Raw genomic sequence first — 112,698 nt, 5'->3', positions numbered from 1 at the left:
CTTTGTACAGATACGGGCTGGCCGCATCGAACTCTTTTTCGATCGACATGGGCGCGTGTATGCGCGTGCCGGTAATCCTGCCGGCGTTGCCATCGACCGGAAGCGTCAGGCCGTGTCCAAAGCCGATGATCTCGATGCTGCCCTCGCGCCCTTGCACGGAGACACTGCCCTTGATCGGCGAACCGCCATCGTCCTTCAGCCACATGTATGCGGGAATCGGCATGGTTGTTTCGCTTAATTCGTTGGGAAGCCGAAACAATGGAGCAAGACACATCAACAGCGCAATACGCTTTTTCTTAACAAGGTCGATTGAGCGGCGAAGTAGACAGCGCATGATTTTGTCGCCGTCGCGGACGAAAACGAGCCGCCCCGATATCATCCCCAATCCATCAGCCCAACCCTGCCGACATCCATGGAAAAAGCTTTCAGCGACGCCGATCGCGAAGCCGTCTACCGCGCGATCCGCGAGCGTCGCGACATGCGTCACTTCGTCGGCGATCCGGTGTCGCCGCACGTCATGCAGCGCCTCATCGACGCCGCGCTGCACGCGCCGAGCGTCGGCTTCATGCAGCCGTGGCGCATCCTGCGCATTACCTGCGCGAACCTACGCGCGCGGTTGCGCGATGCGGTCGAACGTGAACGCGTGCTGACCGCCGATGCGCTCGGCGAACGCCGCGATTCGTTCATGCGGCTCAAGGTGGAAGGATTGCGCGAGTGCGCCGAAGTGCTGGTGATGGCGCTGATGGACGGCCGCGAGCATCATGTCTTCGGACGGCGCACGCTGCCCGAGATGGACCTCGCTTCCGTCGCGTGCGCGATCCAGAACATGTGGCTCGCGGCGCGTGCCGAAGGGCTGGGAATGGGCTGGGTCTCGCTGTTCGATCCCGTGGAAGTCGCCGCGCTGCTCGACATGCCCGCCGGCGCGCGGCCCGTGGCCATTCTTTGCGTCGGGCATGTCGAACGCTTCTACGATGCGCCGATGCTCGAAAGCGAGCGTTGGGCGGCGCGCCGTTCGACAGAGGAATGCGTCTTCGAGAATACGTGGCCGTCTCGGAAGGACGGATGAATTTTTTCGCGATATCTGTCCATCGGCGCACGGCCCGCGCGTCATCGTGATGGCGCCCGGATGATCCGGCCGCATCGACCTTGTGACGGAGGCTCACATGCACTATCTGCTGATGATCTATTCGGACGAAAACCGCTGGAACCAGATGACCGACAGCGAGCGGCAGCAGGGCGTCGCCGCGTATCAGGCGTACACGGAATCGTTGAAGAAGGCGGATGCGCTCGTCGGCGCGAACCGGCTGCAGCACACGAGCACGGCCACGACGGTGCGGCTCGTCGACGGGAAACCGCAAGTGCTCGACGGGCCGTTTTCCGATACGAAGGAGCAGCTCGCCGGCTATTACCTGATCGACGTGCCCAATCTCGACGCGGCGATCGCGTGGGCGTCGCGCTGTCCCGGCGCGGCGCACGGCCTCATGGAAGTGCGTCCGGTGTGGACCGCGCCTTACGATGCGCCATCCGCCGGATGAGCGAGCCCGCTGACGGCGCAAGCGCGGTAGCGGAATTGGTCGCGCGACGCAGTTACGGCAAGCTCGTCGCGCTGCTGGCGATGCGTACGCGCGACGTCGCCGCAGCCGAGGACGCGCTCGCCGACGCGTTCGCGGCCGCGCTCGCGGACTGGCCGAAGCGCGGCTGCCCGGCGAATCCCGAAGCGTGGCTGATGACGGTGGCGCGCCGCCGGGCGATCGACGGCGCGCGCCATCGCCGGGTCGGTGAAGACGTCGCGCATCAACTGACGATTCTCTCCGGCGAAATCGACGAGCACGAAGCCGGCGCATTGCCCGACCGGCGGCTCGGGCTGCTGTTCGCGTGCACGCATCCCGCGCTCGAGGCCGCGATCCGCACGCCGCTGATGCTGCAAGTGGTGCTCGGGCTCGAAGCGAAGACGATCGCTTCCGCGTTTCTCATGTCGCCCGCCGCGATGAGCAAACGCCTCGTGCGCGCGAAGAACAAGATCCGCGAAGCCGGCATTCCGTTCAGCGTGCCGGAGCGCGAAGACTTGCCGGGCCGTCTCGACGCGGTGCTCGAAGCCGTGTACGCGGTGTATGCCGAAGGATGGACGGATCCGCTCGGCGGCGATGCCGCGCGGCGCGATCTGACCGGCGAGGCGCTGTTTCTCGCGCATCTGCTCGTCGACTTGCTGCCCGATGAACCGGAGACGCTCGGCCTTCTTGCGCTGATGCTCTACGCCCAGGCGCGATGCGACGCTCGACGCGATGCGGCCGGCGACTACGTGCCGCTGTCGGCTCAGGATCCGTCGACATGGAACGCGCCGATGATCGACGCAGCCGACAGGCTGCTGCGGCGCGCGAACGCTTTCAACGCGATCGGACGGTTTCAGCTGGAGGCCGCGTTGCAGTCGGCGCATGTGCATCGCTGCCGCACGCATCGGCCGAACTGGGACGAGATCGTGCAGCTCTACGATGCGCTGTTCGGGATCGCGGCGTCGCCGGTGGTGGCGGTGAACCGCGCGCTCGCGCTGGCGGAACGCGACGGCGCGCGGGCGGCGCTCGATGCGCTCGCGCCCTACGCGGACGATCCGCGCCTCGCCGACTATCAGCCGTATTGGGCGGCGCGCGCCGATCTGCTCGCTCGCGTCGGCGCGACGGACGAGGCGCTCGCCGCCTACGATCTCGCGATCGGACTGGAGCGCGATCCGGCGGTGCGCCGGTTCTTGCAGCGCAGGCGCGCCGCGGTGTCAGCGGGCGGGCGATGAACGCTCGGTTCCAGGCGTCGCGGGCTGCGCCGCGTTTCGCACATGCGTCAGATCGACCACGTTGGTTCCGTCGCCGTGATCGTATCCATCGATGTGGGGCAGCGCCGGCACGGTGTCGTCCTTCTCCAGCCAGTTGTCGCTCTTGTACGTGGCCGAGCGCGCCTGCATGTAGCCGTAGCGATCCGCGGCGATCGCCTGAAGCTGCGACGCGTCGCGAACGATCACCGGCCTCAGGAAGATCAGAAGGTTCGTCTTCTGCCGGCTTTTCGTCTCGTGCCTGAATAGCGATCCGAGCACCGGAATCTTCGAAAGCCACGGGATTCGGGAATTGCCGTTCGTGTAGTTGTCGCTGATCAGTCCGCCGAGCACGACGATCTGGCCGTCGTCCGCGAGAATGGTCGTCTGCAGCGAGCGCTTGTCGATGCTGTAGCCGCCCGCCTGATCCGCCGTGCCGTTCTGCACGCTCGAATCTTCCTGATAGACCTGCAGCGTCAGCGTTCCGCCCTGATTGATCTGCGGCTTGACGTTCAGCATCACGCCGACATCCTTGCGGTCGTACGTGTTGAACGCCGATACCGATGACGAGCTCGTCGTGTTCGTCGAATAAGACCCGGACTCGATGGGAACATTGGTGCCGACGAGAATGCGCGCCTCGTGATTGTCGAGCGTGACGAGGCTCGGCGTCGACAGCACGTTGACATCCGAGTTCGACTGCAATGCGCGGAACAGGCCCTTGGTGCCGAGGATATTGCCGAATCCCGCGACCAGGCCGACGTTCGTCGTGGTCGCGGCGACGGACTGCAGCCCCGCAGCCGTCAGCCATTCGATGCCGAATTCGCCTTCCTTGTCGGAAGCCACTTCGATGATGAGCGATTCGATATACACCTGAACCTTGCGCTGATCGAGCCGCGCTATCACGGTGGCGAGGTTTCTGAACACCGGTTCGGGCGCGGTGATGATGAGCGAATTCGTGGACACGTCCGCGACGACTTCGCCGCTTCCTTGCTCGTCCTTGTCATCGCCCGAGCGCGATTGCATCCCGCCGAAAGGGCTTTTCGAGGAAGACGCCGACGATGACGTCGCGCTCACCGACGATGCCGAATCCGTGCCGCCCGGCAGCGGCGGCAGCGTGCCGTTGCTGCTCGGAAGCCCCGACGAGCTTTGATTGCCGCCGCCGTTGCCCGAGCCCGATTGCGAATCGCCGCCGCCTGTCTGGCCGAGAATCCGTCGCAGCGTCTTGGCAATATCGGTGGCGTCGGCGTTGCGCAGGCTGACGATATGAATGTTGCCCGGCGCGCGCGTCGGCGTGTCCAGCTTGACGATCAGCGATTCGGCGTCGGACAGCCGCGCGGCGCCGCTCGACCGAAGCACGACCGCGTTGCTTCTCGCGTCCGGCGTGACGACGACCTTCTGCGTCGGATCGCTGTTGCCGATGCCGTTCAGATCCAGCAACTTCTGCGCTTGTTGTGAGACGGCCGTCGCATCCGCGAAATTGAGCTGCACGACCGCGATATGCGGGCTCGACGCCCCTTCGATGCCCGCGATGATCGACGCGATCCTGCGCACGTTATCCGCATAATCGGTCACGATCAGCGTGTTGTTGCTCGGGTTGGCGGCAATCGTGTTGTTCGGGGAAATCAGCGGCCGCAGCGTCGGCAGGATACTGTTCGCGGACTCCCTGCGAAGCTGAAATACCTGCGTGACGATCTGATCGCCCTTCGCGACAGGCTGACTGCCGACATAGGTCGGCACGCCCTGAACCTTCGCTTCCGATTCCGGCACGACCTTGAGTACGCCGTGATCCTGCAATAGCGCGAAGCCCTGCATACGCAATGCGGATTGCAGCGTCTTGAGCGCTTCGTCTTCGGGAACCGGATTCTCGGAGACGAGATCCAGTTGTCCCTTCACGCGCGGATCGACGATGATCGTCTTGCCCGTGGCGAGTCCGATCGCGCGCACGACCTCGTTTATATCGGCATGCGAAAAATTCATCACGACGGCGGCGAACGGCACACGCGGATACGCAACGAGGAAAGTCATCCCCGCGACGAATGCGGTTCTTGCAAGAGATCGCGACAGGGCGCGGCGAAAACGGTCTTGGATCGGGAGAGTTGTCAAATCGGCGGGCGATGTAGTTGGCTTCAGCGCAGACAGGAAATACACGCAAAAAAGCGCGCTGCGGGGACTATACGTGCCGTTCGATGACTAAAGGACTACAGGTAAGGTTTCGATAGGATTGCAGATCCGTTCAAGGCGCGCGATGACGTTCCACTATCACAAGATGTTTCGCAATCCTTCTTTAGAGCGAAGGCACTCGCACCGATCGACGACACAACCTGTTTCCCGGAGAAATAGTTGGTAAGAAGATCGTCGCGTGCGAGTGCCGGGCGCGCTTACTTGGCCGCGCCGACGAGCTTGAACGAGTCGAAAGCGGGATCGATGGGCGTGTGGCCGATATGCGTCAGCGCTTCCGCGACGAGCGGCTCGCACGCGCTGTAGTCGGAGTTCATGCTGTCGACGTGCGCCTGGGGAAAGTTCACGGACAGCACCTTGCCGCCCCAGCGTTCGGTGGTCGCGGTCATGCTGCACTTGCCGGCGCCGCCGATCTTCAGATCGAGCAGGATCACGTTCATTTCGAACGCCGCATCCGAATTCGAGAAGTTCCACTGCATCACCATGCGGTCGCCCGGCGTATTCGTATCCACGAGTTTCATCGTCTTGTCGGGAATGCCGACCGCCGCGACGAGATCGAGAACATTCGATCCGATGAGCGCGCCGGAATCGCTGCGCGCCTCATGTGTCCGGTAAGCCGCGCATCCGGAAAACAGCGTCACGAACAGCAGAAAAATCAGGGTAAAAGGCCGCACGACAACTCCTCCGTCGAAGTAGATGGAATCCCGCAATTGGAAGAAATGCAGAGTGGGCGCCGTGAAAACGGGCGCGCAGACGGGAACCAGCAAGAAGGCGACCCAGGCGGCCGCGCGGCGCGTTTGTCTCTCGCCGATTGCCTTTCGGAATATTTCGCGGCGGTCCGCGTGAGGTATTAACTACCGCTTCATCAACGTCCATCGGGCAAAGTCGCCGCGACGGGCATCAAGAATCCGCTTGCGCCGCCGACATATCGTGCATGGCCTCCGGTGCCACACACGAATAGCCCACGCGAATTGCGAGGCTCATCACCGCCGGACGCCGCAACGTCAAAGATGCGCGCGCAGCCAGTCCCATGCGAGCGGCCCGCAGATCACGCCCCACGTAAGCAAGCCGATGACGATGGCCACCGTGACCGCCGCGCTGCCGCAGTCCTTGGCGCGTCCGGAGAGTTCGTGACGTTCGAGCGAAATGCGGTCGATCGCCGCCTCGATGCTCGAATTGATCAGCTCGACGAGCAGCACGAGCAGCACCGAGGCCGCGAGCAGAACGCGCTCGGCGGCGCCCACGGGCACGGCGAACGCGATCGGCAGCAGCACGGCCGCGACGCACACCTCCTGGCGAAACGCGCTCTCCTCGCGCCAGGTCGCGGCGATGCCGTCGCGCGAATGGCGCAACGCGAAAAGGCCGCGCAGCAGGCCGCTGCGCTTGACTGCGGGCTTCGCGATCCGCTCGGCGTGGCCGGATTTTTCGGATGCGGAAGACGTAGCGGATGAAGAACGGGATCGAACCATGTCGCGATGTGGCGCTTTTTTTGATGAAGGACGGCTGAGGTGATACAAATTGTCACAAATTATGCTACTGTTGCGTCCGCTTTTCAGCGGCAAAGGCGCGTCATCGCACAGACCGGCGCGATGAACGCAGCAGCCGCGCGACCGCACCCGCGTCGCGGATCACGCACGCCCCGACGCCTCGCTTCGTGCATCGCACGCTTACCCCGATTCTTTCCCGCTCTTGCTGCATTCGTCCCGGTTGCCGCGCGCGCCGCTCGCCTGGCGACCCGATTGTCGTTGCGCCTCCGTCACGATGCCATAGCCGGCAGCGCGGCGCGCGGCCGTGAATTCCGTAGCTGACTCGCCGATGAAACCAGTCGTCTCGTTCTGCCTCTCGCTGGCGATGGCCGCCAGTGCGCTTTTCGCCGGCGTCTGCGCCGAAGCGGCGCCGCCGGCCGTCAATCCGGACGCCGCTGCCAGCGCCGACGCCGGCTCGATCCACGTCCCGTTCTCCGCGCTCGGCGCGTATCAGCCGATGCATCTGCGCGGCCTCGAAGATACGCGCTCGATCGTGCTCGGCGTGCGGCTCGACCGCGTCGTGACCGGCGCGCGCCTGCGTCTGCGCTACACCTACTCGCCCGCGCTCCTGTTCGCGCTGTCGCACGTCAAGGTGTCGATCAACGGCGAAGCGATCGCCACCGTTCCGTTCGACAAGGAGCACGCCGGCGCGATGCTCACGCAGGACATCCCGCTCGATCCGCGCCTGCTCACGGACTACAACCAGTTCGGGCTGCGCTTCATCGGCCATTACACGCTCGATCATTGCGAGGATCCGGCGAACACGGCGCTGTGGGCCGACATCAGCCCGACGAGCGAATTCATCCTCGACACCGCGCCGATCAGGCTGCCGAACGATCTCGCGCTGCTGCCCGCGCCGTTCTTCGATGCGCGCGATGTGAGCCGTCTCACGCTGCCGTTCGTGCTGCCCGCATCGCCGGACAGCGCGACGCTCAAGAGCGCGGGCGTGCTCGCGTCGTGGTTCGGCGCGCTCGCGGATTACCGTCAGGCGCGCTTCCCGGCGATGAACACGCTGCCCCCGAACGACCACGCGGTCGTCGTCGGCACGCGCGCGCAATTGCCGGCGGGTCTCGCGCTGCCCGATATCGACGGGCCGACGATTCTCGTCGCCGACAATCCGGCGTCCAAGGATCGCAAGCTGCTCGTCGTGACCGGCCGCAACGGCGCCGAAGTCGACGATGCCGCGTATGCGCTCGTGCTCGGCCGCACGGCGATGTCCGGCGATGCGGCGAAGGTCGCGCATGTCGACATCGGCCAGCCGCGCGAACCGTACGACGCGCCGCGCTGGATGCCGACGAATCGCCCGGTGCAGTTCAAGGAACTCGTCGACGACGTGTCGCAGCTTCAGGTCGCGGGCAGCGAGCCGGAGCCGATCCGCCTGAACCTGCGTGTGCCCGCCGATCTGTTCTCGTGGAACAGCGTCGGCGTGCCGCTCAACCTCAAGTACCGGTACACCGCGCCGACGGTGCAGAACAACTCCGCGCTCGCCATCGACATCAACGAGCAACTCGTGAAGTCGTTCCGGCTGCCGCCCGCCAAAACCGATGACACGCAAGGCCGCCTGCAATTGCCGCTGCTTTCGGGCGCGCCGGGCGGCACGGCCAACGCGCTGGACATTCCGGCGTTTCGCGTCGGCAGTTCGAACCAGCTGCAATTGCGCTTCAACCTCGATTCGCAGAAGCAGGGCCTGTGCGCGGGCGTGCCGACCAACCCGGCGCGGGCGGCGGTCGACCCGGATTCGACCATCGACTTCTCCGGCTTCGTGCATTACGCGCAACTGCCGAATCTCGCGTACTTCGCGAACAGCGGTTTTCCGTTCACGCGCTACGCCGATCTGTCGCAGACGGCCATCGTGATTCCCGCGCGTCCCGCCAATGCCGAGATCGAAGCGATGCTGACGATGCTCGGCCACATGGGCCAGTGGATCGGCTTTCCGAGCCTGCGCGTGACCATCGCGCGTCCGGACGATGTGCCCGCGCTCGCGCAGAAGGATCTGCTCGTGATCGGCGGCGCGCCGTCGTCGCCGGTGTTTTCGCGCTGGCACGATGCGCTGCCGCTGTCGATAGCGGGTTCGGCTGCGGGAACGCCGTCGAAGGAGGGCATCGCGCGGGCGTCGTTCTCGGTCGGCGAGCATTGGCGCGATGGCGCGCGTGTCACGCACGGCGGCGCATCGCTGGATCAGAACGGGCCGCTCGCGGCGCTGATGGGCTTCCAGTCGCCCGGAACGAAGGGGCGCAGCATCGTCGCGCTCGCGGCGACCGGCGACGGCCATCTCACCGATCTGCTCGACGTGCTCGAACGCGCGGATCGCCTGTCGCAGATTCAGGGCGATGTCGCGCTCGTGCGGCACGGCGGCGTGGACAGCGCGCGCGTCGGCGAGACGTATGTCGTCGGCTACGTGCCGTGGTACGCGAAGCTGTGGGGCCACGCGATCCGTCATCCGGCGCTGCTCGGCCTCGCCGGCGCGCTGGCGGGCCTGCTGCTCGCGATCGCGGCGTTCGCGGCGCTGCAGGAACTGGCCGCGCGGCGCCGGGGTATCTGAGCGATGAAGGCTTCGGGGGTAAAGCGCGCGATCGTGTCCGGCGCGCTCGTCGTGTTCGGCGCGAATGCAGCAGCGACGGATTCGGCGTCGCCATCGGCGTGCATGGATTCGTGGCCGCGCTGGGACGCCTTCAAACGCGACTTCATTTCGAAGGAAGGCCGCGTGATCGACGTCGGTTCCGCCGACGAGCGCACGGTCTCCGAAGGCCAGTCCTACGCGCTTTTCTTCGCGCTCGTCGCGAACGACCGCGCGAGCTTCGACACGATTCTCCACTGGACCGAAGACCGGCTCGCGCGGGGCGATCTCACGTCGCGCCTGCCCGCGTGGCTCTGGGGCCGCGACGACGCCGGCACGTTGCGCGTGCTCGACGGCAACGCGGCGTCCGATGCGGACTTGTGGATCGCCTACGCGCTCCTCGAAGCGGGCCGCGCGTGGGGCGAGCGCAGCTACACGGCGCGCGGCGCATCGCTTGCGAAGCGCGTGCTCGACGAGGAAACGGCCACGCTGCCCGGCCTCGGCCTCACGCTCTTGCCCGGACCTCTGGGTTTTCATCCGTCAGCCGATACGTGGCGCGTCAATCCGAGCTACGCGCCGCTGCAGGTGATTCGCGGCATCGGCGCGAGCCTGCCCGATGACGCGCGCTGGACGCGGCTCGCGGCATCGAGCGCACGCATGCTGATCGAAACCGCGCCGCAGGGCTTCGCGCCGGACTGGGCGCTGTATCGCGCGAACCGGGGTTTCGAGCCCGACGAAGAGACGCACGCCGAAAGCGCCTATAACGCGATCCGCGTGTATCTGTGGGCGGGCATGCTCGCATCCGACGATGAAGCGCGCGCGCGCCTCCTCGCGCATTTCGCGCCGTTCGCCGCGTATATCGACGCGCACGGCGCGCCGCCCGAGCGCATCGACACGCGCGACGGCAAGCCCGGCCCGAACGACGGCAACGCGGGTTTCTCCGCCGCCGCCGTGCCGTTTCTCGACGCCATCGGACGCCCCGAACTCGCGGATGCGCAAGCGGCGCGCGCGGCGGGGGCATCGGCGCCGGGGTACTACACGAGCGTGCTGACGCTCTTCGGCCTCGGCTGGCGCGAGGGCCGCTATCGATTCGCGGGCGACGGAACGTTGCGCACGGCGGCATCGGCATGCGGAGCGGCGAAATGAAGCGCGCGCCCCGGACGAAGGCGACGTTGCTGCGCGCGGCGCTGATGTCGGCGAGCGTCGTGTGCGCGACGCAGACGCATGCCAGCGAGGCATCGACGGACGCGCTCGCCGAGCGTCTTTACGGCACCGCGCGCGCGTGGGCCAACAAGCATCGCGACGATCTCGCGTTGCAGGCGATCGACAAGGCGCTGCTCATCGCGCCGGACGATCCGCGTCTGAACGCCGAGCTCGTGCGTATCCAGTTGCGGCTCGGCCAGGCGCAGAAGGCGCAGGCCACGCTCGCGCGCATGAAAACGCGCGCGCCCAATGCGGCGCTCACGCAGCAAGTCGACGACGAATATCGCGTCGCGGTCAGCGGCCGTCAGGAAATGGCGGCGATCCGCCTGCTCGCACGCAGCGGCCAGTCGGACGAGGCCGCGCGCCGCGTGAGCGCGCTCTTTGCGCACGGCGCGCCGTCGGGCCCGCTCGGCGCGGAGTACTACCAGATCATCGCCGCGACGCCCGCGCGACGTGCCGAAGCGCTCGCGGCCTTGCACCGGCGCATCGCGGACGATCCCGCCGACGTCGATTCCGCGCTCGTCCTCGCGCGTCTGCTCAACAGCAGCGACGCGACCCGCGCCGAAGCGAACCGCATCGCATGGAATCTCGCCACGCGCACCGACACCGACCGCAACACCGCGCTCGACGTCTGGCGTCACGTACTGCAATCGGCGGGCGCGGACACGGCATATCGGCAGGCGCTGCGCGCGTACCTCGAACTCGTGCCCGACGACACCGAGTTCAAGGATCGCGCCGATCTGCTCGACGCGCGCATCGAAGCGCAGCGCAAGCTCGAACGCGATCCCGATTACATCGCCCGGCAGCGCGGTCTGGCGGCGCTCGCTCGCGGCGACCTGAACGCAGCCGCGCCGTTGCTCGCGCGCGCGGCGGCGGCCCGTCCGGACGACGCGGAAGCCGTCGGCGGATTCGGTTTGCTGCGCATGCGCGAAGGCAATCGCGACGAAGCGCGCGCGCTGTTCGAACGCGCGGCGTCGCTCGCGCCGGACAACCGTGCGAAGTGGCTGGGCCTCGCGCGCACGGCGCGCTTCTGGGGCACGCTCGCGCACGGCCGCGACGCCGCGAACGCAGGCAAGCCGAAGGACGCCGAACGCTACGCGCGCGAGGCGCTCGCCATCGAGCCGGATAGCGCCGATGCCAAGCTGCTTCTCGCCGATGCGCTGCTCGCACAAGGCGACTGGCGCGCCGCCGAACCGATGCTGCGCGCGCAGCTTGCGGGCCGCGAGCCGAGCCTGTCGGCGCTGAAGAGCACGCGTGCGCTGCTCGAATCGACCGGACGCGCCGATGAAGTCGAGCCGCTCATCGCCGCGCTGCAAAGCCGTTTCACCGCCGCCGACGATCGCCAAAGCCTGAGCGCGATGCGCGCCGATATGGTCGCGAACGAGGCGCAGCAACTCGCCGCGCGCGGCCAGAACGGGCCGGCGGCGCAGAAATACGAGGCGTCGTTGCGCATCGAGCCGGATCAGCCGTGGACGCGCTTCGCGCTTGCGCGGCTGTATCGGGATATCGGTTTGCCGCAGCTCGGCCGCGCCGTGATGGACGACGGCCTCGCGCGCTCGCCGAACGCCGCGCCGATGGCTTACGCCGCCGCGCTGTATCGCAATTCGATGGACGATCTGGCGGGCGCGCGCGCCGCGCTCGATGCCGTGCCGCAAGCCGATCGCACCGACGCCATGCGCGCGCTCGCCCGCAATCTCGACGCGCAACAGTCGCTCGCCGATGCCCGCGCCGCCTTCGCGCGCAACGACGCCGACGCCGCCGCCGCCGCGCTCGATCGCGCGCAAGCGCTGGCCGCGGACGATCCCAACCTGCTCGCGTCGATCGGTGCGCTGTATATCGATCGAGGCGACGCGGAGCGCGGCCTCGCGCTGCTGCGCGACTGGATGGCCACGCATCCCGAAGAAACCGATGCTGACGTGCGCCTGCGCTACGGCGATCTGCTCGGCGGCGCGCGTCGCGAAGATGCGCTGTCGCAGACGCTCGCGCAAGTGCGCGCCGAGCCGAAGCTCACGCCGCGTCAGCAAGAGCGTCTGGAGGATCAGGCGTTGCGCAGCGTGCTGCGTCAGACCGACGATGCCATCGACGCCGCCGATTACGCGCGTGCGCGCCGTCTGCTCGATACCGTGAGCGACGCAGGCAAGCGCGACAAGCGCTACGCGTTCGAGCTCGCCGATCTCGCGCGCGCGCAGGGCGATTACGACAGCGCACGCGCCGCGCTCGCGCCGATGCTCGCGGCATCGCCCGACGATCCCGAAACGCAGCTCATGCTCGCGCGCGTGCTCGACGACAGCGGCGGCATCGGCGCGCGCAAGGAAGCGCTCGCGATCGTCCGCCGCGTCGCGGATGCCGCGCCGCCCGACGACATCGACACGCGCCTCTCTGCCGCGCGCCGTTTCGCCGCGCTGCGCCGTCCGCTCGATGCGCAGGCGCTGACGCAGCCGCTACGCGTCGCCTATCCCGAACGCGCGGACGTCACCGTGCAGGCGGGACGCGTCGCGGAAGACCTCGGCGAGTACGAGCAGGCGGCGTCGCTGTATCGGCTGTCGATGGAGCAGGAACGCGCGTCGGGCATCGCGCCGGCGTTCAGCGTGCCGGCGGGCTCGGCACGCGCGACCCCCGCAACGTCCGCCACGCCCGCGCGATCCGCACTCGACGATCTCGATCAGCGCCGCAATCCCGAAGTCGAAACGGCGTGGATACCGGCGTACAAGTCCGGCGATGCGGGCGTGTCGCAGTATCACGCGCAGCAGGTGCCGCTGTACGTGCAGATTCCGTATCGCTACGACGGGCATTTCTTCGTGCACGCGGACGCCGTGCATCTCGACGCGGGCACGCTCGACGTGAGCGGACTCACCGATCAGGCCGGCGCTTCGGCGCCGAGCCTGCCGTACACCATTCAGACCTTCGGCACGAACGCGGGCTTCTACGACGGCACGGCGGCGTCGGCGAACGCGCTGCGCCAATATCTGACGAACTCGCCCGTCACGACCGGCGATCTGCATCAGCACGCGAACGGTCTCGGCGGCGGCTTCGGCTATCTGTCCGATGCGTGGCGCGTCGATCTCGGCTCGACGCCGATCGGCTTTCCGGTGCATTACCTCGTCGGCGGCGCGCGCTACAAGTTCGATGCAGGTCCGGCGAGCCTGTCGATAGCGGCGTCGCGGCGTGCGGTCACGAGCAGCGAGCTGTCCTACGCCGGTCTCACCGATCCGCTCACGCACGTCGTCTGGGGCGGCGTGCGGCGCGACGGCATCGACCTGCATGTGAGCGTCGATGTCGGCAGGACGAACGTATTCGCCGATATCGGCGTGGCCGAGCTGAGCGGGCGCAACGTCGCGAGCAATCAGGAATTCACGCTGCGCACGGGCTTCACCGTGCCGGTGTATCGGCGCGCGACGATGCGCGTGCAGACCGGCCTCGTCGGCAATGCCTGGCATTACACCGACAACCTGCGCTACTACACGTTCGGGCAGGGCGGCTATTACAGCCCGCAGCGCTATCTGTCGCTCGGCGTGCCGATCGAATGGATGGGCAAGCGCAACGGCTTTACCTGGGACATCGCGGCGACCGCGGGCGTCTCGAATTCGTACGAGAAGAGCTCGCCGTATTTCCCGAACGGCCTGCCGGCGGTAGCGGGACTCTCGCCGGTCGATACGGGCAGCCTGATTTATCCCGGCGGCTCGACGCGTGGCGTGAGCTTTTCGTACGGACTCGGGGCGACGGTCGAATATCGGCTGAATCCGCAACTGGCGCTGGGCGCGCGCGTGTCCATCGACCATTCGCACGACTATGCGCCGAGCGCCGGGATGATCTACGCGCGCTTCGCGTTCTCGCCGCGCAAGGACGATTACCGCATCAGCCCGCAGCCGGTGCGGCTCTATTCGAGTTATTGAGGAACGGATTGCCGTGAACGACGAATCGAACCGATCCAGTGGCGCGACGAGCCTCATCGCCGCGTTTGCGCGCTTCGTGCGCGCGCGCGTCGCGGGCCGCGATGCCGCGCCGGGCCGCATCGGCGTCGATGCGCTTCCCGACGATCTCGCCGTGCTCGCGCCGGGCGCGCTCTACGCGGTGCACGTCGCGCCGCGTTCGCCCGAATGCGATGCGCTCATCTGGGCCACGGCGCGGGCCGCGAACACGCGCCATGTGAGCGTCGTGCTCGCGCGCGAGCGTGCGGAAGCGGCGGCGCGTGCGCGCGAACTGGGCTTTTCGGGCGCGGCGGCGCAAGGCTGGCCGCGCCGACTGAACGTGCTCGCGATGCCGAACGAAGCCGCATCCGCCGATGCCGATTCTGAACCGCCCGCTCTCGCGCTCGCGCGCCTTTACGGCGGCCTGCGCGCGCTCAAGCGCTTCGGCTTTCGCGCGAACGCGCTGTATATCGTCGAAGGCGCGGAGCGCTGGTTCTCGTGGCGCGATCCGGCGGCGCTCGCGCGCGAAGGACGGCTGTTGTCGAGCTGGTGCGAGACGCGCGGCATCACGATGATCCTGCTGCTCGGCGACGCCGCCAGCGATGACGATTTGGACATCGACGAAACTCAGGCTTCGGCAAGCCGCAGCGAACTGAACGGCGCGTGCGCGGGCGTTGCGCGCGTGCGGCGCTCGCACGGCGAACTGCTGTGGCAAGTCGATTTCTGGCGCGCGGGCCGCGCGCTCGCCACCGGCGACGTGCACGCGTTGCGCTTCAACGAAGCCGGCCGCCTGAGCATCGCCGCGCCCGAGCGCGCGGGCGATGCGCGCCGCGATGCGCGTCTCGCGCCGGACGAAGCGCGCGTCGTCGTGAGCCGCGCGGTCGTCGGCGACGAGGCTTGGGTGCCGCGCGACTGGGAAGTGCTCGCGGACCGCGATGCGGTCGTCGCCGCCTGCGATGGCGCGCGCGGCGCGACCGTCGTGCTCGCGCATCGCAACGGCGCGCAGCTCGAAGCGCTGTGCGCCGCCGTGCACACGTTGCGCCGCCGCTGCGGACGCGCGCTCAAAATCGCCGTGGTCGAACGCGGCGAAGTGCTGCGTCATCAATATGAATTGCTGATGCTGAGCCTTGGCGCGAATCTCGTCGTCGGGCGCGACGTGCCGTTCTCGCGGCTCGAATCGCTGTTGCAGTCGCTGCAAGGCCAGCTCTACACGCGTCCGCTTTTGTCGGATTACCGCACGGCGCTCGCCGCGTCGCTCGCCGATGCCGCGCTCGGCTATCAGAACGTGGCGGCGTTCTGCGCGCAGACGCAAGGCGCGCTCGCACGCGGCGCGGTGCTGCGTCTGCCGCATGTGCTCGTGAAGCTGACGCTGCCGCCTGCGCTCGCTCACGTCGATGCGCTCGCGTGGTGCCGTCCGCGCCGCGCGGGCGATGTCTTCACGGCGGACGCGTCGCATCTGTACGTGTTCCTGTTCGGCTGCCGTCTCGCCGATGCCGACGCCGCGCTCGCGCGCATCTTCACCGTGCCGGTGGAGCGCGTGGCGAAGGACGTCACGTATCTGTCGGACGACGGCATCGGCGCGCAATTGCAGGCGCTCGAAGCGGAGAACCGGCGCGCGCCGTCGGCGGATTACAGCGATCTGTTCGCCGCGACCGCGCCCGTCATCGCGATGGAAGACAAGGCGGATGCGGCTACGGAAAGCGAATCCGTGCGCCGCTCGCGCGCCGAACTCGACGCGCTCGACGCCGTGCTGAACCAAGAAGCGCGCAGGAACGCGACCGACGAAGGTCCGTTGCATCCGCCCGCGCGCCGCGCCGTCCGTGCGCATATGCCGCTCGCCGAACCGGGAAACTGAAACGATGGACACCTTGCTCATTTCGATGCTGATCGGCGTGCTGGCCGGCGTGCCCGCGCGGATCGTCTGGCAGCGCGCGGGCGCGCGGCGCGGTCTCGTAGCCGCGCGTGGTTTCGATCCGCGCGACGCGGTGCCGTGCCGCATCGAGCCGGTCGTGCTCAACGCGCGTCTCGTCCCCGATGTCGATGCCGCGCCGAAGGACGCCTCCCGCCCATGAAAACCATCGCGCTCATTTCGACGGCGGGCGGCGCGGGCCGCACGACGCTCGCCGCATCGCTCGCGACGCTGCTCGCCCGGCGCGGCCGCGCCGTGGTCGCGCTCGACTTCGATCCGCAGAACATGCTCGGCGCGTATCTCGGGCTGGACGCGTTCGCGGCGGAAGGCATCGGCGGCGCGCTCGCCGATCCGTCGCGCAAGTGGCACGAATCGACCTGGCGCAACGAGGACGGCGTGCTGTTCGTGCCGCACGGCGGTCTCACGCCCGCGCGATCCGCCGCGTGCGAAGCGCGTCTTTGCGAGCATCCGCGATGGCTCGAACGCACGATCGGCGAGATCGGCTTGCCGGAGACCGGCGTCGTGCTGATCGATACGCCGCGCTATCCGTGCTCGCATGCGGATCACGCCGCGCGCGCCGCCGATCTCGTGCTCGCCGTGTGCCCGCCTGAGCCGGCTGCGTGCGCGACGCTCGTCGCGCGTTTGCCCGCGCTGCGGGAATCGTGCGCGGATGTGCGTCTCGTCGTGAATCGCCTGAATCCCGCCCGCGCGATGCAGCGCGACGCGCTCGCGATGCTGCGCGCCGCGACCGGGAACATGCCGCTCGCGCAACGCATTCATCTGGAAGCGTCGATGCCCGAGGGGTTTTCGCGCGGCGCGTGGATTTTCGACGAAGCGCCGCATCTGCAGGCGTCGCACGATCTGCACGGTCTCGCGCAGCACGTCGATGCGTGGCTGCCCGCGCTCACCGCGAGCGAGACGGCATGAAGCGCGAACCAGGCTCCCGCTCGAACCGCGCGATCGGCTGGATCGCGCGCGGGCTCGGCGTGCCCGACACGCGCTCGGCGTTCGACTGGTGCGTGCGTCTCTTCTTCAAGCCGCCGCGCGCGGGCAAGCGCGACATCGCGCGGGACATGCTGCGCGCGTTCGTGCTCGCGTGGGCGCGCGAGTGGGGCGTCATCGACGTGCGCAATCCTTGGGCGTGGCTGCTGCGCGCGTTCGTGCGCCCGCCGCGCGAAAACGCGAAGCCGCTCGCCGCGTATGCGCGGGCCGCGCTCGGCCTGATCGAACGCGCGCTCACGCCGCTCGCTCTCGCGCTGATGTGGATGAAGCGCCGCATCGATGCCGCCATCGACGGACTGCCGTGGGCGCGCTTCGGCGCGCGGCTCGAGGGCGGCGCGAATGTCATCGGCAAGAAGCGCTGGATGCTGCCCGCGCTCGTCGTGATCGGCGGATTGCTGTGGGCGGTCGTCGGCACGTCGCCGCTTGCGTCGGGAAGCCAGTTCGTGTTCTTCGCCGTGCTGATGATCGCGGCGCTCGTCATCCGCCGCATTCCGGGGCGCATGCCGGTGCTGATTCTCGCGTCGCTCGCGCTGCTCGTCACCGCGCGCTACGTCTGGTGGCGCACGACCGAGACGCTCGACTTCCGCACGCCCGGCGAGGCGATCGTCGGCTACGCGCTCTTCGGCGCGGAAGCCTATACGTGGATGATCCTGCTGTTCGGCTTCGTGCAGACCGCGTGGCCGCTCGAACGCGCCGTGTCGAAGCTGCCCGACGATCCCGCCGACTGGCCGAGCGTCGATGTCTTCATTCCGACCTACAACGAGCCGCTGTCGGTCGTGAAGCCGACGCTTTTCGCCGCGCAAGGCATCGACTGGCCGCGCGACAAGCTCAATATCTGGCTGCTCGACGACGGCCATCGTCCGGAGTTCGAGGCGCTCGCGCGGGCGGCGGGCATCGGCTACATCACGCGCGACGACAATCAGCACGCGAAGGCGGGCAACATCAATCGCGCGCTCGCGAAGACGCACGGCGAATACATCGCCATTTTCGATTGCGATCACGTCCCCACGCGCTCCTTCCTGCAAGCGACGATGGGCACCTTCTTCGCCGATCCGAAATGCGCGCTCGTGCAGACGCCGCATCACTTCTTCTCGCCCGATCCGTTCGAGCGCAATCTCGACACGTTCCGCCGCGTGCCGAACGAAGGCAATCTGTTTTACGGGCTCGTGCAGGCGGGCAACGATCTCTGGAACGCGACGTTCTTCTGCGGCTCGTGCGCGGTCATCAAGCGCGCGCCGCTGGAAGAGGTCGGCGGCATCGCGGTCGAAACCGTGACCGAAGACGCGCACACGGCGCTCAAGCTGCATCGGCGCGGCTATACGACGGCGTATCTGCCGACGGTGCAGGCCGCCGGTCTCGCCACCGAAAGCCTCGCGAGCCACATCAAGCAGCGCACGCGCTGGGCGCGCGGCATGGCGCAGATTTTCCGCATCGACAATCCGTTTTTCGGGCGCGGGCTGAACTTCTTTCAGCGCCTGTGCTACGGCAACGCGATGCTGCACTTCTTCTACGGCATTCCGCGCCTCGTGTTCCTCACCATGCCGATGTGGTACCTCTTCTTCCAGATGTACTTCATCAACGCGGCGGCGACGACCATCGCGGGTTTCGTGCTGCCGTACATCGTCATCGCGAACATCGCGAACTCGCGGATGCAGGGCAAGTTCCGGCATTCGTTCTGGGCCGAAGTCTATGAGTCGGTGCTCGCGTGGTATATCGCGCTGCCGACGACCATCGCGTTCTTCAGCCCGAAGCATGGCAAGTTCAACGTGACGGACAAGGGCGGGCGCATCGACGAGACGTATATCGACTGGGCGATGAGCAAGCCGTATCTCGTGCTGCTCGGCCTGAACGCGCTCGCGATGTCCGTCGGCATCGTGAAGCTGATCGCCGGCGCGGGCGACGAAGACGCGACCATCCTGATGAACGTGTTCTGGACGCTCTACAACCTCGTGATGCTCGGCGCGGCGGTGAGCGTCGCGCGCGAGGCGAAGCAGGTGCGCGTCACGCATCGCATCGCGATGAACATGCCCGCGACGCTCGTGCTCAACGACGGCAGCAGCATCGCGTGCAGCACGAGCGATTACTCGACGGGCGGGCTCGGGCTCGTCGTCGGCGAAGGATTGCTCTCGCTCGAAACCGGCGACACGCTCGGCGTCGTCGTGAGCCGCGGCGAGCGGCAGTTTCACTTTCCGGTGCGCGTGACGCGCCTTTCCGGCACGCATCTGGGCGTGCGCTTCGATTCGCTCACGCTCGAAGACGAGCGCCGTCTCGTGCAATGCACGTTCGGCCGCGCGGATGCGTGGATCGAATGGGACGAGCGCACCGAAGACGACGCGCCGCTCAAGGGCCTGAAGGAAGTGCTGCTGATGGGCTTCGAAGGCTATGCGCGGCTGTTCGGCGGAGCGCGCCGCGCGCTGCTCGACAAGCTCGCGCTCGATGGCCGCCGCTACTGACAAGAAGAACGAAGATGACCTTCTGGAACCTGTATTTCATCATCAAGATCGCGCTCTTTTCGACGGGGCATCTGACGCCGATATGGCTCGCGAACATCGCGTTCGCGGTGGCGCTCGCCGCGAGCTCGCCGCTGCGCTCGCGCATCTGGCGCGCGGTGCGGTTCGTCGCCGGGCTCGGCATCGGTTTGCCGCTGATGTATCGCGAGGCGAACGTGCCGCCGTTCGGCCGCATCGTCGAGGAGTTCGGCAATCTCACGACCTTCAGCTTCGGCTACTGGCTCGAGTTGCTGCCGCGCTTTCTTCCGCCGATGCTGCTCGCCGTCGCGCTCGGTCTGCTCGTCGCGTATCTCGTCGTCAATCGCTGGCTGCGCGTCGCGACCTTCGTGATGATCGCGCTCGTCGCGCTGCCGGTGTGGCAGGGCGCGAATGCTGTGCTCGCGCGCATCGAGGCGAAGCCGCAGGGCAATGCCGTTGCCGCAACTAACCGTCAATCCGCGGACCCCCTGGATTACAACGCGACGCTCGCGGCATTCAGGGCGAAGGAGTCGCAGCGACAGGTGAGCTTCGGTCATCTGTCGAGCGATCCGAAAGAGCAGTTCGACGTGATCGTGCTGCACATCTGCTCGCTGTCGTGGGACGACCTCGATGTATCGAAGCAGCGCAATCATCCGTTCCTGTCGCACTTCGACTATCTGTTCACGAACTTCAGCACGGCGGCGAGCTACAGCGGCCCGGCGGCGATTCGCGTGCTGCGCGCGTCGTGCGGACAGGAAGCGCACGCCGATCTGTACAAGGATGCGCCCGCGCAGTGTCATCTGATGGCCGATCTTGCGCAGGCCGGCTACACGCCGCAGGTCACGTTCAATCACGACGGCCACTTCGACAACTTCACGCAGCTCGTGAAGGAGAACATCGGCGTGCCGAACGTGCCTTTCGTGCCGAACACGGCCGCGCCCGTCGCGATGCACGCGTTCGACGGCTCGCCGATCATGGACGATTACGGCACGCTCGCGAACTGGTACGCAGAGCGCGCGCGGGAGCCGGGACCGGTCGCGCTGTACTACAACACGATCAGCCTGCACGACGGCAACCGCCTGCCGAACAACAAGATGACGAGCCTCGAGTCGTATCCGCTGCGCGTGGCGAAGCTGATGAGCGATTTCGACAAGTTCGCCGATCTGATCCAGCAATCGGGGCGGCGCGCGGTGATCGTGTTCGTGCCCGAGCACGGCGCGGCGCTGCGCGGCGACGCCAATCAGGTCGCGGGCCTGCGCGAGATTCCGACGCCGAGCGTGATCCACGGGCCGGTGGGCGTGCGGCTCGTCGGCTTCACGGGCAATCACGGCGCGACGACCGTCATCGATCAGCCGACCGGGCATCTCGCCATCGCGCAATTGCTGTCGAACCTCGTGTCGAACAGTCCGTTCAAGGCGGGCGTCACGCTGTCGCAATACGCGGCCAATCTGCCGCAGACGCCGATGATCGGCGAGAACGAAGGCACCGTCACGATGAAGACCGCGACGGGCTATGTCGTGAAGACGCCGGACGGCGTATGGGTGGATCAGAAATGAACACGCTGAACAAGGAAGCGCGCGACCGGCATGATGTCGTCGCGCTTGCGGAGCGCGTCGCCGGTCTCGACGCCGCGCGCTATTTCGATGCCGAAGCCGACGAGGAATTGCGCGCGGCGGTGACGCGCTGGCCGGTGCTCGCGCGGCTGATGGCGCTCGCGCCCGTCAGCGCCGACGACGATCAGCGCGCGATGAGCGGTTGCGCGACGGCGCCGTCATCGGCGTGATCGCGCGGGCGTCGATGGGCCGGAATCGCTCGTGTCGTACAGACGTTCCGGAATGAACAACGTGCCGATGCCGCTCGGAATGAACACCGCGCCGACGAGCAGAAAGCTCACGCCGAACGAGAACTGCGTCGCGATATAGCCGAGCGCGACAGGCGACGGCCCTCGCAGCACGAATGAAGCGCGTTCGGACTATTTCGCCGCCGTCTCCTGCACTTGCGCATCCTTGCGCCAGCCGCCGCCCAGCGCCGTGTAGAGCGTCACCATGTTGGTCTGTTGCGCGGCGCGGTCGGTCACGAGCTGGGTCTGCGCGCTGAACAGCGTGCGCTGCGCCGTGAGCAAAGTGAGGAAGCTGTCCAGGCCGCCGCGATAGCGCGCATTGGCGATGTCGTAGTACTGCTGCGCGGCATCGACATACTGAAGGTCCGCGGCGGTCTGATCGACATACGTGGCGCGCGCCGCGAGCGCGTTCGACACCTCCTTGAAGGCGGTCTGGATCGTGCCTTCGTACGCCGCGACGTAGATGTTCTTCGAGATCGTCGCGGAGTCGAGCGAGGCGCGCAGACTGCCGAACTGGAAGATCGGCACGCTGATCGACGGCTCGAACGCCCACGCGCCCGAACCCGCCTTGAAGAGCGACGACAGCCCGTTGCTCGCGACGCCGCCCGTCGCGGTCAGCGAGACGGTCGGGAAGAACGCCGCGCGCGCCGCACCGATATACGCGTTCGCGGACTTCAACGCATGTTCCGCCTCGATGATGTCGGGCCGCTCCGTCAAGAGCGTCGAAGGCAGGCCCTCGGGCACGGCGGCGAAGAGCGGTTCGTCGGGCAAGGCGCGATCGTCGGGGAAGCCGTCGGGCAACGGGCAGCCGATCACCGCGATCAGGTTGTTGCGATCCTGCTCCACCGCGCGTCGATACGCGGCGAGATTCGCCATTGCGCTCGTCAGCGATGTGCGCGCGGACTGCACGTCTTCCATCGAGCCGCTGCCGAGATTGGCCGCGCGCAGCGTCGTCTCGTAGGTGTCGCGATACGAAGCCACCGTGCGTTCCGTCACGTCGAGCAGGGCGCGATCCGCGAGCCATGTCAGATAGTCGCCCGCCGTGGTGGAGATGAGGCTGATCTGCGTGCTGCGGCGCGCCGCGTCCGTCGACAGATACTGCTCCAGCGCCTGATCCTTCAGGCTGCGGATGCGGCCGAAGAAGTCGATTTCCCACGCGCTCGTGCCGAGTTCGAGGCTGGTGGATTTCGTCGTCACGCCCGACTGGTGCGACGCACTATGCGTGCCCGTCGCCGTGATCGACGGCCCCAGTTCGGCGCGCACGATCCGATACTCCGCCTCGTATTGCGCGACCTTCAGCGCGGCTTGCCGCAAGTCGCGGTTGTTCGTCAGCGCAAGCTCGATCAACTGACGCAGATACGGATCCCGCACGAACGAGCGCCAGTCGGACAGCAGGTCGGCAGCCGATGCCTGTTGTTGCGCGCTCGTCGATTCGTACTGCGGATAGGACGCGGGCATCGGTGCGGCGGGCCGCTCGTAGTGAGGCTCGAGCGTGCACGCGCCGAGCGCGAAAACCGTCAGCGTCGCCGCGACGATGCGGCAGACAGCGAAGCGCCTATTCATGAGCGGCTCCTTCCTTCTTCCTGTTTCCGAAGCCCCGAATCAGCACGAAAAATACTGGCACGAAGACGATGGCGAGCAGCGTCGCGGCAATCACGCCGCCAAGCACGCCGTTGCCGAGACTCTCGCGGCTCGATGCGCCCGCGCCGCTCGCGAACGCCATCGGCAGCACGCCGAAGCCGAAGGCGAGCGAGGTCATCACGATGGGCCGCAAGCGCAGATGCGCCGCTTCGATCGCCGCCTGACGCACGCTGTGACCGCGCTCGTGCAGGGACTTCGCGTACTCGACGATCAGGATCGCGTTCTTGGTCGCGAGTCCGATGGTCGTCAGCAAGCCGACCTTGAAATAGATGTCGTCGGTGAAGCCGCGCAGATGCGCCGCGACCAGTGCCCCGACGATGCCGAGCGGCACGACGAGGATCACCGAGAACGGCACGGACCAGCTTTCGTACAGACCCGCGAGACAGAGGAACACGACGATCAGCGAAAGCGCATAGAGATACGTCGCCTGCGAGCCCGCGAGCTTCTCCTGATACGACTGGCCGGTCCACTCCATCGCAATGCCTTGCGGCAACTGCGCGACGAGCGCTTCGATCGCGTTCATCGTGTCGCCGCTGCTGACGCCTTGCGGGCTTTGCGCGGTCATCTCCATCGAAAGGCTGCGGTTGTAGCGTTCGACTTGCGGAGAACCGGTCGTCCAGTGGCCCGAGGCGAACGACGAGAACGGCACCATCTTGCCGTCGTAGCTGGTCGTGCTCGTCGTCGTATTGCTCGATGTCACGAACCATTTGCCGATATCGGCGGGCATCATGCGGTATTGCGGCAGCGCCTGAACATAGACCTTCTGGATGCGCCCCGTGTCCACGTAATTGTTCACGTAGGTCGAGCCAAACGCGGTCTGCAGCGTGTCGTTGATATTGGATGCGCTGACGCCGAGCGCCGACGCCTTCAGGTAATCGATATCCACGGCGTACTGCGGCACGTCGGCCATGCCGGCGGGACGCATACCGGTGATCTTCGGATCCTTCGCGGCAAGAGCCAAGAGCTTGTTTCTCGCGGCGACAAGCTGATCGTGACCCAGACCGGCCATGTCCTTCAGTTCGAAATCGACACCGCTGTAACTGCCGAGACCTTGCACGGCGGGCGGATTCATCACGAAGACCTGTCCGGCGCGCAAGCTGCGAAAGTGCGCGTTCGCGGCGCCGACGATCTCCGCCGCGGACTGGCCTTTGCCCTTGCGATCCTTCCAGTCCTTGAGCTTGACCATCGCCATCGCCATGTTCTGTCCGCTGCCCGACACGCTGAAGCCATCGAGCATGACGACGTTCTCCACTTCGGGAAGCGCCGTGAAATACGACTCGACCTGCTTCTCCACGACGTTCGCCTGCACGCTCGAGCTGCCCGCGGGCAGATTGACGATGGTCATCAGCGTGCCCTGATCCTCATCCGGCAGGAACGACGATGGAAGCTGCCAGTACAGCAGCGCGGCCACGCCGCAGATCGCGGCATACGCGGCCATCCAGCGCAGCGGGCGCGCAACGAGGCGCGTCACTACACGCTCGTAACGGCGCGTGCCGCCTTCGAATGTGCGCTCGAACCACGCGAAGAAGCCGCGCCGCTGATGTTGCGGATCGACCGGGCGCAGCAGCGTCGCGCACAGCGCGGGCGTGAGCGTCAGCGCGAGCAGCACGGAGAGCACCATCGCCGACGTGATCGTGAGCGAGAACTGACGATAGATCTCGCCCGTCGAGCCCGACATGAACGCCATCGGAATGAACACGGCCGTCAGCACGGCGGTGACGCCGATCAATGCGCCGCCGATCTCGCCCATCGCCTTGATGGTGGCATCGAGCGGCGACAGGCCTTCGCTCAGCAACCGCTCGACGTTCTCGACCACGACGATCGCGTCATCGACCAGAAGACCGATGGCCAGCACCAGCGCGAACAGCGACAGCACGTTGATGGTGAAGCCGACCGCGGCGATCAGCGCGAACGTGCCGAGCAGCGCGACCGGCACGACGATGGTCGGAATGAGCGTCGCGCGCAGGTTGCCGAGGAACAGGTACATCACGAGGAACACGAGCACGACGGCTTCGAAGAGTGTCGTGATGACCTCGGAGATGGACGCGGATACGAAAGGCGTCGTGTCGTGCGGAACGCTCAGTTGCACGCCGCCCGGCATCTGCTTCTGCAACACCGCGAGTTGCGCGCGCACGGCCTTCGCGACCGACAGCGCGTTCGCGCCGCTTGCGAGCATGATGCCCATCGCGGCGGCGGGCTTGCCGTTCAGACGCGACGTCATGTCGTAGGAGTCGCCGCCGACTTCGACCGTGCCGACATCCTTCAGATACACGCGCGAGCCGTCCTGATTGACGCGCAGGAGAATGTTGGCGAACTCGTCCGAAGTCTTGAGAAAGCCGCGCGTCACGATGGTCGCGTTGATGGCTTGCGTCTTCGTCTGCGGTGCGCCGCCGATCTGCCCGACGGAAAGCTGCGCGTTCTGACTGTCGATGGCGGTCGTGACATCGCTCGGCATCAGGCCGACGCTGCGCAGCTTGACGGGATCGAGCCACACGCGCATCGAGTGCTGCGCGCTGAAGAGCGTCACTTGCCCGACGCCGCTGATTTGCGTGAGCGGATCCTGCACCCGCGTCGCGAGCAGATTGCCGAGATCGACGGTGTTCATGCGGCCGTCCGTGGACGTGACCGATACGACCATCAGGATGTTGCCCGCGGTCTTGCTGACCTGAATGCCCTGTTGCTGAACGGCGCTCGGCAGCGATGCGTTCGCTTCCTGCACCTTGTTCTGCACCTGCATCGCGGCGACGTCCGCATTGGTGCCCGACTTGAACGTCAGCGTGATGGTCGCGGTGCCCGCCGAGCTGCTCGTCGACGACATGTACATCAGATTGTCGATGCCCGTCATGTCCTGCTCGATCACCTGCGTGACCGTGGTGGCGAGCGTATCGGCGGATGCGCCCGGATAGGTCGCGGTGATGCGGATCGACGGCGGCGCGACGTTCGGATATTGCTCGACGGACAGCGTGCGGATCGAGAGCGCGCCGATCAGCATCACGACGATGGCGATGACCCATGCGAGCACGGGCCGGTGAATGAAGAAACGGGAGAGCATCGTGCGTCAGTCTCCCTTGGCGAGCTGCGCTTGCGCATCGCGTTCGACGGGCGAGACCTTCATGCCCGCGCTCACCACCTGCAGATTGTCGGTGGCGATGCGCTCGCCCGCGCGCAGGCCGCGCGTCACGATCCAGTCGTTGCCGTGCGCCGTATCGGCGGTGACGGTGCGGCTTTCGACGACGTTCTGCGCGTTCACGACGAGCACGGTCGAGGTGCCGCCCGCGCCGCGATTCACGAGCGTTTGCGGCACGAGAATCGCGTCCTGCTCGCCTTCGTCGAGTTGCGCCTGCACGAACATGCCCGGCAGAAGCTGATGCTCCGGGTTCGGAATCGATGCCCGCAGCGTGATCGAGCCGGTGGTCTGATCGACGGTGACATCGGAGAAGAGCAGCGTGCCGGTATGCGCGTAGGTCGCGCCGTCTTCGGTCTGCACCGTGACCTTGCTCGTGCCGGGCTTCAGCGCGCCGGACGCGATGGCCTTCGAGAGCCGCAGCGCTTCGGTGCTGGAACGCGTGACGTCGAGGTAGAGCGTGTCCATCGACTGGATGGTCGTGAGCGCCGTCGATTGTCCCGACGTGACGAGCGCGCCGACCGTCACCGCCGACTTGCCGATCTTGCCGCTGATCGGCGCGACGATGCGCGTGCGCGCCAGATTCACGCGCGCGGTTTCGAGCGAGCCGCGATCCGTGACGATATCGGCGTGTGCCTCGTCGGCGGCGGCGGCGTAGTTCTCCATGTCCTGCGCGCTCACGCTCTTGATCTTGAAGAGTTCCTGATAGCGCTTCGCCGTGACGTCGGCGGCCTTCGACGTGGCGATCGCCTTTTGCAGCGTGCCGAGCGCGGTGTCGTACGCGGCCTGGTAGCTCGCGGCATCGAGTTGATAAAGCGGCTGGCCGGCCCTGACCGTCGAGCCTTCGACGAAAAGCCGCTTGGTCACGATGCCATCGACTTGCGGGCGCACGTCGGCGACTTCGACCGACGAGAGGCGTCCGGACAGATCGTCCACGATGTCGATGCGCTGCGCCTTCAGCGTCATCACGCTGACTTCGGGCGCATTCGCCGCGGGTGGCGCGCCGGCGGCAGCGGATTTCTCGCCGCACGCGCACAGCGCGAAGGCGGCGGCCGCGACGAGCGCGAGCATTCGCGCGAGCGGGGCATGGGCAAACGGCGGGGCAAAAGCGTATTCGTTGTCTGGCATGTCGGAAGTGGAAGGGCTGGCGTCGCGCGGGAGTTCATCGCTTGATCGGGGAATGCGATTCCCGCCGCCGTGCATCGGACGAGCCGAAGGGCGGTTCACAACGTGACGAGAGGATGTCGCGACGCGGATTGCAGGCGTCGATCAGGAGAGACAGCGCGAAGTATTGCCGAGGGCCCAACGATAATCGCAGCGCGCGCCGAAATCAACTAAGTCTTTGATTTATATCGACATTCACATAATGTGTCTGAATTGACACGATTCGGCGACGCGCTCGCGACGGAGAATCTAGCGCATTCGCGTGGCATTGGGAATCGGCGCAAACGCCGTCAGGCGAAGCTCGGCGCGAGCGCCGATTGCATCAGCGATATTTCGGCCAGTTCCGGTCGCATCGGGCATCCCAGCCAGAAGCCCTGTACTTCGTCGCAGCCGTTGTCGATCAGATAATCGAGCTGATCCGCCGTTTCCACGCCTTCCGCGACGACGCGTATGTCCAGCGCCTGACCCATGGCGATGACCGCCTTCACGATGACTTCGTCGGCGCGCGAGCAACCGATGCCGCGCACGAACGACATATCGAGCTTGACCCGATCGACCATGAAGCTGCGCACGTAGCCCAGGCTCGAAAAGCCCGTGCCGAAATCGTCGATGGCGATCGACACGTCGAGCCTGCGCAGCGCTTGCAGCGAAGGCAGCGCGCCGGGCGCCATGAGCGTGCTTTCGGTGATCTCCAGTTCGATATTGCGCGGATCGACACGCGAGCGTTCGAGCACGCGCGCGACCATCGCCGGGACGTCGCTGCGTTCGAACTGCACGGGCGAGACATTCACCGCCACCACGACGAACGGCGACAGCCTCGCCCATTCGCCGGCCTGCCGGCACGCCTGCTCCAGCACCCATTCGCCGATCTGCACGATGAGCCCCGTGCTCTCCGCGAGCGGGATGAACTGCGCGGGATTCACGAGGCCGAACTCCTTGCTCTGCCATCGGAGCAGCGCTTCGAAGCCTTCGACCCGCCGCGTGCGCAGGCAGATCTTCGGCTGATACAGCACGAACAGTTCGTTCTTCGCGATGGCGAGTCCCAGCGCCTTGACCATGGCGCTGCGCGCCGTCTCCGCCGCCGCGATCTCCGGATCGAAAACCTGTATCGAACCGGCGTGAAGCGACTTCGAGCGATACATCGCCGCATCGGCGGCGCGCAGCAGCGTCTCGGCGTCGCTGCCGTGATCGGGAAAGAACGCGACGCCCATGCTCGCGACGGAGACGACGGTGGCATCGGCGGCTTTCATCGGCTGCGCGAGAAGCGTCGCGATCTGCCGGGCATGGGCGAGGCATTCGTCCTGGCTCCGGCCCGGCAGCAGCACGACGAACTCGTCGCCTGCGTAACGCGCGACGAAACCGGGCGGCGTGACGCTCGATTCGAGCCGTCGCGAGACTTCGCGAAGCACATCGTCGCCGGCCGCATGACCGAGGCTGTCGTTGACGTCCTTGAAGTTGTCCAGATCGAGGAAGATGAATCCGAGCCGGTCGCCGTTGCGCCGCGCGATCCGCACGGCGTGGTCGAACAGGTCGCCGAGCGCGAGCCGGTTCGGCAGACCGGTCAGCGGATCTTCGAGCGCCTGGCGCTTCAACTGCTCCTGATGGCGCACGCGCTCCGTCACGTCGCTCAACACCGTGATGCTGTGCGTGACGCGTCCGTGGTCGTCGAGAATCGGACCGACGTAGGTATCGCTCCAGAACGTCGAGCCGTTGCTGCGCGACATCTTCAGCAGTCGCGATGCTTCGACATTGCCGCGCATCGCGTGCGTCAGCGATCCGGTCTCGGGCATCGCGCGATCCCAGCCGAGCGCCGCCTGCGTTTGTGCGCCGAGCACATCCGCCACGCGGCGGCCCGTCAGGCGCTCGAACGCGGTGTTCGCATACGTGATGCGGTGCGAGCCGCAAGAGAGATGCGAAATGACGATGGCGTCGCGCGTCGCTTCGAGCGCGCGGCTGCGAAGGTGCAGTTGTTCCTTCGCGTTCTCGTGCGCGGTGACGTCGTGAGCGGTGATGAAACACGCCTCGTGACCGCCGAACGAAAGCAGATGAAACGACACGTCCACGAAGATGACATCGCCATCGAGCCTGCGATGACGCCGGATGCCGCCCGCGCCCGAACCGGCTCCCGACTGCACGTAGCCCGCGAGATCGAGCCGGAAGTTCGCGACTTCTTCGGCGGGGCGCAGATCGAAGATCGTCAGCGCGTTGAGCTGTTCCAGCGTCGCCCGGTACTGACGTTGCGCTGCCGCGTTCGCGGTGAGAATCGCGCCGTTCCCGACATCGAAGATCAGCATCGCGACCGGATGCTGGTCGAAGTACTGGCTGAAGCGTTTCTGTGCTTCATCGGCGACGATGCGCGCCGCGTTCTTCGCGAGCGCCGAGCGATGCCGGCTCGACGCCGCGAACGCGAGCAGCAGCATGCCGGCGGCGAGACCCACGATGAGCGCGATGCGCTGCTTCAGAATCTGCGATTGCGCTTTCTCCTGCATGCTGGCGATCAGCTCCCGCTCGTCGCTGCGCAGCAGGGCGAGAATGTCCATGATCGATTTCAGCGACGCGTTGGCGAGCAGCAACCGTCCGGAGTCGACTGCGGTGCCATGCGACGCAAGCGCGACGTTCGCCGCGGCATCCTGCAGCGCTTTGGGCCATTCGCCGCTCAGGCGTCTGAGTTCCGCGAGCTTTTCGGCGGCGGCGGGCGAATCGGCGAGCAGCGCATCGAGATGGTTATAGGCGCGCGCCACCATCACCGCGCGGGCGATGGGCCACGCGCGCGATTCGAACGTGGCCGAGCCGACGCCCTTGAGGAAGTCGGTGTTGGCGGCGAGATGCAGATCGACGAGCAGTTCGAGCTCCGAGCCGACGTCGAGCGCCCGGCGCAATTCCCGCTCGCCGATGTCGCGATCGACGGTGATGGAAACGGCGGCGAGCGCGGCGAGGCACAGCCCGGACGCCGACAGCGTCGCCAGAACCAGCGTGGTCGCGAAACGCCGGCGAGACCACGAGATCAAGGTTCTGAGGCGAAGGTGAAACATGATCAATCCTGTACACGGTAGCATGTTTTACGACCTTCGTCGAAAGCTCTTTAGCGGGTTAAGCCCTTATTGGAATGATTCTTCTGACGGTTGAGGCAATAAATACCTCTCGCCGGAACGCGTAGCGCCCGCGCTCATCGATGCATGACGTATTGCCAAAGCGCCTGGCATTCGGTATCGGCGATGCGGTAGTGGGGCATCGACTTGCGCAGCAGCACGCCCGCCGGATCGATGCCGTCCTTCACGGCGCGGCAGAAGGACGTCGCGTCATAGTGACTGAGCGGCCCGCCACGGCGGCTTGCGACGCCGAGCAGGGCGTCGTGCGTCAGCGGCGGCGCGAACGCGGGTTTCGTCGATGTGCCGACGTGGCAATTGACGCATCGCGTCGCAAAGGAAGGCAACGGGCGCTCGTCGTCGCGCAGATGCGCGGTCATCGGATGTTGTCCGTTGAAGATCGCGCAGCCCATGTCGGCGGGGTCGCATGCGGTCTGCGCGCGCGCAAGCGGCGCAATTGCCACGACCGCAACGAATGCGACGACCGCGACGAATGCGACGAATGCGACGCGCATCGCCGCGGCCCGCGCCTCGAGGAAGCGGCGTCGGGCCATTCAACGCACGCGCAGCACGCGCGAAACGCTCGGCACGCCGTTGGCGTTCAGCGCGAACAGCATGTAATAGCCGGGGACGACGACGCCCGGATCGGACGGAATGTTCAACTGGAATTCGCCCGCCGTACCGACGCTGAACGTGAGCGGCACGCGTCGTTGCTCGTTGTTCAGCGAATGCGTAACCGAAGACGAGCGCATCAGCACGAATGCGCGCGTGCTCCGGCTGGCCGTCACCACGATCGTCGTGCCGAGCTGCGCATCGCTCGGAACGGAGCTGAGAGTCGGACGCGACGCGGCGGAACCGTCCGAGTTGAGCAGGTACGGCGGCGTCAGGATCTCGATGTCGGTGTGATTGGTCGAGCATGATCCGCACAGACCCCCGCCGCCGCTCAGCACGCGTCCGTCGTTCAGCAGCAGCGCGACGCTGTGATAGGTGCGCGGCACGGCCTGCTGCGCGAGCGGGGAAAACGTGTTGGTCGCGGGGTCCCAGAGTTCCGGGGTGAGGACCGCGTTGTTGTCCGAGAAAGGCTCGGCGAAGGTCTGTCCGCCGATCACGACGACCTGTCCGTTCGGCAGCACGACGCTGTTGTTGAACGCGCGCCGGTAGCTCATCGGCGGGATGGTCCGCGTCGTCGCGTTGCCGCTGCTGATGTCGATGAGCGTCGCGTTGGCCGTGGCCGGCGACTGATCGTAGCTCGGCGCGCCACCGACCGCGAGAATCTTGCCGACGTCGTACATGACCGCGTTGCCGTTCATCGCGTCGCCGTCGCTGCCACGGTTGCCGGCCGGGCTCACGTTGCCGTTGCCCGCCGTATCGAACCAGTGCATCGCCTTGCTCGGTCCCGCATGGAACACGCGTCCGTTGCCGACCGCGAACATCCACGCGTGATTGTCGGAGCGGAACACGCCTCTCGCGTCGTTCGTGACGATGTAATCGTCGAGAATCGCGCTATTGATCCGCCAGCCCGAACCCGAGGTCCACGTTTCGCCGGACTTTCCTCCGAGCCCTCCGCTCCACGATCCGCCCATGACGAACACGTTGCCGTTGCTCAGCGTCACGCTGCCCTGATAGCCGCGCGGGATGTTCATCTGATTGCCCGCGGTCCATGTGTTGGTCGTCGGCGAATAGATGCTGGTCTGCCGCACGCTCAATCCGCCGGTCACGAAGATGCGGCCATCGGGGAGATTGGAAATGCCGGGGCAGAACATGTCGTGCGCGGTATTGGTCACGATCACTTGCGAACTCGTGCCGTTCGATGGATTGAAGATCGCCGTGTAGGTTCTCGCCGGCGGATTCGCGCTGTCGGTGAAGTCGAGCGGCGCGTCGGCCGACCAGACGAGCACGTTTCCATTGGGCAGATTGGCGGCTTGCAGCGGGACGAGCGGCAACTGATACGGCGTCGTCCACTTCGACGGCAATGCGGCTTGCTGTACCGGCAGGCCGGCCACTTGCCACGTTTGCGTCGCGCTTCCGTTGCACACTTGCTGCGATAGTTGATTGCCTTGCGACGTCGTGCTCGATGCGGTCACGCACAAGCCGCTATGTCCCGCGACGATCGCGTAGCCCGCGCCTTGCGGCGTCAACGAGAACGCCTGATTCGCGCCGCCATTGCAGGTCCACTGGATGACGGGGCCGCCCGGACTCTGGCTTTGGCCCGAGACGTCCATGCACAGGCCGCTGTTCTGATTGATGAGGTTGTAGCGCGTGCCGGTCGCTGACGGAAACCACTGCTGATTCGCGCCGCCCCAGCAGGACCACGTAATCACGGGCGCGCCCGGCGCCCTCGATTCGCCGCTCACGTCGGCGCACAGGCTGGTGCCGCTCAGCGTGATGGGCGCCGAGCTTTGCGCGCGCGCGGCGTGCGGCATGCCCGCCAATGCCAGCGGCAACGCGACGAGCAGCAAGAAGCGCATGCATCGGACGAACAGGCTTGACGCGTGGCTCGTCGAACGGATTCCAGGCATGGTTGCACCCCGTACATGAAGCGGGTTACGTACGTGCGAGCGCGCCGAGCACATCGCAGATGTCTTCGACGCGAGGAAGATCGGCGCTTCGCCAGCGCAACATCGCGTTGGCATCGAAGCAATAGACCTGGGTGGAATGGTCAGCGATGTCGCCGAGAGGCGCGTTGCTGCCCGAGAGCGCCACGCGCATCCGGTCGACATCGGCGAGTGCCGGCGTCGCTGCATTCCAGGCGGAACCCGCCTGAAAGCGCGCGAGCCACGCGCGCAATGCCGACGGTGAATCCGAAAGCGGATCGATCCCGACCGACAGCAATTGCACCGGACGACGCGCGCGGATTTGCGGTATCCGTTCCTGAACCGCGTTGAACAACGCGCCTTGCAAGGGACATATCGTGCCGCAGCCGGTATAGACGGTTTGCACTGCAGTCACGCGCTGATGCAGCAAGTCGCTGAGCAGACGCTTCTTGCCGGTCTGATCGACGAGCCATGTATCGTCGAGACGGACTGGCGGCGTGACGAGTCCGAGATCGCCATGCTGCGCGAAGGAGGGCGACGACACTGCACCCAGAGCGAGCGCGGCCATGTGGCGAAGCAGCGAGCGGCGAGCCGATGAGCGCGCGGGCGCCTGCATGCCGGATGTCATTCGGTCGGGCATCGTTTCGCGGATTTCCGAAATCGTCGTCATCGGCACGTTCCTGGTCCCGGCGAGGGCTCTCAAGGTGAGACTTGCATGTCGGACATCCGGACAGACGGCCTTGCGATTTGCATGACCATTGGCCCAAAGATTAGCAGCCCAAATCGGCAAAAAAAGTTCGAGACGCGAAATAAGTAGGTAGATATGTGCACTCCCCCACATTCGTTTTTACAGCCCCGGCAACATGTCATCAACGACGCGCACGATTTCGAAAAGTGCAATGTAAAACCTGCGCGATTGATTCACTCCGCGATTTGCGATAGCTTTCAGTCGGTAAAGAGCCTTCCCCGTTACGCCCGAACGTTCGGTGACAAGACTGCTCTGGTTCTCCGTCACCATTCCGCGAAGGCGCGCGAGTCGCGAGCAAAGCTGACGCGCTCTTTTGTAAGCCAGGTTCGTCGCTCGCCCTCCGTTTCCCGATGTTCAATAGCGGCCGAATTGCGTCCCTCGGGGCGCTCGACGGCTTCCTCGCTTCGCTGATGCGCTGGTTTGCGGGTACACGCTGCTATGGGGCATCACGATTGCTCTGTTGCAGCACCGATGTCGCCCGACACCGCGTTGTCCGTTCCGGCCCCTTCCGGAGAAGGAGAATGCAAATGAATGCGCGTTTTTCCGCTTATGCCGCCGCACTCGGCGCCGTGCTGATCGCGGCAATCATCGCCGCGTGCAGTGGCGGCGACTCCGGCGGCGATGCGACATCGGCCGCGGCGAGCCGGGCCGCGTCGAGCGTGGCGAAGGCAACGTCGCCCAGCAACGCGATGGACGTCGTCACCTGGCACAACGACATCGCCCGCACCGGACAGCAACTCGCCGAAACGACCCTCACGCTCGCGAACGTCAACCAGAACACGTTCGGCAAGGTGGCTTTCTATTCCGTCGATGGCGCCGTCGACGCGCAGCCGCTCTTTCTCGCGAACGTTCCGATCGGGGGCGCCACGCACAACGTCGTGTACGTCGCGACCGAGAACGGAAGCGTCTACGCGTTCGATGCCGACAGCGGCGCGACGCTTTGGAGAGTCTCGACGCTCGGCAGCGGCGAGAATCCGAGCGACGATCACAAGTGCCATCAGATCACGCCGACGATCGGTGTGACGGCGACGCCCGTCATCGATCGCGGGCGCGGACCGAACGGCGCGATGTATGTCGTCGGCATGTCGAAGGATGCGTCGGGCGGCTATCACCAGCGCATCCACGCGCTCGATATCACGACGGGCGCCGAGCTCTTCAACGGTCCGACCGAAATCCGCGCGACCTATCCGGGCAACGGCGCGGGCAGCCAGAACGGCACGCTGACGTTCGATCCGGATCAGTACGCCGAGCGCGCGGCGTTGCTGCAGTTGAACGGCGTCATCTATACCGCGTGGACATCGCATTGCGATTTCATGCCGTACACCGGCTGGGTGATCGGCTACGACGCCAACACGCTGCAGCAGGCGAGCGTGCTGAACGTCACGCCGAACGGCCAGATGGGCTCGATCTGGATGAGCGGCGCGGGCCCTGCGTCGGACGGCGAATCGATCTATTTCCTCGATGCCAACGGCACCTTCGATCCGACGCAGAACGAGCACGAGATGCCGATCAACGGCAACTTCGGCAACGGCTTCCTGCGGCTGAACCTCGGGCCGTTGAGAGTGCAGGACTACTTCCAGCCGTCGAACACGGTGCAGCAATCGAACGAGGACGAAGACCTCGGTTCCGGCGGCGCGATGGTCTTGCCCGATTTCACCGATGCGAACGGCAAGGTCTGGCGTCTCGCGGTCGGCGCGGGCAAGAACTCGACGATCTATGTCGTCAACCGCTGGTCGATGGGCAAGTTCGATTCGAACGCGGATCACATCTATCAGGAGCTCGTCGGCCAGATACGCGGACCGATGTTCGGCGCGCCCGCGTACTTCAACGGCAGGGTCTATTTCGGCTCGGTCGGCGACAACATCAAGGCGTTCACGGTAACGAACGCCGCGCTGTCGCGCACGCCGTCGAGTCAGACGCTGAACTCGTTCGGCTTCCCGGGCGCGACGCCGAGCATTTCGGCGAACGGCACGTCGAACGCGATTCTGTGGGCGGCGGAGAACGGGTCGATCGGCGTGCTGCGCGCCTACGACGCGACCAATCTCAATCATCAGCTCTACAGCAGCGTCGATGCGGGCGCGCGCGACCAGTTCGGTGCGGGCAACAAGTTCATCACGCCGATGATCGCGAACGGCAAGGTGTATGTGGGCGCGAAGAATGGCGTCGCCGTGTTCGGATTGCGGTCGCAATAGCGCTGTCTGCCTATGACCGAACACGTCACGCACAGGATCGAGGCGAAGGAGAAAGCCACCGGGTTGCTCTTCGCAGTGGCGTACGCGGTACTTTCGTTGACGGCGATCGCGCTGGCCGGCCCATACGGATGGGACGACGGCGCCATCACCGTCGCGTATGCACAGACGCTCGGGCGGCACGGATTGTTTGCGTTGACCCCGGTGTCGCCGTTGGGCGAAGGTACGTCGACGCTGCTCATGACGGCGATGCTCGCGATCGGGCATTGGCTGTTCCATCCGGGCTTTCTCGAAGCGATCAGGGCGGCGCAACTGCTTTCGTTCATCGCGCTCAGCGCTACGCTGGTGCTGATGTGGCGCGCGCTTCAACCGTCATTGCCGAGCCCGACGCATCGGCTCATCGTCGTGTCCTTGCTCGGGCTGCTTCCGATGTGTCAGGCCGAGATCGTCAACGGCATGGAGATGACGGTCTTCGCGTTGCTGCTGCTCGCGTTCGTGCTCTACTGGCGCGCGCAATCGACGCTCGCGTATGCACTCGTGCCGCTTTTGATGCTGACTCGCTTCGAAGCGGTGTTCTATCTGGGTTTCGCGCTGGGCTGGATGGTCGTGTTTTGCCCGCAGGAACGCTCGCGCGCGTTTCGAATGTGCGTGTGCCTGATGCTTTGTTTTCTGCTGATGACGCTCTGGCGATATTGGGTCTTCGGCGTATTGTTGCCGAACACCATTCTGGCCAAGCTTCACGCGCCATACAGCAAGAAGGGCTGGGACGGCTTACTGGAGAAGCTGCGCGGCCTCAAGGATTTTCTCTTCGTGAACGCCGCGCTGCTGGCTGGCATCGTCCTGAGCTGGAAGGGCGGTCAGGCGCGCCGTCTCGATCCGATGCCGCTGCTTCTGATAGTGGCCTTCGGCGTGTTCGCACTGATATCGGGAAGAAACTGGGGCTATACCGGCCGGATGTTCGTGGCGGTGCTGCCGATCCTCGTGCTATCGCTCGCGGAACGTTTCGCGAACATGCGTCGGCCGCGCGTCTTGCGCTGGCTCTTGCTGTGCCTTGCCGGGACCTTCGTGTTCAACGCCAAGGTGCTGCGCGAAAACGTCGACACGATGATCGTCGGCGCGGCGATGCGCGGCGCGCTGCCGGCTTCGATGGATGCAATGGGAAGCGCGGTTCGCAAAAGGGTGTGGAATCAATCGCCCGGCGACTGGCGAGGCGTAACGCCACAGAACTTCGCGATGACCGGCGCGTCGGTCGATCGCTTGCGCGAGCATCTCGGGCAGCCGACGCTCAAGTTCCTGACGCCGGACGTCGGCGGCACGGCATTGTGCTGCGAACGCCTGAACATCCTGGATCTGGGGCTGCTGACGAATCCATCGCTGACGCGTCAGGGGTATGCGAAGCTGGGCGACTACATAAGCACGGAACGTCCCGAAGTCATCGAAACGCATGGCGTATGGAGCAGGGACAGCGACATCTACTCGCTTGCCGCGTTCAAGGCGGATTACAGGCCCGCCATATACGACGGGTCGCTGTTCTGGCTGCGTGACGACGTTCTTCAACGTCTGATCGCGCGCGGCATGTCCGCCGATCTCGTCTCGCCTCGCGCGCTGCCGGATACGCGCTATCTGGGCGACGAGTGGGACGTTGAAAATCTGATGCGCTTTCCCGCCGTGACGGTGCTCGGTCGATGAACGATTCACACGCGCCGAAGCGACCTGCGGTAAGGAAACGAAAGGCATCGCATTGAATCAATGAGCGCGCCATCGCTCTCATTGGTTTTATGGAGATGCCTATGAACAGACTTGCGATTGCTTCCCTTCTTTGTGCCATCACCTTTGGACAGACGGCCGCGTTCGCTCAACCGGCCGGACCGGATGCAGGCCCGGATCATCGACAACAGGAAGGGCCCGGCAAGCCGCGAAACGCCGGACCCGAAGCACGCGGACACGACGATGCGCGCCGTCCGGTGCCGCATCAGGACTGGCATTCGGGCGACCGTCTGCCGGATTCGTATCGTGGATCGCGTTACGTCGTGAAAGACTGGCGCGCGCATGACCTGCACGCTCCGCCCTCGGGTTATCAGTGGGTGCAGGTGAACGGCGACTTCGTGTTGGCGGCGATCGCCACGGGCGTCATTTCGAGCATCATCGTGTCGTCGCATTGACCGACAAGGCGGCTCGAATCAGCCGTGCAAGGCCAGTCCCTTTACCGCCTTGTCGACGGCCTTTTTGGCGCCGTGCAGCGCGAGGCCGACGAGATCGAGATTCGCCGCGTCCTCGGCACGAAATGCATCGCGATTCGCGGCATCGTGCCCGGTGGAAAACATCGCGTGAACATACGGCACGATTCTGAGTTCGCGCGTGATCGCCTGTCGATGCGCGGCTTGCAGACCGGACAGATCGGCGGCGAACACGAGCATCGGCTGGCCCAGCATGCGGCCGTAGCGATGTCCGGCGGCGTCCTCGTAAGGCTCGCCGAGCGCTTCGGGCACCGCGGCCGCGACGCCGGTCGCGAGAAAGGCGACGACATTGAGCTTTTGCCAGACGGGCAGATCATCGCGCACGATGAGCGCCACTTTGGTGTCGAACATGAAGGTTCCTCCTTGGAACATTCATGTTGCGCGATTCGCGGCGTTCAGTCTGGAACGTTTGTGCACATCCGCCGATACGCGGCCGGTGTCATCCGGTACGCGCGATGAAACCAGCGGCCGAGGTGGCTCTGATCCGAGAATCCGACGATCGCGGCAACCTGCGCAGGCCGATGACCGGCCGCCAGCAAGCGACGCGCGGCGCGCAGGCGCAAGCGCACCAGATACGCGTGCGGCGACGTGCCGAACGCGCGCTTGAAGAGGCGCGTCAGGCGGAACCGGTCGATGCCCGCAACGGTCGCGAGCTCATCGAGTCCGATGTTGCCGTCCATCTGTTCATGCAGGAGATCGCGCGCGCGAAGGGCGGCGAGCGGCGCGGTGACGCCGCCGATCGACGGCGCGTCGCGCAACTGGCCGCTGAGTTGCGTCAGCAGGCGATCGAACGCCTGATCGCGCGCGAGCCTGCCTTCGTCGTGATAGATGGCGTGGAACGCCGTGCGGATGACGTCGACGAGCCGGCGATCGTCGACGAGCGTTCGACTGAAAGCCGCCTCGACGCTGCGCAGGCCCGGAAGATTCAGTTCGTGCGCCGCGCGTTCGACCCATGCTTGCGGCAGGTACAGCATCGCGTAGGTGAAGCCGCCGGCTTCCGGCGCATGACCGTCGTGCAGCGCGCCGGGTTCGATCAATATCGCGCGGCCCGGCACGCTCGTATGCAAAGACCGATGACACTGAAAGCGCTGCACGCCTTGTTCCGTGTAGCCGATCAGCATGTCGTCGTGATCGTGCGGATCGTAGGCGTGACCGCTGAAATGCGCGCGCAGCCCTTCGATACCCGTCTCCGGATCGCGCCGCGCGGCGAGCCAGTGATCGGCGTGCTCGTTGAATACGGTTGCGGTTGTCATCGCTCGCTCCGGCGCTGCTTAACCAAGGAATGTTATACGAAAGGGCACGCATCCTGCTGCGGGCGTAGTGCGTTCTTCCATCCAATTTTCGCTACACGATGTCCACAGAAACAATCGACGTTGCCGTTTCACCGATCCCGTTAAACCAGCGCCGGCGCGTGTTCGCGGGCCTCATTCTCGCGATGATCCTCGCGGCGCTCGACCAGAGCATCGTGGCGACCGCGCTGCCGGTCATCGCGGGCGAACTCGGCGGCCTGAACCATCTTACGTGGGTCGTCACCGCGTTCATGCTGACGTCGACGGTCAGCGCGCCGCTCTACGGCAAGCTCTCCGACATGTACGGACGCAAGCCGTTCTTCGCGCTCAGCATCGGCATTTTTCTCGTGGCTTCGGCGCTGTGCGGCGCGGCGCGATCGATGAACGCGCTCATTCTGTTTCGCGCGCTGCAAGGATTCGGCGCCGGCGGGCTGATGACGATGTCGCAGACGCTCGTCGACAGCATCGTGCCGATGCGCGAGCGCGGGCGCTATCAGGGCCTCTTCACCGGCGCGTTCGCGGTGAGCAGCGTCGCGGGGCCGTTGCTGGGCGGCTTCATCACGAGTCACGCGTCATGGCGATGGGTGTTCTACATCAATCCGCCGATCGGCGCGCTGTCGCTCGCGCTCGTGATGATGTCGCTGCCGAAGGTCGAGCGCGGCGGCGAGCACGCCGTCGATTACGCGGGCGCGGTGCTGGTCTGCATCGGGACATCGGCGCTGTTGCTGGTGTTCAATTCGGCGTCCGCGTCGTTCATGTCGGGCATGCGCTTGCCGTTGTCGTGCGTGCTTGCGCTGGCGTGCTTCGTCGCCCTGTTCTTCGTCGAGCGGCGCGCGCGGGAACCGATCATCGATCTGAAGCTCTTCGGCAACGTGCCTTACGCGACCTGCGTGGCGGCTTCCGGCATCATGGCCTTCGCGATGATGGGCTCGCTCGTCTTCATGCCGCTCTATTTCCAGCTCGTATTGGGCGAGACGCCCGAGCAGTCCGGCGCGATGATGCTGCCGCAAGTCGCGATGATGCTCGTCACGTCCGTGACCGGCGGACGTTTTTCCGTCGGCAGCATGCGGCGTATCGCGACGCTCCTGTCGATCGGCGTCTTTCTCGAATGTCTCGGTCTCGCCTCGCTCGCCTTGCTGGCGCACATCGGCGCGAGCGTGCCGCTCTTTCTCTGCGCGATGGCGGTGCTCGGCGCGGGCATGGGCATCGGCATGCCGAACGCGACGGTCATCGTGCAGAACTCGGTGCCCGAGCGCGTGCTCGGCGCCGCCACCGCGACGATGGGATTCGTGCGCTCGCTGGGAGCGTCGCTGGGCGTGGCGTTGTCCGGCGGCATCATGACCTTCGTGCTCAAGCGCGAGATGAGCGGGCTGCCTGCGTCCCTCGATACGCAGGCGCTGCTGGATCACGGTATCGCCGCGATCGCGCAGATGAGCGCGGCGCAGCAGGCGCAGATCGTCGCGGTCTATCGCGGGGCGATCGGCGCGAGCCTGATCGCGGGCGGCATCGTCATGTTCATCGGCTTCCTGCTGGTGCTGAATCTCACGCGGCGCGCGCTGCCGCAACGCTAGCCGCGCGTGTTACAGAATGCTGTTCAGCGCCTTCGCGAATCGGGCCTCCGTGCCTTCGATGTCGTGAAGCTTGTCCAGCCCGAACAAGCCGATGCGGAAGGTCTTGAAATCTGCCGGCTCGTCGCATTGAAGCGGAACGCCCGCCGCGATCTGCACGCCGGCATCGGCGAATTTCTTGCCGGTGCGGATGCCGTCATCGTCCGTGTAGCAGACCACGACGCCCGGCGCTTCGAAACCTTCGGCCGCCACGCTCTTGAAGCCCTTGTCGGCCAAGAGCGAGCGGATGCGCTTGCCCAGCTCGAATTGCTCCGCTTGCACTTTGTCGAAGCCGTATGCCTCGGTTTCCTTCATGACATCGCGCAGTGTCGTGAGACTGTCCGTGGGCATCGTGGCGTGATACGCGAAGCCGTTGTTCTCGTAGGCTTCCATGATTTGCAGCCATTTGCGAAGGTCGCAGGCGAAGCTCGTGCTCGTCGTCGCGTCGATTCTTTCGCGGGCGAGCGGGCTCAACATGACGAGTCCGCAACACGGCGACGCGCTCCATCCCTTTTGCGGCGCGCTGATGAGCACATCGACGCCGCTCGCTTCCATGTCGACCCAGACGGTGCCCGAGGCGATGCAGTCCAGCACGAACATGCCGCCCACGGCGTGAACCGCATCGGCCACGGCGCGCAGATACGAATCGGGCAGGATGATTCCGGCTGCGGTTTCGACGTGCGGCGCGAAGACGAGATCGGGCTTGTTCTGCTTGATCGCGGCGACGACTTCTTCGATCGGCGGCGGCGCAAATGCGGCCTGCCTGCCTTGCGCGACCGGGCGCGCCTTCAGCACGGTCGATTCGGACGGAATGCCGCCCATGTCGAAAATCTGCGACCAGCGGTAGCTGAACCAGCCATTGCGGATGACGAGGCACTTCTTGTTCGTCGCGAACTGCCGGGCGACCGCTTCCATGCCGAAGGTCCCGCTGCCGGGAACGACCGCGACGGCCTTGGCGTTGTAGACCTTCTTCAGGGTGTTGGAGATGTCGCGCATGACGCCCTGAAAGCGCTGCGACATATGGTTGATCGATCGGTCGGTGAAGACGACCGAGTATTCGAGAAGTCCATCTCGATCGACGTCAGGGAGTAACGCGGGCACGCTGGCCTCCTGTAGCGGACGATTCGACGAATCGGAATTAGATTCTAACGTCGCCATCGGCGAGGTGTCGGCTGCGGCCGCGCGATGTCGGCAATCGGACTTTGTTACAAGTCTTACCGCCGACGTGCGGCAGTTTTACCGAAGGTTTTCGTAAGCCGCGGTTATACTCGGCCCGTCTCAAAAACAATCATCCGAACTATGTCAAAGCGAATCATTCGACTCGTTGCAATCGCAGCGCTCACGGCTGCTGCGTCGGTTTCGGCGATGGCCGGCGACATGAACAATGCGCTCGGCGGCGCGCTCGGCGGCGTAGCCGGCGCGGCGCTGGGCGGCGCGGTGGGCGGCAGCACGGGCGCGGTGCTCGGCGGGGCGGTAGGTGGCGGCGCCGGCGGCGCGGTCACGTCGAACCGTCGCGAGCGCACGGGCGCGATCATCGGCGGCGCGCTCGGCGGCGGTGCGGGCACGGCGGCAGGCAACGCCATGGGCGGCCGCGGCGGCGGTCTGATCGGCGCGGCGCTCGGCGGCGGCGCGGGCGCGGCATTGGGCGGCAATGTATCGCGCTCGAATTCGTACGCGGACGACTACAGCCGCGGCTATAACGGCCGTCGCGGCAAGCATCACAAGCACCATCGCCACGACTGACGTTCACCGTCGGCATGCTGTCTGCGCGCGCCTTTCATCGCATCGAGCACGGTCCTTGAATGCGATGGATGCGCGCAATGATCGCGTACGTCGCAGAGGCGCCGCTTTCGGCGTCCGCGCGCTCGCGCGCCGCTTCGCCGGCCCGAGCGCGCATCCAAACGCGAAGCGACGCGTCCTCACCCTGCGCGGGTGCGTCGACTAAGGCTTCAGGACCACCTTGATGCACCCGTCCTGCTTATCGCGGAAGGTTTCGTACATCTGCGGCCCGTCCGCCAGATTCATCCGGTGCGTGATGACGAAGGACGGATCGATCTGTCCTTCTTCGATGCGCTTGAGCAAGTCGTCGCTCCATCGATTGACGTGCGTTTGCCCCATGCGCCAGGTGAGACCTTTGTTCATCGCCGCGCCGAACGGAATCTTGTCGATCAGTCCGCCATACACGCCCGGCACCGAGAGCACGCCCGCCGGACGGCACACGTAGATCATCTCGCGCAGCACATGCGGCCGGTCGGATTCGAGCATGACGGCCTGCTTGATTCGATCGTAGATGCCGTCGAACGAGCGCGTTGCGTGCGACTCCATGCCGACGGCATCGATACACTTCTCGGGGCCTTTGCCTTGTGTCAGATCGCGCAAGCGGTCGAGCACGCTTTCGTCCTTGAAGTTGATCGGGATCGCGCCCGCCGCCTGCGCCATCGCAAGCCGCTCGGGAACGTGATCGATGACGATGACCTGTCGCGCCCCCAGCAATATCGCGCTGCGGATCGCCATCTGTCCGACGGGGCCCGCGCCCCAGATCGCGACGGTGTCGGTCGGTTCGATTTCGCAATTGACCGCGGCCTGCCATCCAGTCGGGAAGATGTCGCCGAGAAAGAGCACCTGTTCGTCGGAAAGGCCATCGGGAATCTTGATATGGGTCTTGTCCGCGAACGGCACGCGCACGTATTCGGCCTGTCCGCCCGCATAGCCGCCTGTCAGATGCGTGTATCCGAAGAGGCCGGCCGTCGTATGACCGAAGAGTTTGTCGGCGGCGTCCTTGTTCCGGTTCGAGCGTTCGCAAACGGAGAAATTGCCCCGCTTGCATTGATCGCATTCGCCGCAGATGATCGTGAACGGCACCACGACACGATCGCCCACTTTGAGGGCGGTGTTATCACGGCCGACTTCGACCACTTCGCCCATGAATTCGTGACCCATCACATCGCCCGATTCCATGCCGGGCATGAAGCCATCGAACAGATGGAGGTCCGAGCCGCAGATCGCGCAAGTCGATACCTTGATGATCGCATCGCGGCCGTGCTCGATCACGGGGTCCGGAACGGTGTCGTAACGGATGTCTTTCTTGCCATGCCAGATGAGTGCCTTCAAGGTCGCCTCCTGCGGATTGATCCGATTGTCGGATAGGTGCGTCGTCGCTGCCATTCGACTTGCGCAACGCGTATTCCCGCCGAGGCATGGCACATGCACATGCACGCTTGAACGATTCCTCCGACATCAAGGGTAAAGCGCGATGACAAACGGTATGGCCGACCTCTTCCGGCGTCTGACGGCAGGCGTCCATGTGATCGGCGTGGCGGACGGCGCGACGAAGAACGCGTTTACGGCGAGCTCCGTCATGCAGGTCTCGTTCGACCCGCTGCTCGTTGCGATCGCAATCAATCCGGCGCATGCGTCCTATCGGATACTGCAACGCGGACGCGCGTTCTCCATCAACGTGCTGCGTTCGGATCAGCAGACGTTGGCCGCGCACTTCGGGACACAATCGGGCCGCACGATCGACAAGCTGTCGTCGACGCCTTGGAAAACCGGCCGAAGCGGCGCGCCGATACTGCCCGATGCGCTGGCGTATTTCGACTGTCAGGCTATCGGCGATATCGAAGCCGGGGATCATCGCCTCGTGACAGGCAGCGTGATCGACGGTGCGGTGCTTTCTCCCGAAGCGCAGCCGTTGATCTATGCCGCGACGGAAGATCTGGACCGGAGCGCGCAGCTCTACGCCAAGTCGTTCAACGAATCGAAGTAGAAGTTACGCTTGCGGCGGCCGGTGACGAAGCGCGTCGCATGCTGTGTCGAGATTCGTTCATGGATCGATCAGGGAAAAGCGGGTGCTCATTTCAGATCGGCCGGCACCTTGCCGCCGTTCTCCGCTAGCTTCGTCATGACCTGCTTGTGCAGCCAGATGTTCATCGTGGCGGAGTCGTCGGTGTTGCCGGTGTAGTGCAGTTCTTGCGCCAGCGCCTTGCGCGATTCGAGACTGCTATCGAGATCGAGCAGCTTCAGCAGATCGACGATGGACGATCGCCAGTTCAGCGCCGCGCCGTTTTGCTGCTGCTTTTGCGTGAGGATCGCAATGACGTCCACTTCGGGCAATGGCGTGACCGGTGGCCGTGCAGGCTCGACGCCGGGCGTTGCGGGCGTGCCGGCGGCGCCGCTCGCCGAACCCAGAGGCGTGCTGGTCGGATTGCCCGAAGAGGTCGTGCTCGATGGCGGCGCCGCATTGGGTGCCGCAGGCGGCACGGTCCCGCCGGAAGCGGTCGCCGCCGGATGGTCGTGCGGAAAGATCTTGTTCAATATGTTCGAGAAGATGCTCATGTTTTCCTCTGTGCGTCAGTGATGTCGATGTTCCGCGCATCGCGCATCGAGCGTGCCGCGCGTCTCGTCATGCGACGGGCCCGTGCACGAAGTAACGAAGCAACGGCGCGAAGGTCATCGCGTCGGTCGGCTTCGCGCAAAACGCGTCGAATCCCGCTTGCTTCGCGCGTTGCAGATCGGCCTCGCTTGCTGCCGCCGAATGGGCGATAAGAATGGTCCCGGACGTGTTCGCGTCCGCGCGAAGGCGGGCGGCGACTTCGAGCCCGGACATGTCGGGCATCCAGATATCCAGCAGGACGACTTCCGGTTTGCATCGCGTGGTCGCGTCGATTGCGCCGAGGCCGCCGTAGACGGCATCGGCATCGAATCCGCACACGGCCAGAACCATGCTGATGGCGTCGGCCGTATCCACATAGTCGTCGACGACGAGCACGCGCGGCGTGCCGGGCGCGGTTTTCGTTCTACGTGTCCAGATCGCGCATTTCGGTACCAGGTATTCGCTCACGGCACTCATGATTCGTTGGCGCATCGATAACGCTCGAGCGGCGCTGCCCCGAGCCGGAGCAGCGCCGCGGGTCTTACACTTCGTTCGCCTTTCCAGCGCCCAGGTCGGCGCCGGTGGTCGGATCGGCGGACGGATCCGAAGCCGTGCGCGATGCCATCGCCTGCAGCACTTCGACATCGCGTTCGGTCACGGTCACGGTGGCCGCTCCGTCGCCGCCATCGACGGCCGGTTGCGGATCTTCGACGAACTTCCAGTCGCCGCCTTCGTTCCACGGCCCGCGCGCGTCATTGCCCTTCGACATGTTGAAGTACACGCTCGTGAACTCCGGCTCGCCCGGCAACTTGCCTTGCGGGAAGTTCGGCTGAATCGAATGAAGCGCCTTTTCAAACGACTTCTGATGCGCGATTTCGCGCGTCATCAAAAAGCCCAGCGCTTCCTTGATGCCCGGATCGTCCGTCACGTTGATGAGACGCTCATAGACGATCTTCGCGCGTGCCTCAGCGGCGATATTCGAGCGCAGGTCGGCCGTCGGTTCGCCGATGGTGTCGATATAGGCAGCGGTCCAGGGCACGCCCGCGGAGTTGGTGAGGGCAGGGCCGCCGCCATAGAGCAGCGCGGTGGTGTGCGAATCGTTGCCGCCGCCCGTGAGCGAGCGATACAGCTCGGCTTCCGATTCCACTGCTTCCGCGAGCTGGCCCTTTGCGCCCTTGTTCAGCATCGCGACGATCGAGCCGATCACTTCGAGATGGCTCAGTTCTTCGGTGGCGATATCGAACAACAGGTCCTTGCGGCCCGGATCGTCTTCGCCGACAGCTTGCGTGAAGTACCGGCACGCGGCAGCCAGTTCGCCCTGCGGCCCGCCGAACTGCTCGAGCATCAGATTGGCGAGACCCGGATTGGGCGCGCTCACGCGGACGGTGTATTGCAGACGCTTGTTATGCACGAACATTGCATGGCTCCTTTTAGGGCGCACGAAACCCTTCACGGTCCCGGCGCGAATCATCAAGGTTGGACGGTTATGCTCGCAGCGACCAAGAGGACGTCGAAGGCGTCGGTTACGGTCATGCTGCTGCAAGCCTCAGCGCGATGCATCGCGCTGGCGTATCGCGGGGGAAAGCCGCGTCGTGGAATGGAAGGCCGGCTGTCCGGATCGAAGTCCGCGGCATCGGCCTGAATGGGAATCAGCAACGCGTATGCCACGCGATTCAACTGACTTCGGAGCGGGCATCGACGATGCTTGATGCCGAACGGATGAATCAACGGAGACAACCATGAACGTCAAGTCGCTTATGGGACGAACCTTCGCGTGGCCCGCACGCACGTTCAAACGTTTCAGCGCGGATCGTGCTGCGCCGATGGCCGCGAGCATCGCGTTCTATTCAGCGTTCTCGCTCGCGCCGACGCTCGTCATGGTGATCGCCGTCGCCGGCATCGTGTTCGGCGCGGAGGCCGCTCGCGGTCAGCTCTTTCATCAGATCAACGGCATGCTCGGCAAGGATGCCGCCGCGAGCGTGCAGGCGATCGTCGAGCACGCGCATCAGAGCGGCGGAAGCGGCATTGCCGCGGTGATCTCGTTCGTACTGCTGGCCGTGGGCGCATCGGCGACGTTTTCATCGTTGAACACGGCGCTATCGATCATCTGGCCGAAAAGCGGCAGAGAAAAATCGGGCGTCGCCACGCTCGTCAAGGTTCGGCTGATCTCGTTCGGTCTCGTGATGGGCGTCGCGTTCCTGCTGATCGTGTCGCTCGTGCTGGACACCGCCGTGCAGGCCGCGGGCAAATGGGTGTTCGGGGAATCGCCGCTCGTCGTCATCGGCGACATCGTGCAGTTCGTGCTCGGTCTCGCGATCCTTTCGTGCGCTTTCGCCGCGCTGTTGAAGTATCTGCCCGATGGTCACGTACCGTGGCGCGATGCGCTCGTAGGCGGCGTTATCTCCGCGGTGCTGTTCTCGGTCGGCAAGAAGCTGTTCGCGCTCTATCTCACGCATGCCGGGACCGCGAGCGCATTCGGCGCGGCCGGCTCGCTCGCTGTGCTCCTGATGTGGCTGTATTTCGCGGCAGCCGTCATGCTGCTGGGCGCGGAAGCCGCTGCAACGCGAGTCGAGGCGCGCGAAGGCAAGACCGACGAATCGAACGAGAAGCGCGAGCCTCATGCAGCGCCGGCGACGAACGTGCCCGCCAAGACACGTCCGCAAACCGCGCCCGCGATGCAAACGCGCCCGAGCGTCGCGCCGAACGGTTCGCCGGTGATCGCGAAGGTAATCGGTGCGGTAAAAGCGAACCCGAGTCGATTCGCAATCGCCGCGGCAGGCGCGACGCTCTTCGTGTTCGCGAGGGGCGGACATCGACATCACACGGAAAGACGTTCCTGAGCAACTTCGGCACGGCGGATGCTGCGAAACGCGTGAGCGTTCGGCAAGGAGCCACACATGCAAGGGCATTTCGACGACCTGATGAAGCGGGCCATCTATTCAGGCTCCGCTGCGGGACTGGCTTCGGCTTGCGCCGCGTCGACCGCAGCCGTTCGCGCGGGACACGAGCCATACGCGGCGATCAACGCCGTATCCCATTGCTTATGGCCGAGAGCAATCTGGCATGAAGAACCGAGCTTCAGATACAGCGCGTTCGGCGCAACCATTCACATGGGAAGCGCGGCTTTCTGGGGCGTGTTGTTCGAGTCGTTATGCGGACCGCGTTCCCGGCCAGCGACGGTCGTCGCCGCCGCCGCGACGACCGCGCTCGTCGCCTATGTCGTCGATTACCACGCCGTGCCCAAACGAGTCACGCCCGGCTTCGAAGCTCATCTGTCGAAGCGCTCGCTCGCGATGACCTACGTCGCGCTCGGCGCAGGCTTCGCGATCGCGGCGCTGATTCGCGGACGCGCGGCGCGCTGAAGGCATCGGCTGTCATCGCCAATCGTCCATCACACAGGAGCACACGATGAACAAGGATCAACGGGAAGGGATCAAGGAACAGATCAAAGGCTGGACCGATACGGCCATCGGCACCGTGACGGGCAATGAAGATCGCAAGGTGAAAGGCGATGTCGAAATTACCAACGGCGCCAATCGCAAGGACTATGGCGATCAGAGGGACAACATCGAAAAGGGCGTGGAAGACCCGGGCGATCCGACCAACGAGTAATCGATAGCGCGCAAGCGTTGAAACAAGAGTGGCCGTATGGTGCGGCCGCCGTAACCGTAAGGAGCATCGAACATGAGCACGCCATCCCAGCAAAGCGGACAGGACGAGAAGCCCTCCGACGACGAAACCTTCACCACCGATGTCTCCGAAACGGACGACGAAGGCACGACCGTGCGCGAAGCCGAAGTGCGGAAGGACGACCTTTCCGAAGTCAAGCCGAACGAGGGCGCGGGCACGCCGGAGTAACGCACGTCATTTGTGGATGGTCGCGCGAAACGATCCCACGTCGTTGGCCGTGACCGGGCGCGCGTCGTTGCCCCACGACGCGCGCACATACGTGAGCACTTGCGCGATCTGTACGTCGGTGAGGCGTCCGGCGAAGGGCGGCATCGCCTGACGTGGCGGGCCGTGGATCGTCGCGGGGCTGTTGCCGCCTTCGACGAGCAGCCGGATCAGCGAGGTCGTATCTTCGCTGATGACCGAGGGATTGCCCGCCAGCGCGGGAAACGCATTCGGCACGCCCTTGCCATCGCTTCGATGACACTGCGCGCAAAACCCCGCATAGACCGCCGCGCCCTGTTCGGGCGCAACGTCGGGCGCGCGCGTCTTGAGACGTCCCGGCGACGCAAGCGACGGATCGAACACGCCGTCCGCCGCGCCGGTCGCGGGCAGCGTCTTCAGATAGACGGCGATCGAGCGCAGATCGTCATCGGTCAGGTATTGGGTGCTGTCCTCGATCATTTCGACCATGCTGCCGAATGCGGCCATGCCCGCGCCGTGGCCCGTCTTGAGAAACGCGGCGATATCGTCCTGTGCGATGCGCCCGAGCCCCGAGCCGGAATCTCCGCGCAAATTCGGCGCGAACCAGTTGTCGTTGACGCCGCCGGAGAGGAACGTTTTCGATGACTCGTCGTATCCGCGTTCCTGATATGCGATCCCGCGCGGCGTGTGGCACGAGCCGCAATGCCCGAGCGACTGCACGAGATAGGCGCCGCGATTCCAGCTCGCATCGCGATCGGCGTGCGGTTCAAACCGCTGCTTCGGCGCGAACGCCATGCGCCACAGAGGCAACGCCCAGCGCTGATTGAACGGAAAGGGTACTTTCGTTTCCGGCGGCCGGTGATTCACGGGCGGCACGCCATGCATCATGTAGGCGTAGAGCGCGCGCAGATCGTCGTCGCTGATCTTCACGAACGCCGGATACGGCATCGCGGGATAAAGCCCCTTGCCGCCCGGCGCGACGCCCTCGCGCAACGCCTTCGCAAAGTCCTCGTAGCTGTATGTGCCGATGCCCGTCTCGCGATCCGGCGTGATGTTGCTGCTGACGATGGTGCCGAACGGCGACGTCATCTCGAGCCCGCCCGCATACGGCGCGCCGTTCGAGGGCGCGGTATGGCATCCGGCGCAGTCGGCGGCTTTGGCGAGATACGCGCCGCGCGCAATCAGTTCGGGCGATGGCGACGCGATGTCGTCCGCCATGACGGCGAGCGGCCACAGAAGCAGAACGGAGAGGAAGCGGGATACGTTCATCGTTATTGGTGATACAGGTATGCGGCGATGTCACGCGCATCGATTTCGCCGACGCCGAGATCGGGCATCGCGCTCTGCGGTGAAATGCGCTGCGGAAAACGGATCCATGTCTGCAGATTCTCCGGTGTGTTCGGCAGCTTGCCCGCGACATAAGCCCGCTCGCCGATGTTTTGCAGCGTCGGTCCGACCTTGCCGTAAGCGCCCGGCACGCCGTCTATCAGGTGACACGCGCCGCAGCCGTAACGCTGGATCGCATCGAGGCCGTGTCGCGGATTGCCGCCGGTGATCGCGTCGGCCGAAGGCGGCTTGCCCTGGCAAGCGGCGAGCGTAGCGATCAGAAGGAGCGCGATTGGAGTCGTGTGCATGTGCTCATCCTTCGCTGGCCACGTCGGCGACGGCGCGCGGCGGCGGCCGCCGCATCAGCCAGCGCGCGCCGACGAGCAATCCGCCGATCAGATACGCAAGCCCGCCCGGAACCCACATCACCAGACCGCCGAGTTGCTGATCCTGTAAGGGATCGAAGCCGAGGGCGCGCGTCGTCTCGATGCACGACGGATACCAGACACCCGGCGCGAGCGTCAGCAGCGCACCGAGCGCGCCGGTGTGGACCATCGTCGTGAAGAGGGAAAGCATCGCGTGGGCATTGGATGCGCCCTGCGCTTCCGATGCGCGGCCGAACACCGTCCACCAGAACAGCAGCGCGCTCGCCAGAAAACTCGCGTGCTGAAGCGTGTGGATGCCGGGGCGCGCGAGCGCCGCCTCGAAGAAGCGCGGCGCGTGCCAGCACCACAGCGCGGCGGCGTGCAACGTCCACGCGACGACGGGCAAGGTCAGGAAGCGCCATGGCAGTTTGATCCAACGTGAACGCGTCGCCGCGCCGATGCGCGCTCTCGCGTTCGCGGGAAACGCCCAGAGCCACACGGCGAGCGGCCGGCCGATGACGAGCAGCGGCGCGGCCACGAGCATGAAGAGCTCGTGCTGCAGCATGTGCGCGGAGAAGAGCCATTCGCTCAATGCGTGCAGCGGCGAAACCAGCGCGACGACGAGCGTCGACCATCCGGCGGCGAACGCGATCAGCTTCGCGGTCCGCTCGCGACGGCCTTGCGCGCCGCGCTTGTGCAGCTTCAGATAGCCGGCGAGATAGAGCGTCAGGCTCGCCGCCAGCACGGCGACGATCCACGGTTCGAACGTCCACGCGAGCGGCGATGCCTCCGTCGCTGGGACGTGGGCATACGCATCGGCGGACGACAGGAGCACGCAAGGCAGCGCGCATTTCAGCAGGCGGACAGTAGCCATTGCGGTATCGAAATCGCGATCACGGAAAGCACCGACAGCGCGCCCACACCGGCCGCCACCGCCGCGATGAAACCGGCGCGTGCCGGACGGTCGCCGGTATCGGGCGTCGGCAGGGCGAGTTTGCGCCGCGCGTCGCGCCAGCGCTGCCATGCGAGCAGCGTCGCGGCCACGCAGACGATCGCGCTCGCGCCGCTCACGCCGTCGAGCAACGCATGGCCTCCGAGCCGGCACGCGGGCGTCACCAGCGCGTAGTTCAAGCTGAGACAGGCGAGAACGATGAACGGAGCGCCGAGCAGCGCGAGCCAGGTTTTCATAGCCGCGCCGCCCAATAGATGACGCCGTAGATCGGCAGCCAGCTCAACACGACGAAGTACCAATAGAGCGCGTTTTCGCTGACATCGACGAGCCGCTTGCCCTCGAACGGCCCCGTAAAGAGCAGCACCGTGAGCACGGCCGTATCGACGGTATCGGTGATGAGGTGAGTCGTGTGCAGACCGAGCAGCAGCCAGATGACCGAGCCATACGCGTTCGCGTACCAGCTCACGTTGAGCGATGCGAATTCGAATCCGCGTATCACGAGGAAAATCACCGATGCGCCCAGGCACACCGCGAGCCAGATCGCCGCTTTCCGGCGATCGCCACGTTCCGCCGCGTTCTTCGCGAGCTGGTTCGGCCACAGGCTGGCGAGCAGCACGACCGTGTTGAGCGTGCCCCAGAAAAGACGCGGCGGCTCGGCCGCCATCGGCCAGGCGGGGGCGCGCGTGCGCAGATAGAAGACCATCATCACCGCGATGGCGAACACCGTGCCTTCGATCAGCATCAGGCCGGCCGTGCTCCACCACATGAGGCTGCGGTGACTGAAGGCGAAGGTCGGCAACGCGCGCACGTCGAGCACGAGCTCGCCGGTGCCGTGCGCTTCGCGGCGCGTTTCGGCGTTCATGGCCGGCGCTCCCGCGCGACCGCGAGCCGGTTCTCGCCGCGACTCGGCCAGAACCAGCCGATCATCGCCACGGCGACCGGCAGCGACGCCCATACGATCGCCCACGGCGTGTAGATCGAGCCGATGAACAGAATCGTCGTGGCGACGGCGCTTGCGAACGGCCACAGAGAGGGCGTCGGAAACATCGGCCGATGATCGGGCTGCGCATCGAGCACGCTCGTCACGAGCACTTCGCGCGCATCGGCGGCGAGACCCGCGACGAAGGCCGGTTGCGCGGACGGCTCCCACAGCGGATCGCGTCCGTGCACGACCGGAATCGCATCGAAGTTGTGCGGCGGCGGCGGCGACGGCACGCTCCATTCGAGCGTGCCCGCGCCCCACGGATCGGCGGCGGCGCGTTCGTCGCTGCGCATCGTCTTCACGACATTGACGATGAAAAGCAGCACGCTCAACGCGATCATGTAAGCGCCGATCGTCGCCGTGAAATTCATGCCGTCCCAGCCCATGCCGTGCGGATACGTCCACACGCGCCGCGGCATGCCTTCGAGTCCGAGCAGATGCATCGGAAAGAAGGTCACATTGAAGCCGATGAAGAACAGCCAGAATTGCCACTTGCCGAGCCGCTCGTCGAGCAAGCGTCCCGCGAATTTCGGAAACCAGTAGAAGAACGCGCCGAAGAGCGGAAACACCGCGCCGCCGAGCAGCACGTAATGCAGATGCGCGACGACGAAGTACGTATCGTGAACCTGGAGGTCGAGCGGCACCGACGCGACCATGATGCCGGTCATGCCGCCCATCACGAGGATGAAGAAGAACGCGAGGACGAACAATAGCGGCACACGCAGATTGAGCTTGCCGGTCCATAGCGTGCCGATCCAGCAGAAGATCTGTATCGCCGATGGAATCGCGATCATCAGGCTCGCCGCCGTGAAAAAGCTCTTGCCGAGCTCGGGAATGTTCGTCGCGAACATGTGATGCACCCACAGCCCGAAGGCGAGGAACGCCGTGGCGATGAGCGACAGCACCATCGCCGGATAGCCGAATATCGGGCGGCGCGCGAACGTCGGAATGATCGACGAGATGAAGCCGAGCGGCGGAATGAAGATCAGATACACCTCGGGATGGCCGAAGAACCAGAAGAGGTGTTGCCACAGCAAAACGTCGCCGCCCTTCGCCGGGTTATAGAAATGCGTGCCGACGAGGCGGTCGAGAATCAGCGCTGTGCTGCACAGCATGACGGCGGGCATCGCGAAGATCACCATGAACTGCGTCACGAGCGTCGCCCAAACGAAGAGCGGCATGCGGTTGAGCGACATGCCGGGCGCGCGCAGCTTGAAGATCGTCGTGATGAGAACCACCGCTTCGAGCAGGCCGGAAAGCTCGGTGAAGGTAATCATCTGCGCCCAGATGTCCGTGCCCTTGTTCGGCGAGTAGTCGGGACCGGCGAGCGGCACGTAGCTGAACCAGCCGGTGTTCGGCGCGGTGTTCACGGCGAGCGCGGCGAACAGCAGCAAGCCGCCGAACAGGAACACCCAATACGCATACGCATTCATGCGCGGAAATGCGATGCTGCGCGCGCCGATCATCAAAGGCACGAGGTACGCGGCGACGGCCTGCATCACCGGCACGGCGAAGAGGAACATCATCGTCGTGCCGTGCATCGTGAAGAGTTCGTTGTAGAGGTTCGGGCCGATCAGCCGCTGATCCGGACGCGCGAGCTGCGTGCGCATCGCGAGTGCGAGCAAGCCTGCGAGCACGAAGAACACGAAGGTCGTCACGATGAAGCGTCGCGCAATCGTCTTGTGATTGACCGCGCTCAACATGCCGATGAAGCCCGGCGGATCGCTCCAGGTTTTCGCGAGCGCATCGCGCACTTCGGGCGATGCGTGCGGACCGTCTGTCAGCGGTGCTTCACTCATTTGAGCGTCTCCATCCAGACGAGCAGCGCTTGCAGATCGGCGGGCGGCAGGCGCGTCGGCGGCATGACGGTGCCGGGCTTGAGCGCGCGCGGATCGACGATCCATCCGGCGAGATTGCCGCAATTGTTGGAAAGCGTCCCGGCCGCGATGAACTGCCTGCTCGCGACATGCGTGAGATCGGGGCCGATCGTGCCTTGCGCTTCGGTGCCGCGCACGGTGTGACAGCGCGCGCAGTCCTGGCTCATGAACACGTCGCGGCCGCGCACGGCGATGTCGTCCGATGGCGCGATGGACGGCTGGCGCTGACGGGCCGCCCACGCTTCATACTGCGCAGGCGGATCGGCGATGACCTGAAACGCCATCAACGCGTGTTCGTAACCGCAGAACTCGGCGCATTGTCCGCGATACACGCCCGCCTTGTCCGCGCGAAACTCGATGGTCGCATCGCGGCCGGGAATCATGTCTTTCTTGCCATGAAGATTCGGCACCCAGAACGTGTGGATCACATCGGCGGCTTTCAGCGACACGACCACCGGCCGTCCGACCGGCACATGGAGTTCGTTGGCGAGCGTGAAGCCGGGCGCGTCGCCATCGTTCGCGTAGCGCACTTGCCACCACCATTGATAACCCGTCATCTCGATGCGCAACGCGTTGTCGACGGGCAGGCGCGAGAGCGCGCGGTCCGTGAGGACATCGGCGAGAACGAGACCGAAGAGCAGAAACGTGGACACGCCCGTCGCGGCGACGACCCAGAAGCGCACGCGCGGCTCGCGATGCCCGACGGCGGAGAGATCCGCAGGCGTTGCGCGATTCGCGCGAGGCGCGCGCATCATCGCGATGAGACACGCGAGCAGAATCGCCGCGAACACAACGCAGCAGACGGCCAGCGTCAGATGCCACAGGTCGAGAATGCGGCTGGCTTGAATGCCCGCGGGCGTCAATGCGCTTTGCATGGGTGCATCGTCTCTATGGACAGAAAGCGGACGTGCGACCTGATTAGCAATCGGCGTGCCGCACGCTGACGCGAGACGAGGGCATGACGGATGCTGTTTCTCTCATCGCGAGAACAGCGTGATTCAGACGGGAGAATGTCATGACCAAGGTAGCCGATGTAATGACACGAGACGTGCAGGCGATCGCGTCGGGCGACACGATTCGCCGCGCGGCCGAGCTGATGGACGAATTGAACGTAGGCGCGCTGCCGGTATGCGACGGCACGCGGCTCAAGGGCGTCGTGACGGATCGCGATATCGTGGTTCGCGCGGTATCGGCGGGCAAGGATGCTTCGTGCGCCGTGCAGGAAGTGGCGAGCGAGCCGGTGGAATGGTGCTTCGAGAGCGACGATATCGAAGACGCGATGCGCCGGATGGAACGGTTGCAGATACGCCGTATGCCCGTCGTGAACGGAGAAAAGCAACTCGTCGGGATGCTTGCGCTGGGAGATATCGCGACATGGTCGGACGGCGAAGTTGCGTCGACGCTCGGCGCGATATCGACGCCGTCCGTGCCGAGTCGCGATGAACCGAAATAGCGTCGTGTCGAAGTCCGTCCGAGCGGTACGGGATTTGCTCGCGTTGCGACAGGATGCGCGTCCCTTCAAACACCGGGAGCCGGCCGCAATCGGCCGGAATCGACAATGCTGTTTCTGTTCGTCGAAGATGATGCAAACGTCGCCGCGGCTTTCGCCGAACTGGCCGCCTCGCTCGGCCATCACGCGGACGTCGCGCGTACCGGCGGCGAGGCGCTGCGCATGACAGGCCAGACTCGCTACGACTCCGTGTTCATGGATATCGGCTTGCCGGATATCGACGGACGCAAGCTCTGCGAATTCGTGCGCTGCGCGGGCGCATCGACGGAGGCGTGCATCGTCGCGGTGACCGGTACGCGCGGATTCGACATGGATTCATCGCGTCAATTCGACGGCTATCTGCGCAAGCCCGTTACCGCATCGGAACTCACGGATGTCATCCGAAGCTGCTGAGGCGCCGTGCGTGCGACGTTGCGCGGATCGCGCGGCTACGTATCCTGCATAACATTCGCTTGAGGTGAGCGACGCTACGATCGCAGCACGACAACGCACGTGCGCCTTCATGAACCGATACTTCACCAACACGCAGGGCGCCATCCGCCGCATCATCGATCTGAAGCGCAACGGGCCCGAGGCGAGCCGCGCGAACGTCGTCGGCCAGCAGAAGGACGGCAGGGAAGTCCACGGACTCGAGCAAGTGCTTCTTCACTTGCGCATCGGACGCATCGCCCATTTCACTTGCAGCAGTTCATATGTTCAGGAGATCGTCTTCGTCAGCTAGCGACGAAGACGGCATTCGCTAGCGTCCCCTGATCGCATAGAGCCGCGTCGGTAACGCGACGGGGCTTTGCGGGTCGAACCAGCTCATGTCGGGAATGCGCGAATCCGTGACGTAGATCGTGCCGTCCGCGCCTTCCGAGAACGTGTCGGGCCAGACGAGACGCTTGTCGCGCAGCAGCGTCGTGAAGCGATCGCCGTCACGCACGCGGATCGCGTGATGTTCGACCGACGACACGTAAAGCCGTCCGCGCTCGTCGAACCAGAGACCGTCCGCGGGACCGTCGATGCCGACCGCTTCGACGCGCGACGAAACCTGCTGCGCGCTCAACTGCGCGTTCTGAAGCGCGTCGGTCGCGATGCGATACAGCGTCTTGCCCTTCACCGCCTGCCAGTACAGATAGCGCCCATCGGGCGTCAGCGCGATGCCGTCGGCGGAAAAGCTCACGCGCCGTCCGTCGGTCTGCTGCAGCGGCTTGCCGTCGACCATCACGGTCACGCTTTTGTCGGCCTGCGTGCTCGGGTCGCCGTCGAGCACGCGGCGCGCCGAGCCGGACGCCGTATCGACAACGACGATCGCGCCGCGTACGCCCGAATCGGTGATATAGACGAAGCGGCCGTCCGGGCTGATGCGGACATCGTTGAGATAGCTGCCTTGCGGTGCGATGGTTTCATCGAACGAATAGACATGCGCGACGCGGTTCGATGCCAGATCGATCTGCACGAGCTTCGGCGCGCCCGGCACGACGAGCGACTGCGCCGGCGCACCCGGATCGATGACCCACAGATTGCCGCGCTTGTCCGCGACGACGGACTGAACGCAGACCCAGTGATCCTGCGGCGTGACTTCATCGCGACGTGAATTGCGCCAGCTATTCCAATCGGCATCGGGATAGGGTCGCAGATCGCCGGTGCTGCCGAGCTCGGCGACGGATATCGGCGCGTCTTCCGTCCAGCGCGGAAAGTTGACGAAGGTGCGGCCATCGGGCGTCACGGTGACGCCGGTCACTTGATGCTCGAAGGTCGCGACGAGCCGAAGCCTGGCATCGCCGCCTTGCCGGTCGTGTCGGCTGGCGGTTTCCTGTGCGGCGGCCATCGGCGAGAGGGCGGCGAGGCTCAGAACGAGGAGGGTTTTGACGAGCGGTCTCATGATCGGCTCCGATTCGGGGATGCGCCATTTCAGCAATCGCAATGCCGTGGCATGGGCACAGGCGATGCTCGCATCGTGCAAACCTCTCAGCGACTCAAGCCGAATTGACAATCATACGAAGACGCCCCCGACGCATCGGCCGGTTCGATGCGCTGCGCATGTGCGTGCAATCGCTCATCGCGAGCGTGCTGACGTATGCGTGCATGAATTTCATCGGTTCATCGAGTACAACGTGGGGCGTTTTTTCCAGCCTGTTCGCGCTGCAGGTGAGCTTCGACCGCAGCCTCAAGTACGGCGTAGGCCAGATGATCGGCGCGGCAATCGGCACCGTGGTGGGCCTCGCGACGCTGCATTTCTTTCCCGATGCCGCCGATGCCTTCCCGCGACTCGGTCTTGCGACGCTCGTCACATGCCTTGCGTCGACGCTCTTCCCGACGACGAACTACAGCATCGTCGTGGCGGCGGCGCTCGCGCTCGAACCATCGGCGGGCGTTGCAGGCGCGGTGTCGCGCGCCGAAGCGATCGCGCTGGGCGCGGCCATCGGCATCGGTGTGTCGTCGAGCGTGTGGCCGCAACTGTCGCGTTCGCGCGCCTTCGAGATCATGGGCGAGCTTCTCGATGACTGCCGTGCGTTGCTCGCGACGATGCCGATCCTCGGTCCGCTCGAAAACCGCGAACGCGTCGATGCGCTGCATGAGCGCTTTCTGCGCCATCTCGTCGAAGCGCGCGCGGTCTGCGGCGAGACGCGCGTGCGTGCGCGCTTCGAAACCGGATCGTCGCTCGGCGCCGCGCTCGTCGCTTTCGAAACGCTATGGCATGGACTGGTGCTGCTCGATCGCATCGGGCAATCGCAATGCGGCTGGCTGACGAACGAGGAAACGGAGCCGCTCGCGGAGCGCATCGAACTCGTGCGCGATTGCGCAAGCGGCTATCTGCAGGCACTGGCTGCATGGATGCGCGGCGGCGCACCGCTGCCGCCTGCCGAACGCTTCCTCGGGCCGCTGAACGATGCGTCCGCTGCCGTCCAATCGGATATCGCGAACGTGATTCTCGGCTACGCGAACGACTCACGGCAGTTGCAGGCGTTGTCGACGCTGTCGTTCGCACTGGAACAGATCAAGGCGAATCTCGCGAATATCGCCGGCGTGCTGGAAACACGCTTCGATCGATCCGCGTAAGCCGTTTGCAAGACGACGGCACACCATCTGCTCTGTCTTCCGACCACCTACGGCGATCGGATATGAGCAAGAACAGCAAAGCGAACAAAGGCATGCCCGCGCCCGATGACCGGCAGGCGCTTCTGACCGAACTGCGCCGTTGCAAAATGGCGCGCTCGCCGCACGCGTACGTCAGGGGCAATACCGAACGATTCTATGAGTGGGTGATGGAGGCGAACGGCGATTCGTTGCCTCGGGGCCCGGCGGTGTGGATTTGCGGCGACTGCCACACAGGCAATCTCGGACCGATTGCCAATGCCAAAGGCAAAGTGGAAATCCAGATTCGCGACCTCGATCAGACGGTGATCGGCAACCCGGTGCATGACGTCGTTCGTCTGGGCTTGTCGCTTGCGACGGCTGCGCGTGGATCATCGTTGTCGGGGCTGAACGTCGTGCGAATGATCGAGGCGCTGGCCGCAGGATATGAAGCGGCATTCGCGGATGAAGTCATCGATATCAAGCGTCCCGAACCCGTTCACGTGACGATGAAGGAAGCCGTGCATCGATCGTGGCAGCATCTCGCGCGCGAGCGCATCGAGGACCTGCATCCGACGATTCCCTTGGGCAAACGCTTCTGGCCGCTTGCCGGAGACGAGCGAAAGGCGATCGAAGCGCTCTTCGCCGATGAGGACATCGCAAGCCTGCCGACGAGCCTGAAGGGACGCAAGGATTCGGGCGAGATCGTCGTGCTGGACGCGGCCTACTGGGTGAAGGGTTGCAGCTCGCTCGGCCGTCTGCGTTATGCGGTCCTGCTCGATGTCGATGGTGGCGTCGTCGAAGGCGACGACCTGTGTCTGATGGACATCAAGGAAGGCGTGAAGGCCGCCGCGCCCCGTTACGACGACGTCGCGATGCCGCGCGACAACGCCTTGCGCGTCCTCGAAGGCGCGCGAAACCTGTCGCCGTTTCTCGGTGAACGCATGCGCGCGGCCCGCCTGCTCGATCGCGGCGTGGTGATCCGCGAGTTGTTGCCGCAGGACATGAAACTCGAGATCGAGCAACTCGGCAAGGATGACGCGATGCACGTCGCGCATTATCTCGCGGGTGTCGTAGGCAAGGCGCATGCGCGTCAGATGGACGACGCAACGAAGCGCGAGTGGCGAGCCGAACTCGGCCGCAATCGATCGAAGACCATCGACGCGCCGCTATGGCTTTGGAACAGCATCGTGCAGTTGGTGAGCAGCCACGAAGCGGGCTACCTCGAGCATTGCCGTCGTTACGCGACCGACGCGTGAGGGTACGCATCGCTTCAAAGCATCGGCATATGCAGATGATGGGGATCGGCCATCATGTCCGCCACGCGCCTTAGCGCTTCGCGGCAATCCTCGCGATCCTGTGGCCCGCCGAGACACAGCCGCAGCGCATTCGGCGGATTGCCATCGGTAGAGAACGCGGCGCCGGCCACCGCGCCGATGCCTTGATTGCGCAACTGCAACGCGAGTTCCGGCGCGCTCCAGTCGGACATCGAAGGCACGGGCAGCCAGAGATGAAACCCTTGCGGATCCGCGTCGAAGGCGAGACCTCGAAGCTCCGCCGACGCGATAGCCTGCCTCGCCGCCGCTTCATCGCGAATGGAATCGAGCACGTCGGCGGCGGTGCCATCGTTGATCCATTGCGTTGCGAGCAGCACGGTGAACGGGCTCGGCATGACCGACGTCGCCCGCAACGCTCCCGCGATGCGCTGAGTCTGCCGCGACGTCGGCGCCTTCAGATACGCGACACGCAACCCCGCGCCAAGCGTCTTCGATAAGCCGGTTACGTGATACGTCAGTTCGGGTGCGAGTTCGGCAAGCGTGGCGGGTGCATCGCAAGGCAACATGCCGTAAGGCTCGTCCTCGATGATCGGCACGTTATAACGCAAGGCCACATCGGCCAGCGCTTCGCGCCGCTGCCGCGTCAACGTCAACGTGCTCGGATTCTGCAAGGTCGGATTGCAATAGAAGCCGCCGGGCTTTTCCGTTCGGCACAATGCCTCGAACGCATGCGGCAGCGGCCCTTCATCGTCGCGCAACACGGCTTGCAGACGCACGCCCAGTTGCGATGCGATCGCCTTGATCCCCGGATAAGCGAGCGAATCCAGACAGATCATTTCACCCGGCCGCGCAAGCTGCGAAACGAGCGCGACGAGCGCGCCATGAATGCCGGGACAGACGAGCACGGTATCGACATCGACATCGGGAATGCGCGCCTTGAGCCACTCGCGGCCCGCAACGCGATCCGCCGTCGTGCCGCCGAAGTCCTGATAGCGCAGCAACTGAAACGGATCGGCTCGTTCCATCAGACTCGCCGCCGATGCACGCAGCCGCGCCGCGAGCGCGGGCGGTTCGGGTGGCATGTTCATCGACATCTCGACACTGCTGCCGCCCGCGAGCGGCAAGGTCTGCGTCCTGCCGCGCACGAACGTGCCGCTGCCCGCGCGTGAATCCAGCAGGCCGCGTTTGCGCGCTTCGGCATACGCGCGCGCGACGGTCGTGTAGTTGAGCCCGAGCAGATCGGCGAGGTCGCGCAGACCGGGCAGCCGGTCTCTCGGACGAAGCCGGCCGCTCGCCAAGTCTTCCTCGATCAGATCGGGAATCGTCAGATAAGCGGGCTTTCTGCTGTCTTCAAGCTTCCTGACCCAGTGATGCGCAAGCTGATTCATGACCGCGATGTCTCCGGCGATGGTTCGGATGACCTTAGCATGACAAAACAATCGATCGAAAAGAGATCGCATGCGCTGATCGCACTTGATTGCATTGATCGCATCGATGCACGGCTTCGGTGTGCCGCGCACCATGCACACGCTTTTCTGCGCTGAAATCGTGCGTGGGTAGGCGGGCATGAGCGAGGCGGCGCGTCGCGAAGGCCCGTGAATCAAGGCTTCCGCAAAAAATTTTCGCTTCGCGCATGCAAGATCGTTTTGCTTGATTGCAAAGTGATTGCATTTCGCAGGCCAATCATTGGCATATCCGTTGCGTTTTAGCGTTCGCCGTCGCGATGAATGCGATCGACCACGATCGAGAGCGACGGCTCGTTCGCGAACCCATACATCGGAGAATGCCATGCCCGCAGTCAATCAACCGCTTCACAAGAACGGCGACTTTCTGGTCGACTACGAAGAGAAAGTCTTCGAGGATGTGAAGGCCGAACCCGGCGAAAAGGCGCTCGTCACGTTTCATACGGTTGCGTTCGAAGGCTCGATCGGCTTCGTGAACATGCTGCAGGCCACGCGTCTGCAACGCAAGGGCTTCGATACGTCGGTGCTGCTCTACGGTCCCGGCGTCACGCTCGGTCTGCAACGCGGTTTTCCGACGCTCGGCGACGAAGCCTTCCCCGGCCATCTCAACTTCAACAAGCAACTGCAGAAGTTCATGGCCGAGGGCGGCAAGGTGTACGCGTGCCGCTTCGCATTGCAGGCGCTTTACGGACACGGCGAAGCCTCGCTGATCGAAGGCATTCGTCCGATCAACCCGCTCGACGTGCTCGATCTCCAGCTGCTTCATCGCAAGGAGAATGCGCTCGTCATCCATACGTGGACCGTGTGACGATCATGGCCGATGCCCTTTCGAAAAAGCGCATCGTGCGCGCCGCCGCCGTGCAGATCACGCCGGACTTCGAGCGTCCGAACGGCACGCTCGACCGCGTCTGCACGGCAATCGACGAAGCCGCGGCGCAGGGCGTGCAGCTCATCGTGTTCCCCGAGACCTTCGTGCCGTATTACCCGTATTTCTCGTTCGTGCGCGCGCCGGTGGCGTCGGGCGCGGATCACATGAAGCTCTACGAGGAAGCGGTCGTGGTGCCGGGGCCGGTCACGCAGGCGGTGGCCGAACACGCGCGGCTCGCGAACATGGTCGTCGTGCTCGGCGTGAACGAGCGCGATCACGGCAGCCTGTACAACACGCAGCTCATCTTCGATATTGACGGCAAGCTGCTGCTCAAGCGCCGCAAGATCACGCCGACGTTTCATGAACGCATGATCTGGGGGCAAGGCGACGCAGCCGGTCTCAAGGTCGTCGAAACGGGCGTCGGACGAGTCGGCGCGCTCGCGTGCTGGGAGCACTACAACCCGCTCGCGCGCTATGCGCTGATGACGCAGCATGAAGAGATCCATTGCAGCCAGTTCCCCGGCTCGCTGGTCGGTCCGATCTTCGCGGAGCAGATCGAAGTGACGATCCGCCATCACGCGCTCGAATCGGGCTGCTTCGTCGTCAACGCGACGGGCTGGCTCACCGATGCGCAGATCGAAGCCGTCACGCCCGACCCGAATCTGCAACGCGCGCTGCGCGGCGGCTGCAACACGGCGATCGTCTCGCCCGAAGGCCAGCATCTCGCCGAGCCTTTGCGCGAAGGCGAGGGCATGGTGATCGCCGATCTCGACATGGCGCTCATCACGAAGCGCAAACGCATGATGGATTCGGTCGGTCATTACGCACGGCCCGAACTGCTGAGCCTCGCGATCAACGATCGCCCGGCATCGCCCGTCACTTCCTTCAAGGACACCGAACACGATGAGCGCCCGAGAGAACCTGCCGGCATCGACACGGCAATTGATGACTGAGCTTCAGTCGACGGGCCTGCGGCTCGTCGATCCGCGCGCGGGCGTGTCGAGCCGGCGCGGCGGCGCGGGACCGTCGGATCACAAGGCGGTCACGGTCGATGGCGTGACCATCATGGTGCCCGTGCATACGAGCACCGCGTGGGAATCGCCGTTCGTCGCCGGGGAGCCCGATGCGAACGGCAAAAGCGCGCTGATGCGCAACACCATTCCGATCGCGAGCATCAGCTTTCCGAAGGCGCCGCGCTTCTATGCGATGCAGACGCTCGACGGCGTGCCTTACTCGCACATCGCGACGCTGCATAGCGCCGACGTGCTCGCGACGACCGTGCTGCAAACCTGCATCCGCTACGAGAGCCGGCGCAAGTCGTGCAAGTTCTGCGCGATCGGCCAGTCGCTCGCGGCGGGGCGCACGATCGCGCGCAAGACGCCGGAGCAGCTTGCCGAAGTCGCGCGCGCAGCCGTGCTTCTCGATGGCGTCAAGCATATGGTGCTCACGACCGGCACGCCGCCCACATCCGATCGCGGCGCGCAGATCCTTTGCGAAAGCGCGTTCGCGATCAAGGCCGCGGTCGATCTGCCGATCCAGGCGCAATGCGAGCCGCCCGACGACGATCGCTGGTTCGAGCGCATGAAGGCAAGCGGCATCGACACGCTCGGCATGCATCTCGAAGCGGTGACGCCTTCCGTGCGCGAACGCATCATGCCGGGCAAGGCGACGGTGCCGGTCGCGCGTTACATGGAAGCCTTCGGGGCGGCGGTCGCCGTATTCGGACGCGGACAGGTGAGCACGTACATTCTCGCGGGGCTCGGCGACAGCGCGCAGGCCATCGTCGATACGGCGCGCGAGCTCATCGCGCTCGGTGTGTATCCGTTCGTCGTGCCCTTCGTGCCGATCAGCGGCACGCCGCTCGAAGATCATCCCGCGCCCACGCCCGAATTCATGCGCTCGGTGCTGGCGCCCATCGGCGCGATGCTCGCAAACGCCAACATGCGTTCCGCCGATATCAAAGCGGGCTGCGGCAAATGCGGCGCGTGCTCGTCGCTTTCTTCGTACGAGGTGTGACATGTTCGTCGAAGCCATCGAGGGCGATGCATTCGATCTCGCCTATACGCCGGTCGAATATCGCGTCAAGTGGGCAACGCTGCCGTGGGAAGCGGATGAAGCGTACAAGCTGCGCCGCGCGGTGTTCTGCATCGAGCAGGGCGTGTTCGTCGGCGACGATCGCGACGAGATCGACGAACGCGCGCAACTGCTCGTTGCGCTGAGTTGCGTCGCGGGCATGCCGGAGCAGGTCGTCGGCACGGTACGCATCCACGAGACGCAGCCGCGCGTGTGGCTCGGCTCGCGGCTCGCCGTGCACGCCGCTTTCCGTTCGCACGGCAAGATCGGCTCGACGCTGATCCGGCTCGCGGTGTCGAGCGCACACGCGCTCGGATGCGAGACTTTTCTCGCGCATGTGCAGGCGCAGAACGTGCCGCTTTTCCGGCGTCTGCGCTGGGACACGCAGCGGGAAGAGACGCTCTTCGGCCGCCCGCATCATCTGATGCGCGCGCAACTCGATGCGTATCCGCCGTGCGTCACGCCGCAAAGCGGATTCGTCGCGCTGGCGCGGAGGCCGTCGTGAACGCGCTGGCCGGTCTCGTCGAACGCTTGCGCGAGAGTCGCGGCTTTCGTCACAAGAGCGATATCTCGGGCGTGTTGTCGCGGCTGCCTGAAGGCGCTCAGGCCGTGCCGATAGGCGACGACTGCGCCGCGATTCCCGATGGCGACGGCTATCTGCTCTTCGCCATCGAAGGGCTGGTGAGCGACTTCGTGCGCGCGATGCCGTGGTTCGCGGGCTACAGCGGCGTGATGGTGAACGTGAGCGATATCTACGCGATGGGCGGACGTCCGCTCGCCGTCGTCGATGCCTTGTGGAGCGGCGACGCGCAAGCGGCATCCGAGGTGCTCGCGGGCATGGCGGCGGCATCGTCGGCGTATGGCGTGCCGATCGTCGGCGGCCATAGCAACGTGCGCAGCGACGGCGCGCAGCTCGCGGTGGCGATCGTCGGGCGGGCCAGGAAGCTTTTGACGAGCTTCGACGCGCGCCCCGGCGATGCGCTCGTGATGGCCGTCGATTTGCGCGGCCGTTTCGAGGAGCCTTATCCGTTCTGGAATGCATCGGTGAGCGCGCCTGCTGGCCGCGCGCGCGGCGATTACGAACTGCTGCCCGCGCTAGCCGAAGACGGCCTGTGCGACGCCGCGAAGGACATCAGCATGGCGGGCGCGCTCGGCACCGCGCTGATGTTGCTCGAATGCTCGAAGGCCGGCGCGCGCATCGATCTCGATGCGTTGCCCTGTCCCGAAGGCGTCGATTTCGAGCGTTGGCTCACGGCGTTTCCGAGCTTCGGCTTCGTGCTGTCCGTGCGTCCCGAACAGGTCGATGAAGTGCTCGCGCGGTTTGCTTCGCGCGACCTCGCGAGCGCGGTGATCGGCGAAGTGGATGCATCGCGTGAAGTCGTGTTGACGCGCGACGGCGATGCCGCGTTGCTATGGAACCTGCACGAGGAGCCGTTCATATGCGCGCGATGAACCCCGCAACCGAGGCTACACCATGCCAGTGATGCATTTTCTGATTCGTTGGCCCGACGGCGTCGAGGCGAGCTGCTATTCGCCTTCGACGGTCGTCGGCGAGTATTTCGCGGCAGGCGAAAGCTATAGCGTCGGCGATTTCGTCGCGCGTTCGCGCGAGGCGCTGCACATCGGCTCGGAGCGCGTGCGGGAGAAATACGGCTTCGCGTGCTCGGCCGCGCTCGATCAGCTTGCGCGCATCGAAGAGGATGCGAGCCGCTTCAGCGAAGCGCACGAGGCACGCGTCACCGTGCTGGCGCTCGATTGACTCACTTGTCGAATGGTAGAGGGATTGAATATGTCGAACATCGATTCAGCACAGACCGCGCCGGCGCATTACAGCGTGATCGTCATCGGCGGCGGACAGGCCGGGCTTTCGGCCAGCTACTTCCTGAAGCAGGCCAGCATCGATCATCTCGTGCTGGAGAAGCACAGCGTCACGCACACATGGCGCACGCAACGCTGGGACACGTTCTGCCTCGTGACGCCCAACTGGCAATGCGCGTTGCCGGGGCATCCGTATCAGGGCGCGGACCCGCACGGCTTCATGAAGAAGGACGAGATCATCGACTATCTCGATGCGTTCATCGCCAAGGTGAATGCGCCGGTGCTCGAGGGCGCGGCGGTCACGCGCGTCACGCGCGACGCGCAAGGACGCTTCGCCGTGACGAGCACGCGCGGCGCGTTCACGGCGGATCAGATCGTGGTCGCGTCGGGCGGCTATCACACGCCGATCGTGCCGCGCATGGCCGAGCGTCTGCCCGCTGACATCGTGCAGGTGCAGTCATCGGAATATCGCAACGCCGGTGCGCTGCCGCCCGGCGCGGTGCTCGTCGTCGGCTCGGGTCAGTCAGGCGCGCAGATCGCGGAAGATCTGCATCTGTCGGGACGCAAGGTTCATCTCGCGGTCGGCGAGGCGCCGCGTTGCGCGCGGTTTCATCGCGGTCGCGATGTCGTCGACTGGCTCGCGGACATGCGCTATTACGACATGCCCGTGACCGATCATCCGCTGCGCGAAGGCGTGCGCGACAACACCAATCATTACGTCACGGGCCGCGACGGCGGACGCGACATCGATCTGCGCCGCTTCGCGCTCGAAGGCATGGAACTGTTTGGCCGGCTCGAAGACTTCCGTGACGGCAAGCTGCGTTTCGCGACCAACCTGCGCGCGAATCTCGATGACGCCGACGATACCTATAACCGCATCAACGCGAGCATCGACGGTTTCATCGCGAAGCACGGCATCGACGCGCCTCCCGCCGCGCCTTATGTACCCATCTGGCAGCCGCAGGAAGAGCGCGCGGAGCTCGACCTGCAGGCGAGCGGGATCACATCGATCGTATGGTGCATAGGGTTCACGCCGGACTTCGCGTGGCTCGATGCGCCGGTGTTCAACGGACGCGGTTATCCATCGCATACGCGCGGCGTGACGGCGGTGAAGGGCCTTTATTTCGTCGGCTTGCCGTGGCTGCATACGTGGGGCTCGGGCCGCTTCTCCGGCGTGGCGCGCGATGCGCAATACATCGTCGATGCGGTGTGCGCCGAGCGGGCAAACGCGCCGGAGCGCGCGTCGATCGCGTGCGCGTAAAGGAAGCTCATGCCTCGTCACGACGATACCTATCGCGCCGGCATGCCGCAGCTCAATTGCGCGGGGCTCTCGGAGAACTGGCTGCTGAAAGAGTGCGGCGACCGGCATTGGGACGCGCTCGCACGCGAAACGGCGAGCGACTTCATCTCCGACGAAGGCGGCCGCGCGTATGCCGCGTTCACGTCGATCCGGCTGCGCGCCGAAGGCATGCACGATGTGCGCGAGAACGACGCGCTCTGCATACGCACCGAGCTTTCGCGTGTGGGTCCGGTGCGGCACTTCAGCGAGCATCGCGTAAGCGGCAAAGGCGGCACGATCGCCGCGTTGTCGATGATGTCCACTTTCGTGCGACGCACCGAAGCGCGCAACAATCGCTCGGTCGCGCGGGCGAGCTTTGCGAACCTCAAAGGCGAGATCGCGCCGATGAATCCGCTCATCGCCGACATGCAGGATAGGGCGCGCAAGCTGCGCCTGCGTGAAGCAGGAGCGAGCATCGACGGATTCGCTTTGCACGAGGCGGAATCCGCGCCGGTCGAGTTTTTGCCATGCCCGTACAGCGACTTCAACGGCGCCGACTTTCTGTACTTCGCGAGCTTTCAGGCGTTCGTCGATCGTGCGGAATGGCAAACGTGGCGTCACGCGGACTTGCCCGCGCTCGTGTCGCGCGAGCTGCATTATCACGGCAACATCAACGTCGGCGAAGGGCTGCGGGCCACGTTTCGGCGCGCGTCGATCGACGATGCGCGCATCGCGCACTGGTGCGAGATCGAGCGCACGCGCGATGGCGTGAAGATCGCCGACGTGCTGACACACAAGACACGGAGACGCGCATGAACCGCGTGCCGCGCAAGCCGCTTTACACGGCGGTCGATCTGGAAGGTCTCGCGCATCTCGACTCGATGCCCGGCGCCGCGCCGTTCGTGCGCGGACCGTATCCGTCGATGTACACGACGAGACCGTGGACCCTGCGCCAGTACGCCGGTTACGCCGATGCCGCCGATTCGAACCTCGCGTTTCGCCGGGCGCTCGATCGCGGCGCGCAGGGCTTGTCCGTCGCGTTCGATCTGCCGACGCAACTCGGCTACGACTCGACCGACGATGAAGCGCGCGCCGATGTCGGTCTTGCGGGCGTGGCCATCGATACCGTCGACGACATGGCGCGTCTTTTCGAAGGCATCGCGCTAGAACGCGTCTCCGTGTCGATGACGATGAACGGCGCCGTGCTGCCCGTGCTCGCGGCGTACATCGTCGCGGCGGAGGAACGCGGCATCGCGATGGCGTCGCTCTCCGGCACCGTGCAGAACGACATCCTCAAGGAGTTCATGGTGCGCAACACCTGCGTGTTCGCGCCGGAACCGTCGATGCGAATCGTCGCGGATGTCGTGCAGTTTTTGAGCGAGCGGATGCCGCGCTTCAAGGCGCTGTCCGTTTCGGGTTATCACTTTCAGGAAGCGGGCGCGGATGCATCGCTGGAGCTGGGGCTGACGTTCGCCAACGCCCGCGCGTATGTGCGTGCGCTGCGCGCGCGCGGCCTGAACGCGGATGCCGTCTGCGAGCAACTGAGCTTTTTCTTCGGCGTCGGCGCGGACTTCTTTGCGGAGATCGCGAAGCTGCGCGCGGCGCGGCTCATCTGGTCGAGCATGGCCGAGGAAGAGGGCGCGACGTCGGCGAAGAGTCGCGCGCTGCGGATGCATTGCCAGACGTCGGGCTGGTCGCTCGGCGCGACGCGCACGCAAAACAATATCGTTCGCACGACCGTCGAAGCGATGGCGGCAGTGTTCGGCGGCACGCAATCGCTGCACACGAATGCACATGACGAAGCGCTTGCGTTGCCATCGGCATCCGCTGCGCAGCTCGCACGCGACACGCAATTGATTCTTCAGCACGAGATGGGGCTGTGCGAGGTCGTCGATCCGTGGGCGGGTTCGTACATGATGGAATCGCTGACGGCGAGCGTCGCTGCGCAAGCGCGCGAGATCGTCGACGAAATCGAGGCGCGCGGCGGTGCGCTCGAAGCAATTCGCACGGGCTGGGTTCATCGGCGGATTCAGGAGCGTGCGGCGGCGACGCAGGCGCGCATCGATTCGGGAACGCAGACGATCGTCGGCGCGAACGCGTTTATTGCCGACGATGCCGACGACGATGCGCCCGCCTGTCTCGCGATCGATGGCGAACGCGTGCGCGTGCAGCAGTCGCACAGAATCGCCGACGTGCTGCGTCGGCGTGACGAATCTCGCGTGCGTGCCGCGCTCGCCGCATTGACGCGCGCCGCACGCAACGATGCCGGCAATCTGCTCGCGCTGACGATCGATTGCATGCGCGCCCGCGCGACCGTGGGTGAATGCACGCGCGCGCTCGAAGCCGTGTGGCCGCGTCATGATCCGGCATCGGCGAATACGACACGCGTGTACGGAGAATGTCGCCATGACGACGCATGGCACGCGGCGTGCGCTCGCGTCGCGCAACTCGGCGAAACGCTCGGCCGAAAGCCACGCATGTTGATCGCGAAACTGGGACTGGACGGACACGATCGCGGCGCGAATGTCGTGGCGTGCGCGCTGGAAGATGCAGGCTTCGATGTGACGGCTACCGGATTGTTTGCATCGCCGGCGCAGGCCGCGAAGCTCGCTGCGCAACGGCCGTACGATGTCATCGGCGTCTCGTCGCTTGCCGGTGCGCACGGCACGCTCGTGCCTCGATTGCTGCGCGAGCTTGCGGAGCGCGGCGTGCACACGCCGCTCGTCGTCGGCGGAATCGTGCCCGACGAAGACGCCTTCTTGCTGCGAAAGAAAGGCGTCGCCGACATATTCAATCCAGGTTCGACGATGCACGATATCGTAGAACGGCTGGTGAAGTTGATCTGCCCGGACGCGCGATCCGAATCGCGCCTGGTCACTTCGCAGGCCGACTTCAGATGACGTCGCTCAGCGACTTGATCCATCCGGCGATGACCACGATCCCGAGCATGGCGACGACCGCTTTGCGAACCATCAACAAGCGGTCATGTCCGTCCGAAGACCTGCCCAATTTGCCGGCGAGCGCGCCGATCATCGAAGCGGGAAGGGCGGCCAGCGACGCCACGCCGAGGTACAGCAGCACCGACGTCATGCTCGACTCGAACGTCGATTGCGCGTTGAGGTCGATGGTCACGAGGCCGCCCACGCTCATCACCGCGCCCGCGATCGATCCGGCGCACAAGCCGTAGAGCGCGTTGAAGGCGCCCCGACGCGACGCCGCGATCAGCGCCGCGAGCGCCGCCGTCAGCGCGATCGGCATGACGATCGCGAAGCCGCTTTCGCCCGCGCGTTGCGCGACGTGCAGCAGCGCGGAGAACGTCGCGTAGATCGTGCTTTCGGCATCGTGCGGAAGGAAGCGGCGAAACCGCAACAGTTCGATCCAGAGACAGAAGACGAGCCCGGCGATGATGCCCGTCGACAGCGCGCGGCCCGGTCGGAACTCGGGAAGACGCAAGCGGAATGCGTCGTCGACAAAGACCCACGACGACGGCGCGAGCTCGCGGCGCGCGCGGCCGAACCATCGCGATGCCCACGGAAAAAGCCACGACCCGAACGCCGCGATGACCACCGGCGGCGCGGCCATCACGAGCGACGTATAGAACGTCTGATGCGGCCCGAGCGTCACGATCGACATCGACGCGAACGTGCCCCACGCGAACATCCCCGCGACGCCCGCGATGGAAACCGCGCTCGTCAGCCTGAGCGCGAAAAGCGGCGAGCGGCTTCTCACGGCGACGCCAGTCCACGCGGCGGCCGAGCGCGCGATCCAGTCGCAGATCATCCAGCATCCGATGGCCGCGAGCACGAGCGCGACCGCGTGGACTTCGAGCACCGTCGTCAGCGTGTCGGCGGTCATGCGCGGCTGGGCCGGGCCGCCCCAAAGCAGCCCCGCGCCGAGGAGCATCTGATTGACGAAGTAGCCGAGCGCGAACACGGCGCCCGCCGCCGCCGTGCCCTTCACCGGATCGCGGCCGTTCAGCACCGCTGCATAGGCGCCGCGCCAGACGCCCGTCGTGAGCGCGCCGATCGCGAAGATCATCACGGCGAGCGGCACCACCGCCGACGCGATGATCGTCACGCGCAAGACCGCCGCTTGCGCTTCGCCGGGCACGAGGCCGAGCACGAGACCGTTCATCGTTTCGATGACGACGCCCGCGCCGAAGCCGATGCCGAGCGCATCCCACTTGCCGAGGCGAAAGAGCGGCGTGGTGTCGGCGAGCACGGCGCGACGCGCATCGCCGCGCGGATGCAGGCTCAGGAACGTGCGCGCGCGCTTGTTGCTGTCGTCGCGCATCCGCGCGAGCACACGATCGACGTGAACGGGCGAGCCGTCCCATTGCGACGCTTGCACGTCCGCGTAAAACTCCCTCACGCGCAGCACCGACGCGCCCGACAGCAGCACGAGCGCGCTCCACAGCCCGGTCTTTGCGAGCAGCCAGGCGGTGTCGCGCAGCGCGTGCCCGGCAAACAGAGCGACGCCGAGCAAGGGCACGACGCTCACGATGACGAACGCGAAACACGCGGCAATCGTCATGAACGTCTTGTCGATGTCACGGTTACGGATGTGCGCGAGTTCATGCAGGACGATCGCGCGGAAGGCGGCGCGATCCGCGTAGAAATAATTGGCGACGAACGCGCCGGAGAGCGCGACGTAATAGTCGCGGCGACGCCCGAACGTGACCGGCAGGCCGGTCGCGAGCGGATTCCAGACGAAAGCGGGCGGCGGATTCAACTGCGCTTCGCCGCAAAGGGCGATGAGGGCATCGAAAAGACCGGGCGGATCGTCCTTTGCGATCGGCACGAGCCGCTGCGACTTCAGCTTCCACGCGGGAAAGCACCAGTAGAAGACGCTGGCGAGCGCGAGCGTCGCGACGATTCCCGCGCCTTTCCACGCCATTTGCGGCCGCAGAAGCGCCATGCAATGCGCGAATTGCGGTGCGAACTGCACACGCATTTCCGAAGCGGACAGCACGTCCCGAGTCAGTAATCGCGGATCGAAAACGCCCGCGAACATATCCGACGCGCACGCGACGAGCTTTTCCGTCGCCTCGACGTGCAGGCTTTCCCAGAAATGCCCATAGAACTGGATGCTGACGCACACGATAAGCACGATCAGCAGATCGAACCTCAGCGCGATGTCGGACGGAAACGGCAACGGATTGAGCCGCGGCCTGCGCGTGTTCGTCGTGACGGATTGCAGCACGATTCGCTCACTTCTTCGGCAGGGCCAGTTGCGCGACGACGGCATCGGCAAGGTGCGCGGCTTGTGCGCGATCGAGACGCAGGCGCGAGCCGGCCGCGATCACATGGCGATGGACTTCGCCCAACTGTTCGGGGCTCAGGATCGCGACGGCTTCGGGTTCTTCGCCCCGGAACATCTTCCGCACGCGCGCGGACACTTCTTCGCCGATGGCCGTTTCCGCCGCCTTGAGCGCGATGCCGCCGAGGATCGGCATGATCTCCGACACGACCTGAAGCACGAGCGGCGTGAAGAGGATCGAGAACGATTCGGCGCCGAAGCCGAGCGCGGCATCGCGATTTTTCGATGCCCTCATCGCGGCGTCCGGATCGGCAAACCACGCCGCGCTCGCCGCCGCGAAAAGCGGCAGCTCGTTCGGCGCGAGCTGCATCAGGACATTGCGGGACAAGTCCCGGATCAGATCGTGTTCGGCGGTCGAGTCCATGTGTTGTCTGAACGCGTGGCTGCGTCTTCGCGTGTGGAAGAAAAGTGTTCGTCGTTAAGGACGAAGCAGCGCATCCGGTTCTGAACCGTTGCGGTCAACACTTCTGAACAAAATGTGCGCTACCGCACGTTTCGCCGCCTTTCAGTTTGTTTTTACGATTGAAGCCCGTTCGCTGATAACACGACTAGCGCGACTGACGCGGCTCGAAACAGGGCATGTTTTCGCTTCACTGGTGCTCGGTGAAAGCACGCGTCACTTCACAAACGTTTGCTTCGTAAAAGCTCAATCGTCAGACAAACAGGCGCGAACCTTGCATTGATCGGGATACAAAACCGACCCTACGAAGAAGCCACATGTCCAATCCGCAAGCTATCGTCGATCTGACACATGAAGTCAAACGCCTCGCCTCGGGCAAGATCAGCGACATCAACGATATCAACCGCGAGACCACCTTCCTGGCACTGAACGCGCTGATCGAAGCTGCCCGCGCCGGCGATGCGGGCAAGGGCTTCGCTGTCGTCGCCAAGCAGGTGAAGCACGTATCGACACGCATCTCCGACATCACGGCCGGCCTCAACAAAGAGCTTGCCGGATCGCTTGCGACGCTCACGGAACTCGGCGACAGCATGATCGAGCGGATGCGATCGCTCGACGGTCAGCGGTACACGGACCTTGCGTTGAACATGATCGACATCATCGACCGCAACCTGTACGAGCGCTCCTGCGACGTGCGCTGGTGGGCGACGGACTCGGCATTGGTCGGATGTCTCGCCGATGAGCGCGCGGCGGCGCGCGATCATGCCTGCAGCCGCCTCAAGGTCATCCTGGATAGCTACACGGTTTATCGGGATCTCTGGGTCGTCGATGCGAACGGCGTGGTCGTGGCGAACGGACGTCACTCGACTTACGCGGTGCGCGGGCAGAACGTGGCGGGCGCGGAGTGGTACAAGGCCGCAATGAAGACGGCGTCGGGCGCGCAATACGTGGCGTCGGATGTCGAGACAGTCGCGCCGCTCGACAACGCACAGGTCGCGACGTATTCGACGGCGATTCGCGAGGGCGGCGCGCCGGATGGTCGCGTGCTCGGAGCGCTCATCATCTTCTTCGACTGGGCGCCTCAAGCCGAGACCGTCGTCAAAGGCGTTCGCCTGAGCAACGAAGAGTGGGCGCGCTCGCGCTGTCTGATCCTGGATTCGTCGTTTCGGGTGATCGCCGCGTCGGATGGCAAGGGCATCCTCAACGAGCGCTTTCGCTTGCAGACGGGCGGCAAGGAATCGGGCTTCTACCGCGATGCCGGCGGTGCAGTCGTATCGTTTGCAGCGACGCCCGGTTACGAGACCTATCGCGGTCTGGGCTGGTACGGCGTCATCTGCCAGATGCCGGCATGAGACATCGGCGGCCGCTCAACGGCGCGGACTTCGCTTCTTGCGCTCGCGAAGTTCGCTGCCTGTATCGACCGGCGTGAAGGGCGCCTGAAACCGGCCGACCAGGAAATCGATGAACGCGCGCGCGCGAGCAGTCTGATTCTTCTGCCGCGGATAGTAGACGAAGAGATCGGCCGAGGGCAGCACGGTGTTCGGCATCACGAGATTGAGCCTTCCGCTTTGCACGTACTTCGCGAGATCCCATTCCGAGCGGATCAGAATGCCGTGTCCGTCGAGCGCCCAGCGAAGCACGATATCGCCGTCATTGCTCGACAGCGCGCCCTTGACCTTGATCGCCTCGATGTGGTCATTGACGATATAGCGCCACACGCCGTAGGCATCGTCGTTCTGTCGATGAATGATGCAGCGATGCCGAGCCAGTTCTTCGACGCGCTCCGGCGTGCCGTATTTCTCGAGATATTTCGGCGACGCGCATAAGAACCGCCGGTTGCTCATGATTCGCCGCGCACTGAGCCGGCTGTCCGGAAGATCGCCGAAGCGTATCGCCAGATCGAACGCGCCTTCGATCAGATCGACAGGACGGTCCGATACTTCGAACTGGACTTCGACGCCCGGATAGCGCTTCGCGAATTCCGAAACGATCGGGGCGATGGTCGTCCGGCCGAATCCGAGCGTTGCATTGATGCGCAACGGGCCTTGCGGATCGCGGCTCGCGACCGATAACGCCTCTTCCATCTCACGCACCTGTCCGACGATGTGAGTCGCGTAGCGCAGATACGTTTCCCCTTCGGGCGTGAGGCTGACGCTGCGGGTCGTCCGGTTGACGAGGCGCACGCCGAGCCTTTGCTCGATGACGCCAAGCCGCTTGGTCGCGGCGGGCGGAGACAGATCGAGCGCACGCGCCGCCCCCGACAAACTCCTGAGCTTCGCAAGCAGGATAAAGAACTCGAAGTCGGTCGCGGTCTGCGTTTCGGTATTCACCGGATGTGAATAATGATGTGAACGGAAGTGCAGTTTAGCAGCGTTCGTCGCGGGTAAGCTACGTTCCACGTTGCAGCCGCCGGGTTGCAATACCTGCCAAGACCCTGGAGACATTGCCGTGAGAATCGTCGAAATCCGCGAGAAGACCGTACCGATCAGTTCACCCATTCGTAACGCCTACATCGACTTCAGCAAGATGACGTTGAGCGTGGTTGCCGTCATCACCGATGTCATGCGCGATGGCGAGCCGGTCGTCGGCTACGGCTTCAACTCGAACGGCCGCTACGGCCAGGGCACGCTGATGCGCGAGCGCTTCATTCCGCGCATCCTCGAAGCCGATCCCGCTTCGCTCATGAACGACGCAGGCGACAATCTCGACCCGCACAAGATCTGGGCGACGATGTTCACGAACGAGAAGCCGGGCGGTCATGGCGAACGCTCGGTCGCCATCGGCACGATCGACATGGCGATCTGGGACGCGGTCGCGAAAATCGAGGGCAAGCCGCTATTCCAACTGCTCGCCGACCGCTATGGCGACGGTGAGCCGGACCGCAGGATTTTCGTGTACGCGGCGGGCGGTTACTACTATCCGGGCCAAGATCACGAAAAGCTCAAGGACGAGATGCGCAGCTACATCGATCGGGGTTATACGGTCGTGAAGAAGAAGATCGGCGGAGCATCGCTCGATGAAGACCTGCGCCGTATCGACTCCATCCTGAGCGTGCTGCAGGACGGCCAAAAGCTCGCAGTCGATGCAAACGGCCGCTTCGACCTCGACACGGCCATTCGCTATGCGAAGGCGCTCTCGCAATACGACCTCTTCTGGTACGAAGAGCCGGGCGACCCGCTCGACTTCGAACTGCAAGCCACGCTGCGCAACTACTATGCCAATCCGATGGCCACGGGCGAAGACCTGTTCTCGATGCAGGACGCTCGCAATCTCATCCGTTACGGCGGCATGCGTGCCGACCGCGACTGGCTTCAGTTCGACTGCGCGCTGAGTTACGGTCTCGTCGAATATCTGCGCACGCTCGACATGCTGCGCGAGCACGGCTGGTCTCCGAGCCGATGCATCCCGCACGGCGGCCATCAGATGTCGCTGAACATCGCGGCGGGCTTGGGTCTCGGCGGCAACGAGTCGTATCCGGACCTGTTCCAGCCATACGGCGGCTTCCCCGACGGCGTCAAGGTCGAGAACGGCTACATCACGATGCCGGACCTGCCGGGCATCGGCTTCGAAGGCAAGTCCGATCTCATCGTCGAGATGAAGAAGCTGCTTACCTGAGCGGCAATGCGCTGCGCGCGCCGTCTACCGACTCAGCCTTCTTCCTGACCGACTGCCTTCGACACCTCCGCGGGCGTCTGAAACTGCTGATCCGGCAACGCATCGAGCGCGGACATCACGTCTTCGCTTGCGCCGTTGCTGCGCGCGGTTTCGACGAGCGTCTGCTTGTCGGCGGGATAGTCGACGCCCTTCAAGGCTTTCTGCATGTCGATGAACACGCTGTTGGAACCGCCGGAGGATGAGTTGCTTGCCATGATTCGCTCCCTTGATCAATGAATCATGGGCTTCGACAGCAGCCGTTGTGCCTGTCCAGCGCGGGGCACGGCATCGCAATTGCTGACATATGCCGCGAATCGACCATTTACTCAGGAGGCTTCCATGAAGGCACATTCGGCTCTCGTTACACTCGTCGCGGCAGGTTTCATCGGCGCGGCGCCTATCACCGTGCTGGCACAGACGCAGGCAGCGAGCACCACTCAGGCCAACGACCTGCCGGCGGTGGACAAGGCTTTCGTACAGGCCGCCAGCGAATCGAGCTCGACCGAGATCGACACGGCCAAGCTGGCGACCAGCCAGTCGCAGGACAAGGACGTGAAAAGCTTCGCGCATCACATGATGATCGACCATACGAAGCTGACGATGCAGCTGAAGATGGCGGCGCCGCATGGCGTCGAAGTGCCGAAGGACAATTCGGACACGACGGTTATCGATGCGCTCAAGCCGCTCAAGGGCAAGGAATTCGACACCATGTACATTCAGAAGGTCGGCGTCGAAGGGCATCAGAAGGCCGTCGCCGCTTTCCAGAAGGAAGCGCAGGAAGGCCAGAACGCCGACCTCAAGAAGGCGGCGCAGAAGGCGCTGCCGACCATCCAGAAGCACCTGAAGATGGCGCAGGATCTCGCCGCGAAGAAGGGCGTGCAATAAGCCCGGCTGACGGTTTCGGAGCACCGAAGCCGAAGCGATGGACGAAGCCCCGCGCGGAACCACGCGGGGCTGCTTTTTCTTGCGGGCTCGCTGGCGCGTCTACGAGGCAGCGCGGGTTCGCCGGATTCATCAGACCGAACGGGTAACGCATGTCAGATACACGAACCGGATCCCTGCTCTCGCGCCGGGCGATAGCCGGCGGCGCGGCTGTCGCGTCGATCGGTCTTGCCGCATGGACGGCCATGCGAGCGCGGCGCGCGGAACGCGACTTTCCGCCCACGGGCCAATTCATCGATGTCGATGGCGTGCGCCTCCACTATCTCGACGAAGGAGAAGGCCCGGTCGTCGTCCTGCTGCATGGCAATCTGGTCGCGTCGCAAGACTTCGTGGCGAGCGGATTGTTCGAGCGGCTCGCCCGGCGTCACCGCGTAATCGCCTTCGATCGTCCCGGCTTCGGGCACAGCGAGCGGCCGCGCGCGCGCATCTGGACGCCGCAGGCTCAGGCCACGTCGATCCAGCTTGCGCTTAAAAGGCTGGGACTGACGCAAGCGGTGGTCGTCGGTCATTCGCTCGGCAGTCTCGTCGCAGCGGCGATGGCGCTCGAACCACGCCTGGACATTCGCGGACTCACGCTGATCTCGGGTTACTACTATCCCACTGCGCGCGCGGACGTTGCGATCAGCGCGCCCGCGGCCATGCCGATCGTCGGCGATGTGCTGCGCTACACCGTGTCGCCGATCGTCGCTCGCATGATGTACGGCCGCACGGTGCAGGCCATGTTCGCGCCGCGCGCCGTACCCGATGCCTTTCACGGCCATGTACCGCGCGAACTGGTCTTGCGCCCGTCGCAGATGCGCGCGACGGCAGAGGACGCCGCTTGCATGATTCCGGCCGCGGCATCGATGTCCGGGCGATACGGCGAGATCGACGTGCCGGTTCGCATTTTTGCCGGCAGCGACGACGCAATCGTCGATACGGACTCGCAGTCGGGCCGTCTTTACAAGGACATCGCACAAAGCGCGCTTTCGATCATGCCGGGCCTCGGGCATATGGTGCATTACGACGACGCGGGCCGCATCGGCGACGCCATCGAGACGATGGCGCTCGAATAGCCGCGACTGCGCATCCAGAACCGTTAGGCAAGCTGATCAAGATTGCACGGCACGCGAATTGCGCGGAGAGAAGCGGGCGCCGGTCGAGCCGGCGCGTCCCATCAACCCGATCCCGAACCGGAGGCATCATGGCATCGAAAACGTTGCAGGACCTTTTCATTCATGCACTTTCCGACGTGTACAGCGCCGAGAAGCAACTGACGAGAGCGCTGCCGAAGCTCGCACGGGCGACGACCAACGGGCAACTGAAGCAGGCGTTCGAGACGCATCTGGAGGAAACGAACGGGCAGATCGAGCGCATCGATCAGGTGGTCGAACTTTTCGGCGTCAAGTTGAAGCGCATCAAATGTGCGGCGATGGAAGGTCTCGTCGAGGAAGCGCAGGACGAAATCGAAACCTTCGAGCAGGGCCCGATTCGCGACGCCGCGTTGATCGCCGCCGCGCAAAAGGTCGAGCACTACGAGATCGCGACCTACGGCACGCTGGCGACGCTCGCGAAGCAACTCGGCAACGAGGACGCGATGAAACTTTTGCTCGATACCTTGCAGGAAGAGAAGGCCACGGACGAGAAACTGACCCAGCTCGCGAAGACGCAACTCGCCGAGGAAGTGCAGCAGAAGGGCTGAAATTCGTTCACTCTGGAGATGAAGATGGCAGGCGACAATTCATACAAGCCGGGCGAGATCGTGAAGGTCTCGGGTATCTACTCGGTGGTCCACGATGACGGCAAGGACACGTTCGAAGTGACCTGCGTGGAAGGCGAGCACTTTCCGCCCACCCGGAGCGGAAAAGGCGCGCACTTCGAGCTGAAGTACGGCGCCACGCATGCTCACAAGCATGGAAATCTCAAAGGAACGGAAGCCCGGTCCTGATCGACGCCTTGCCGTAAGCGCGACATCGACGCACGCCGACAGGGTTCGGCGTGCGTCGTTTTCTTTGCGGCTGTCACACGACATGCCGGGCTCCCGCAGTGGCATACGAACTGCTAACAGCATCGCAACAGACCAGAACCTTTCGGAAGGCCGAATCATGGACATTCCCCGTCAGGCCGTGTCATTCCTCACCTCGCGCGGACTCATGCTCGCGACAGCCGAATCGTGTACCGGCGGATTCATCGCCTCGCTGGTGTCGTCGGTGCCCGGCAGCGGAAGCTGTCTCGACGTGGGCTTCGTCACGTACTCGCCGACTGGCAAGGCGGGCTTCCTCGGCGTGCGCGAGGACACCATGCAGCAGCATGGGCTGACGAGCGAAGCCGTCGCGCGCGAGATGTCGGAGGGCGCGCTGCGGCAGGAAGCATGTTGCGCGCAGATCGCGGTATCGAATACGGGCGTCGCCGATGCGGTGCCCGACGGGCCGCCATCGGGTACGCAGTGCTTCGCGTGGTCGTATCGTGCGCGCGATGGCACCATCGTCACCTTCAGCGAGACGAAGAAATTCGAAGGCGAACGCAACGATGTCCGGCGCGAAGCGGCGCTTTATGCGCTATCGCGCATCGAACACTACTTCGATCAGCAGCACGCACAGCGAGTCAGGGAGAAACGATGAACGAGCAAGCTACCGATTGGCGCAGCTGGCAGGCAGCCGTGATTCGCGAACTGGGTGTCGCGAGCGATTTCGACGTCGAAGCCGAGCGCGAGCGGCGCATCGACTTTCTTTGCAGCTATCTCTCATCGCAGGGACTTCGCACTTACGTGCTGGGGATCAGCGGCGGCGTGGATTCGTCGACGGCGGGGCGCCTCGCGCAACTGAGCGTCGAACGTCTTCGCGCGAGCGGTTATGACGCGCACTTCGTCGCGCTGAGACTGCCCTATGGCACGCAGCGCGATGAGGAAGACGCCCGGCTCGCGCTCGATTTCATACGTCCGGACGAGACGCTGACCGTCAACGTCAAGGGCCCATCCGACGCCATGCTCGCGGCGCTCAAAGAGGGTGGCGCGCAGTACACGGACGACTTCCAGGAAGACTTCGTGCTCGGCAACATCAAGGCGCGCGAGCGCATGATCGCGCAATACGCCGTTGCGGGCGCGCGGGTGGGCGTCGTCATCGGCACCGATCACGCGGCCGAATCGCTGATGGGATTCTTCACGAAGTTCGGCGACGGCGGCGCGGACGTGCTGCCCTTGTCGGGTCTGAACAAGCGCCGCGTGCGTGCGCTTGCGCGTTCGATGGGCGCGGCGGATCGCCTCGTGATGAAAGTGCCGACAGCCGATCTCGAATCGCTTACGCCGCAACGCCCCGACGAGGATAGCTATGGCGTGAGCTATGAAGACATCGACAACTTTCTGGAGGGCAAGGAAGTCAGCGAAGAAGTGCGGCTGACCATTCGCCGCTTCTATACGGCGACGCGCCACAAGCGCGCGCTGCCGGTCGAAGTGCCGCGCGAAGACCGCTCTGCTTGAGGCATGGCGTGCGTGTTCATCACCTTAACTGCGTATCGAGCTGTCCGCTCGGCGGCAAGCTCTTCGATGGCCGCACGCCCGGCCTTCTGCGCCGGGGCGAACTGACGTGCCATTGCCTGCTCGTCGAAACGGGCGAAGGTCTCGTTCTGATCGATACAGGCTTCGGATTGCGCGATGTCGCCGATCCGCGCAGCCGCCTGTCGGCGTTCTTCCTGCTGATGCTCAAGCCGGACTTTCGCGAGGAGATGACCGCGCTACGCCAGATCGAACGGCTGGGCTTTTCGGCCAGCGACGTGCGGCATATCGTGCTCAGTCATCTCGACTTCGATCATGCGGGCGGCCTCGATGATTTCCCGCACGCGAAGGTGCATCTGCTGCGCATCGAGCGCGACTATGCGGTGCGTCAGCAGACGTGGCTCGATCGGCAGCGCTTCAGACCTCAACAATGGTCGACGCAGCCGAACTGGCAACTTCACGACGCCACCGCCGGCGACCGCTGGCATGGCTTCGAATGCGTGCGGCCGCTCTCGGATTCGTTGGACGGTATCGCACTCGTGCCGCTCAGAGGACACACCTTCGGTCATGCGGGCATCGCGGTACGCAAGGAAAACGGTTGGCTGCTGCTGGCGGCCGACGCGTATTTCTTTCATACGGAGATGGATCTCGAACATCCGCGCTGTACACCGGGACTGGCGTTCTATCAATGGATGATGGAAAAGGACCGCGCGGCGCGGCTAAGGAATCAGGCGAGGCTGCGTGAGCTGTGCGCCAGCGTCGATTGGCGCGGCAAGCTCGACGTGTTTTGCAGCCACGACCCGATCGAATTCGAGCGCATGGCCGGACGATCGGCGGGCATTCCGGCCGACGCTTTCATACGGCCCGCGCGCTCGTGGGCGTAACGCGGCATGTCGCATGCTCTCCCGGTTTGGTCCAACCATAACCGGCGAGATCATCATGCGAGTACAGCTCAAACCACTCAGCGAACAAGTGATCGTCATCACGGGGGCGACGAGCGGTATCGGTCTCGTCACCGCGAGAATGGCGGCGAAGCGCGGCGCGCGCCTCATGCTCGTGGCGCGCGACGAAGCGGCGCTCAAGGCGCTGTCGGACGAGTTATCGCACGGTGACACCCAGCGAGCGGCTTACGCCGTTGCGGACGTGGGCGACGCGGCGCAGTTGCAGGCCGCAGCCGATGCGGCCATCGCGCGATTCGGGCGCTTCGATACATGGATCAACAATGCGGGCGTATCGCTCTATGGCCGATGTACCGACGTCCCGCTCGAAGACCAGCGCAAGCTCTTCGATACGAATTTCTGGGGCATCGTGAACGGCTCGCTCAGTGCGTTGAAGCATCTGCGCGAGCATGGCGGCGCTTTGATCAATCTCGGCAGTGAACTGTCGGATGTCGCCATTCCGCTGCAAGGGGCATACGTCGCGTCGAAACATGCGGTGAAGGGCTATACCGATGCGTTGCGCATCGAGCTGGAAAACGATCGTGCGCCGGTGTCCGTCACGCTCATCAAGCCTGCGGGAATCGACACGCTCTTCGTCGAGCACGCGCGAAACTATCTCACGCACGAGCCGAAGCTGCCGCAACCGGTCTATGCGCCCGAGGTGGTCGCTAAAGCGATATTGCATTGCGCCGAGGTGCCCGAGCGCGATGTCCATGTCGGTGGGGCGTCGCGCGCGATGGCGTCGTTCGGCCAGCGCGCACCGCGACTGTATGACAGGCTGGTCAGTCTCGTCGGCGTGAAGGCGCAACTCACGCGGCAGCCTCATGGCGAAGGCGACGCGTTGTATGAAGGGGCAGGCAGTCTGCGCGAACGGTCGGGCCGCAACGGCAAGGTGCGCGAGCGAAGCCTTTACACCGATGCGCGCATCGATCCGCCCGGCACGCGCGGCGTGGCGATGGGCGTCGCCGCCTTGCTGCTGCTCGACGCCGGCCGCCGCTATCTTCGGGCGACGCGCAAACCGAGGTTCGAGTAAGCGCGTCGTCGAGTCATCTTCGAGATCAGCGAGAGGACGGCGATGCGCCGGCGGGCTCGCCTCCCGGCAATTCGTTGCCGCCCATGCCAGGCTCGGTCGCCAGTTGCTGCTGCGCGATGATCCAGAACTCGTCCGAGCGGCCTTCAGGGCCGCCCGCTTCTTCCCAAAGCCGATAAGCGAGTGCCCGAATCTGTTCTTCGCTAGCCGGGACGTCCATGATGCTTTCCTCCTTTTCAGCGAACGAGCGATGCTCAGCGCGCGGCGAGCATGCCCACGACCACGCCGACCAGCGCGGCCATCGTGATCGCCTTCCACGGATTCTCGTGCACGAAGTCGTCGGTCGTATCGGCGGCGGCGCGGTACTTTCGGGTCATCGCGTCTTGCATGTCGGCGAACCGGGCCTTCGCATCGGAGCGCAGATTGCTCGTCGGCGTTGCATCGTTGCCTGCATCCCATGACTTCGATGCTTCGCGAAAGCTGCTGTGGTCTCCATTCGAGGATGTCATGTTGTCGCTCGTCGGGAATTCATAGGCGCTGTCGGCTCTTTCGGTCTTGATAGCGTTGACGGGTTCGAGCGCGCGGTCGTTGTCAGCCATGCTTGCCTCCACTGGAAATCGTTTGAATGCGATGAAGTCGCGGTGCGCGTCGAGAGACGCGCATGTGCGTGGCGCAATCGGCGTGCCGTCCTGACGAAACGAAAGTCCCGCGTGTATGGCATATCCGTTGCTCCATGATTCGCCGACTTTCATCGCTAATGGAGCGTACAAATGTTTCCTGTTCTGATGCAGCCTTTCTTCTCCGTCGCACGCACGAATCTCGAGACGGGCTTGCGCGCCGCTTCCAGTTTTGCGGTCGGTTTCCGGCAACTCGGAGAACTGAACGAAAAGACGATGCAATCCGCGCTCGCCGATGTGCGCGTTCAGTGGAGCGCGCCGCAGGCCAGCGAAGCGCAGCCTGCATTGCCGGTCGCGTTCCTGTCGTACGCAAGCGACCTGCTGTCGATCATCGCCGCGACAGGCGCCGATGTCATCGATGCAATAGGCGCCACGTCATCGCAGCCGGACGCGGGCGCGCCGAAACTCGTGCTCGCGGAATCGATCGAGCCGCCGGCATCGGTGAGCGCATCGGGCGAGACCGCAATCGTCGACGCGACCGGCGCGGTCGTGGCCCACGTCCCCAAGTAAAGCAAACGACAGGCACGACGACTGCTGCGTTGCCGGCAACGCATCCTTCTTCCATCGAATGAACACATCCTCCTCGCCGCCGCCCGCGCGGCATCGTTCGCCTTCGTCCGTGCCGAAGTGGATCACGATCGTCTTTCTCGTTCTGTCGGGGCTTTACATGGCCATCGGCGGCGGATGGCTGATCGCGGTGGGCGGCTCGCCATACTACGTGGTCGCCGGCGTGGCGATGCTCGTGATCGCGTGGCTCGTCTGGCGCGCCAACGGCCTCGCACTGTGGCTCTACGCGGCGCTGTTGCTCGGCACACTGATATGGGCGATCGTCGAGTCGGGCTTCGACTTCTGGGCGCTCGCGCCGCGTCTCGATGTGCTTGTCATCGTCGGCATATGGATGGTGCTGCCATTCGTGCTGCGCATCTTTACGTGGCCCCGGCAGTCCGGCGCACTCGCGCTCGGTGCGACCATCGTGCTGTCGGGCATCGCGCTCGCATATGCGGTGTTCAACGATCCGCAGGAGCTGGACGGCACGGTGCGCGCGGCGCCGTCGGCTGCCGCCACTGCGCCCGCGCAGCAAGATGGCGACTGGCGCGCTTACGGCAATACGCAGACCGGCACGCGCTATTCGCAACTCGCGCAGATCAACGCGGGCAACGCGCACGAACTGAAGGAAGCCTGGCGCTTTCGCACGGGCGACATGAAAGGCCCGAACGATCCGGTCGAGATCACCGATGAAGTGACGCCGCTCGCCATCGACGGCACGCTCTTCTTCTGCACGCCGCATCAGAATGCGATCGCGCTCGATGGCGCCACGGGCAAGGAGAAATGGCGCTTCGATCCGAAGCTCAAGCCCGATCCGAGTTTCCAGCACGTGACTTGCCGCGGCGTGTCGTACTACGAGACGCCCGCCGCCGAGCAGGCGCGCGCCGCCGGCAACACGACGAATCTGCCGATGTGCGCGCGCCGCATCGTGTTGCCCGTCAACGATGGGCGTCTCTTCGAACTCGACGCCGCGAGCGGGAAGCCGTGCCCCGAGTTCGCGACGAACGGCGTGCTGGATCTTCAGCATCTGCAGCCGGTCAAGACGCCCGGCCAGTACGAGCCGACGTCGCCGCCGATCGTCACGTCGAAAGTGATCGTCGTCGCGGGCGCGGTCACGGACAACTACGGCACGCGCGAGCCGTCGGGCGTGATCCGTGGTTTCGACGTGAACACCGGCAAGCTGCTGTGGGCCTTCGATCCCGGCGCGCACGACCCGAACGCGATCCCCGACGATCAGCATAGCTACACGCAGAACTCGCCGAACTCGTGGGCGCCCGCTGCCTACGATGCGAAGCTCGATCTCGTCTATCTGCCGATGGGCGTGACGACCCCCGATATCTGGGGCGGCAACCGCACGCCCGATCAGGAGCGCTATGCGAGCGGGCTGCTCGCGCTCAACGCATCGACGGGCAAGCTGGCGTGGTTCTATCAGACCGTGCATCACGATCTCTGGGACATGGACCTGCCCGCGCAGCCGACCATCGCGGATATCAGGGATCAGAGCGGCAACATCGTTCCGGCGATCTACGCACCGGCCAAGACCGGCAACATCTTCGTGCTCGACCGTCGCACCGGCAAGCCGATCGTGCCCGCGCCCGAGCAGCCGGTCCCGCAAGGCGCGGCGAAGGGCGATCGCCTCTCGCCGACGCAACCGTTCTCGCAGCTCACTTTCCGGCCCGCAAAGAACCTGACCGACGCGGACATGTGGGGCGCGACGATGTACGACCAGCTCATGTGCCGCGTGATCTTTCATCGGCTGAAGTACGAAGGGCCGTTCACGCCGCCGTCCGAGCAGGGCACGCTCGTGTTCCCCGGCAATCTCGGCATGTTCGAATGGGGCGGGCTCGCCGTCGATACGGACCGACGCATCGCAATCGCCAATCCGATCGCGCTGCCGTTCGTCTCGAAGCTCGTGCCGCGCGGCCCCGGCAATCCGATCGATCCGCCGCAAGCGGGCCAGGCGGGCACCGGCACCGAAGTCGGCATTCAGCCGCAATACGGCGTGCCGTATGGCGTGGAGCTGAATCCTTTCCTGTCTCCGCTGCGTCTGCCTTGCAAGCAACCCGCGTGGGGTTATGTCGCCGCGCTCGATCTCGACACGAACAAGGTGATCTGGAAGAAACGCATCGGCACGACGCGCGATGCATCGCCGATTCCGGTTCCGTTCCGCATGGGTATGCCGATGCTGGGCGGACCGATGACGACCGCCGGGCACGTCTTCTTCATCGGCGCGACGCAGGACGATTACCTGCGCGCCTTCAGCACCGACACCGGTGAAAAGCTCTGGGAAGCGCGTTTGCCCGCCGGCGGCCAAGCCACCCCGATGACCTACGAAGCGAACGGCAAGCAGTACGTGCTGATCGCGGCGGGCGGTCACGGCTCGTTTCTGACGAAGCTCGGCGATTACGTGATCGCGTATGCGCTGCCGGACAAGCATTGACCGCGACTCGTCCCGCCTGATCGATCGATTCGGGCGGGACGGCGGAGCCCGGCTAGTCGCCTTGCTCGTCGAGGTTCTTGCTCGATGAATTCGATCCTTCCGTGTCCGGTTTCGACGACTGGTCTTTTCCGGACTCGGTTCTCGATACGTCCAGTTCATCGAGCTTTTTGTCGATTTTTTCCTTGTCGCCGCGGTCCAGCGCTTCGCGAGCCGCGCGGTCTTTTTCGCGCTCGTCCTCTGCATTGGCTGCGTTGTTTTCCGGCTGGTTCATGCTTTCGTCTCGGTGGTCGATATCAGGGATGGGATCGTGCGGACGCGTCATCGCGTATTGAGCCGCACGAAAGCGTCGATCCAGTCGCGGGCCCAGATCCTTGCGTACGCGATCGCGTCTTCGCGCGTGTCGAATCCGGCAAGGTCGCCGCTCATGAAGATCTGGCCCTCGCTTCCGTTTTCCGCGGGCATGGTGATTCGCGCGTGGGCCATGAACTCGCCGTCTGCCCGGCGCGGGGTGGGATCGATGTCGAAAGTAAGGGAAGTGGGGCCCATGGCGTTGCTCCGGCTGACATCTGATCGGACGCGGCGACGTCGCGCTTCCTTACATCAGCATTGATCGGGCCTGGCAGGATCGGCTTCGGTACGCTCGCGCCTCACGACGCCGATCACCAGCGCAGCAGCCTGGGCCCGAGCCAAGCGCCGATGCCCGCGGGCAGCATCATGCCGATTGCGTACCACACGCTCCAGAACGCCGGGCTCATCTCCGGGCAATGCAGGCAATAGGCGACGGTGGCGATCGCGCTCGCGAGCAGACCGGCGACCGCGCCCACGAGGCGAAGGCGTGTGGGCGCGAGACTCTTCATCGCCCAGAACACGGCGGGAAAAGTCGGGACCGACAGCAGCAGAATGTTGAACGGACACGTACGCCACGACTGGCCGAGCACGATGGGCAGACGTTCGGCCGGCGCGGCGCCCTCGAGCACCAGCCAGCCCGCGAGCCACACCGCGACGAACGGCACGCCGACGAGCGCCCACGCATAACCCGCACGAACGCCCGGACGCCCGAGCCGCGTCACGGCGATGAACGCGCCGATCGCCACCACGAACGGATACGCCATCTTGGCCCAGAACACCGGCGTGCGCGCGATGCTCGCGAGATCCGGCCGCACGCCGTAGACGATGGCCATCAGGATCACCGAGCCGAGCGCGCCCAGCAGCAGCGCCCTGGCGAAGCGCCGCGCCACCGCGCCGCGATCGATGCGCGTCACCTGATTCGCGAGCAGCCCGATGAGGTCGTCGGTTTTCATCGCAATCCCCGAAGCCGTGCGGCGAGCGCCTTGAGCCCACGATGCACGCCGACCTTGACCGCCGATTCCGACAGCCCCGTGATGCGCGCGGTTTCCATCACCGACAAGCCTTCGAGTTTCATATGCACGATCGGCAGGCGCTGCTTGTCCGGTAAGTCCTCCAGCAATTTGCCTATGTCGCGCCGCGCTTGCGCGGGTTCGTCGTCGGAGACGGCGAGCAAGTCGGCATAGTCGTCGATGGGATCGTTCAGGGATTCGCGGCGTGCGCGCGAGCGGAAATAGTCCATCAGCTTGTAGCGCGCGATTGCGTGCAGCCACGCGGTCAGCGGTTCGTCGGTGCGATAGGTGTGACGCGCATTATGCACGGCGAGCAGAATGTCCTGGACGAGATCTTCGACATCGTCGCGATGCTGCGGAATGCGTCTGCGCAGATAGCCGCGCAAGTGCCGCGTAAGCGCCTGCAGAAAATCGCGGTATGCGTTCGGGTCGCCATCGAGTCCGGCGATGAAAAGCACTCTCAGGCGGTTTTCCGCTTCTTGCAAGATGGTTCCCGTATTGGCGAGACGGCCGGACGGCAATTCATACACGGCGCCTGACGTGCGCGTACGGGGCGCGGACGCGTCGTGTGTCAGATCGGGCGCTTCAGAATAGACGAAGCCGTGATGCGCCGCAATAGCGCTCACGAGGGTCGAAAACGCGCCGTCGCGGTCCATCTTTTTCATTGCGCAAGCGTGTTGAAAGCCGTGCGTATCCGCATGACGAACTCCTTGCATGTCTTGTGAGCTAGTTCGTCTTTGCGTGCCGATTGGTTACACGACGGGAAACAGAAAAAGAAAAACCCGTCTGTAACCGAACGCGGACTCGCGACGAATTCACCCGTATCCGACGCTTCATCACGGGGACCGACATGCAAACGACACTCACGCAGACGCGCGAAACCGCGCAACGCATTCCGCCCATTCATCCGCTCTGGCTGCGCATCACGCATTGGCTCAACGCGTTCGCCGCGCTGATCTTGATGCTTTCGGGCTGGCGCATCTACGACGCTTCGCCGGTGTTTCCAGGCATCGTCATTCCGACGTCGATCACGCTCGGCGGATGGCTCGGCGGGGCGTTGCAATGGCATTTCGCCGCGATGTGGCTGCTGGTCTTCAACGGCATCGTGTATCTCGCGCTCAATCTCGCGAGCGGCCGCTTTCTTGCAAAGTTCTTTCCGCTCTCGCCGCGCGCCGTCCTGCACGATCTGATCGCGGCGCTCACCGGCAAGCTTTCGCACGCGGACCTTCGTCAATACAACGCGGTGCAGAAGCTCGCTTATCTCTTCGTCGTGATCGATCTGATCGTGCTCGTCCTGTCCGGTCTCGCGATCTGGAAGTCGGTGCAGTTTCCCTTGCTGCGCGAAATGATGGGCGGCTATGACCGCGCGCGCGTCGTGCATTTCTGCGCGATGGCCTTGATGGCTGCGTTCGTGGTCGTGCATGTCGCGATGGTCGCGCTCGTGCCGCGTTCGCTGCTCACCATGCTGCGCGGCCGCTGATCCGGAGACTCGCGATGAACACGAACGACAGAAAGATCATGAAGCTCGACCGCGCCTCGATACTCGCGGACGCGCGCCGCGAACTCGACATGCCTTCGCGGCGTCTCTTCGGCAAGCGCATGCTGACGCTCGGCGGCCTGTCGCTGTTGGCCGGCTGCTCCATCACCGATGAAGACTCGGTCAACACGTTCCTGACCGCCGTCTCGCGCCTGAACGATCGCGCACAGGCGCTGCTCTTCGACCCGAAGCGTCTCGCGCCCACTTATACCGAAGCGCAGCTCACGCGACCGTTTCCGTTCAACGCGTATTACGGCATCGACGACGTGCCGCATGTCGATGGCGGCGACTATCGGCTGAAGGTGAGCGGTCTCGTCACGGGCAAGCGTGTGTGGACCTTGCCCGAGCTGTATGCGCTGCCTCACGCGGAGCAGATCACGCGGCACATCTGTGTCGAAGGCTGGAGCGCGATAGGGCGATGGGGCGGCACGCCGTTCTCCGAGTTTCTGCGTCGCGTGGGCGCGGACACGACCGCGAAATACGTCGGCTTTCGCTGCGCGGACGACTACTACGAAAGCATCGACATGCCGACCGCGCTGCATCCGCAGACCTTGCTCACGTTCGAATACGACGGCGAGCGTCTGCCCGCGAAATACGGTTATCCGATGAAGCTGCGCATGCCGACCAAGCTCGGCTACAAGAACCCGAAGCACATCGTCGAGATGTTCGTCACCAATACGTATCCGGGCGGCTACTGGGTCGACCAGGGCTACAACTGGTTCGGCGGTTCCTGATCGCCGCACCGCATTTTTTGCTTTTCAACCCACGAAGGAGATGCACCATGAAGCGACTGATGACCGCAGTGTTTGCAACCATGATGGCGCTCGGCGCTTCGTCCGCGTTCGCGCAGGCGAGCGGCGCGATGTCCAACGACGCCATGTCTCACGATGCCATGAGCAAAAACAACATGTCTCACGACTCGATGAGCAAGGACGCGATGTCGCACGACTCGATGAAGAAGAGCGACAAGATGAAGAAGAACAACGCGATGGGCATGGACCATCCGGCTTCGGGCGCGATGTCGCAGTAAAAGCGAAGGCCGGGTGCGCGCCCGGCCTTGCTTACCGTGATTAATCGGCGAGGAATTCCTTGATCGCCGCCGCGATCTGCGCCGCGTGCGTTTCGAGCGCGAAGTGGCCCGTATCGAAGAAGCGCACGTCCGCGTTCGGGATGTCGCGCTTGAACGCTTCCGCGCCCGGCGGCAGGAAGAACGGATCGTTCTTGCCCCACACGGCGAGAAACTTCGGCCGATGCTCGCGGAAATACGCCTGAAACGCCGGATAAAGCGCGACGTTGTTGCGATAGTCGGCGAACAGATCGAGCTGCACTTCGTGCGCGCCGGGACGGTTCAGGTAGTAGTCGTCGAGCGAGTAACCATCGGGTGAAACCGCCGACGCATCGGGCACGCCGTGCGTGTATTGCCACTTCGTCGTGTCCTTCGTGAGCATCGCGCGCAACGCATCGCGATTCGTCTGCGCCGGCGTCTGCCAATACGCGCGGATCGGACTCCAGCCGTCGCTCAGTCCTTCCTCATAGGCATTGCCGTTTTGCGAAACGATCGCCGCGATGCGTTCCGGATGCTTCAGCGCGAGGCGGAAACCGGTCGGCGCACCGTAATCGAAGACGTAGACCGCATAGCGATCGAAGCCGACCCGTTCCGTGAAGCGGTCGATCACGCCGGCGATGTTATCGAACGTGTATGCGAAGCTGTCGCGGCTCGGCATGTCGGAGAGGCCGAAACCGGGAAGATCGGGCGCGACGATATGAAAGCGGTCGGCCAGGAGCGGAATCAGGTCGCGAAACATGTGGCTGGAACTGGGAAAGCCATGCAGCAAGAGCAGCTTCGGCGCGTCTGCCGGACCGGCTTCGCGATAGAACACGTTGAAACCGTCGACGTCGATATGGCGATGAGCAATGGTGGACATGGTTGTTTCTCCGCGAGTGAGGGCGTTCGTTCGTGTAACCGTTAAACGTCTGCGATGAAGGTTACTTATCGACTGGGTAACTTGTCAAGTGCGTTTTTAGCGGTTACGATGAAGTCATCATAGAAACACCGCTGGACCGAAGAAATGGAATACCGCTCACTTCCCGCATTCTTCGTGGCTGACGCGCCCGGCCTCGACTTTCTCAACTCGGTTGCCACGCCGGTCGATGAACCCGTCGACTGGCTCGCCGACGGCGAGGGCTTTTTGTCTTGGCTCGAACAGGCGAGCCTCGTGCCCGCCGACGTGCTTGCGCACATGCGTTCGCAAATCGCAGCCGCCGAACTGGACGACGTTGCGGCGAAGGCGCGCGGCTTGCGCGAATGGTTCAGATCGTTCGTGCAGAAGAACAAGGGGCGGCCGCTTGCGGCTAAAGACCTGCGCGAACTGGAAGCGCTGAACACCGTGCTGAAGCGCGATGAACAACACGGCGCGATCGTCGCGGATGCAAGCGCGTCGAGCGGGCTTGCATTCGCGATGCAGCGCCGCTATCCGACGGCCGAGTCGCTGCTGATGCCGATTGTCGAGGCGCTCGCGAAACTCGTCTGCGAAGAGGATTTCACCTACGTCAAAGCGTGCGAAGGTCCGACATGCACGCTGCTATTCGCCGATCACACGCGCGGTCACGCTCGCCGCTGGTGCAGCATGGCCAGTTGCGGGAACCGCGCGAAAGTCGCCGCGCATCGCGCGCGGCTCAGGGAAGGAAAGGGCGGTTGAGTTCTAATGGCGTGACGCGAGATCGAAGGTCCGGCCCCTGCTCGAGGTTACCGGACGCCGGGACAAGGTCGCGCACTCATTGTTCGCCGCAGGTCTGGAGCTCTGGTGTCGCGTGCGACGGTTCACTGGATCGGCGGCACCACGCCGAGCTTTTCGGCCAGCATTCTCTCGTAGACTCCGAAGTGCAGATCGACCTCTTCCTGCGTGACCACCGTCACGGAAATATTGATCTTCGTGGGCTGCAGGCCGAGGACCGTCGCGATCGCCACCTCCAGTTGCGGCGCACATAACCGGTCGTCGGCGAACGTGGTGCCGACGGCAATCTCGTAAGCAGATTCCTGCTGGAAGACGACTTCAACGAGCCGCGCACGCGCGCTCATGTTGCTGTCGATAGCCAGCCGGATGACCTCGACCGCCGTACGCATCGTCTCGGTCGGAAAACCCCTTGTCGAGCGCAGCCGGATTCGGTGCCGGCCCAGGGTCAGCCAATCGTATTCGAATTCCATGATGTCCTCGCATGGTCCGTCGGAAGCGTCGTGAAGATAGGGTGCGAGCATTCCAATTCAAGAGCGGAAAGTCGCAAAAATCCCCTTGAAATTTCCGCTCGGGATCCTATCTTGAATTCCGCTCAGGCAGTCGCGCCAGCAGTCCGGCGCGCTGCGTGTTTCGATTTGTTTGCCCGCAGCATGGCAGACGAACTGGAGCGCGTAGGCCGGTTCGTCTTCCTGCTGGTTTCAAGGAGGAAATGACCATGAGCGATCTCTACTTCGGGACCGACCTTTTCAGCGAGTTCGACCGTCTGCAACAGCAGATGACGAGCCTCTTCGGCGGTTTCCCCTCCAGCATCCGTTCCGGGCGCTCGGGCGCCTTCCCGCAGGTCAACATCGGTTCGACCGACGACTCGATCGAGATCGTCGCGTTCGCGCCGGGTGTCGATCCGGCCAGCCTCGATGTATCGATCGACAAGGGGCTGCTGACCATCAGCGGCGAGCGCGGGAGCGCACAGCCGGAAGCCGGCGACGACACACGTACCTATGCGCAGGAGCGGTTCGTCGGCGCTTTCCGGCGCGTCATCGAACTGGCGCAGCACGCGGACCCGGACAAGGTCACGGCGCAGTACACCAATGGCTGCCTGACCGTGAGCATCGGCAAGCGGGAGACGTCGAAGCCGCGCGCCATCACGGTTCAATGAAACGCGTCGCAGAACGTAGGAGGACATCATGAACGACACGACCAAACTTGCCAGGAAAGACGACACGACGGTGGCTCGGCGCGACGACGAGCAGTCGCCACGCCGGATCACGCTGGCGCCGCCCGTCGACGTCTTCGAGGATAGCCAGGGCGTCACTCTGTGGGCGGATCTGCCCGGCGTGACGAAGGACCGGCTCGATGTGAAGGTCCACGACGGCAACCTGTACATCGAGGCCGAGGCGGTGGTGCCCACGCCGGCAGGACTGCGCCTGCAGCATGCGGAGATCCGCCAGCCTCATTTCGCGCGGGCGTTCTCGCTGGGGGCTGACTTCGACGCATCGAAAATCGATGCGAACCTGAAGAACGGCGTGCTGAAGCTGACGATACCGCGCCGCGACGAAGCCCGGCCGCGCCGAATCGAAGTGCGTACGAACTGAGGCCGGCGGGCGGGCAGCAACGACAGGAGAACGTGGGTGGCGGCCGTCTGCCGCCACCCTCCGACTGCGCAGACCCGGATGCGCACCGTCATCAAGGAGCGCTCGCGCGGACATACACGCGATTGCCGGCCATCGGCCAGGGCAGGCACCCAAGAAGCGCCTCTGTGGCGCGCGGAGATCGGGCGAGCCGGGCCGTTAGCTCAGTTGGTAGAGCAGCGGACTTTTAATCCGTTGGTCACTGGTTCGAATCCAGTACGGCCCATATCGGCATCACACGTCGGGGCTTTCGCCCAGGCAGGGCACATTCTTTGCGCAGCAAGGGGCATTGCAAGGAGATCCCAGCATGACCCAGAAATCCGCCGATCCGCAAGACAACCCCAAATCGCACCCGACGTCGAACGCGGAAAAAGACCCCGCCGACTGGACCACAGGCGATGAGCCGATGACCGGCGCGCAGGCGTCTTACCTCAAAACGCTCTGCGAAGAAGCCAAGGAGCCTTTCGACGAAACCCTGACGAAAGCCGACGCGTCCCGCCGCATCGACGAACTTCAGCAAAAGACGGGGCGCGGTAAATCAGGCTGACGGCACGCGTCCGAATCCGGCACGCGTGCCTAAATTTTCCGATTCTGCCGCCGTAAACGAGTCATGTCAGATCGTCTTCGGCCGGAAGAAGGCTTAACGAGCGCATGCGTGTCGACCTCATCACCCTTTACCTGTTAGCGATAGGAACGCTCCTCGCCAGCAGCGCGCTGACGCTCTGGGAGCGCCGGTCGTATCCGCGGCGCAGGCGCGAACTCGGCGTGCTCGCGGCCGGTTATGCGACGCTCGCGCTCGGCTGCGCCGCCGCGTCGATGCGGCACGGCGTGCCCGGCCTCCCCGGCGTCGTGGGGGCCGCGGTGTCGAATCTCATCATCGTCGGCGGGTATCTGCTCAATCTGCAAGGCGTCGCGCTCCTGAACGGACGCCGCTACGGCCGGTTCGCCGTCGGCATCCTGTCGATGCTCGCGCTCGCCTGGGCCATCGCGGGCAAGCGCGGCGAAGCGGTCATGTGGGCGTACATCAGCGCCATTCCCATTGCCGTGGTGTGCGGTCTGACTGCGCGCGAACTCCTCGGCACGCGGGATTCGAAATGGAAGCAGTCGCGCAACATCGCCGTGGCCGTCACGGGCGGCCACGCGCTCTTCTACGCATTCAGGGCCGCGATTCTGCCGTGGCTGGCGGCGTCGTTCGGACCGCAGTTGCTGGCGATCGCCGGTCAGGCGACGATGTATGAAGGCGTGCTCTATTCCGTCGTTCTGCCGATGACGCTCCTGCGCCTCGCGCGCGACGAAGCCCACGCCGATCTGCGACGCGAATCGCAGACCGATTACCTCACGGGTCTCGGCAACCGCCGATGGTTCTTCGAAGAAGGCGCACGCGTCATCCGCGAAAGCGACGCCTTTCCGCCGGCGTCGTGTCTCGCGCTCGACCTCGACCGCTTCAAGGCGATCAATGACCGCTTCGGCCACGAAGCCGGCGATGACGTACTGAAGTCGTTCGCGAAGATTCTGCGCAGCGTGCTCGGACGCGATGTGATCCTGGCGCGCATCGGCGGCGAAGAGTTTGCCGCGCTGTTGCCGGGGCACGAAAGCGCCCGCGCGAAAGACCTGGCCGAAGCCGTCGTTCGCCGCTTCGCGCAGACCGTCACGCGCACGGCCGGCGGCGTGGAGATCGAGGCGACGGTGAGTATCGGCATGGCGCGCATCGGCACCGATGAAGACACGCTGGAAAAAGTGCTCGCTGCCGCGGATCGCGCGCTCTACAGCGCAAAATCGCGCGGCGGCAACCGGCTTGAAATCGCGCGAGCCGCGACGGCCCGCGCGAATCTCGACGATGCGCCGGACCGCCGTCTGACGGCACTCTGAGCGTTCATTCGCCTGGGTCGAGCAGCCCGTTGCGACACCCGGACGATCACCGGCTGCTCAAGAGCTTGTCGAAGTCACGATCGAGTCCGGCCAACGATGAATCGATCGTCTTGCGCTTCTCGGCCACCCATGCGTCCTGCTGCGCGATCTTCGCTCTTGCCGCAGTCAGCATGCGTTCCATCTCCGCCGGTTGAGGCCCGCCGACGGTACGCCGGTTATCGACGATAGCCGCCGGATTCAGCGTCGAACGAAATTCCTCTTCGCTCATCGGCAGCACGCCGTTGCCGTAGCCTTTGGTCGTTTCGGCGTAGATGCGCTGCGCCTGATCGTAGGGGAAATCGCTGGGCTTGATATCGTTCGCTCGCGCGTATTCCACGACCTCCGACGCGAAGTGGTGGCCCAATCGGAAAGGCAGCTTGTATTTGCGCATCAGCACGTCGGCGACTTCCTGCGATGCGGTCCAGTCGCTGTTCAGTTCCTCCAGCGCCCGGCCCTGATCGATCACCAAAGCCTTGAGAATGTCGTCCCATTTGCGCAGGACGGTGATAGCGCTGTTCACCATTTCCTTGTTGTCCCTGACTTCCTTCGCGTCCGGCATGCCGGGCGGCAGATTGTGTGCGCGAATGACCGGTCCCATCGCGAGCGTGATGGCAGTCGATGCATCCGCGCGTGTCGAATTCAGCAGGCCCGGATTGCGCTTCTGAGGCATCGCGCTGGAAACGTAGGTGTTGTTGCCGCCTTCCTGAAGCAGAATCCACGGACGCGGCTGCGCATATTGCGTCATGACGTCCTCGATGAAACTGCCCGCATGAAGCGCGATGCTCGTCACGATCGAGCCGACTTCTACCGGATGATCGACCGCGGCGATCTGATGCGCGTCGTAGGCGTTGTCGACGATGTCGGCGAAGCCCAGATATTGCGCCATGCGAACGCGGTCCAGCGGCCAGCTCGTGCCGTTCAGCACCGTGGTTCCCATCGGGCACAGATCGATGCGTGCGTACGCTTCGCGGATGCGCTGCGCGTCGCGATCGAGGGCGGCAGCGTAACCGAGCAGATAATGCCCGTAGCTGTTCGGCTGGGCGGCGACGCCATTGGTGTAATTCGGCACGATGGTGCGCTCGTGCTTTTGCGCCAGCGTCACGAGCGTCGCGGATGTCTTGTTCAACTGTTCGGCGAGGCGCAGCATATCGTCGCGCAAGATGGCGGCGCGATACGTGGCATGCATGTCCTGGCTAGAGCGCCCGGCGTGCAGCAGCGTCACATCCATTCCTGCGGCTCGAATCAGCAGCGGCTCGAATGTGATGACGGTGGAAGGGCGCTTGCCGCCGGGTTGATTGCCGTCGTGAATCACTTTGGCGAGGCCTGCCGCGATGCCGGGCACCAACGCCTTGTCCAGCAACCCTTCCTGACTATTGATGACCGCGGTAGCCTTGTTGATTTCGCCGAGCCAGTAAAACTCGTCGCGGTTCGTCGTCTGCTGGGCGCTCGCGGGCAACGCATGGAGAAGAATCGCGAAAGCGAGCGGAATTACCTTCTTTCTGAGCATGGTCTCGATTGTCCTTGTCGCTGCAGTGACAGCGTTTGTTCGAATAGCCGTTGCGCCGATAGCGAAGAGCGCATTCTAAACGCGGGCCTTTTCATCCATCATCGCAATCGATGAAGCGGGTCATCGCGGTGTCTCCTCGATCTCGCAAGCGCGGCGGGTTCATCGATGCGAATCTGGAACCCGAGCTTTCGCGCCGCTTTCGATCGCGCGCGCCGCCGATGCGCGCTTCGTAAAGCTAAGATTGCGGTTTTAGCCCGGAATACGTGCATGTCCTTCGCCTCGCTTGGCCTGATCGGTCCGTTATTACGTAATCTGCAGGACCTCGAATATCGGACACCTACGCCGGTGCAGGCGAAGGCGATTCCTGCCGTGCTCGGCGGCAAGGACGTCATGGCTGCGGCGCAGACCGGCACTGGCAAGACGGCGGGTTTTGCGCTGCCGCTGTTGCAACGGCTGGTGCAGCACGGTCCGCCGGTGTCCAGCAACCGGGCGCGCGTTCTGGTGCTGGTGCCTACGCGTGAGCTGGCAGAACAGGTGCTGCAGAGCTTCATCGAATACGGCAAAGGCCTCGACTTGCGATATCTGGCCGCCTACGGCGGTGTGAGCATCAATCCGCAGATGATGAAGTTGCGCAAGGGCGTCGATGTGCTCGTCGCCACGCCGGGCCGTTTGCTCGATCTCAATCGGCAGAACGCGGTGCAGTTCGATCAAGTGCAGACGCTCGTGCTGGACGAAGCCGACCGCATGCTCGATCTCGGCTTTGCGCGCGAACTCAACGCTGTCTTTGCGGCGTTGCCGACCGAGCGCCAGACGCTGCTGTTCTCCGCCACCTTCACCGACGATATCCGCGCGATGGCGGCGGGCATTCTGCGCGGGCCGGTCAATATCAGCGTCAGTCCGCCCAATGCGACGGCCAGCAAGATCAGGCAGTGGGTCGTGCCGGTGGACAAGAGAAACAAGCCTGATCTCTTCATGCATCTCGTGGCCGAGAACAACTGGGAACACGCGCTGGTGTTCGTCAAAACCCGCAATGGCGTGGATTATCTGGCGGCGATGCTGGATGAAGCGGGATACGCCGTCGACACCATTCACGGCGACAAGCCGCAACCCGCGCGCTTGCGTGCGCTCGAGCGCTTCAAGACGGGCGAAGTGAGCATGCTGGTCGCCACCGACGTAGCCGCGCGCGGGCTGGATATCGATGACTTGCCGCTGGTGATCAACGTCGATTTGCCGATCGTCGCGCAGGACTATGTGCACCGTATTGGCCGTACCGGACGCGCGGGCGCCAGCGGTGTGGCGGTGTCCTTGGTGTGTGCCGATGAAGCGCCGCAACTGGCCGCGATCGAAGCGCTGATCCGGCAAACGCTGCCGCGTGAAGAAGAGCCGGGTTTCGAGGCCGAACACCGCGTGCCGCAAACCAGCGCGACGGGCCAGATCATCAAGAAACCCAAAAAGCCGAAGAAGCCCAAAGCCGCGCCGGCCTCGACGTCCCGCGTTGCGGACGCGGACAAAGGCATGATCTCGCCTGGCAGCAATCCTTTCGGCGTGCAGAAGCCACGCGGCAAATCCGCCGGCAAGCCAGCGGCGGGGTCGCGCAAGCCCGCTGGTAAATCCGCTGATGGGCGAAGCAAACGGCGACCCTGATCCGGTCTGAACCTCAGCGTGGCGATAAACGACCGCTAGTGGCCGAGAGCAATCAGCGAGACCCTGTCATGGCACGGCGGTCGAGCGTGACGTCATGGATGCGCCGCGCGGCCACGATCCGCTCTTCTTTAGCCTTTCAAATCCGCTGAACAACCGGCCGTTTTCGAGTCTGATCGCCGGATCGCGGTGCTGACGCTTGCCTTACGCTGATGACGTCGATGGTCGGCTTTCCGAAAGCCGCATCGGACACATCAAGCGCGGTTCATCGCCGCGCCCGCATCCTTATCGGTAAGGTCATCGTGAAGCCCATTCTTTTCACCGCCGCGGCGAGCGCGGCGTTTTCCCTGTGTCTGTCCGCGTGCGGCGGATCGACTCCGTCGACGTCGGGCGGCGTATACATGGGCCCGGTCGCGAACGCATCGGTGACCGTGCATGAGATCGCGGCCGACGGCACCGTCGCCGACAAGGCTTCCGCCGTCGCCACGACCGGCAGCGACGGCACGTTCAAGCTGACGGGCACGCTGCGCTATCCGCTGCTCGTGCGCGTGAAGGGCGGCAGCTTCGAGGAAGAAGCGAACGGCACGGCGACGACGCTCACCGGCGAACTCGACGCGGTCTATCTGAGCGCGCCTTCGCAGATGGTCGTCTCCGCGTATTCGAACGCGATCGTCGCCGATGCGCGCGCCGCGGGCGGTCTTATCGCGGGCAATATCGCGGCGGCTATGTCGCGCGTGAACGCGTTCGCCGGCGATATCGACGTGCAGCAAACCATGCCGGCACTCGTCGCGGCCGGCACGGCGTCGACGGTCACGGACGGCGCGAAGATGGCGCTCGCCCTCGGCGCGGAGTCCGAAAGCCGCACGGCCGACGGCAGCAGCATCGAGGCGAGCACGCAGGACATCGTCGCGCAGGCGGCCAACGGCGACACGCTGACGTCGTGTCACGCGGGCGCGGGCAACATCGCGGAAGACGGCACGGTGAGCGCGCCGGGCGGCGGCAACTGCTCGATCACGACGGGCGCGGCGACGTATATGTCGAATCCGCGCAACCGCTCGGGCATCACGTCGGTCGCACAGATCGAGCCGGTGATGCCAGGCGCGGTGCAGACCGCGAAGGGCAGCGCGAGCACGTGCGGCGACCGCGTCGCGCTTCTGACCGATAACCTCGCGCTCTTCGATGGCCGCCGAAACGACGTGCAGGCGAAGCTCACCGGCAAGCTGACGAAGACCAACTGGTCGACGCTCAAGACGCCGAGCAGCTGGGGGCCGCTCGCCGGCCAGTACGGCGCGATCCAGGCGCCCGCCGGGTGCGCGGATATCGGCACGTTCCAGCGTGAACTGGTGATCGCGGTCGAGAATTACTGGGTCGATCAGAACATCAACTATTGCCACCACCATATTCCGGGCTGGCTGCCGTTCGACGATTCGTCGGACGCCGATCCGAAATATCGCAACTCGTCCAAGGGCAGCACGTCGGGCGGAAAGACCGATCCGGCGCAGAAGTACGGCATGACGTGCACGGCGCAGCGCAGCGGCGTCGACGGCTCGCAGGTCGTGCAGCGCAAGGGCGAAACGAACGCGGCCGCGCTCGAGCCGGCGCAGATTCAGTGGCACGGCGTCGACTGCTCCGACTTCACCGCGTGGGTCTACAACTTCGCGGGCTTGACCACGGACAATCGCGAAGTCGAAACCGGCATCACGACGCAGGCGTGCATGACGCCCGCGGGCGCCACGACGACACCGAAATGGGCGGGCGTCAAGCAAATGGGCGTGTTGCTCGACATCAACCACGGCAATTTCGATGCGACGTCGAAGCTGCTGTTGCCGGGCGATCTGCTCTATATCACGCAGGCGCCGAAGAAGGTCAACGGCGTGACGGTGCCCGAAACGGCGACGTCGACGATCGCGTTGTCGCACGTCGTCACGTGGACGGGCAAGACGTGGTCGCAGTTGCGCAACGGGCCGGACGGCTGGCGCTACGATCCGGCGCACATCGGCGAGCCGGGTTCGCGTCTGGGCGGCGATCTCGCGTACATCCTCAACGACGACGACGTCGAGGCCGCGCTGAAGCGTCTCGATCCGTACATGATCATCGACAGCCATTACGCGGGTCCGGCGTATCGCCCGTTCTACGGCTGGTATCGCGGCAGCGTGTCGAACGCGCGACGCATCATCGATGCGGACGCGGCGCGCGCGAACCCCGAACTCGCCGATCTGATCATCGAGCAACGTTCGACGCGCGCGGCCACGACGACCACGCTCGGCCAGATCGTGCTGGCGTCCAATCGCGGTCTCAAGAACGGCTACACGCTGCAGTACACGCAAGGCAGCAACGGCGCGATCGCGGACTGCGAACGTGTGGGCATCGCTAAATAAAGCGGCGTAAAAGCCGTCAAGCAACGGCGCGGCAAGACCACGGACAGTCGCCTCTTCGGCGCACTGCTGGACGTTTTTGGCCGCGCCGCTTCGACTAGGCGAGGACGTCGCCGCGGCCGGATAGCGTGTGTTCGAGGCCGCCCGCACGAGCGACCCTGTGTGCGCGCCAAGCTACGGACATTACTTCCCGTACATGTCGAAATCGAAGTACCGTGCTTCGATCTTGCGATAGGTTCCGTCGCGCAGCATTTCGGCGAGGGCGCCATTCAACGCCTCACGCAGTTCCGGATCCGATTTGCGCACGCCGGCGGCGTCGCCGTCGCCCATGATCTTCGCGTCATAGACCACATCGCCCGCGAATGCGAAACCCTTGCCCGCGGGCGTCGCCAGAAAACCCAGCTTGCCCTGCACGGCATCCATCAGCACCGCATCGACGCGGCCCGCCGTCAGATCGGCATACGCCTGGTCGTAGCTCGGATACGCGACCACTTCGACGCCGGACGATGCCCACTTTTCCCGCGCATAGGTTTCCTGCACCGTGCCTTGTTCGACGGCCACCCGCTTGCCCGCGAGCTTCGACGCGTCGGGCAGCAGATGCGCGCTCTCCTTGGCGATGAGGCGCGTCTGGTTGCGGTACAGCCGGTCCGTGAAATCGATCTGCTCGCGGCGCTTCGCGTTCGCTGCCATCGATGACAGGATCACGTCGAACTTGCGCGCCTGCAGGCCGGGGATCAGGCCGTCGAAGCTGCTTTGCACCCAGACGCACTTCGCCTTGAGTTTCGCGCACAGTGCATTGCCGAGGTCGACGTCGAAGCCCACGACCTGACCGTCCTTCGCGACCGATTCGAACGGCGGATAGGTCGGGTCGACGCCGACGCGGATCGTGCTCCATTCCTTGGCCGATGCCATCGTGCTGACGGCCATCAGGGCGAGCGCGGCGGCGGTCAACATCGTCTTTGCGCGGGTGGTCTTCATTGGGGGCTCCGTGTGTGGGGTGTCGTTTCGTCTGTCGTGGATGGATTCAACTGGGAAATTCGCCGCGTGCGAAGTCGTCGTCGAGCGCGATGGACTCGGCGATTTCATCGACCGTGACCGGCTTGATCGGCGCGCGGATGCGGTAGTAACCGACATCGCCGACCGCGCGCTCCTGCACCTGCGCGATCAGTTCGCCGACCGTCGTGCCGCACCATCGGCCCTGACACGGGCCCATGCCGCAGCGTGAGAATGCCTTCATCTGATTGGGTCCCTGGCAGCCCAGCGCCGCGATCGCGCGAATCTCGCCCGCGGTGACTTCCTCGCACCGGCACACGATTACGTCGTCGGCGGGACGGCGCAGCGCGGCGGGCGGCGCGTAGAGCGCATCGAGCAGCGGACGCACGGCGAGATGGCGTTTCATCGCAAGCCGCGCAGGACGGCTGCGTGCATCGCGGGCTGGCGCATCGAGCGCGCCGAGTTCGCGCGCGATATCGAGCGCCGCAAGCGTGCCCGCGTGCGCGGCGGCCTTCGCCCCGCCGATGCCCGCGCCATCGCCCGCGATCCACACGTTCTTCACGCTGCTGCGCCCGCGCGCATCGGTGCGAGGCCGCCAGCAGGCCGACGGCGCATCCCATTCGTGCTCGCAAGCGAGCGCGCGCGACAGTTGCGTCGACGGAATCACGCCCTGATGCAGCAGCACGAGCGACGTGCCGATCGATCGGGACGCGCCTTGTTCATCGACGAAACGCACGCGTTCGACCCGTCCTTCGCCTTCGATCGAAAAAGCGCCAGCACGGCGATGCACCGGGATGCCCGCGCGCTTGACCGCGCGCATCATGCGCAGACCCTTGAGCAGATAGTCGGCGCCGGCGAGTGCGGGGAGCGCATGAGGCAGCGCGGCGCGCCAGGCATCGCGCGGTGTCGTGTCGATGATGGCCCGCACACGGCGTCCCGCATTCAGCAATTGCGATGCGAACAGCCACAAGAGCGGTCCGCAGCCGGCGAGCACGGCGTCTTGCGAGGGCGCCAATCCGGACGACTTCAGCAGCGTCTGCGCCGCGCCGACGCCCATCACGCCCGGCAAGGTCCAGCCGCGCACGGGCCACGGACGCTCCTGCGCGCCGGTCGCGACGAGCACCGCGCGCGCCGAAACGTCGAGCGTGCCGCCGGGCTCGCCGTCGTGCGCGCGGCGCGTGAGCATGGCGACGGCGCGGCCGTTTCCGGACTCGATCTGCCATACGACGCAGCGCGCGAGATGGGTCGCGCCGCTGGCCTCGAAAGCGTCGATCAGCGCGCGTCCCGCGAGATAGTCGTCGCCGAGCACGGATGCATCCGCGAGCGGAGACCGCGACGCGTTGCGATAGATCTGTCCGCCGGGCGCTTCGCCTTCGTCCGCGACGATCACATCGAGGCCCGCGCGGCGCGCGACGATCGCCGCCGACATGCCCGCAGGCCCGGCGCCGATGATCAGCAGATCGCACTTCGACTGTGCCGGATGCCGTGTCATGCGAGTCTCGCCTTGCCGGACATCGGACGCACACGCATGCCTTCGCGCACGCGCGTCATGCACGCCTGCACGTTCGGCACGCCGTCGATTTCGACCAGACAGTCGAAGCACACGCCCATCATGCAGAACGGTCCGCGCGGTGCGCCGCTGACCGGCGTGTTCCGGCACGCCAGCGTGCCGCTTTCCAGCAGCGCCGCCGAGACCGTGTAATGCGTCGGCACCTGCCGATGCGCGCCGTCGATGTCGATGCACACCAGCGGCGTCGACAGCGTGGCGAGGGATTCGAAGTGCGTGGGCATGTCTAATTCGAAAAGCGCGTGGCGACGAAAGGATGAAGAATCGCGGGCCGTGCGCCGCCCGCGATCCACGGTGCGATGACGTCCGCGTGCGCGGCGGCGAGCGTCACGCCGCTATGACAAATGGCGAGGAACGCGCCGGGATGCGCCGCCGATTCCTCGTAGACCGGCAGTCCGTCCGGCGTCATGATGCGCAACGCGCCCCATGCCCGCACGATGCGCGCATGCGCGAGTGCCGGAAACGCGGTGCGTGCGCGCCGGGCGATATCGGCCATGACGGCGCGTGTCTGGCCGTCGTCGAAGCCGACCTGCTCGGCGGAGTCGCCGAGGAGCACGGAGCCTTCGCGCGTCTGCCGCACGACCAGCGTCGGATAGTCGAGAAACGGCGCGAGCCGCTCGGTCACCATGATCTGACCGCGCAGAGGCGTGATCGGCGCGTTCATGCCGACCATCGGCGCGAGGCGCTTGTTGTCGAGACCCGCGGCGAGCACGACGCGTCCGGCTTGCAGCATGCCGTGCGTCGTGTCGATCTCGAAGCGGCCCGCGCGAGGGCGAATCTCGCGCACCTCGCTATGCGGAAGATACGTGCCGCCGTGCGACGCAAAGGCCTGCTGCATGGCGCGCAGCGTGTAGAGCGGGCTCGCGTGGCCATCGTGCGGCGAATAGAGCGCGCCCGCAAGTTCGTCCGATGCCGAAGGCACACGCGCCTTGAGCGCGTCGATGTCGAGCACTTCGTAGTCGAGCGATGCGTCCTGCGCATGAATCGATTGGAGCAGCTGCCGGCCGGCTTCGAGCTGCTCGGCCGTCTCGCACAACTCTATGCCGCCGGGCCGTTCGAATCCGGCGTCGATGCCCGTTTCGCGCTTCAATTGCGCGGCGAAAGCGCTCCAGCGCTCCGACGACTCGCGCGACCATTGCGCATACGGCAGGCATCGTCCGCCTTTGCCCTGCACCCAGACAAGGCCGAAATTGCCGCGCGCCGCGCGATGCGCGGAGTCGGCTCCGTCGCACACGGCAACGCGCCGGCCCGCACGCGCGAGCCCGTAGGCGATCGCCATGCCGACGAGTCCGCCGCCCGCGACCACGATATCGAACCGGCAGCATGTGTTATGGGCGAGATCGACGTGCATGAATTGCGCTTTGTGCCTGCATTGATGTATCGAGACGCAACTTTCGGCGGATAAAAAACGCCCGTCAAATGCCGAATGATCGGTCATCTATAATTCAATGTTATGGAAATGTCCGAGCTCAAAATCCGGCAGATCGAAGCGTTTCGCGCGGTCATGCTTCGACACACCGTCACGCGCGCCGCCGAGTCGCTGCATATCTCGCAGCCCGCGGTGAGCCGTCTTATCGCCGATCTCGAAAGCCGCGTCGGCTTCGTGCTGTTCGAACGGCAGCAGGGGAGGCTTGCGCCCACGGCCGAAGCGCGCGTGCTGTTCGAGGAAGTGGAGCGCGCGTTCGTCGGACTGGACCGGATCACGCAGGCGGCCCACCAGATTCGCGCGATGCGACGCGGTTCGCTGCGCGTGGCAGGGTCGCCCGCCGTCGCGCTCGATCTGCTGCCGGCGGTGATCGCGCGTTTCGTCGAGCAGCATCCGGGCATCGACGTGAGTCTGCTCGCGCACAGTGCGACGACGGTGGTCGACAAGGTTGCGTCCGGCCAGTGCGACGTGGGCCTGACCGCCGAGGCTATCCCGCATCCGGCCGTGAAGAGCGAGCGGCTTCCGAACGCGGTGATGCGATGTATCGTGCCGCGCGGGCATCGCCTGGCGCGCCGTGCATCGTTGAGTCCCGACGACCTGCGCGGCGAGCCCTTCGTTTCGTTCCCGCACAGCTTCGACGCCCGCGCCGCGATCGACCGCGTCTTCGTGGAAGCGGGCGTGACACGCAATCTCGTGATCGAGGCGCAGTTATCGCAAGCGATCGTGGCGCTGGTCGCCAATCGAGCGGGAGTCGCGCTCATCGACCCGGTGACGGCGGCCTACGCACGGCAACGTGTGGCGGTGAAGCGTTTCGCGCCTGCCGTGCACGATCATTTTTATATCGTGACGAATGCCTCCCGGCCCGTTCCCGTTGTGGCCGACGCGTTTTGCGACGCCGTGCGGGAGGCCTTCGGACGGGTTGTTGCTGAGGTCTGACTTCATGCGGAACTCGCCCCGGTTTCATCCGTGATGGATGTCGAGGCCAGCGCACGCTCATCACCGTGCAGCGACTGCCGCATCAGCCGCCAAGACGTCCGTAGCGAATCGAAACGTCAAGAATCTTAACGGTCCGCCGTTCCGACGTCTCGCAAAATCGCCCGAAGCCCCGCCCGACGGGGCTTCGGCCCATATGGCCCGGACCTTGCCTTATTGGCGGCTACACAACCCGGAGCCGCACATGATCGAACGAGGCCGAGCCGCCACGCTCACCCACACCGTCACTTCCGCGGATCTCGCATCCGCCCACGCGCGCGACGCGGACGAGCGCTACCCCGACGTGCTGTCCACGCCCGCGCTCCTGTCGCTGATCGAGCGCGCTTCTGCCGATGTGCTGCGCGACGCCATCGGTGACGGGCAACTGTCCGTCGGCGTGACGACGCATCTCAACCATCTCGCGCCGACGCCGCTCGGCGCCGAAGTATCCGCGACCGCGACCTTCCGCGACATCGACGGCGCGCTGTACTGGTTCGACATCGTCGCCACCGATGCGGGCGGGCCGATCGGCACCGCGAGCCACGCGCGGGCGATCGTCGAGCGGTCCGCGATCGAAGCACGCGCCGCCAAACGCCGCCGCGCCGAATAACGCCAACACGACAAAGGACCACACATGAACGTAGCAGTTCACTCGCCGGCGCACGGCGTCTACTTCGACGAAGCGTTCGAGACGCTCCCGCTCGACGAAGTGCGGCGTCATCAGGATGCGTTATGGGCGTCTCACTGGCCGTATCTGCGCGCGATGTCCGCGTTCTATCGCACGAAGCTCGAGCGCTGGGCCGGCCGCGACGACATCACGCTCGACACGCTGCAGGAGATGCCCTTCACCGAGAAGGACGACTTGCGCGTAAGCCAGGAGAACGCGTCGCCGTATGGCGATTACGTCGCGTGCACGGAGAGCGGCATCGCGCGGCTGCATCGTACGTCGGGGACGACGGGACGGCCGCTGATCCTCGCCAACAGCGCGCGCGATGCCGCGGATATCGCCCGCGTCGGCGCGCGCTCGATGTGGGCGGCGGGACTGCGCCCGGAGCATCGCGTCGTGCACTGCCTCAACTACTGCATGTGGACGGGCGGCTTCACCGATCACACGATTCTCGAAGCCGCCGGCGCGACCGTCGTGCCGTTCGGCGTCGGCAACACGCGGCTTCTGATCGATTCGATCCTGAATCTCGGCATCGACGCGATTTCGTGCACGCCGTCTTATCCGGCGCTGATCGAGCAGGTGCTGCGCGAGACCGGCGGCCCCGCGCCGCGCGATCTCGGGCTGAAGCTCGGGCTTTTCGGCGGCGAGGCCGGTCTCGACAATCCGGAGTTGCGCGCCGCGATGGAGGAGAAGTGGGGCTTCGCGGTGCGCAATGCGAACTTCGGCCTTTCGGAAGTGCTGAGCATTCTCGGCGGGCAAACGGACTGGACGACCGATCTGCTGTATCACGCGGCGGACGTGGTGTTCGCCGAGATCATCGATCCGCACACGCTCGCGCGTCTGCCGATCGAAGCCGGCACGACGGGCGAACTCGTCTGCACGCATCTGCGCAAGCAGTGCCAGCCGCTCGTGCGTTATCGCACGCGCGACGTCGTCACGGTGACGGCCACCGACGCCGGCCCCGATGGCCGCAGCGCCTGGCGCTTTCGCGTGACGGGCCGCACCGACGACATGTTCAACGTGCGTGGCGTCAACGTGTTCCCGGGCGCGGTGCGGCTCGCGGTCGAGGCGTTGCCGCAATGGGCGTCGGGCATGTTTCGCATCGTGCTCAAAGGGCCGGGGCCATACGACCGCATCGCGATGACGGTCGAGGCCGCGAACGGCTTGCCCGTCGCACGCTGGAACGATGCCGCCGCGCGCATCGAGGCGGCCGTGCGCGAACGCATCGGCGCGAGCGCGGCTGTGACCATCGTCCCGTTCGAGCACTTTCCGCGCACCGAAGGCAAGACACGCTGGATCGACAGGGAGCCCGCATGAGCTACGTCAGGACACGCACGGAAGGACCGCTTCGGGTGGTGACGCTCGACCGCCCGGAGCGCATGAACGCGATCGGCGGCGCGCTGCTCGACGATCTGCACGAGGCGCTGCAAGAAGCGAACGACGACGCCTCGTGCCGCGTCATCGTGCTGACGGGCGCGGGCCGCGCGTTCTGCGCGGGCGACGATCTTAAGGAGTTCGGCGAGCAGAGCGCGACTGACGCAAGCATTCGTCTGCATATCGAGCGCATTCAGCGCATCACGCGCGATCTGATGTTCAACGCGAAGCCCGTCGTCGGCGCGGTGCATGGCTTTGCCGTCGGCGGCGGCTTCGAATGGATGCTCAATTGCGACATGGTCGTGGCGTCCGACGATCTCGTCGCGTTCTTTCCGGAGATGGCGTGGGGCCAGTTCGTCACGGGCGGCGTCACGCATTTGCTGCCGCAGGCGCTCGGCCATCAACGCGCAATGGAATTGTGGCTGCTCGGCGAGCGGCAAAGCGCGCAATCGCTGATGTCGATGGGACTCGTCAATCGCGTCGTGCCACGCGACGCCATGCTCGATACGTCGATCGCGCTGGCCTCGCGCATCGCGGAGCAATCGCCGGGATCCATCGCGCGGCTGAAGCGCCTCGTCACCACGCAATTGAGCGAATCGCTCGCACGGAGTCTCGAACTCGAGTTCGACGCGACGATCGACGCCTTCGCCGATCCCGACGCCGCCGAACGCGTCAAGCAGTTCGCCACGAGAAAGGAGCGCGCGCAATGAACCCCAAAGCCCTGACGTTCGATTACTTCGGCACGCTCGTCGATGTGGATCGCGGCGGCACGCTCGGCATCGCGGAAGTGTTGCGGCGTCTGTCGATCGAGACCGGCGACGCGATGTTCGACATCTATCTCGACTGGGATATTCGCAATGTGCGGCTGTATCGCGGGCAGGCGTATGCGCGTTACCGCGACGTGGCGGGCGAGGCGCTCGCCGCCGTGCTCGATGCGCGCTGGCCCGGCGCGCGCAAGGGCCACGCGCTGGACGAGCTGACCGACCTGTTTCTCGCGCATCTCGTCGAGGCGTCGCCCGCGCATGAGGACGCCGAGCCGTTTCTCGACTGGGCGGCGTCGCGCTATCCGCTGATGCCGATCACCAACATGGACAGCGACCTGTGGCGGCGCACGCAGCTCACCCGCTACTTCGAGCATGTGACGACGGCCGAGATGGCGCAGGCGTACAAGCCGTCCGAGGCGATCTTCAGGCTGGCGCTCGACCGCCTCGCGCTGCCGGCGCATGACGTGTTGCACTGCTCGCTCGCGAGCTGGGCCGACATCGACGGCGCGAAGCCGCTCGGCATGGCGGTCGCATGGATCAATCGCGGCGCGGACACGCTCGGCGCGTGGCAGCCGCGCCCGGATTTCGAGTTCGACACCTTGTCGCCGGTACGGGACCTTCTTGAGAATCTGACACTCACTGCGACGGGAGAATCACGATGAAACCGATGAAGACGGCAATCACGTTCATTGCATGCGCGGCGATGCTATGCGGCGCGGCGCATGCGCAGGAAGTCGTGAAGATCGGCGTGGCCGGCCCGCTGACCGGCAGTGCGGCGTCGAGCGGCAAGGACGACGAGCGGGGCGTGCGGCTCGCCATCGACGAATTGAACGCGAAGGGCTTCGCGATCGCCGGCAAGCCGGTGAAATTCGAGCTGATTTCGATGGACGATCAGGGCGATCCGAAGGTCGGCGTGAACGTCGCTCAGAAGCTCGTCGACGATGGCGTGTCGGCGGTCATCGGCCATTACAACTCGGGCGTGAGCATTCCGGCGGCGCGCATTTACAACGACGCCAAAGTCGTGATGATGACGGGCGCCTCGTCGAACCCGGATCTCACGCATCTCGGCTATCCGTACGTGTTCCGCCTCGCCACCAACGACAACGTGATGGGCGGGCGCATGGCGGTCTATGCGTCGAAGGTGCTGGGCGCGCAACGCGCCGCCGTCATCGACGACCGCACCGCCTACGGCACGGGCGTCGCGGACGTGTTCATCAAGACCGCGCAGAAGGAAGGCTTGCAGATCGTCGCGCGCGAGTACAGCACCGACAAGGCGACCGACTTCAAGGCCATTCTCACGCAGATCAAATCGCGCAATCCGCAGGTCGTGTTCTACGGCGGCTATTACGCGCAGGCCGCGACGCTCGCGCGGCAAATGAGCGAGCTCGGCCTGAGCGCGACGCTCGTCGGCGGCGACGGCATCTGTTCGCCCGAATTCGACAAGCTCTCGGCGGGCGTCGCGGACAAGCGCATGTTCTGCGCGCAAGGCGGCGCGCCGCTCGACACGCTGCCCGAGGGCAAGACCTTCCGCGCGAAGTTCAGGAATGCGTTCAGCGCCGATGTCGATACCTACGCGCCCGCGTTCTATGCGGCGACGCTCGTCGTCGCGGATGCGATGCGCAAGGCGGGATCGGCGAAACCGGAGGTATTCGTGAAAGTGCTGCGCGATCAGTCGTTCGACAGCATTCTGGGCCCCGTCAAGTTCGATTCCAACGGCGACTGGATCGATGCGCCTGTCACGGTGTACCGGCTGAACAGCGGGGCGCTCACGGCGATCGCACAGAAGGACTGAGCGCACGATGCCGCGATGCGCGGGGCGGCGGGATTTTGTCCTGTTACATTCGAAGCCGTTGACCCACCGCATCGCAGGTAGATATGGCCACCGTCGCGCTCGATCCCAGCATCGCCACACTCGAGAGCGCGCTCGCGTCGCCCAGATGGCGCGATGCGCGCCGCCTGGCCGCGCGCGAGGCCGGCGCGTGCATCTTCACGCTCGATCGCAGTGGCCATGTGCTCGAACCGCTCGCGCACATTGGCGATGCCGCGCTCGATGCCTTCCTCGCGCGCTGTCCTTCGTCGGGGCTCGCCGCGCTCGCCGAAGCCGCCACCGTTTCATCGGACGGCCGCTGCGTGACGCTGGCGCTGCAGGACGCCGATGCATCGATCGCGCAGGCGTTCGCGCTGCGTGTCGATGCGCATGGCCGCCGGGTTTTTCTCGTCGCGTTGCGCTGGCGGAAGGCGGCGAATGAAGCGGCGAATGAAGCGACCCCCGCGCCCTGGATCACGCTGCTCGGCGCGACGCTCGACGTGCTGCTGCAAAGCGCGTTCGACCTGGCCGCCTACGACACGCTCGTCGAGGAACAGCGCGCGATCATCGATCATATCGGCGATGGGCTGATGGTCATCGGACAGGGCCAAGTGTTGCGCCACGTCAATTCGGTCGCGGGACGCATTCTGGGCATCGATCCGCGGACGAGCATCGGCAAGACGCTGAACGAAGTGATCGATTTCGAGCCGATCGTCGGGCCGATCTATCGGACAGGTGTGGGTTACGTCGATCGCGAGCTCATCATCGATTCGCCCGCGCGCCACTTGCACCTGCTCGATACCGCTATCCCGATCAAGAATCGTTGCGGCGAAGTCGTGTCGGTGGTGAACACGTTTCGCGAGATGCGGCGCGTGCGCAAGATGGCGGGGCGCTACGCGGGCAATCACGCGCGCTTTACCTT

The 112,698-nt window shown here is 64.9% G+C and carries 109 protein-coding genes, 1 tRNA gene and 1 pseudogene (2 of these 111 running past the window's edge); 66 read left to right on the top strand and 45 right to left on the bottom strand.

The genetic code is table 11. The features are described 5' to 3' along the window. Nucleotides 1-223: pseudogene (locus QCE58_RS30785) on the bottom strand (Hcp family type VI secretion system effector); it reaches 261 nt to the left of the window's first position. A 189-nt stretch (nt 224-412) separates the two neighbouring features. Between QCE58_RS30785 and bluB the strand changes: the two are divergent. From bluB to QCE58_RS30770, 3 genes are all read left to right on the top strand, one after another. After that, nucleotides 413-1,066, top strand: a complete 654-nt coding sequence (bluB, locus tag QCE58_RS30780; RefSeq protein WP_008345813.1) for a 5,6-dimethylbenzimidazole synthase — start codon at nt 413-415, stop codon at nt 1,064-1,066. Nucleotides 1,067-1,163: 97 nt separating this feature from the next. Next, nucleotides 1,164-1,535 carry a YciI family protein gene (locus QCE58_RS30775; protein ID WP_008345811.1) on the top strand — a complete coding sequence of 124 codons (372 nt, stop codon included), beginning with the start codon at nt 1,164-1,166 and terminating at the stop codon, nt 1,533-1,535. Further along, complete coding sequence (locus QCE58_RS30770) at nt 1,532-2,782, top strand: RNA polymerase sigma factor (RefSeq protein WP_250504437.1); 1,251 nt, start codon at nt 1,532-1,534, stop codon at nt 2,780-2,782. The genes QCE58_RS30775 and QCE58_RS30770 overlap by 4 nt, the downstream gene beginning before the upstream one ends. On the opposite strand, the gene gspD is transcribed toward QCE58_RS30770, so the two are convergent. The 3 genes from gspD to QCE58_RS30755 all read right to left on the bottom strand — a co-directional run bounded on the left by gspD (nt 2,765) and on the right by QCE58_RS30755 (nt 6,444). Next, nucleotides 2,765-4,822 carry a type II secretion system secretin GspD gene (gene gspD / locus QCE58_RS30765; protein WP_250522665.1) on the bottom strand — a complete coding sequence of 686 codons (2,058 nt, stop codon included), beginning with the start codon at nt 4,820-4,822 and terminating at the stop codon, nt 2,765-2,767. The two genes, QCE58_RS30770 and gspD, sit on opposite strands and share 18 nt — an antisense overlap. Nucleotides 4,823-5,175: 353 nt before the next feature. After that, nucleotides 5,176-5,649 (bottom strand): hypothetical protein, encoded by a 474-nt coding sequence (locus QCE58_RS30760; RefSeq protein WP_008345806.1) that lies wholly within the window; start codon nt 5,647-5,649, stop codon nt 5,176-5,178. Between the two features lie 330 nt (nt 5,650-5,979). Beyond that, complete coding sequence (locus QCE58_RS30755) at nt 5,980-6,444, bottom strand: diacylglycerol kinase (RefSeq protein ID WP_008345804.1); 465 nt, start codon at nt 6,442-6,444, stop codon at nt 5,980-5,982. A gap of 346 nt (nt 6,445-6,790) precedes the next feature. On the opposite strand from QCE58_RS30755, the gene bcsB reads away from it, so the two are divergent. From bcsB to QCE58_RS30710, 9 genes are read left to right on the top strand one after another with little or no spacing between them, the layout of a single operon-like run. Continuing rightward, nucleotides 6,791-9,043, top strand: coding sequence for a cellulose biosynthesis cyclic di-GMP-binding regulatory protein BcsB (gene bcsB, locus QCE58_RS30750; protein WP_250522666.1), 2,253 nt, complete (start codon nt 6,791-6,793; stop codon nt 9,041-9,043). A gap of 3 nt (nt 9,044-9,046) precedes the next feature. Further along, nucleotides 9,047-10,204 (top strand): cellulose synthase complex periplasmic endoglucanase BcsZ, encoded by a 1,158-nt coding sequence (gene bcsZ, locus QCE58_RS30745; RefSeq protein ID WP_250522667.1) that lies wholly within the window; start codon nt 9,047-9,049, stop codon nt 10,202-10,204. Next, entirely contained in the window at nt 10,201-14,154 is a 3,954-nt protein-coding gene (locus tag QCE58_RS30740; protein ID WP_250522668.1) for a cellulose synthase subunit BcsC-related outer membrane protein, read from the top strand. The genes bcsZ and QCE58_RS30740 overlap by 4 nt, the downstream gene beginning before the upstream one ends. A 13-nt stretch (nt 14,155-14,167) precedes the next feature. Beyond that, nucleotides 14,168-16,024 carry a cellulose biosynthesis protein BcsE gene (bcsE, locus tag QCE58_RS30735; RefSeq protein WP_008345798.1) on the top strand — a complete coding sequence of 619 codons (1,857 nt, stop codon included), beginning with the start codon at nt 14,168-14,170 and terminating at the stop codon, nt 16,022-16,024. Between the two features lie 4 nt (nt 16,025-16,028). Beyond that, complete coding sequence (locus QCE58_RS30730) at nt 16,029-16,241, top strand: hypothetical protein (protein WP_250522669.1); 213 nt, start codon at nt 16,029-16,031, stop codon at nt 16,239-16,241. After that, nucleotides 16,238-17,005, top strand: a complete 768-nt coding sequence (gene bcsQ / locus QCE58_RS30725) for a cellulose biosynthesis protein BcsQ (protein ID WP_250522670.1) — start codon at nt 16,238-16,240, stop codon at nt 17,003-17,005. The genes QCE58_RS30730 and bcsQ overlap by 4 nt, the downstream gene beginning before the upstream one ends. Continuing rightward, the gene (gene bcsA, locus QCE58_RS30720; protein WP_250459619.1) at nt 17,002-19,533 is read left to right on the top strand and encodes a UDP-forming cellulose synthase catalytic subunit; all 2,532 of its coding nucleotides are present in this window, start codon (nt 17,002-17,004) and stop codon (nt 19,531-19,533) included. Before bcsQ ends, bcsA begins: the two co-directional genes overlap by 4 nt. A gap of 14 nt (nt 19,534-19,547) precedes the next feature. Further along, nucleotides 19,548-21,104 carry a cellulose biosynthesis protein BcsG gene (gene bcsG / locus QCE58_RS30715; RefSeq protein WP_250522671.1) on the top strand — a complete coding sequence of 519 codons (1,557 nt, stop codon included), beginning with the start codon at nt 19,548-19,550 and terminating at the stop codon, nt 21,102-21,104. Then, a complete protein-coding gene (locus QCE58_RS30710; RefSeq protein ID WP_008345789.1) occupies nt 21,101-21,331 on the top strand; it encodes a hypothetical protein in 231 nt (76 codons plus the stop codon). The genes bcsG and QCE58_RS30710 overlap by 4 nt, the downstream gene beginning before the upstream one ends. Here QCE58_RS30710 and QCE58_RS30705 read toward each other — a convergent pair. From QCE58_RS30705 to QCE58_RS30670, 8 genes are all read right to left on the bottom strand, one after another. Beyond that, nucleotides 21,320-21,502: a hypothetical protein gene (locus QCE58_RS30705; protein ID WP_008345788.1), complete on the bottom strand. Its 183-nt coding sequence runs from the start codon at nt 21,500-21,502 to the stop codon at nt 21,320-21,322. The two genes, QCE58_RS30710 and QCE58_RS30705, sit on opposite strands and share 12 nt — an antisense overlap. A gap of 18 nt (nt 21,503-21,520) precedes the next feature. Then, complete coding sequence (locus QCE58_RS30700; protein WP_250522672.1) at nt 21,521-22,951, bottom strand: efflux transporter outer membrane subunit; 1,431 nt, start codon at nt 22,949-22,951, stop codon at nt 21,521-21,523. Continuing rightward, nucleotides 22,944-26,081 carry an efflux RND transporter permease subunit gene (locus QCE58_RS30695; RefSeq protein WP_008345784.1) on the bottom strand — a complete coding sequence of 1,046 codons (3,138 nt, stop codon included), beginning with the start codon at nt 26,079-26,081 and terminating at the stop codon, nt 22,944-22,946. The genes QCE58_RS30700 and QCE58_RS30695 overlap by 8 nt, the downstream gene beginning before the upstream one ends. 6 nt (nt 26,082-26,087) lie before the next feature. Continuing rightward, nucleotides 26,088-27,224: an efflux RND transporter periplasmic adaptor subunit gene (locus QCE58_RS30690; protein WP_250522673.1), complete on the bottom strand. Its 1,137-nt coding sequence runs from the start codon at nt 27,222-27,224 to the stop codon at nt 26,088-26,090. Between the two features lie 383 nt (nt 27,225-27,607). Beyond that, entirely contained in the window at nt 27,608-30,349 is a 2,742-nt protein-coding gene (locus tag QCE58_RS30685) for an EAL domain-containing protein (protein ID WP_250522674.1), read from the bottom strand. A 134-nt stretch (nt 30,350-30,483) separates the two neighbouring features. Further along, on the bottom strand, nt 30,484-30,957 hold the full coding sequence (locus QCE58_RS30680) for a hypothetical protein (protein WP_250522675.1): 474 nt from the start codon (nt 30,955-30,957) through the stop codon (nt 30,484-30,486). Continuing rightward, complete coding sequence (locus tag QCE58_RS30675; RefSeq protein ID WP_008345777.1) at nt 30,958-32,871, bottom strand: RICIN domain-containing protein; 1,914 nt, start codon at nt 32,869-32,871, stop codon at nt 30,958-30,960. Between the two features lie 76 nt (nt 32,872-32,947). Then, on the bottom strand, nt 32,948-33,607 hold the full coding sequence (locus QCE58_RS30670; RefSeq protein WP_239295263.1) for an SCO family protein: 660 nt from the start codon (nt 33,605-33,607) through the stop codon (nt 32,948-32,950). Nucleotides 33,608-34,212: 605 nt separating this feature from the next. Here QCE58_RS30670 and QCE58_RS30665 point away from each other — a divergent pair. The 3 genes from QCE58_RS30665 (at nt 34,213) to QCE58_RS30655 (ending at nt 38,036) form a co-directional block, all read left to right on the top strand. Then, nucleotides 34,213-35,877, top strand: a complete 1,665-nt coding sequence (locus tag QCE58_RS30665) for a PQQ-binding-like beta-propeller repeat protein (protein ID WP_250522676.1) — start codon at nt 34,213-34,215, stop codon at nt 35,875-35,877. A gap of 12 nt (nt 35,878-35,889) precedes the next feature. After that, nucleotides 35,890-37,563: a hypothetical protein gene (locus QCE58_RS30660; protein ID WP_175982185.1), complete on the top strand. Its 1,674-nt coding sequence runs from the start codon at nt 35,890-35,892 to the stop codon at nt 37,561-37,563. A 101-nt stretch (nt 37,564-37,664) separates the two neighbouring features. Next, a complete protein-coding gene (locus tag QCE58_RS30655) occupies nt 37,665-38,036 on the top strand; it encodes an RcnB family protein (RefSeq protein WP_250522677.1) in 372 nt (123 codons plus the stop codon). Nucleotides 38,037-38,054: 18 nt separating this feature from the next. On the opposite strand, the gene QCE58_RS30650 is transcribed toward QCE58_RS30655, so the two are convergent. Beyond that, nucleotides 38,055-38,462 carry a DUF2000 domain-containing protein gene (locus tag QCE58_RS30650; RefSeq protein WP_250522678.1) on the bottom strand — a complete coding sequence of 136 codons (408 nt, stop codon included), beginning with the start codon at nt 38,460-38,462 and terminating at the stop codon, nt 38,055-38,057. 44 nt (nt 38,463-38,506) lie between these two features. Beyond that, a complete protein-coding gene (locus QCE58_RS30645) occupies nt 38,507-39,364 on the bottom strand; it encodes an AraC family transcriptional regulator (RefSeq protein ID WP_008345768.1) in 858 nt (285 codons plus the stop codon). A 98-nt stretch (nt 39,365-39,462) separates the two neighbouring features. Between QCE58_RS30645 and QCE58_RS30640 the strand changes: the two genes are divergently transcribed. Beyond that, nucleotides 39,463-40,971: an MDR family MFS transporter gene (locus QCE58_RS30640; protein ID WP_309780677.1), complete on the top strand. Its 1,509-nt coding sequence runs from the start codon at nt 39,463-39,465 to the stop codon at nt 40,969-40,971. A gap of 9 nt (nt 40,972-40,980) precedes the next feature. Here the strand turns inward: QCE58_RS30640 and QCE58_RS30635 are convergent, their stop codons facing one another. Continuing rightward, nucleotides 40,981-42,108: an aminotransferase class V-fold PLP-dependent enzyme gene (locus QCE58_RS30635; protein WP_250504455.1), complete on the bottom strand. Its 1,128-nt coding sequence runs from the start codon at nt 42,106-42,108 to the stop codon at nt 40,981-40,983. Nucleotides 42,109-42,306: 198 nt separating this feature from the next. On the opposite strand from QCE58_RS30635, the gene QCE58_RS30630 reads away from it, so the two are divergent. Continuing rightward, complete coding sequence (locus QCE58_RS30630; protein WP_175982183.1) at nt 42,307-42,750, top strand: hypothetical protein; 444 nt, start codon at nt 42,307-42,309, stop codon at nt 42,748-42,750. 198 nt (nt 42,751-42,948) lie between these two features. Here the strand turns inward: QCE58_RS30630 and QCE58_RS30625 are convergent, their stop codons facing one another. Then, on the bottom strand, nt 42,949-44,118 hold the full coding sequence (locus tag QCE58_RS30625) for a zinc-dependent alcohol dehydrogenase (RefSeq protein ID WP_008345760.1): 1,170 nt from the start codon (nt 44,116-44,118) through the stop codon (nt 42,949-42,951). 154 nt (nt 44,119-44,272) lie between these two features. On the opposite strand from QCE58_RS30625, the gene QCE58_RS30620 reads away from it, so the two are divergent. After that, nucleotides 44,273-44,773 carry a flavin reductase family protein gene (locus QCE58_RS30620; RefSeq protein WP_008345757.1) on the top strand — a complete coding sequence of 167 codons (501 nt, stop codon included), beginning with the start codon at nt 44,273-44,275 and terminating at the stop codon, nt 44,771-44,773. An 86-nt stretch (nt 44,774-44,859) separates the two neighbouring features. On the opposite strand, the gene QCE58_RS30615 is transcribed toward QCE58_RS30620, so the two are convergent. The 3 genes from QCE58_RS30615 to QCE58_RS30605 all read right to left on the bottom strand — a co-directional run bounded on the left by QCE58_RS30615 (nt 44,860) and on the right by QCE58_RS30605 (nt 46,796). Beyond that, entirely contained in the window at nt 44,860-45,342 is a 483-nt protein-coding gene (locus QCE58_RS30615) for a DUF3597 domain-containing protein (protein ID WP_175982181.1), read from the bottom strand. A 67-nt stretch (nt 45,343-45,409) separates the two neighbouring features. Further along, nucleotides 45,410-45,871, bottom strand: coding sequence for a response regulator (locus QCE58_RS30610; protein ID WP_235366132.1), 462 nt, complete (start codon nt 45,869-45,871; stop codon nt 45,410-45,412). 49 nt (nt 45,872-45,920) lie between these two features. Then, on the bottom strand, nt 45,921-46,796 hold the full coding sequence (locus QCE58_RS30605) for a manganese catalase family protein (RefSeq protein ID WP_008345754.1): 876 nt from the start codon (nt 46,794-46,796) through the stop codon (nt 45,921-45,923). A 322-nt stretch (nt 46,797-47,118) separates the two neighbouring features. Between QCE58_RS30605 and QCE58_RS30600 the strand changes: the two genes are divergently transcribed. From QCE58_RS30600 to QCE58_RS30585, 4 genes are all read left to right on the top strand, one after another. Continuing rightward, nucleotides 47,119-48,219, top strand: coding sequence for a YihY/virulence factor BrkB family protein (locus QCE58_RS30600; RefSeq protein WP_250522679.1), 1,101 nt, complete (start codon nt 47,119-47,121; stop codon nt 48,217-48,219). A gap of 57 nt (nt 48,220-48,276) precedes the next feature. Further along, nucleotides 48,277-48,741: a hypothetical protein gene (locus tag QCE58_RS30595; protein WP_250522680.1), complete on the top strand. Its 465-nt coding sequence runs from the start codon at nt 48,277-48,279 to the stop codon at nt 48,739-48,741. 46 nt (nt 48,742-48,787) lie between these two features. Continuing rightward, nucleotides 48,788-48,991 (top strand): CsbD family protein, encoded by a 204-nt coding sequence (locus tag QCE58_RS30590; protein ID WP_250522681.1) that lies wholly within the window; start codon nt 48,788-48,790, stop codon nt 48,989-48,991. A 72-nt stretch (nt 48,992-49,063) separates the two neighbouring features. After that, nucleotides 49,064-49,237, top strand: a complete 174-nt coding sequence (locus QCE58_RS30585; RefSeq protein WP_250522682.1) for a hypothetical protein — start codon at nt 49,064-49,066, stop codon at nt 49,235-49,237. Nucleotides 49,238-49,243: 6 nt separating this feature from the next. On the opposite strand, the gene QCE58_RS30580 is transcribed toward QCE58_RS30585, so the two are convergent. From QCE58_RS30580 to coxB, 7 genes are read right to left on the bottom strand one after another with little or no spacing between them, the layout of a single operon-like run. Beyond that, nucleotides 49,244-50,521, bottom strand: coding sequence for a cytochrome c (locus QCE58_RS30580; protein WP_250522683.1), 1,278 nt, complete (start codon nt 50,519-50,521; stop codon nt 49,244-49,246). A 2-nt stretch (nt 50,522-50,523) separates the two neighbouring features. Beyond that, nucleotides 50,524-50,886: a cytochrome c family protein gene (locus QCE58_RS30575; RefSeq protein WP_250522684.1), complete on the bottom strand. Its 363-nt coding sequence runs from the start codon at nt 50,884-50,886 to the stop codon at nt 50,524-50,526. A 4-nt stretch (nt 50,887-50,890) separates the two neighbouring features. After that, nucleotides 50,891-51,817: a cytochrome c oxidase assembly protein gene (locus QCE58_RS30570; RefSeq protein ID WP_250522685.1), complete on the bottom strand. Its 927-nt coding sequence runs from the start codon at nt 51,815-51,817 to the stop codon at nt 50,891-50,893. Further along, a complete protein-coding gene (locus tag QCE58_RS30565) occupies nt 51,796-52,131 on the bottom strand; it encodes a hypothetical protein (protein WP_033535647.1) in 336 nt (111 codons plus the stop codon). The genes QCE58_RS30570 and QCE58_RS30565 overlap by 22 nt, the downstream gene beginning before the upstream one ends. Further along, nucleotides 52,128-52,757 (bottom strand): cytochrome c oxidase subunit 3, encoded by a 630-nt coding sequence (locus QCE58_RS30560; protein WP_008345745.1) that lies wholly within the window; start codon nt 52,755-52,757, stop codon nt 52,128-52,130. Before QCE58_RS30560 ends, QCE58_RS30565 begins: the two co-directional genes overlap by 4 nt. Continuing rightward, nucleotides 52,754-54,676 carry a cytochrome c oxidase subunit I gene (gene ctaD / locus QCE58_RS30555; protein ID WP_034471079.1) on the bottom strand — a complete coding sequence of 641 codons (1,923 nt, stop codon included), beginning with the start codon at nt 54,674-54,676 and terminating at the stop codon, nt 52,754-52,756. Before ctaD ends, QCE58_RS30560 begins: the two co-directional genes overlap by 4 nt. Continuing rightward, nucleotides 54,673-55,629 (bottom strand): cytochrome c oxidase subunit II, encoded by a 957-nt coding sequence (gene coxB, locus QCE58_RS30550; protein WP_250522686.1) that lies wholly within the window; start codon nt 55,627-55,629, stop codon nt 54,673-54,675. Before coxB ends, ctaD begins: the two co-directional genes overlap by 4 nt. Before the next feature lie 140 nt (nt 55,630-55,769). Here coxB and QCE58_RS30545 point away from each other — a divergent pair, with 140 nt between their 5' ends. From QCE58_RS30545 to QCE58_RS30535, 3 genes are all read left to right on the top strand, one after another. Next, nucleotides 55,770-56,207 carry a CBS domain-containing protein gene (locus QCE58_RS30545; protein WP_033535648.1) on the top strand — a complete coding sequence of 146 codons (438 nt, stop codon included), beginning with the start codon at nt 55,770-55,772 and terminating at the stop codon, nt 56,205-56,207. 105 nt (nt 56,208-56,312) lie between these two features. Then, on the top strand, nt 56,313-56,657 hold the full coding sequence (locus tag QCE58_RS30540) for a response regulator (RefSeq protein ID WP_008345740.1): 345 nt from the start codon (nt 56,313-56,315) through the stop codon (nt 56,655-56,657). Between the two features lie 109 nt (nt 56,658-56,766). Then, nucleotides 56,767-56,985 carry a hypothetical protein gene (locus QCE58_RS30535; RefSeq protein WP_250458505.1) on the top strand — a complete coding sequence of 73 codons (219 nt, stop codon included), beginning with the start codon at nt 56,767-56,769 and terminating at the stop codon, nt 56,983-56,985. Between the two features lie 18 nt (nt 56,986-57,003). Here the strand turns inward: QCE58_RS30535 and QCE58_RS30530 are convergent, their stop codons facing one another. Continuing rightward, complete coding sequence (locus tag QCE58_RS30530) at nt 57,004-58,131, bottom strand: L-dopachrome tautomerase-related protein (RefSeq protein WP_175982171.1); 1,128 nt, start codon at nt 58,129-58,131, stop codon at nt 57,004-57,006. A gap of 158 nt (nt 58,132-58,289) precedes the next feature. On the opposite strand from QCE58_RS30530, the gene QCE58_RS30525 reads away from it, so the two are divergent. Next, a complete protein-coding gene (locus QCE58_RS30525) occupies nt 58,290-59,309 on the top strand; it encodes an FUSC family protein (protein WP_250442203.1) in 1,020 nt (339 codons plus the stop codon). Between the two features lie 62 nt (nt 59,310-59,371). After that, nucleotides 59,372-60,583, top strand: a complete 1,212-nt coding sequence (locus tag QCE58_RS30520) for a DUF2252 family protein (RefSeq protein ID WP_250522687.1) — start codon at nt 59,372-59,374, stop codon at nt 60,581-60,583. 14 nt (nt 60,584-60,597) lie between these two features. On the opposite strand, the gene QCE58_RS30515 is transcribed toward QCE58_RS30520, so the two are convergent. Then, nucleotides 60,598-61,989, bottom strand: coding sequence for a PLP-dependent aminotransferase family protein (locus QCE58_RS30515; protein ID WP_008345729.1), 1,392 nt, complete (start codon nt 61,987-61,989; stop codon nt 60,598-60,600). A 400-nt stretch (nt 61,990-62,389) separates the two neighbouring features. Here QCE58_RS30515 and QCE58_RS30510 point away from each other — a divergent pair, with 400 nt between their 5' ends. Genes QCE58_RS30510 through scpA form a run of 9 tightly spaced genes read left to right on the top strand, consistent with a single transcriptional unit; the run spans nt 62,390 to nt 71,002 of the window. Next, nucleotides 62,390-62,872 (top strand): MSMEG_0572/Sll0783 family nitrogen starvation response protein, encoded by a 483-nt coding sequence (locus QCE58_RS30510; RefSeq protein WP_008345727.1) that lies wholly within the window; start codon nt 62,390-62,392, stop codon nt 62,870-62,872. 5 nt (nt 62,873-62,877) lie between these two features. Beyond that, nucleotides 62,878-63,885, top strand: a complete 1,008-nt coding sequence (locus tag QCE58_RS30505; protein WP_250520525.1) for a Nit6803 family nitrilase — start codon at nt 62,878-62,880, stop codon at nt 63,883-63,885. After that, on the top strand, nt 63,878-64,948 hold the full coding sequence (locus QCE58_RS30500) for an MSMEG_0568 family radical SAM protein (RefSeq protein WP_250522688.1): 1,071 nt from the start codon (nt 63,878-63,880) through the stop codon (nt 64,946-64,948). The genes QCE58_RS30505 and QCE58_RS30500 overlap by 8 nt, the downstream gene beginning before the upstream one ends. A 1-nt stretch (nt 64,949) precedes the next feature. Then, nucleotides 64,950-65,510 (top strand): MSMEG_0567/Sll0786 family nitrogen starvation N-acetyltransferase, encoded by a 561-nt coding sequence (locus QCE58_RS30495; RefSeq protein WP_008345722.1) that lies wholly within the window; start codon nt 64,950-64,952, stop codon nt 65,508-65,510. Continuing rightward, nucleotides 65,507-66,457: a sll0787 family AIR synthase-like protein gene (locus tag QCE58_RS30490; protein WP_250522689.1), complete on the top strand. Its 951-nt coding sequence runs from the start codon at nt 65,507-65,509 to the stop codon at nt 66,455-66,457. Before QCE58_RS30495 ends, QCE58_RS30490 begins: the two co-directional genes overlap by 4 nt. 22 nt (nt 66,458-66,479) lie before the next feature. Beyond that, nucleotides 66,480-66,764, top strand: coding sequence for an MSMEG_0570 family nitrogen starvation response protein (locus tag QCE58_RS30485; RefSeq protein WP_250437867.1), 285 nt, complete (start codon nt 66,480-66,482; stop codon nt 66,762-66,764). A gap of 30 nt (nt 66,765-66,794) precedes the next feature. Beyond that, nucleotides 66,795-68,084, top strand: a complete 1,290-nt coding sequence (locus QCE58_RS30480; RefSeq protein ID WP_250442205.1) for an MSMEG_0569 family flavin-dependent oxidoreductase — start codon at nt 66,795-66,797, stop codon at nt 68,082-68,084. Between the two features lie 9 nt (nt 68,085-68,093). Next, nucleotides 68,094-68,918 (top strand): Pnap_2097 family protein, encoded by an 825-nt coding sequence (locus tag QCE58_RS30475; RefSeq protein ID WP_250522690.1) that lies wholly within the window; start codon nt 68,094-68,096, stop codon nt 68,916-68,918. After that, nucleotides 68,915-71,002 carry a methylmalonyl-CoA mutase gene (gene scpA, locus QCE58_RS30470; protein ID WP_250522691.1) on the top strand — a complete coding sequence of 696 codons (2,088 nt, stop codon included), beginning with the start codon at nt 68,915-68,917 and terminating at the stop codon, nt 71,000-71,002. The genes QCE58_RS30475 and scpA overlap by 4 nt, the downstream gene beginning before the upstream one ends. Here the strand turns inward: scpA and QCE58_RS30465 are convergent. Continuing rightward, a complete protein-coding gene (locus QCE58_RS30465) occupies nt 70,995-73,304 on the bottom strand; it encodes a M48 family metalloprotease (protein WP_250522692.1) in 2,310 nt (769 codons plus the stop codon). The genes scpA and QCE58_RS30465 overlap by 8 nt on opposite strands. 7 nt (nt 73,305-73,311) lie before the next feature. Further along, nucleotides 73,312-73,785: a hypothetical protein gene (locus tag QCE58_RS30460; protein ID WP_250522693.1), complete on the bottom strand. Its 474-nt coding sequence runs from the start codon at nt 73,783-73,785 to the stop codon at nt 73,312-73,314. A 353-nt stretch (nt 73,786-74,138) separates the two neighbouring features. On the opposite strand from QCE58_RS30460, the gene QCE58_RS30455 reads away from it, so the two are divergent. Next, nucleotides 74,139-75,173 (top strand): methyl-accepting chemotaxis protein, encoded by a 1,035-nt coding sequence (locus QCE58_RS30455; protein WP_008345706.1) that lies wholly within the window; start codon nt 74,139-74,141, stop codon nt 75,171-75,173. A 15-nt stretch (nt 75,174-75,188) separates the two neighbouring features. On the opposite strand, the gene QCE58_RS30450 is transcribed toward QCE58_RS30455, so the two are convergent. Then, on the bottom strand, nt 75,189-76,151 hold the full coding sequence (locus QCE58_RS30450) for a LysR family transcriptional regulator (protein WP_250522694.1): 963 nt from the start codon (nt 76,149-76,151) through the stop codon (nt 75,189-75,191). A 118-nt stretch (nt 76,152-76,269) separates the two neighbouring features. Here QCE58_RS30450 and QCE58_RS30445 point away from each other — a divergent pair, with 118 nt between their 5' ends. Further along, nucleotides 76,270-77,436: a mandelate racemase/muconate lactonizing enzyme family protein gene (locus QCE58_RS30445; RefSeq protein ID WP_309780664.1), complete on the top strand. Its 1,167-nt coding sequence runs from the start codon at nt 76,270-76,272 to the stop codon at nt 77,434-77,436. Nucleotides 77,437-77,468: 32 nt separating this feature from the next. On the opposite strand, the gene QCE58_RS30440 is transcribed toward QCE58_RS30445, so the two are convergent. Next, nucleotides 77,469-77,690, bottom strand: a complete 222-nt coding sequence (locus QCE58_RS30440; RefSeq protein ID WP_008345700.1) for a DUF2795 domain-containing protein — start codon at nt 77,688-77,690, stop codon at nt 77,469-77,471. A gap of 124 nt (nt 77,691-77,814) precedes the next feature. Here QCE58_RS30440 and QCE58_RS30435 point away from each other — a divergent pair, with 124 nt between their 5' ends. The 8 genes from QCE58_RS30435 (at nt 77,815) to QCE58_RS30400 (ending at nt 83,857) form a co-directional block, all read left to right on the top strand. After that, the gene (locus QCE58_RS30435; protein WP_008345698.1) at nt 77,815-78,360 is read left to right on the top strand and encodes a DUF4142 domain-containing protein; all 546 of its coding nucleotides are present in this window, start codon (nt 77,815-77,817) and stop codon (nt 78,358-78,360) included. 149 nt (nt 78,361-78,509) lie between these two features. Then, nucleotides 78,510-79,472 (top strand): alpha/beta fold hydrolase, encoded by a 963-nt coding sequence (locus tag QCE58_RS30430; protein ID WP_008345696.1) that lies wholly within the window; start codon nt 78,510-78,512, stop codon nt 79,470-79,472. A gap of 128 nt (nt 79,473-79,600) precedes the next feature. Beyond that, nucleotides 79,601-80,098, top strand: coding sequence for a ferritin-like domain-containing protein (locus QCE58_RS30425; RefSeq protein ID WP_008345694.1), 498 nt, complete (start codon nt 79,601-79,603; stop codon nt 80,096-80,098). 24 nt (nt 80,099-80,122) lie between these two features. Beyond that, entirely contained in the window at nt 80,123-80,344 is a 222-nt protein-coding gene (locus QCE58_RS30420) for a hypothetical protein (protein WP_008345692.1), read from the top strand. Nucleotides 80,345-80,501: 157 nt separating this feature from the next. Continuing rightward, a complete protein-coding gene (locus QCE58_RS30415) occupies nt 80,502-81,017 on the top strand; it encodes a CinA family protein (protein WP_008345691.1) in 516 nt (171 codons plus the stop codon). Further along, on the top strand, nt 81,014-81,871 hold the full coding sequence (gene nadE, locus QCE58_RS30410) for an ammonia-dependent NAD(+) synthetase (RefSeq protein WP_250522695.1): 858 nt from the start codon (nt 81,014-81,016) through the stop codon (nt 81,869-81,871). The genes QCE58_RS30415 and nadE overlap by 4 nt, the downstream gene beginning before the upstream one ends. Nucleotides 81,872-81,879: 8 nt before the next feature. Beyond that, nucleotides 81,880-82,770, top strand: a complete 891-nt coding sequence (locus QCE58_RS30405; protein WP_250522696.1) for an MBL fold metallo-hydrolase — start codon at nt 81,880-81,882, stop codon at nt 82,768-82,770. A gap of 55 nt (nt 82,771-82,825) precedes the next feature. Then, complete coding sequence (locus QCE58_RS30400; RefSeq protein WP_175982158.1) at nt 82,826-83,857, top strand: SDR family oxidoreductase; 1,032 nt, start codon at nt 82,826-82,828, stop codon at nt 83,855-83,857. 25 nt (nt 83,858-83,882) lie between these two features. Here the strand turns inward: QCE58_RS30400 and QCE58_RS30395 are convergent, their stop codons facing one another. Further along, the gene (locus QCE58_RS30395) at nt 83,883-84,074 is read right to left on the bottom strand and encodes a DUF2934 domain-containing protein (RefSeq protein ID WP_008345682.1); all 192 of its coding nucleotides are present in this window, start codon (nt 84,072-84,074) and stop codon (nt 83,883-83,885) included. 34 nt (nt 84,075-84,108) lie between these two features. Then, on the bottom strand, nt 84,109-84,453 hold the full coding sequence (locus QCE58_RS30390) for a YqjD family protein (protein WP_250522697.1): 345 nt from the start codon (nt 84,451-84,453) through the stop codon (nt 84,109-84,111). Between the two features lie 171 nt (nt 84,454-84,624). On the opposite strand from QCE58_RS30390, the gene QCE58_RS30385 reads away from it, so the two are divergent. Together QCE58_RS30385 and QCE58_RS30380 are read left to right on the top strand one after the other, a co-directional pair. Further along, nucleotides 84,625-85,041 (top strand): hypothetical protein, encoded by a 417-nt coding sequence (locus QCE58_RS30385; protein ID WP_250522698.1) that lies wholly within the window; start codon nt 84,625-84,627, stop codon nt 85,039-85,041. A gap of 58 nt (nt 85,042-85,099) precedes the next feature. Next, nucleotides 85,100-87,517 carry a glucose/quinate/shikimate family membrane-bound PQQ-dependent dehydrogenase gene (locus tag QCE58_RS30380; RefSeq protein WP_250522699.1) on the top strand — a complete coding sequence of 806 codons (2,418 nt, stop codon included), beginning with the start codon at nt 85,100-85,102 and terminating at the stop codon, nt 87,515-87,517. Nucleotides 87,518-87,569: 52 nt separating this feature from the next. Here QCE58_RS30380 and QCE58_RS30375 read toward each other — a convergent pair whose 3' ends face one another. The 4 genes from QCE58_RS30375 to QCE58_RS30360 all read right to left on the bottom strand — a co-directional run bounded on the left by QCE58_RS30375 (nt 87,570) and on the right by QCE58_RS30360 (nt 89,360). After that, nucleotides 87,570-87,839 carry a hypothetical protein gene (locus QCE58_RS30375; protein WP_250522700.1) on the bottom strand — a complete coding sequence of 90 codons (270 nt, stop codon included), beginning with the start codon at nt 87,837-87,839 and terminating at the stop codon, nt 87,570-87,572. Then, entirely contained in the window at nt 87,836-88,063 is a 228-nt protein-coding gene (locus QCE58_RS30370) for a hypothetical protein (RefSeq protein WP_008345673.1), read from the bottom strand. Before QCE58_RS30370 ends, QCE58_RS30375 begins: the two co-directional genes overlap by 4 nt. Before the next feature lie 113 nt (nt 88,064-88,176). After that, nucleotides 88,177-88,818, bottom strand: coding sequence for a DUF1109 domain-containing protein (locus QCE58_RS30365; protein ID WP_175982156.1), 642 nt, complete (start codon nt 88,816-88,818; stop codon nt 88,177-88,179). After that, nucleotides 88,815-89,360: a sigma-70 family RNA polymerase sigma factor gene (locus tag QCE58_RS30360; protein WP_033535687.1), complete on the bottom strand. Its 546-nt coding sequence runs from the start codon at nt 89,358-89,360 to the stop codon at nt 88,815-88,817. The genes QCE58_RS30365 and QCE58_RS30360 overlap by 4 nt, the downstream gene beginning before the upstream one ends. Before the next feature lie 365 nt (nt 89,361-89,725). Between QCE58_RS30360 and QCE58_RS30355 the strand changes: the two genes are divergently transcribed. Genes QCE58_RS30355 through QCE58_RS30345 form a run of 3 tightly spaced genes read left to right on the top strand, consistent with a single transcriptional unit; the run spans nt 89,726 to nt 91,442 of the window. Further along, nucleotides 89,726-90,355, top strand: a complete 630-nt coding sequence (locus QCE58_RS30355) for a cytochrome b/b6 domain-containing protein (protein WP_175982155.1) — start codon at nt 89,726-89,728, stop codon at nt 90,353-90,355. 14 nt (nt 90,356-90,369) lie between these two features. Further along, nucleotides 90,370-91,146 (top strand): molybdopterin-dependent oxidoreductase, encoded by a 777-nt coding sequence (locus QCE58_RS30350; protein WP_250522701.1) that lies wholly within the window; start codon nt 90,370-90,372, stop codon nt 91,144-91,146. Nucleotides 91,147-91,193: 47 nt separating this feature from the next. Further along, nucleotides 91,194-91,442, top strand: a complete 249-nt coding sequence (locus QCE58_RS30345) for a pentapeptide MXKDX repeat protein (RefSeq protein ID WP_250522702.1) — start codon at nt 91,194-91,196, stop codon at nt 91,440-91,442. A 40-nt stretch (nt 91,443-91,482) separates the two neighbouring features. Here the strand turns inward: QCE58_RS30345 and QCE58_RS30340 are convergent, their stop codons facing one another. After that, on the bottom strand, nt 91,483-92,337 hold the full coding sequence (locus QCE58_RS30340) for an alpha/beta fold hydrolase (RefSeq protein ID WP_250522703.1): 855 nt from the start codon (nt 92,335-92,337) through the stop codon (nt 91,483-91,485). A 144-nt stretch (nt 92,338-92,481) separates the two neighbouring features. On the opposite strand from QCE58_RS30340, the gene QCE58_RS30335 reads away from it, so the two are divergent. Further along, nucleotides 92,482-93,111: an ABATE domain-containing protein gene (locus QCE58_RS30335; protein WP_250522704.1), complete on the top strand. Its 630-nt coding sequence runs from the start codon at nt 92,482-92,484 to the stop codon at nt 93,109-93,111. A gap of 122 nt (nt 93,112-93,233) precedes the next feature. Here QCE58_RS30335 and QCE58_RS30330 read toward each other — a convergent pair whose 3' ends face one another. After that, complete coding sequence (locus QCE58_RS30330; RefSeq protein WP_033535688.1) at nt 93,234-93,617, bottom strand: hypothetical protein; 384 nt, start codon at nt 93,615-93,617, stop codon at nt 93,234-93,236. 245 nt (nt 93,618-93,862) lie between these two features. Here QCE58_RS30330 and QCE58_RS30325 point away from each other — a divergent pair, with 245 nt between their 5' ends. The 5 genes from QCE58_RS30325 to QCE58_RS30305 all read left to right on the top strand — a co-directional run bounded on the left by QCE58_RS30325 (nt 93,863) and on the right by QCE58_RS30305 (nt 96,644). After that, on the top strand, nt 93,863-94,303 hold the full coding sequence (locus QCE58_RS30325; RefSeq protein ID WP_250522705.1) for an Hsp20/alpha crystallin family protein: 441 nt from the start codon (nt 93,863-93,865) through the stop codon (nt 94,301-94,303). 28 nt (nt 94,304-94,331) lie between these two features. Continuing rightward, on the top strand, nt 94,332-94,739 hold the full coding sequence (locus tag QCE58_RS30320) for an Hsp20/alpha crystallin family protein (protein ID WP_008345656.1): 408 nt from the start codon (nt 94,332-94,334) through the stop codon (nt 94,737-94,739). Nucleotides 94,740-94,928: 189 nt separating this feature from the next. Next, nucleotides 94,929-95,001: transfer RNA gene (locus QCE58_RS30315), tRNA-Lys, on the top strand. Nucleotides 95,002-95,082: 81 nt separating this feature from the next. Next, complete coding sequence (locus QCE58_RS30310; protein WP_008345654.1) at nt 95,083-95,322, top strand: DUF3072 domain-containing protein; 240 nt, start codon at nt 95,083-95,085, stop codon at nt 95,320-95,322. A 104-nt stretch (nt 95,323-95,426) separates the two neighbouring features. Continuing rightward, nucleotides 95,427-96,644 carry a diguanylate cyclase gene (locus QCE58_RS30305; protein ID WP_008345652.1) on the top strand — a complete coding sequence of 406 codons (1,218 nt, stop codon included), beginning with the start codon at nt 95,427-95,429 and terminating at the stop codon, nt 96,642-96,644. A gap of 46 nt (nt 96,645-96,690) precedes the next feature. Here the strand turns inward: QCE58_RS30305 and QCE58_RS30300 are convergent, their stop codons facing one another. Continuing rightward, entirely contained in the window at nt 96,691-98,190 is a 1,500-nt protein-coding gene (locus tag QCE58_RS30300; protein ID WP_250522706.1) for an argininosuccinate lyase, read from the bottom strand. A 267-nt stretch (nt 98,191-98,457) separates the two neighbouring features. On the opposite strand from QCE58_RS30300, the gene QCE58_RS30295 reads away from it, so the two are divergent. Continuing rightward, the gene (locus tag QCE58_RS30295) at nt 98,458-99,834 is read left to right on the top strand and encodes a DEAD/DEAH box helicase (protein WP_250522707.1); all 1,377 of its coding nucleotides are present in this window, start codon (nt 98,458-98,460) and stop codon (nt 99,832-99,834) included. 278 nt (nt 99,835-100,112) lie between these two features. Continuing rightward, nucleotides 100,113-102,209: a hypothetical protein gene (locus tag QCE58_RS30290; protein WP_409014189.1), complete on the top strand. Its 2,097-nt coding sequence runs from the start codon at nt 100,113-100,115 to the stop codon at nt 102,207-102,209. 180 nt (nt 102,210-102,389) lie between these two features. Here QCE58_RS30290 and QCE58_RS30285 read toward each other — a convergent pair whose 3' ends face one another. The 4 genes from QCE58_RS30285 to QCE58_RS30270 are packed head-to-tail and all read right to left on the bottom strand — an operon-like array spanning nt 102,390 to nt 106,117. Continuing rightward, complete coding sequence (locus QCE58_RS30285; protein ID WP_175982149.1) at nt 102,390-103,184, bottom strand: ABC transporter substrate-binding protein; 795 nt, start codon at nt 103,182-103,184, stop codon at nt 102,390-102,392. Between the two features lie 46 nt (nt 103,185-103,230). Beyond that, a complete protein-coding gene (locus QCE58_RS30280; RefSeq protein WP_250522709.1) occupies nt 103,231-104,691 on the bottom strand; it encodes an NAD(P)/FAD-dependent oxidoreductase in 1,461 nt (486 codons plus the stop codon). Further along, complete coding sequence (locus tag QCE58_RS30275; protein WP_250522710.1) at nt 104,688-104,990, bottom strand: (2Fe-2S)-binding protein; 303 nt, start codon at nt 104,988-104,990, stop codon at nt 104,688-104,690. The genes QCE58_RS30280 and QCE58_RS30275 overlap by 4 nt, the downstream gene beginning before the upstream one ends. Nucleotides 104,991-104,992: 2 nt before the next feature. Then, entirely contained in the window at nt 104,993-106,117 is a 1,125-nt protein-coding gene (locus tag QCE58_RS30270; RefSeq protein ID WP_250522711.1) for an FAD-binding oxidoreductase, read from the bottom strand. 102 nt (nt 106,118-106,219) lie between these two features. Between QCE58_RS30270 and QCE58_RS30265 the strand changes: the two genes are divergently transcribed. The 7 genes from QCE58_RS30265 to QCE58_RS30235 all read left to right on the top strand — a co-directional run. Beyond that, entirely contained in the window at nt 106,220-107,128 is a 909-nt protein-coding gene (locus tag QCE58_RS30265) for a LysR substrate-binding domain-containing protein (protein WP_175982147.1), read from the top strand. A 241-nt stretch (nt 107,129-107,369) separates the two neighbouring features. Next, nucleotides 107,370-107,774, top strand: coding sequence for a thioesterase family protein (locus tag QCE58_RS30260; RefSeq protein WP_008345636.1), 405 nt, complete (start codon nt 107,370-107,372; stop codon nt 107,772-107,774). A 24-nt stretch (nt 107,775-107,798) separates the two neighbouring features. Next, entirely contained in the window at nt 107,799-109,148 is a 1,350-nt protein-coding gene (locus tag QCE58_RS30255; protein ID WP_250522712.1) for a phenylacetate--CoA ligase family protein, read from the top strand. After that, nucleotides 109,145-109,915 (top strand): enoyl-CoA hydratase/isomerase family protein, encoded by a 771-nt coding sequence (locus tag QCE58_RS30250; RefSeq protein WP_033535650.1) that lies wholly within the window; start codon nt 109,145-109,147, stop codon nt 109,913-109,915. The genes QCE58_RS30255 and QCE58_RS30250 overlap by 4 nt, the downstream gene beginning before the upstream one ends. Beyond that, nucleotides 109,912-110,631: an HAD family hydrolase gene (locus tag QCE58_RS30245; protein WP_008345631.1), complete on the top strand. Its 720-nt coding sequence runs from the start codon at nt 109,912-109,914 to the stop codon at nt 110,629-110,631. The genes QCE58_RS30250 and QCE58_RS30245 overlap by 4 nt, the downstream gene beginning before the upstream one ends. Next, complete coding sequence (locus QCE58_RS30240) at nt 110,628-111,761, top strand: branched-chain amino acid ABC transporter substrate-binding protein (RefSeq protein ID WP_250522713.1); 1,134 nt, start codon at nt 110,628-110,630, stop codon at nt 111,759-111,761. Before QCE58_RS30245 ends, QCE58_RS30240 begins: the two co-directional genes overlap by 4 nt. An 83-nt stretch (nt 111,762-111,844) precedes the next feature. Continuing rightward, on the top strand, nt 111,845-112,698 hold the start of the coding sequence (locus tag QCE58_RS30235; protein WP_250522714.1) for a sigma-54-dependent Fis family transcriptional regulator. The gene runs 967 nt beyond the window's last position; only the first 854 of its 1,821 coding nucleotides appear in the window; its start codon is at nt 111,845-111,847; its stop codon lies beyond the right edge, outside the window.

Source organism: Caballeronia sp. LZ028 (assembly GCF_031451415.1).
Taxonomy (GTDB): Bacteria; Pseudomonadota; Gammaproteobacteria; order Burkholderiales; family Burkholderiaceae; genus Caballeronia; species Caballeronia zhejiangensis.
Note: the sequence above shows the minus strand (reverse complement) of the source record. Positions and strands in the feature narration are given on the sequence as shown.

Excerpts from the sequence above, each read along its gene's own strand:
- bluB (WP_008345813.1), top strand. The coding sequence starts at position 413 with ATGGAAAAAGCTTTCAGCGACGCCGATCGCGAAGCCGTCTACCGCGCG.
- QCE58_RS30775 (WP_008345811.1), top strand. The coding sequence starts at position 1,164 with ATGCACTATCTGCTGATGATCTATTCGGACGAAAACCGCTGGAACCAG.
- QCE58_RS30770 (WP_250504437.1), top strand. The coding sequence starts at position 1,532 with ATGAGCGAGCCCGCTGACGGCGCAAGCGCGGTAGCGGAATTGGTCGCG.
- gspD (WP_250522665.1), bottom strand. The coding sequence starts at position 4,822 with ATGACTTTCCTCGTTGCGTATCCGCGTGTGCCGTTCGCCGCCGTCGTG.
- QCE58_RS30755 (WP_008345804.1), bottom strand. The coding sequence starts at position 6,444 with ATGGTTCGATCCCGTTCTTCATCCGCTACGTCTTCCGCATCCGAAAAA.
- bcsB (WP_250522666.1), top strand. The coding sequence starts at position 6,791 with ATGAAACCAGTCGTCTCGTTCTGCCTCTCGCTGGCGATGGCCGCCAGT.
- bcsZ (WP_250522667.1), top strand. The coding sequence starts at position 9,047 with ATGAAGGCTTCGGGGGTAAAGCGCGCGATCGTGTCCGGCGCGCTCGTC.
- QCE58_RS30740 (WP_250522668.1), top strand. The coding sequence starts at position 10,201 with ATGAAGCGCGCGCCCCGGACGAAGGCGACGTTGCTGCGCGCGGCGCTG.
- QCE58_RS30730 (WP_250522669.1), top strand. The coding sequence starts at position 16,029 with ATGGACACCTTGCTCATTTCGATGCTGATCGGCGTGCTGGCCGGCGTG.
- bcsQ (WP_250522670.1), top strand. The coding sequence starts at position 16,238 with ATGAAAACCATCGCGCTCATTTCGACGGCGGGCGGCGCGGGCCGCACG.
- bcsA (WP_250459619.1), top strand. The coding sequence starts at position 17,002 with ATGAAGCGCGAACCAGGCTCCCGCTCGAACCGCGCGATCGGCTGGATC.
- bcsG (WP_250522671.1), top strand. The coding sequence starts at position 19,548 with ATGACCTTCTGGAACCTGTATTTCATCATCAAGATCGCGCTCTTTTCG.
- QCE58_RS30710 (WP_008345789.1), top strand. The coding sequence starts at position 21,101 with ATGAACACGCTGAACAAGGAAGCGCGCGACCGGCATGATGTCGTCGCG.
- QCE58_RS30700 (WP_250522672.1), bottom strand. The coding sequence starts at position 22,951 with ATGAATAGGCGCTTCGCTGTCTGCCGCATCGTCGCGGCGACGCTGACG.
- QCE58_RS30695 (WP_008345784.1), bottom strand. The coding sequence starts at position 26,081 with ATGCTCTCCCGTTTCTTCATTCACCGGCCCGTGCTCGCATGGGTCATC.
- QCE58_RS30690 (WP_250522673.1), bottom strand. The coding sequence starts at position 27,224 with ATGCTCGCGCTCGTCGCGGCCGCCGCCTTCGCGCTGTGCGCGTGCGGC.
- QCE58_RS30685 (WP_250522674.1), bottom strand. The coding sequence starts at position 30,349 with ATGTTTCACCTTCGCCTCAGAACCTTGATCTCGTGGTCTCGCCGGCGT.
- QCE58_RS30680 (WP_250522675.1), bottom strand. The coding sequence starts at position 30,957 with ATGGCCCGACGCCGCTTCCTCGAGGCGCGGGCCGCGGCGATGCGCGTC.
- QCE58_RS30675 (WP_008345777.1), bottom strand. The coding sequence starts at position 32,871 with ATGCGCTTCTTGCTGCTCGTCGCGTTGCCGCTGGCATTGGCGGGCATG.
- QCE58_RS30670 (WP_239295263.1), bottom strand. The coding sequence starts at position 33,607 with ATGACGACGATTTCGGAAATCCGCGAAACGATGCCCGACCGAATGACA.
- QCE58_RS30665 (WP_250522676.1), top strand. The coding sequence starts at position 34,213 with ATGAATGCGCGTTTTTCCGCTTATGCCGCCGCACTCGGCGCCGTGCTG.
- QCE58_RS30660 (WP_175982185.1), top strand. The coding sequence starts at position 35,890 with ATGACCGAACACGTCACGCACAGGATCGAGGCGAAGGAGAAAGCCACC.
- QCE58_RS30655 (WP_250522677.1), top strand. The coding sequence starts at position 37,665 with ATGAACAGACTTGCGATTGCTTCCCTTCTTTGTGCCATCACCTTTGGA.
- QCE58_RS30650 (WP_250522678.1), bottom strand. The coding sequence starts at position 38,462 with ATGTTCGACACCAAAGTGGCGCTCATCGTGCGCGATGATCTGCCCGTC.
- QCE58_RS30645 (WP_008345768.1), bottom strand. The coding sequence starts at position 39,364 with ATGACAACCGCAACCGTATTCAACGAGCACGCCGATCACTGGCTCGCC.
- QCE58_RS30640 (WP_309780677.1), top strand. The coding sequence starts at position 39,463 with ATGTCCACAGAAACAATCGACGTTGCCGTTTCACCGATCCCGTTAAAC.
- QCE58_RS30630 (WP_175982183.1), top strand. The coding sequence starts at position 42,307 with ATGTCAAAGCGAATCATTCGACTCGTTGCAATCGCAGCGCTCACGGCT.
- QCE58_RS30620 (WP_008345757.1), top strand. The coding sequence starts at position 44,273 with ATGGCCGACCTCTTCCGGCGTCTGACGGCAGGCGTCCATGTGATCGGC.
- QCE58_RS30615 (WP_175982181.1), bottom strand. The coding sequence starts at position 45,342 with ATGAGCATCTTCTCGAACATATTGAACAAGATCTTTCCGCACGACCAT.
- QCE58_RS30610 (WP_235366132.1), bottom strand. The coding sequence starts at position 45,871 with ATGCGCCAACGAATCATGAGTGCCGTGAGCGAATACCTGGTACCGAAA.
- QCE58_RS30605 (WP_008345754.1), bottom strand. The coding sequence starts at position 46,796 with ATGTTCGTGCATAACAAGCGTCTGCAATACACCGTCCGCGTGAGCGCG.
- QCE58_RS30600 (WP_250522679.1), top strand. The coding sequence starts at position 47,119 with ATGAACGTCAAGTCGCTTATGGGACGAACCTTCGCGTGGCCCGCACGC.
- QCE58_RS30595 (WP_250522680.1), top strand. The coding sequence starts at position 48,277 with ATGCAAGGGCATTTCGACGACCTGATGAAGCGGGCCATCTATTCAGGC.
- QCE58_RS30590 (WP_250522681.1), top strand. The coding sequence starts at position 48,788 with ATGAACAAGGATCAACGGGAAGGGATCAAGGAACAGATCAAAGGCTGG.
- QCE58_RS30585 (WP_250522682.1), top strand. The coding sequence starts at position 49,064 with ATGAGCACGCCATCCCAGCAAAGCGGACAGGACGAGAAGCCCTCCGAC.
- QCE58_RS30580 (WP_250522683.1), bottom strand. The coding sequence starts at position 50,521 with ATGAACGTATCCCGCTTCCTCTCCGTTCTGCTTCTGTGGCCGCTCGCC.
- QCE58_RS30575 (WP_250522684.1), bottom strand. The coding sequence starts at position 50,886 with ATGCACACGACTCCAATCGCGCTCCTTCTGATCGCTACGCTCGCCGCT.
- QCE58_RS30570 (WP_250522685.1), bottom strand. The coding sequence starts at position 51,817 with ATGGCTACTGTCCGCCTGCTGAAATGCGCGCTGCCTTGCGTGCTCCTG.
- QCE58_RS30565 (WP_033535647.1), bottom strand. The coding sequence starts at position 52,131 with ATGAAAACCTGGCTCGCGCTGCTCGGCGCTCCGTTCATCGTTCTCGCC.
- QCE58_RS30560 (WP_008345745.1), bottom strand. The coding sequence starts at position 52,757 with ATGAACGCCGAAACGCGCCGCGAAGCGCACGGCACCGGCGAGCTCGTG.
- ctaD (WP_034471079.1), bottom strand. The coding sequence starts at position 54,676 with ATGAGTGAAGCACCGCTGACAGACGGTCCGCACGCATCGCCCGAAGTG.
- coxB (WP_250522686.1), bottom strand. The coding sequence starts at position 55,629 with ATGCAAAGCGCATTGACGCCCGCGGGCATTCAAGCCAGCCGCATTCTC.
- QCE58_RS30545 (WP_033535648.1), top strand. The coding sequence starts at position 55,770 with ATGACCAAGGTAGCCGATGTAATGACACGAGACGTGCAGGCGATCGCG.
- QCE58_RS30540 (WP_008345740.1), top strand. The coding sequence starts at position 56,313 with ATGCTGTTTCTGTTCGTCGAAGATGATGCAAACGTCGCCGCGGCTTTC.
- QCE58_RS30535 (WP_250458505.1), top strand. The coding sequence starts at position 56,767 with ATGAACCGATACTTCACCAACACGCAGGGCGCCATCCGCCGCATCATC.
- QCE58_RS30530 (WP_175982171.1), bottom strand. The coding sequence starts at position 58,131 with ATGAGACCGCTCGTCAAAACCCTCCTCGTTCTGAGCCTCGCCGCCCTC.
- QCE58_RS30525 (WP_250442203.1), top strand. The coding sequence starts at position 58,290 with ATGTGCGTGCAATCGCTCATCGCGAGCGTGCTGACGTATGCGTGCATG.
- QCE58_RS30520 (WP_250522687.1), top strand. The coding sequence starts at position 59,372 with ATGAGCAAGAACAGCAAAGCGAACAAAGGCATGCCCGCGCCCGATGAC.
- QCE58_RS30515 (WP_008345729.1), bottom strand. The coding sequence starts at position 61,989 with ATGAATCAGCTTGCGCATCACTGGGTCAGGAAGCTTGAAGACAGCAGA.
- QCE58_RS30510 (WP_008345727.1), top strand. The coding sequence starts at position 62,390 with ATGCCCGCAGTCAATCAACCGCTTCACAAGAACGGCGACTTTCTGGTC.
- QCE58_RS30505 (WP_250520525.1), top strand. The coding sequence starts at position 62,878 with ATGGCCGATGCCCTTTCGAAAAAGCGCATCGTGCGCGCCGCCGCCGTG.
- QCE58_RS30500 (WP_250522688.1), top strand. The coding sequence starts at position 63,878 with ATGACTGAGCTTCAGTCGACGGGCCTGCGGCTCGTCGATCCGCGCGCG.
- QCE58_RS30495 (WP_008345722.1), top strand. The coding sequence starts at position 64,950 with ATGTTCGTCGAAGCCATCGAGGGCGATGCATTCGATCTCGCCTATACG.
- QCE58_RS30485 (WP_250437867.1), top strand. The coding sequence starts at position 66,480 with ATGCCAGTGATGCATTTTCTGATTCGTTGGCCCGACGGCGTCGAGGCG.
- QCE58_RS30480 (WP_250442205.1), top strand. The coding sequence starts at position 66,795 with ATGTCGAACATCGATTCAGCACAGACCGCGCCGGCGCATTACAGCGTG.
- QCE58_RS30475 (WP_250522690.1), top strand. The coding sequence starts at position 68,094 with ATGCCTCGTCACGACGATACCTATCGCGCCGGCATGCCGCAGCTCAAT.
- scpA (WP_250522691.1), top strand. The coding sequence starts at position 68,915 with ATGAACCGCGTGCCGCGCAAGCCGCTTTACACGGCGGTCGATCTGGAA.
- QCE58_RS30460 (WP_250522693.1), bottom strand. The coding sequence starts at position 73,785 with ATGGACTCGACCGCCGAACACGATCTGATCCGGGACTTGTCCCGCAAT.
- QCE58_RS30455 (WP_008345706.1), top strand. The coding sequence starts at position 74,139 with ATGTCCAATCCGCAAGCTATCGTCGATCTGACACATGAAGTCAAACGC.
- QCE58_RS30440 (WP_008345700.1), bottom strand. The coding sequence starts at position 77,690 with ATGGCAAGCAACTCATCCTCCGGCGGTTCCAACAGCGTGTTCATCGAC.
- QCE58_RS30435 (WP_008345698.1), top strand. The coding sequence starts at position 77,815 with ATGAAGGCACATTCGGCTCTCGTTACACTCGTCGCGGCAGGTTTCATC.
- QCE58_RS30430 (WP_008345696.1), top strand. The coding sequence starts at position 78,510 with ATGTCAGATACACGAACCGGATCCCTGCTCTCGCGCCGGGCGATAGCC.
- QCE58_RS30425 (WP_008345694.1), top strand. The coding sequence starts at position 79,601 with ATGGCATCGAAAACGTTGCAGGACCTTTTCATTCATGCACTTTCCGAC.
- QCE58_RS30420 (WP_008345692.1), top strand. The coding sequence starts at position 80,123 with ATGGCAGGCGACAATTCATACAAGCCGGGCGAGATCGTGAAGGTCTCG.
- QCE58_RS30415 (WP_008345691.1), top strand. The coding sequence starts at position 80,502 with ATGGACATTCCCCGTCAGGCCGTGTCATTCCTCACCTCGCGCGGACTC.
- nadE (WP_250522695.1), top strand. The coding sequence starts at position 81,014 with ATGAACGAGCAAGCTACCGATTGGCGCAGCTGGCAGGCAGCCGTGATT.
- QCE58_RS30400 (WP_175982158.1), top strand. The coding sequence starts at position 82,826 with ATGCGAGTACAGCTCAAACCACTCAGCGAACAAGTGATCGTCATCACG.
- QCE58_RS30395 (WP_008345682.1), bottom strand. The coding sequence starts at position 84,074 with ATGGACGTCCCGGCTAGCGAAGAACAGATTCGGGCACTCGCTTATCGG.
- QCE58_RS30390 (WP_250522697.1), bottom strand. The coding sequence starts at position 84,453 with ATGGCTGACAACGACCGCGCGCTCGAACCCGTCAACGCTATCAAGACC.
- QCE58_RS30385 (WP_250522698.1), top strand. The coding sequence starts at position 84,625 with ATGTTTCCTGTTCTGATGCAGCCTTTCTTCTCCGTCGCACGCACGAAT.
- QCE58_RS30380 (WP_250522699.1), top strand. The coding sequence starts at position 85,100 with ATGAACACATCCTCCTCGCCGCCGCCCGCGCGGCATCGTTCGCCTTCG.
- QCE58_RS30375 (WP_250522700.1), bottom strand. The coding sequence starts at position 87,839 with ATGACGCGTCCGCACGATCCCATCCCTGATATCGACCACCGAGACGAA.
- QCE58_RS30370 (WP_008345673.1), bottom strand. The coding sequence starts at position 88,063 with ATGGGCCCCACTTCCCTTACTTTCGACATCGATCCCACCCCGCGCCGG.
- QCE58_RS30365 (WP_175982156.1), bottom strand. The coding sequence starts at position 88,818 with ATGAAAACCGACGACCTCATCGGGCTGCTCGCGAATCAGGTGACGCGC.
- QCE58_RS30355 (WP_175982155.1), top strand. The coding sequence starts at position 89,726 with ATGCAAACGACACTCACGCAGACGCGCGAAACCGCGCAACGCATTCCG.
- QCE58_RS30350 (WP_250522701.1), top strand. The coding sequence starts at position 90,370 with ATGAACACGAACGACAGAAAGATCATGAAGCTCGACCGCGCCTCGATA.
- QCE58_RS30345 (WP_250522702.1), top strand. The coding sequence starts at position 91,194 with ATGAAGCGACTGATGACCGCAGTGTTTGCAACCATGATGGCGCTCGGC.
- QCE58_RS30340 (WP_250522703.1), bottom strand. The coding sequence starts at position 92,337 with ATGTCCACCATTGCTCATCGCCATATCGACGTCGACGGTTTCAACGTG.
- QCE58_RS30335 (WP_250522704.1), top strand. The coding sequence starts at position 92,482 with ATGGAATACCGCTCACTTCCCGCATTCTTCGTGGCTGACGCGCCCGGC.
- QCE58_RS30330 (WP_033535688.1), bottom strand. The coding sequence starts at position 93,617 with ATGGAATTCGAATACGATTGGCTGACCCTGGGCCGGCACCGAATCCGG.
- QCE58_RS30325 (WP_250522705.1), top strand. The coding sequence starts at position 93,863 with ATGAGCGATCTCTACTTCGGGACCGACCTTTTCAGCGAGTTCGACCGT.
- QCE58_RS30320 (WP_008345656.1), top strand. The coding sequence starts at position 94,332 with ATGAACGACACGACCAAACTTGCCAGGAAAGACGACACGACGGTGGCT.
- QCE58_RS30310 (WP_008345654.1), top strand. The coding sequence starts at position 95,083 with ATGACCCAGAAATCCGCCGATCCGCAAGACAACCCCAAATCGCACCCG.
- QCE58_RS30305 (WP_008345652.1), top strand. The coding sequence starts at position 95,427 with ATGCGTGTCGACCTCATCACCCTTTACCTGTTAGCGATAGGAACGCTC.
- QCE58_RS30300 (WP_250522706.1), bottom strand. The coding sequence starts at position 98,190 with ATGCTCAGAAAGAAGGTAATTCCGCTCGCTTTCGCGATTCTTCTCCAT.
- QCE58_RS30295 (WP_250522707.1), top strand. The coding sequence starts at position 98,458 with ATGTCCTTCGCCTCGCTTGGCCTGATCGGTCCGTTATTACGTAATCTG.
- QCE58_RS30285 (WP_175982149.1), bottom strand. The coding sequence starts at position 103,184 with ATGAAGACCACCCGCGCAAAGACGATGTTGACCGCCGCCGCGCTCGCC.
- QCE58_RS30280 (WP_250522709.1), bottom strand. The coding sequence starts at position 104,691 with ATGACACGGCATCCGGCACAGTCGAAGTGCGATCTGCTGATCATCGGC.
- QCE58_RS30275 (WP_250522710.1), bottom strand. The coding sequence starts at position 104,990 with ATGCCCACGCACTTCGAATCCCTCGCCACGCTGTCGACGCCGCTGGTG.
- QCE58_RS30270 (WP_250522711.1), bottom strand. The coding sequence starts at position 106,117 with ATGCACGTCGATCTCGCCCATAACACATGCTGCCGGTTCGATATCGTG.
- QCE58_RS30265 (WP_175982147.1), top strand. The coding sequence starts at position 106,220 with ATGGAAATGTCCGAGCTCAAAATCCGGCAGATCGAAGCGTTTCGCGCG.
- QCE58_RS30260 (WP_008345636.1), top strand. The coding sequence starts at position 107,370 with ATGATCGAACGAGGCCGAGCCGCCACGCTCACCCACACCGTCACTTCC.
- QCE58_RS30255 (WP_250522712.1), top strand. The coding sequence starts at position 107,799 with ATGAACGTAGCAGTTCACTCGCCGGCGCACGGCGTCTACTTCGACGAA.
- QCE58_RS30250 (WP_033535650.1), top strand. The coding sequence starts at position 109,145 with ATGAGCTACGTCAGGACACGCACGGAAGGACCGCTTCGGGTGGTGACG.
- QCE58_RS30245 (WP_008345631.1), top strand. The coding sequence starts at position 109,912 with ATGAACCCCAAAGCCCTGACGTTCGATTACTTCGGCACGCTCGTCGAT.
- QCE58_RS30240 (WP_250522713.1), top strand. The coding sequence starts at position 110,628 with ATGAAACCGATGAAGACGGCAATCACGTTCATTGCATGCGCGGCGATG.